Genomic DNA, 80,953 nt, shown 5'->3' on the forward strand with positions numbered 1-80,953 from the left:
CACGAAGCCCGAAATCAGCAGCTCGCGCAGCTCGTAGTTCACGCGCACTTCCTGCGTGCCCTGGATTTGCAGGGTGCCGTTCTGAAGGACATCGGTGACGGTCGCGGCAATCCTCAGCGTCAACTTCTCGTTGCGCTTCGTCGATCCGTCGCCGGTGCTGGCGCTGCTGGAGGTGACCCCGACGGCATCGGCCATCGTGGCGCCTTCGGGCAGCTTTGGGTCCAGCCGCTGCGGGATGCCGAACAGCGACGGCATGCCCATGCTTTCGTTCCCGCTGCGCTTGCGCTGCGACGAGTTCGAGAATTCGGCGCGATCGTCGATCTCGATCACCACGGTCAGGATGTCCCCCCGCGCGGCAGCCCGTCGGTTGCCCAGCAGCGATCCGCGCTGGCCCGACCAAAGCGACGCCTGATCGACCGGGCGGTCCGGTTCCAGCGACACGGGCAGGCCCGGACTGGTCATCGCGCGCAGTTCAGGGCCGTCCAGCGGGGCCGTCAGGTCGGGCGCGCGTCCGACATCGGCGATCCGTCCGCAGGCGGTGATCGCGGCCAGGCAGGCAAGCGGCAGCATCAGGCGTTTCATGGCCGGTCTCCGGTGACGAGGATGGATCCGTCTGCGGTCACGGTGCCGGTGACGGTGGCGCGCGAATCGAGGTTCATCGCGCGGATGCGGTCGCCGACGCCCGCCCGGCTGAGCGCGCGCGCCTCGGTGACGATGTTCAGGATCGCATTGGCATAGATCAGCGGCACGATCTGGTTGCGGTCGATGACGGCCGGCGGCCCCAGATCGCCCGCGCGGACGGGACGCCCGGCATAGAGGGTCACGCGCGCCTCCATGCCATCGGCATCTGCTGGGTCGGTCAGGGCGCCCGGCACGTCGCGCGGAACCATTGCAAGATCGGACGGCGACAGAAGTGTCTGCGCGCGGATCGTATGCGCGGCGACCACCGTGTCGGCGGCGGCGGGGGCGGCGGCGAGCGCCAGCAGGAACAGAACCCCCTTCATCAGCGCAACTGCGTCGTCGCGCCGAGCATCTGGTCGGCGGCGGTGATGACCTTGGAATTCATCTCGTATCCGCGCTGCGCCTCGATCAGTTGCGTGATCTCGCGCACGGCATCGACGGAGCTGTCCTCCAGATAGCCCTGACGGAACGTGCCCAGCCCGTCCGTCCCCGGCTCGCCCACCAGAGCAGGCCCCGAGGCGGCGGATTCGACGAACAGGTTCGATCCGATCGCCTCCAGCCCCTTCACGTTGGCGAACCCTGCCAGGCTGAGCTGCCCCAGAAGCTGCGGTTCGACCTGATCGCGGAAATAGCCATAGACTTCGCCGGCGGCGTTGATGGAAATCGACTGGGTGTCGGCGGGGATGGTGATGTCGGGCACGACCGGATGGCCGTCCGACGTAACGATCTGCCCTTCCCCCGTCCGCTTCAATGCGCCGTCACGCGTATAGCCCGACTGGCCCGAGGGCAGCGTCACCTCGATGAACCCGTCGCCCTCGATGGCGAGATCCAGATCGCCGCCCGTCTGGCTGAGCGCGCCCTGCGCCACGTTCATCGACACCGATGCAGGCCGCACGCCCAGCCCAAGCTGAACGCCGGTGGGAAGCTGCGCGCCCGTGGTGGACGAAATCGTGCCGGGGCGCGTCGCCTGCTGGTAATGCAGGTCGGCGAATTCGGCCCGGCGTGTGTTATACCCCGTGGTGTTCATGTTGGCGAGGTTGTTGGAAATCACCTCGACCCGCATTTGCTGGGCGCTCATGCCGGTTGCGGCGATGGACAATGCTCGCATGTCAGGTCTCCTTCTAGCGACCGAGTGTCGTCAGGACGCCGCGAATGCGCTCGTCCTCTTTTTCGAGAAAGCTCTGGCCCAGCTCATAGGCGCGCTGCACCTCGATCATGCGGGCGATCTCGCCTACCGGATCGACGTTGCTGCCTTCCAGGAAACCCTGAAGGATCGTCGCATCCTCGACCGGTTCGGGGGCGCCCGCCAGGTCGAAGGCCACGCCCGACCGCCGCGTCATGTCTTCCTCGGCCACCGCGCGCCACAGGCCGATCTGCGTCAGCGGCTGGCCGTCCGCCGACACCGTGCCGTCCGCCGCGATGGCGATCTGCGCGCCGGGCGGGGCAAAGACCGGCGCGCCGCCCGCATCCAGCAACCGCAGACCGTCCGGCGTGACCAGATCGCCTTCGGGCGAGGGGGTGAAGTTGCCCGCCCGCGTCAGTGCCTGACCGTCCTCGGTCTCGACCAGAAAGAAGCCGTCGCCCTGGATCGCCAGATCGAACGCGCCGCCGGTCTGCTCCATCGCGCCCTGGATATAGGAGGTCCGCCGGACATTGCCCTGCGCCATCGACAGCGAGGGCTGGTCCCGGCCCAGCGCCTCGATATGTTCCGAAAACAGCAGCCCTTCCTTGCGGTAGCCGCCGGTGCCCATATTGGCGATGTTGTGCGCGACGCTTTGCATCTCGCGCATCAGTCCCGACTGGCGGGTCAACGCGGTATATCCGATATTGTCCACGTCAGCCCCCGATGATCAGCGGCACGATGGTGCCGTCGAAATAGGCGGCCAGCGTGTCGGTCATGAAACCCATCGTCATCCAGAAGACGCCGACGATCGTCAGCAGCTTGGGCACGAAGGTCAGCGTCATTTCCTGGATCGAAGTCAGCGCCTGAAACAGCCCGACGACCAGCCCCGCGACCAGGGCGACCGCAAGGATCGGCGTGGACATCATGACGGACACCCATAGCCCCTGGCGCAGCGTGTCGTAGAAGACGGCGTCGTTCATCATGCGTCAGACCGGCATCCGCAGGATTTCCTGATAGGCCTCGACGACCTTGTCGCGCACGGTCACGACCGTTTCGACGGCGGAACGGGCCTGCGCCAGCGCCTCGACCAGCGAATGCGCGTCGGCACCGCCGGTCATCGCGGCCCTGGCGGTCTCCTCGCCCTTCTGCAGGGTCGTCAGGAAGTCCTGAGCGGCCGCGCCCGCGGTCTGCGCCAGCGGATCGGCCGCGGTCGCGGGACGGGTGGCGGTGTATTTCTGGGCGGCAAGCGAAGCTGCGATATCCATTCGGGATCTCCTGTGGATGGGGGTCAGCGGCGAAGCAGGTCGAGCAGCGACTGCGACATCTGCCGCGTCTGGTCGAACATCTTGAGGTTGGCGTCATAGCTGCGCTGCGCCTCGCGGGCGTCTGCAATCTCGACGATCAAGTCGACGCCGGATCCTTCGTAATAGCCGTCTTCGCCGGCCATGGGATGCGACGGGTCATAGACCTGCGGCAGCGGCGTGCGGTCCAGCCGCACACGGCCCGTGCGCACGGTGCCGTCGTCCATCGCGGCCTCGAACGGCGCAGTCTTGCGGCGATAGCCGGGCGTGTCGGCATTGGCGATGTTCTCGGACACGAACCGCAGGCGGTCGGCCTGCGCTTTCATGCCGCTGGAAGATACCGCGAAGGTGTTGAAGATGTCGGTCATTTCAGTCTCCTATCGTCCCCGGCCCAGGCTGGCGCGAACGATGTCGCGTGCGGCGGAATAGATCGAAAGCGCGGTGTCGTGCTGCTGGCGGATGCCCGCGGCCTGCATCATCTCGGTCTCCAGGCTGACGGTATTGCCGTTCGGCGACGGCTGCGCGTCGCGCCGGATCGGGGCCGCCAGGCCGGGCGTCGTGGTGTCCGCGATATGGCCGGGGCGTGTCGCGCGCATTCGCGTCGGCCCGATGCCGGCCTCGTCGTTCACCACGGTCGCGAAATCCGGCAGGTCCGTCGCGCGATAGCCGGGCGTATCCGCATTGGCGATATTTGCCGCCACATGACGCTGCCGGTCGGCGGCATGGCCCGCCATTGCGCTGGCCATGCGAAACAATCCAAGCTCTGCCATCGGGTTACTCCGTTCCGTTGAACGAAGGCTTAACCCTGATTCGTTTATAAACGGTTTCGTCGGTTCAATCGGAGGTATCGAATGTCGTCAGCCGGTCTGGAACAGTTGCGTGCGGTCGTGTTGTCGGCACCGTCAAGCCGGCCCGTGGGCCGTATATCCGCCATCGCCCCCGGACGGGTGACGGTGCAGGGTCTGAACAGGGTCGCGGCCATCGGCGATCTCGTCCGCATCATGACGCCCGATGCGGCCATGCTGGGCGAGGTGACGGCGCTGACCGCCGCCGGCGCCGATGTCAGCCCCGACGGCAGCCCCGACGGCCTGCGGATCGGCATGCGCGCGGTCTGGCTGGGGCCGGCCACCATTTCGCCGCACGATTGCTGGGTCGGTCGCGTCGTCGATCCCTATGGAAATTCAATCGACGGTCGGGCGCTGTTGCCGGGCACCCAGGCGCGCCGTCTGGCGGCGGCGCCGCCCGATCCGGTCTGTCGTCGCGCCCTTGGCGGGCGGCTGTCCACCGGGCTTTGTGCGTTCAACACGCTGCTGCCGCTGGTGCGCGGTCAGCGGATCGGTCTCTTCGCCGGGTCGGGGGTCGGCAAGTCGACCTTGCTGGCGGCACTGGCCCAACGGGTCGAGGCCGACGTGGTGGTCATCGCGATGGTCGGCGAACGCGGGCGCGAGGTGCGCGAATTCATCGACCGGGTGCTGGGGCCCGAAGGCATGGCCCGCAGCGTCATCGTCGCCGCCACATCCGACCGGTCCGCCGCCCTGCGCCGGCGCTGCGCCTCGGCAGCGATGGCGATAGCCGAGCACTTCCGCGATGCCGGTCGCCATGTGCTGCTGCTGACCGATTCGATCACCCGGCTGGCCGATGCCCATCGCGAGATCGCGCTGGCGGCCGGCGAGCCCGCGTCGCTGCGGGGGCATCCGCCGTCGATGGCGGCGCAGATCACCGCGCTTTGCGAAAGGGCCGGGCCGGGGCAGGACGATCAGGGCGACATAACAGCGATCTTCACGGTGCTGGTCGCGGGGTCGGATATGGAGGAACCCGTCGCCGACGTGCTGCGCGGCGTTCTGGACGGGCATGTCGTGCTGGACCGTTCGATTGCCGAGCGGGGCCGGTTTCCCGCCGTCGATCTGCTAAAATCCGTATCCCGGTCGCTGCCTCTTGCCGCGAGCGAGCAGGAAAACCTGCTGATCGGCGAGGCCCGCCGGCTGCTGGGGGCCTATGAGAAGTCCGAGATGATGATTCAGGCCGGCCTTTATGCGCCGGGCAGCGATCCGACGGTGGATATGGCCATTACCGCATGGCCGAAGCTGGACGCCTTTATCGGGCAAAGCGAACCGCAGGGCATCCGCGAAAGTTTCGCAAGCCTGGCGCGATGCCTGTCGCGGCGGACCGGAACGGCCGAGACATGAGGGCAGGCGGCGTTCCGCTTCAGGGGCGCCGCCTGGATTGCCGGATCGGAAAGATCAGCCGCGCGCCGCCTGCAACAGCGACAGCGCCAGACCGGCGCCCGTGGTCGCCGCACCCGTGCCGGCGGCGATCTGCGACCGCACAAGGAACAGCCGGATCAGCTCGTCGCGCTTTTCGGGTGCCGCGATCTTGGCGATATCGGACGTGCCAAAGGCTTTTTCCGCCTTGCTGCGGAACTCGGTCAGTTGACGGTCGAGATCGAGCATCCCGAACGCCTTGGGCAGCCCCAGCGCGGTCTCGAAGACCTTGCGCAACGGCGCGGCGGCCATGACCGAGAACCATTTGCCGTTCTCGGAAAGCCCCTCGCGCCCGGCAATGGCGCCCAGATCCCGTTCGAGGCCCAGAACCAACCGCATGTCTTCTGAACTGTCGCCGATGGCGACCTCGAATTGGCGTTCCTGATAGAGCTTGACGATCCGGTCGGCAAACCCCGCATCGGTCGTGCGCGGGCCCGTGGCATCGCCCAGACCGAAGGCCTGCGCCATCGCCAGATACCGCTTGTCGGTAAAGCGCGAGGCCAGGGATTTCGGATCGGCCGTGTCGGAAGACAGGATCTTTTCGATCAGGAAGCGGTTGTTGATGTCCCCGTCCAGCCCGAACGCCCCCAATGCGACCTCGAGCAGCCGGCGGTCCTTCACCAGCGCGGCGGCATCGGTGATCTTGCCGATTTCCTGGGTGAAATGGGCGGTCGCGCGGGCCATGCGCGGGGATTGCACGAAGGCCTGCTGCTGTGTGTCGCGGGTGCGGTTGACAAAGGCCAGGCCGGCCAGCCCGCCGAACGGAACGACCGGGGTGAAGCTCATGACGCGGCTGCCGCGGCCAGAAGACGGGCCTCGCGCGGCAGCAGATCGCGCAGCGCCCGCAAGGCCTGATAGACCTGCCCGTCGCGTAGCGCGATCGTCGCCGCGTCCAGCCGCGCGGTGCTGCCAGCGTCGCGCAGGACATGGCTGAGCTGTTCGATCCCGCGCATCAGATCGGGACGGACGGCGGCCAGTGTCACATCCCCCGACAGCACCAGTTGCGCCGTATAGCATAGGCGCGAAACCGGCGTGCTGGCCTGATCGGGATGGATCGCGTCGCGCAGCCGCAGGACATGCGCGTCCGGCGTGACGATGTGCAGCCGCCCGCGCCGGGCGCCGTTCTCGATTACGGCGCCGTTGATCAGCACGCGTTCGTTCGGCGCCAGCTTGAGCACGAGGCCGGTCATGCCGCGGCCCGTTCCTGCTGAAGCCCGCGCATGATGGCGGTGTTGATGTCCACCAGCACATCGGCGCTGGCATCCTCGAACATGCATTTGCTGGTATGCTGAACCGTGAACTCGGCCAGGTAGAAGATCCGGGCGCGCAGGTCGGCGGGCAGGGCGTTGTCGGAATCGGCGACGCTGACGGCCAGGTGCTGCCACAGCCGGCGGTTGTCGTGCAGGGCGCGGATGCGCTCGATCGGATCGTCGGCGCGGCGCAGCGCGGCGGTGACGCGGGCGAAGACATCGTATTCGACGGCCTGCGGTGTGCGCAGGGCGGACGATGCGCGGCCATAGGCGGATTGGGCAAGCAGGGATGCGTTCACAATATGTCCTTCGAAAGACGGGCGTGGTCAGGCCACGGATCGCGATGTGAACCGGGGCGCCGTCCTGGCGCCCCGGAAGCCGCCGCTTAGCGGAACAGCGACAGGATCGACTGCTGGCTCTGGGTGGCGATGGACAGCGACTGCACGCCCAACTGCTGCTGGGTCTGCAAGGCCTGCATGCGGGCCGACGCTTCTTCCATGTTGGTGTCGACCAGGCTGCCGATGCCCGTTTTCAGCGAGTCGGTCAGCGACGACACGAATTCCCGCTGGCTGCTGATATTCGCGGCCGCGGCACCCAGATCGGCGGTGCCTTCGATCGCGATGTCCAGCAGCGCCTCGATTTGCCCCAACGCGGTTGCGGCGGTGGTCTGGTCGGTGATGGGGGTCAGGCCCGCCACGTCGATACCGGCCTCGAAATCGACGCTGTCGACGGTGATGGTGTTCGCGGTGGTCGTCGCGCCGCCGTTGGCGCGATCCAGCGATGCCAGCGCCGTGAAGGTGCCGGTCGATGTCGCGCTGCCGTTGCCGATGTCGGTCTTGAGCAGGTTGATCCCGTTCAGCTGCGATCCGTTGATGGCCGACGTGATCTCGGTCGCCTTTTTCGCGATCAGATCTTGGACTTCGCCAAAATCGGTGCCGTCGGTCATTGCGCCGGCGGCCAGATCCTTCATCTGGTTCAGAAGGTCCGTCACCCGCTTGGCGCCCGCCATGCCCGTGCTGACCGTCGCTTCGGCGGTGCCCAGGCTGTCGTTGATCACCTTGAAGGCCGACACGTCGACTTCCATCTGCTTCGACACGGCCCAGACGGCGGCGTTGTCCTTGGCCGATCCGACCTTCTTGCCGGTCGAAATCTGTTCCTGCGTTTGCGCCAGATTGGCGTTGGTGTTGCGAAGCGTTTGCAGCGCAACCATCGCGCTGTTGTTCGTCAGAATGCTGGACATGTTCGTTCCTGGATATGCGGCGCTTTGCGCCCCGTTCATTAAGGTGCCTTCGAGCACCTGCGAGCGGCCGTTCTGACCTTGCGGCGCCTTGCGGGCCGGTCCGTTCTGGACAAGGGCAATGTCGCCCACAGCAGCTAAGGAAACGTAAATTCCGCCACGGGACTTCGCGCGCATTTGCCGCTAATCAGCGGGATTGCCCAAGGTGGCGACAGCACCGCCTGCCGCGGCCGCGTCGTCGGGGTCGTGCGTCACCATCAGCACGGGCAGGCCACGCAGCCGCGCCGTGTCGAAGACCATCCTGCGCGTCCGGTCCCGCCGGGCCGCGTCGAGGCGCGAAAAAGCCTCGTCCAGCAACAGCGCCTCGGGCTGGGACAAAAGGGTGCGCATCAGCGCGACGCGGGCGCGCTGACCGCCCGACAGCGTGGCCGGATCCCTGCCGCCGAATCCGGTCAGCCCCACCTCGGCCAAGGCCGCGTCGATCTGCCGCCGGCGGTCCTTCCGGGTGCCGCCGGGCGCCAGCCCGAAGCCCAGATTGCCCGCGACATCCAGATGGGGAAACAGCAGGTCGTCCTGAAAAAGGATGCCGATCCGCCGCAGATGCGCCGGCAGGGCGGTGACGTCGCGGTCATTCAGAACGATTCGACCGCTGGCGGCGAAGCCGGGCGCCAGTGTGCCCGTGATCGCGGCCAGAAGCGTGGATTTGCCGATCCCCGAAGGCCCCATCACCGTCAGAACCTCGCCCGGCGCGACGCGCCGGTCCATGCGGACGACGACCCGGCCGCGCAGGTGCACGGTCAGGTCGCGCAGGACCAGACCGTCAGGCATGCAGCCCGCGCCGGTTGCGCCAGAACCACGCGGGCAATGCGATGGCCAGCGTGAAGGGCACCAGCGCCGCCGCCGTCTGCGCCAGCGCGAATACCCCGATCGCCCGCCGGTCGGCCCCCGATGCCAGCGCCACCGCCTCGGTCGTCAGGGTGGCAACGCGCCCGCCGCCGATCAGCAGGGTCGGCAGGTATTGACCGACGCTGACGGCCATTCCCACCGCCGCCGCCGTCAGGACGGGACGCAGCAGCATGGGCAACCGGACCCGTAGCAGGACAGACCGCGGCCGCGCCCCCAGCGATGCCGCGACGGTTGCGAACCGGTCGTCCCAAGCGCGCCAGGGATCGCCCAGCGACAGCAGGACATAGGGCAGCACAAAGACCAGATGCGCGGCGATGACAGGCACGGCGCCCCTGTCCGCCCCGGCATGCAGCAACAGCACCTGCAACCCCGGCAGAAACGCGATCTGCGGCACCAGAAGCGGCAGATAGAGCAATCGCAGCCCCGCGGCGGTGATGGGACGTCTGCGCCGATGCTCGGCCTCGAGGCAGCCCAAGGTCAGCAGCAGGGCGACACCCGTGGCTGCAAGCGCGATCAGCGCCGTGTTTCCGGCAGCGCCCGCAAGGCCCCCGGCATGGCGCATCCAGCTTGTCGCCGTGAAATCGGCGGGCAGCAGCATCGGAAACGCCCAATAGCCCGCGACCGACCACAGCGCCAGAACCGCCAGCCCGCCGCCGGCGGCCAGCGCGGGCAGCGCCGCGACCCCCAGCGCGAGGAACCGCAGCGCGCCGTCCCTCTGTCCGCGACGCCCGCCGGATGCCCAGCCGCGCCCCCAGGCCGCGACGGCAAGCTCGACCAGACGCCATGCGCCGATGGCCCCCACCACCAGCGCCAGTTGCAGCAGCGATCCGGCCGCCGCCAGATTGCGCTGGCCCAGCGCGGGATCGGCCATCCAGCGGACGATCTGCACGGCCAGCGGCGGCGGCGTGTTCGGGCCCAGGATCATCGCGACATCCACCACCGACATCGAATAGGCCAGCACCACATAGACGGGCAGCCGGATCTGCGCATAGACCTGCGGCAGAACGGTCTTTATCCAACCGGTCATGCGCCCATAGCCCAGCGTCGCCGACAGGGTGCGCGCCCCCTCGGCATTTGCCTGCGGCAGGGCGGCAAGCGTCATCAGCAGCAGAAAAGGCACCTCTTTCGCGACCAGACCCGCGATCAGGGCCAGCCCGCCGGCATCGCCCGGAATCGGCAGATCGGGCGGGCGGTCCAGCCCGGCCAGCGGGGCGACGGCGCGGACGACCCACCCCGACGGCGCGATCAGGAAGGCTAGCCCGAAGGCCGCCGCCGCATGCGGCATCGACAAAAGCGGCGACAGCACCCGCGACGCCGCGCGAAAGGCCCGCGTCCCCGACCAGCCCGCGACCAGCCCGATCACGATGGCCAGCGACAGCAGCGTCGCGGCCAGACCCGTGACGACCGAAAGGCGCACCGCCGGTCCCAGCCCCGGCCACTCCAACAACCCGTGCAGGGCAGCGAGCGAGGCCGGACCGTCCGTCACGGGAAACAGCGCGGGCCGCAGCACCCCGACCAGACCGGCCACGACCGGACCCAGCAGGGCGGCGACCGTCAGCACCGGCGCCAGCATCAGCAGACGGTTCATCCGCGGCGCATCCCGGTCGCGCGCGTCAGCGCGTCACGCCATAGCGGCGCGACCATTCTTCCTCGATGGCCGCGACCCAGCTTGCATGGGGTTCGGGCAGGATCGTGCCCAGTTCGGCGGGCGACAGCGTGGCCGGGCCGCGCGGCTGATCCGCGAAGGCCGCGGCGACCTCGGGCGGAACCTTGTCCATGTCCAGCACGGTGCCATAGCCCAGCACGTCGGGATCCTGCGCCCGCAGCTGCACGTCGGGCGACAGCAGCGCGTTGGCAACCACCATCGCGCCCGCCTTGGCGTCCGAATTGTACGGAATCGCCACGAAGCTGGCATTGCCGATGGTGCCTTCGGCAGGAACGAAGGTGCGGATCGTCGACGGCAGGCGGAAATCGGCGATGGCCGCCGACGCCTCGCCCGGCGAAATGCTGGGGGCCAGGTCGATCTCGTTGTCGGCAAGCAACTGGAACTGCGCCGGCCCGCTGGCCGGATAGGATCGGCCCTGCCGCCACAGAACCGGTGTCAGCCTGTCCAGATAGTCCCAAAGCGGTGCCGAAACCGCCGCGAAATCGACCTCGGATACCGGGCGCGCCAGAATCGCAGGGTCATCGACCAGCGCCACCAGCGCCTGTTTGAGGAACGTCACACCGACGAAATCCGGCGGTTGCGGATAGGTAATCCGGCCCGGATGGGCGACCGCCCAATCGAGGATCGCCTGCATGGACGGCAACGGCCGGGCATCGGCGCTGTCATACATGAACACGAACTGCGCCTTCGCCCAGGGGCTTTCCATTCCGTCCACGGGTTCGCCGAAATCCACCGCGATGGCATCGTCACCGGCAACCAGCGCATGGTTCGGCAGATCCGACGCGAAGGGGCCGAACAGCAGTTCGCGCTGCTTCATGGCGGTGAAATTGGCGCCGTTCAGCCAGATCAGGTCCACCGCGCCGTCCGTATCGACGCCCGCCTGCTTCTCGGCAAGAACGCGGGTCACGGCATCGGCCGTATCGGTCAGCTTCACATGTTCAAGCGTCACGCCATAGCGTTCGGCCACCAGATCGCCCAGCCATGCGATGAAGTCGTTCGTCGCGCTCGACCCGCCCCAGGCATGCCAATAGACGGTCTGACCGCGCGCTTCGGCCAGCACGCCCGTCCAGTCCGGCGGGTCAGGCTGGGCCTGCGCCGAAAGGGCGGCAAGACCGAAGGCCAGGATGGCGGACAGGCGGCGCAGAAGCGGTGTCATCGGTCTTCCTTCGGGGGGGTGAACAAACGGCGGGCGGAGACGATTCTCAGCGCGCCGGTCGCAAAACACAACCCGCCGAAGGTCCAGGCGAGCGGCGCGAACCAGCCCGGCACAAGGCAGAGCACGACGAAGAAGGCAATCGTTTCGGTCCCTTCCAGCAGACCGTTCGAAAAATAGAGCGATTTTTGGCCCTGCGCGGTCGTCTTCATCCCGTGCCGATCGGCCAGTAATGCGAAGCCCAGAAAACTGGAACCGTTGAAATAGAAGCTGGCCAGAAGAAACGCGCCCGCAATGCCGTTCGACGCCGGATCGTAGACGACGAAGGCCAAAGGGATCAGTCCGTAGAACAGAAAGTCGCAGGTGATATCGAGGTAGCCGCCGAAATCGGTGCGCCGGCTTGCCCGCGCGATCGCACCGTCCAACCCGTCGCATAGCCGCGAAGCCAGGATCAGCACCAGCGCCGGGCCCATTGCGCCGAACCCGATGGCCGCGGCGGCCGCGACACCGCAGACCAGCCCTGCAAGCGTCACGGCATCGGCCCCGACGCCCCGCGCGGCAAGCCAGCGGCCCGCGCGGTCCAGCGGCGGGTCGATCAGACTGCGCATCGCCCGGTCCAGCATCCGCCCGCTCACCCCGCTGCAAATCCGCTGTCAGCAGTGGCGCATCGGCCCGTCCGTCACAATCGGTCTGCCGCGAAAGTGAAGCGTTGTCGCGTCAGTACCGCCGTTGCAGCGTAGGCGGCACGCGCATCATCTTCGTGACCGTGCCATCCGTGTCATAGGTGGCCACCTGCGCCCCGTCGCGGATTGCCGCCAGCCTGTCCCTGGCAGCGGCGATCCCGCGCATCGCCGCCTGCAACAATTGCTGGTTCAGGGCCGCCTTGGCGCCGATGGCCTCGATCTCGGCCGCGCTCAGGTCGGCCAGCGCGTCGATGGCGCGTTCCTTCGGCCCCTCCAGCCGCGATAGGGCGGCGAAATCGCCCTTCAGAAGCGCCGCGCGCTCGTCCTCCAGCAGACGGGCAAGGTCGGTCCGGTTACGCCGCATCGTCTTGTCCGCCCATTGCCTGAAAAATCCGTTCGGCCAATCCGATGCCGCCTCCCCGCGTCATCGCCCCTGCCTGTTCCTGCCGCAGGAACGAGGCGAACTGATCCTCGCCGATACCGCCGCCGAACGACCCGCCCGCGGTGTCGAGGCCCGCGCCTTTCAACATCTCGGCGAGAAACGTCGCCTCCAACGCCTCCGCGGCCGCCCGCAGCGGGGACTGGCCGGCCGGTTGCCGGATGGATCCGTCGGGGATGGTCGGCAGGTTCATCTTGGTCTCCGTTGGTGGAACGGCGTCAGAAAACCATCGCCGGGTAAAGATTCGGTAAGTTTCGTCTGCAAGAAAGACCGAAGCGCAAGGAAGGCCGATATGCAGATAGCCGACATTCCGACCATGCCCCAATCCACCGCAAGGGACGCGGCAGGGTCGGTTGCCGCCGCGCGGATCGTCCTGCCGGAAACCCCCGGCGCGGCCTTCCTGCGCCATATCGACGCGATGGGCGCGAAAGTGGCGGTCAAGGCGGCGTCGGTCGAAACGGTGATGGACGCCGCGCCGACACAGGCGGAATCGGACGACAACGCGCCCGACGATTCGCAACTTCCGACGCTGCCGGCAGAGCCGCGCATCGTGCTGCGTCCCAGCGACCGGATCGAGACCGTCGAGGCCGCGACACCGGACGAACCGGAAAGGACGCCGCCTGCGCCCGCAGCCGACCCATCCGCAAACCCGCCCCCGGACGGGATCGCCGCCGTGACGGTGATCAAAGCCCCGGTGCGGCCAAAGGAGGGAGGCGCCCCTGCCCAACCCGACGAACGGCCTGACCAAAGCAAGGCGCCCGCACCGCCCACGACCGTTGCCGAACGCCAAGATCCGAAGCCTGACGCGTCCGTCCTGCCCGGACCCGTCGATGGCGGCGCGGAGCGGATGGGCGGAGCCGCACCCGAACGGACGGCGCAGGTGACTGCGACGACCGACAGAACCCCGGCACCGCCCGATGCAGCGCCGTCGCCTGCCGACCGTCCGACGACGCCTTTGCCGCTTGCGGCAGGGCCGGTGCCGCCTGCCGTTCCTTCAAAAACCGCGTCACCCGAACAGGATGCTGTTCCATTGCCCGAGCGGGTCGGCGTTGAAGGCCAGAACGGCGTCAGCCGCATGACGACCCCGCCGCAGGGGCCGCAGATCGTCTGGTCGTCCAGCCAGAACCAACCGTCGACGCCGCCCGCGATCGAGAATACCGACAGGCTGCCCACCGAACCTTCGGCATCGGCCCCGCCACTGCCAACCGGCGCGACGGCCACGCACGGCGCCGGTCCGTCCGCGCCCGCCATGCCGACCGCTTCCCCCGTTCCGGCGCAGATCGTCGTTCCCCAGATCGCCGAGGCCGCGCGCGCCCTGGGGCAGGGGCCGGTGGATATCGCGCTTTCGCCCGAAGAACTCGGCCGCGTCCGGCTGACGCTGAACGTGACCGAACAGGGGATGAGCGTCGTTATCCAGGCCGACCGCGACGAAACGCTGGCCCTGCTGCGGCGCAACATCGACATGCTTGGAACGGCGCTGGGCGAACTGGGATTCGCCAAGCTGGATTTCGCCTTTTCGGGCGGCAGGGACGGCGGCGGCAAGGGCCAGCCCGGCGCCGACGGCCGTCCGGGCCAGCCGGCGTTCCGGGGCGGAAATTTCGACGGCGCAGGGGGCGCCGTGGCGCCTGTCGGGATGCGTGCCGCCTTGCTCGACCGGCTCGACATCAGGATGTGAGGAAGACCATGGAAGTCACGACACAGGCCGCGCCGAATCCGCCCGGCGCCCGGACCCCCGCCGCCAAGTCGATCAGCTCGGACTTCGACACGTTCCTGACGTTGCTGACGGCGCAGATATCCAACCAGGATCCGCTCAGCCCGATGAAATCCGAAGAATTTGCGGCGCAGCTTGCCACTTTTTCCGGCGTCGAACAGCAGGTCAACACCAACAAGCTCCTGGAACAGATGCTGGCGCAGGGCAATGGCGGCAACTTCACCCAGATGGCTTCGTGGATCGGGCGCGAGGTCAAGGCGCAGATGCCCGTCATGGTGGATGGCAACGCCGTGACCATCGCGCCCGAGATTCCCGTTGCCGGCAGCCGTCACGAACTGGTCGTCAAGGACGCGACCGGGGGCGTCGTCCACCGCATTCCCATCGCGGGCGACGGCGCGCCGATCCGTTGGGCCGGAGAGATCGGCGGCGGCCGCGTGCCGCCCGGCGCCTATTCGTTCAGCGTGGAAAGCCGCGATGGCGATGTCGTCGTCGCGACAGAACCCGCGCCGGTCTATGCCCAGGTGACAGAAGTGCGCTTTTCACCGCAAGGCCCGTTCCTGCGCTTCGCGGGCGGCGTCGAGCTGTCGTCCGACGCGGTGTCGGCCATCCGCACGGCGCCGTCCTGACGCCCGTTCAGAACAGGGCCGCGATCCAGACGATCGTGGCCATGCCGCCCGCGCCCAGCAGGACCAGACCGACGGCATCGCCCCGCCGGATGCGGGGGTCTGGCGGCGGCGGGGGGGCGGAATGGCGCAAAAGCGCGGCTTCGGCCAGCTTGGGCAATTGCGGGCCGAACCGCGACAGGACGCGCACGGTCCGGCTGAGATCGCGGATCAGCGCCTTGGGGCCGATATTCTTGCGAATGTAATCCTCGACGATGGGGCGGGCGACTTCCCAGATGTTGATCTGCGGATAAAGCGACCGCGACACGCCTTCGACAACGACCATCGTGCGTTGCAGCAGGATCAGCTCGGTCCGCGTTTCCATCCCGAACCGTTCCGTCACCTCGAACAGGAAATTCAGTAGCCGCCCCATCGAAATGCGCGACGCGTCCATCCCGAAGATCGGCTCGCCCACCGACCGAAGCGCGCGGGCGAATTCGTCGATGTCGCGGTCGGCGGGAACATAGCCCGCCTCGAAATGCACCTCGGCGACGCGTCGGTAATCCTTGCGGATGAAGCCGAAGATGATCTCGGCATAGACCCGGCGGGTATATTCGTCGAGCCGCCCCATGATGCCGAAATCCAGCGCGATGATGTCGCCGTTTGGCGCGATCTTGAGGTTGCCCTGGTGCATGTCGGCATGGAAATAACCGTCGCGCAGCGCGTGTTGCAGGAACAGCGTCAGCACCCGTTCGCCCAGCGCTTTGCGGTCGTGCCCGGCGGCGTCGATGGCGGCGATGTCGCTGGCGGTGATGCCCTCGGCCCAGTCCAGCGTCATCACCCGGCGCGACGACAGGAACCATTCCACATGCGGCACCCGGAACCCTGCATCCTTCGCGGTGTTCGCGGCGAATTCGGCGTTGGCGGCGGTTTCCATCCGCAAATCCAGTTCGCCCTGAACGACGCCCTCGAAATGGGCGATCACCTCCATCGGGCGCAGGCGGCGGGCCGACGGGGCCAGCAGATCGACCATCCGCGCGGCCAGATAGAAGGCGTCCACATCCTTGCGGAACGCCTTTTCGATGCCGGGCCGCAACACCTTGACCGCCACGGGACGCCCGGTTTCGCGCAGCACGGCCTTGTGCACCTGCGCGATGGACGCGGCTGCCACGGGTTCGGAAAAGGACGAAAAGAGGGTATCGACCGGCATCTCAAGCTCGCGCTCGACCTCGGCGCGGGCTTCGGACAGGGGAAAGGGCGGCAGCTTGTCCTGAAGGACGCGCAACTGAAGCGCCAGCTCGTCGCCCACCACATCGGGCCGCGTGGACAGGACCTGGCCGAACTTGATATAGGCCGGGCCCAGTGCCGTCAGCGCCCGTGTGGCCGGCGGCAGATTCGGATCGCCCTTGTAGCCCAACCACTTGAACGGAACGCCCAGCGCCTTGGACGCAAAGCGCAGCGACGGCGGCGCGCGGAAGGCGTCCAGCACCAGGTTCATCGCGCCGGTGCGTTCCAGCGTCGCGCCGGTGCGGATCAACCGCCAGATGTTGTGCGGACCGCGCATTTCCGGTCAGATCTTCCAGCCGGAATGAAGCGCCGCGATGCCCAGCGACAGGTTGCGGTATTTCACCTGCCCGAAGCCGGCCGCGCGGATCATGTCGGCGAACTGGTCCTGCGTCGGGAAGCGGCGGATCGATTCGACCAGATACTGATAGCTGTCGCGGTCCCTGGCGATGATCTGGCCCATGCGCGGGATGACGTTGAAGGAATAAAGGTCATAAAGCCGCTGCGGCAGATCCTGCGGGATGCGCGAGAATTCCAGCACCATCAGCCGCCCGCCGGGCTTGAGAACGCGGTATGCTTCGGACAGGGCCGTCTCGATCCGGGTGACGTTCCTGATGCCGAAGCTGATCGTATAGACATCGAAACTGGCATCATCGAAGGGCAGCGCCATCGCGTCGCCGACGATCCAGTCCAGCCGGTCGGCCAGTTTCGCGGCCTCGGCCCGGCGGCGTCCTTCGGTCAGCATCGGTTCGGTCAGGTCCAGCACCACCGCCGATGCGGTGGGGGCGCGGCGCAGGAACCGGAAGGCGATGTCCCCGGTGCCGCCCGCGACATCCACCAAGCGCTGGCCGGGCCGGGGCGTCAGCCAGTCCATCATCGCATCCTTCCACAGCCGATGGATGCCGCCCGACATGACGTCGTTCATCAGGTCGTAGCGGGACGCGACCGACGTGAAAACGCCATGCACGCGGCCCGCCTTTTCGTCCTCGTGCACTTCGGCATAGCCGAAATGCGTGGTGGCGCGCGGTCGGTCGGGGGCGGGATCTTGCGGATCGTCTGTCATGCGCCTTCTTATAGGCCGCAGGGCACGCGTTACAATGCGAAGCCCCCGGAGGATCCATGCCAGAATTGCCGGAAGTCGAGACGGTCCGCCGGGGCCTTGCCCCCGTGATGGAAGGGCGGCGCATCCTGCATGCGGATCTGCGGCGTCCCGATCTGCGCTGGCCACTGCCCGACCGCATGGCCGACCGCCTGACCGGCGCGCGGGTCGGGCTGCTTGGCCGGCGGTCCAAGTATCTGCTGGCGGGCCTCGACACGGGCGAGACGCTGATCGTCCATCTGGGCATGTCGGGCCGCATGCAGATCGAGCGGGACGGCGGCTCGGGCCTGCCCGATTGCTTCCACCATGCGGGCAGCAGGCTGGTCCGGCACGATCATGTCCTGCTGGGGATGGAAGGCGGCGCGCGTGTCGTCTTCAACGATCCGCGGCGCTTCGGCGCGATGGATTTGCATCCGACCGACCGGCTGGACGATCACTGGCTTCTGGCGCGGCTGGGGCCCGAGCCGCTGGGAAACGCGTTTCACGTGGAACACCTTAAGGCCGCGTTCACCAATCGGCGGATGCCGGTGAAGGCCGCGCTTCTGGATCAGCGGATCGTCGCCGGCCTGGGCAACATCTATGTCTGCGAGGCGCTGCACCGGGCAGGAATCGATCCGCGTCGGCAGGCGGGGCGGATCGCCGTCGCCCGGCTGGACCGGCTGGTCGCCGCGATCCGCGACGTTTTGTCCGACGCCATCGCCGCGGGCGGATCGTCGCTGCGCGATCACCGGCAGGCAGACGGCGCGCTGGGATATTTTCAGCACACCTTCCGCGTCTACGACCGCGAAGGCGCGCTTTGCGTTACGCCGGGCTGCGCGGGAACGGTGCGGCGGATCGTGCAATCGGGGCGGTCCACCTTCTTCTGTCCGGCCTGCCAAAGATAGCTTGATCGCCGGGTCGCGGATGATAAGGCTTCGCAGTTGACCGAAACTGCGAAAGCGCGTGCCAATGGCCTTCAAGTCCATCGTCGTCGAGATCGACGATCATGTCGCCCTCATCCGTCTGAACCGGCCCGACGCGCTGAACGCGCTGAACGCGGCCCTGCTGACCGAGCTGGGCCAGGCCCTGACCGAGGCCGAGGCGAACGAGAAGGTCCGCTGCATCGTGCTGACCGGATCGGAAAAGGCGTTCGCCGCCGGGGCCGATATCAAGGAAATGGCCGAAAAGACCTTTGTCGACGTCTTTTCCGAGGATCTGTTCGGGCCGTTCAACGACACGATGCTGCGGATCCGCAAGCCCATCGTCGCCGCCGTCGCGGGCTATGCGCTGGGCGGGGGGTGCGAATTGGCGATGATGTGCGACTTCATCATCGCCGCCGACACGGCCAAGTTCGGCCAGCCCGAGATCAATCTGGGCGCCGTCGCGGGCCTTGGCGGAACCCAGCGGCTGACGCGATTCGTCGGCAAGTCGAAGTCGATGGAAATGCACCTGACCGGCCGGTTCATGACCGCCGAAGAAGCCGAACGGTCGGGCCTGGTCAGCCGCGTCGTGCCCGCCAAGAAGCTGATGGAGGAAACGATGGCCGCGGCGCAGAAGATCGCCGCCAAATCGGCACTGACCGTTATGGCGGTGAAGGAAGCGGTCAACCGCAGCTACGAGACGACGCTGGCCGAGGGTTTGCTGCACGAACGGCGGCTGTTTCACGCGCTGTTCGCGACCGAAGACCGCCGCGAGGGCATGCAGGCATTCCTCGACAAGCGCGAGGCGCAGTTCCGCGACCGCTAGCGCCGGGGCTGTTGACTTCTCCGGTTTGCCGCAATAGGGACGCGGCTTCAGAACGCACGCTCAGTCATCGGGACCCGAACAATGGCAAACTCGCCCCAGTCCGCAAAGCGCGCCCGCCAGAACGAGCGGCGCTTCGAGATCAACAAGGCCCGCCGCTCGCGGATCCGTACCTTCGTCCGCAAGGTCGAGGAAGCGATCGCATCGGGCGACAAGGATGCGGCGCAGACCGCCCTGCGCGTCGCCCAGCCCGAGATGATGCGCGGCGTCACCAAGGGCGTGGCGCACAAGAATACCGTGGCGCGCAAACTGTCGCGCCTGTCCGGTCGGGTCAAGGCGCTGGCCTGACCCACCGGCTGCACGACCGATAATCCGTTTTGAAGGCACGCCGTTGAAAAGGCGTGCTTTTTTCGTTTCTGCAAGGGGCATCCATAGCGGCAAAGCCACACTCGCCGGCTTCCCGCGGATTCGCGCCGCAAACCCTGAGTCAATGCCATAGTTCTGTTGCGCCCCGTTCCGGCGGCGGGCTAGGTTGGGCATGCGATTCATGCCAGATGGGGGACAGGACAGCGGCAGCATAAGACCCCGGATCCGGGCGGCGTTTTCGAGCGCGCCGCGACCGACCGAACGGTGCTTGCGACGTGGGATCGGGCCTCTGCCAGGGCCAAAAATCCGACTTCGCCGACATGCCGGACGCTGACAGTCCACAAAGCAAAGCCGCGCAGGCGCGCCTAATCCGGCCGGACCTTACCGTCCGCGCCCGGTGGGGTGCTGTCCTGACGGCCCCGATGCAGTATCGGCGCGGCGGCTTTCGGGCGGCCCTGCCGGTGCCCGGCATCGGCTTGCCCGGCGGTCGGGGTCGCATGCAATGCGCGTCCGGGGGGATGCGTTGGGACAGGCAATGCAGAAGGGCGACCGGCGAATGACACGCGATAGCTGGGGAATCGTGAAACAGGATCTGAAGCTGAAGGTCGGGCACAACAACTTCGTCACCTGGATCGAGCCGCTGGAATTCGGCAGCCTCGACGACGGTATCCTGACCTTCCGCGTGCCGTCGATGTTCATCGGAAACTGGGTCAGCCGCTATTTCTGCGACCAGATCATCGACGAGGCGAATGCCCGCGGCGCCGGCGTGCGGCGGCTGGCCTTCGTCGTCGGCGAACCGGCCAACCGTCCAGTCCCCTGCAACGGCGAACCGGATGCCGCCCCGGCGGATAAGGCGCCCGCGCCGGCACGGACCGCCGCGCCCGCGTCCGGCATGACCATCACCGGCGCGCGTCTGAACGAGAATTACACCTTCGACGCCTTCGTGGTCGGCAAGCCGAACGAGCTGGCCTATTCCGCTGCTCGCCGCGTAGCCGAGGGCGGGCCGGTGACGTTCAATCCGCTGTTCCTTTACGGCGGCGTGGGGCTGGGCAAGACCCACCTGATGAATGCGATCGCCTGGGAATTGCGCGCTCGCGATCCGGGCGCGCGCGTGCTGTACATGTCGGCCGAACAGTTCATGTATCGCTTCGTGCAGGCCCTGCGCGACCGGCAGATGATCGACTTCAAGCAGATCTTCCGGTCGGTCGATGTGCTGATGGTGGACGATGTGCAGTTCATCGCCGGCAAGGACAGCACGCAGGAGGAATTCTTTCATACCTTCAACGCCTTGATCGAGCAGGGAAAGCAGATCATCATTTCCGCCGATACCGCCCCCGGCGAGATTTCGGGGCTGGAGCGGCGGGTCGTCAGCCGTCTGCAATCGGGGCTGGTGGTCGATCTGCACCCGACCAGCTACGAGCTGCGGCTGGGGATTTTGCAGCGCAAGGTCGAACAGTTCCGCGATCAGTTCGCCGGTGTGCGGATCGGCGAGGGCGTGCTGGAGATGGTGGCGCACCGGATCACATCGAACGTGCGCGAGCTGGAGGGCGCGCTGATGCGGCTTTTCGCCTTCGGATCGCTGATCGACCGGGGCGAGGTCGATCAGGAAGCGACGCGCGAATGCCTGTCGGACCTGATGCGCACCTACGACCGGCGCGCCAGCATCGACGAGATCCAGCGCAAGGTGGCCGATCACTACAACATCCGCATCAGCGATCTGGTCGGACCGAAGCGCACGCGCATCTATTCGCGGCCGCGGCAGGTGGCGATGTTCCTTGCCAAGGAATTCACCGACCGTTCGCTGCCCGAGATCGGGCGCCGCTTCGGCGGCCGCGATCACACGACGATCCTGCACGGGATCCGGGCCATCGCCAAGCTGTGCGATACCGACAGCCAGACGGCCGAGGATGTGGACATGCTGCGCCGGGTGCTGCGCGACATCTGAATCGCGCGCCTTTCCCCTTGCGCCCTTGGCCGAAACGGCTAGCGTGGCCGTCCCGAACCAGACGGAGTGGGACATGAAGATCAGCATCGAGCGGGGCACGCTTCTGCGCGCTGTGGCCCGCGCGCAATCCGTCGTCGAGCGGCGCAATACCATTCCCATCCTCGCCAATGTCCTGATCGAAGCGGATGACGGCCGCGTTTCCTTCCGCGCGACCGATCTGGATATCGAAGTCGTTGATCATGCGCCCGCCGAGGTCGAGCGCGCCGGCGCCACGACCGTCAATGCGGTGATGTTCCACGAAATCGTGCGGAAACTGCCCGATGGCGCGCTGGTGACGCTGGCCGATGACAGCGCGACGGGCAGCCTGCGGGTGCGGGCGGGGCGGTCGCAGTTCGATCTGACGACGTTGCCGCGGCAGGACTTTCCGGTGATGGCCGACGCGGCCTATACGGCGGAGTTCAGCATCCCCGCGCAGGCGCTGCGGCGGCTGTTCGACAAGTCGAAGTTTGCAATTTCCACAGAAGAAACAAGATATTACCTGAACGGCGTTTACATGCACGTCGCCGAAACCCAAGGCGCGCGGACGTTGCGGTGCGTGGCGACGGACGGGCACAGGCTGGCGCGAATTGATGCGGATCTGCCGGATGGGGCCGAGGGGATGCCGGGGGTGATCGTGCCGCGCAAGGCGGTGGCCGAGTTGCGCAAGCTGCTGGAGGTGGACGACACGCCCATCCAGGTATCGGTCAGCAACACCAAGGTGCGCTTTGCCACCGATGAAATCGCGTTGACTTCCAAGGTGATAGACGGAACCTTCCCGGATTATTCGCGCGTCATCCCGCAGAACAATTCCCGCAAGCTGGAGGTGGACGCCGCCGATTTCGCCCGTGCGGTGGACCGGGTGGCGACGGTCAGCAGCGAGAAAAGTCGCGCGGTGAAGATGCAGATGGAGGATGACAGGCTGGTCCTGTCGGTGACGGCGCCGGATAGCGGCAATGCCGAGGAAGAACTGGCCGTCGCCTATGCGGACGAGAAGCTGGAGATCGGTTTCAACGCCAAGTATCTGCTGGAAATAGCAAATCAGGTGGACCGCGAGAATGCGGTATTCCTTTTCAACACGTCAGGCGACCCGACGCTGATGCGCGAGGGCAACGATCCCAGCGCCGTCTATGTCGTCATGCCGATGCGGGTCTGACGCGGATCTGTCGGTCGAAACGTACAATTTGTACATTTCGCGGCTCGAATTGTACAGTTTCAGGTCGCATCGCCGCACGGCGCTGGATCTGGACGCCCGGCCGGTCGCGATCCACGGTCCGAACGGCGCGGGCAAGACCAATCTGATCGAGGCGGTGTCGATGCTGTCGCCGGGGCGCGGGCTGCGGCGGGCGGCGGCGGACGAGTTGATGCGCCGTCCCGACCCCATCGGCTGGCGCGTCGCGGCCGAGGTGGCGGGGCACGAGATCGGCCTGCGGGCCGAGCCGGGGCAGAGCCGCGCGGTGCGGATCGACGGCAAGGCCGCGCCGCAGGCGGCGCTGGGGACCATCGTGCCGATGCTGTGGCTGGTGCCCAGCATGGACCGGCTGTGGATCGAGGGGGCCGAGGGGCGGCGGCGGTTTCTGGACCGCATGACGCTGTCGTTCGTGCCCGATCACGGCGAGGCGGTGCTGACCTATGAAAAGGCGATGCGCGAACGCAACCGGCTGCTGCGCGACCAGGTGCGCGATCCGACATGGTACGGCGCGCTGGAACGGCAGATGGCCGAGGCGGGCGTGCGGATCATCGCCAACCGTTATCAGGCGCTGAACGCGGTGTCCCGCGCGCAGGCGCAGGGGGCGACCGCCTTTCCGGTGTCGGATCTGGACATCACCGAGCCCGAGGAAGTGTTCTTCGGCACCGACGCGCTGGCGGATTCGCGGCGGCGCGACCTGATGGCCGGGCGCACGCTGGTCGGGCCGCATCGCGCCGATCTGGCGGCGATCTATCGCGCCAAGGGCGTGCCCGCGGCGCAATGTTCCACCGGCGAGCAGAAGGCGCTGCTAATTTCGCTGATCCTGGCCAATGCGCGGGCGGTGCGCGACGCGACGGGGCGCGTGCCGGTGCTGCTGCTGGACGAGGTGGCGGCGCATCTGGATGCCGCGCGGCGGGCCGCCCTTTACGACGAGATCTGCGCGCTGGGCGCGCAGGCCTGGATGACCGGCACCAGCGCGGACCTGTTCGCGGGGCTGGAAGACCGCGCGCAGGCCATAGAGATTCAGGAGGTGGACGGGGTGAGCGAGGTGGCGAGATGAAGGGGCCGGCAGACGCGCCGGTATCGGATGCGATGCGCGCCACGATCGGGCGGGTGCTGGACGCGCTGGCCGAGGAGGAACGCATCGGCATCGTCATGGCCATCGAGTCGGGATCGCGGGCCTGGGGGTTTCATTCGCCCGACAGCGACTATGACGTGCGGTTCGTCTATGCGCGCCCGGTGGACTGGCATCTGAGCCTGGCGCGCAAGCGCGACGTGATCGAGCGCCCGATCTCGGACGAGCTGGACGTATCGGGCTGGGATCTGTCCAAGGCCCTGAAACTGTCGATGAACGCCAATGCGGTCCTGTCGGAATGGCTGCAATCGCCCATTCTGTATGCCGCCGATGCCGAGGGGCTGCCGCTGCTGCGCGATTTCGCGGCGCGTGCCATGCGGCGGCGGCCGGTGACGTGGCATTACCTGTCGATCGCGTTCCGCCATCTGGAGCGTCTGGACCCGGACAAGCCGGTTCCGCTGAAGCGGTTCTTCTATACGGTGCGTCCCGCCCTGGCATTGCGCTGGATGCGATTGAACGGCGGGGCGGTTCCGCCCATGGACATGGCCGCGCTGCGCGAAGGGTGCGATCTGCCGCCGCGGACGGCCGCGCTGCTGGACGATCTGACCGAACGCAAGCGGGCGGTGCGCGAAAAGGCCAGTGCCGGGCCGGTGGACCGGGCGCTGTTGGATCTGGTCGGGACCGAGATGGGCGCGGCGCGCGCCTGGCTGGCGGCGGCGGGCCCGGACAGGCCCGATCCGGCATTGTGGGCCGAGGCGGACACACTCTATCGGCGGCTTGTGCGCAAGGTCGGGGAATGACCGCGAAACAGGTGCGCGAGGCGTGACAACGCCCCGTCGAGACACTATGTTTCACGCATACAGAAAAGAGCATCCGTTCATGGCAGAAGACACCCCGCTGCGCGAGGAATACGGCGCCGATTCCATCAAGGTTCTCAAGGGCCTGGAGGCCGTGCGCAAGCGGCCCGGCATGTATATCGGCGATACCGACGACGGGTCGGGCCTGCACCATATGGTCTATGAGGTCGTGGATAACGGCATCGACGAGGCGCTGGGCGGCTATGCCGACGCGGTGACGGTGACGCTGCACGACGACGGCAGCGTGTCGGTGCGCGACAACGGCCGCGGCATCCCCGTCGGCATTCACGAGGGCGAGGGCGTTTCGGCGGCCGAGGTCATCATGACCCAGCTTCATGCCGGCGGGAAGTTCGATCAGAACAGCTATAAGGTGTCGGGCGGGCTGCACGGGGTAGGCGTCAGCGTGGTGAACGCGCTGTCGGACTGGCTGGAGCTGCGGATCTGGCGCGACGGCAAGGAGCATACCGCCCGGTTCGAGCATGGCGACACGGTGCGCCATCTGGCCGTGGTCGGCCCCGCCAACGGCGAAAAGGGGACCGAGGTGCGGTTCCTGGCATCCACGGACACGTTCAGCAACCTCGACTACAGCTTCAAGACGCTGGAGGCGCGGCTGCGCGAGCTGGCGTTCCTCAATTCCGGGGTTCGGATCGTGCTGCGCGACGAACGCCCGGCCGAGCCGCTGGAAACCGACCTGTGCTATGAGGGCGGAGTGCGCGAGTTCGTCAAGTATCTGGACCGTTCCAAGACGCCGATGATCCCCGAGCCGATCTTCTTCACCGGGGAACGCGACGGCATCACCGTCGAAGTCGCGATGTGGTGGAACGACACCTACAACGAAATGGTGCTGCCCTTCACCAACAACATCCCGCAGCGCGACGGCGGCACCCATCTGGCGGGCTTTCGCGGCGCGCTGACGCGGACGATGAACCTTTATGCCGGGTCGTCGGGCATCGCCAAGAAGGAAAAGGTCAACTTCACCGGCGACGACGCCCGCGAGGGGCTGACCTGCGTTCTGTCGGTCAAGGTGCCCGATCCGAAGTTTTCCAGCCAGACCAAGGACAAGCTGGTTTCGTCCGAAGTGCGTCCGGCCGTCGAGGGGCTGGTGAACGAGAAGCTGTCGGAATGGTTCGAGGAGAATCCCGGCGAGGCGCGCGCCATCGTCACCAAGGTGGTCGAGGCGGCGCTGGCGCGCGAGGCGGCACGCAAGGCGCGCGAGATGACGCGCAAGAAATCGTCGCTGGATATCGCCAACCTGCCCGGCAAGCTGGCCGATTGCCAGGTCAAGGATCCCGCCCAGCGCGAGGTTTTCCTGGTCGAGGGCGACAGTGCCGGCGGATCGGCCAAGCAGGGGCGCGCGCGGTTCAACCAGGCGGTGCTGCCGCTGCGCGGCAAGATCCTGAACGTCGAGAGGGCGCGCTTCGACCGGATGCTGGGATCGGACCAGATCGGCATGATGATCACCGCCTTCGGCACCGGGATCGGGCGGGACGAGTTCGACATCGACAAGCTGCGCTATCACAAGATCATCATCATGACGGATGCGGATGTTGACGGCGCGCATATCCGCACGCTGCTGCTGACGTTCTTCTTCCGGCAGATGCCGCAGATCATCGAGGGCGGGTATCTCTATATCGCGCAGCCGCCGCTCTACAAGGTCGCGCGCGGCAAGTCCGAGGTCTATCTGAAGGACGAGGCCGGGCTGGAGGATTACCTGATCCAGCAGGGCGTGGACGGCGCGGTGCTGCGGCTGAAATCGGGCGAGGAGATCGCCGGGCCGGATCTGATGCGCGTGGTCGAGGATGCGCGGCAGGTGCGGCGGATCTTGCAGGCGTTCCCGACGCATTACAACGCGATGCTGCTGGAACAGGCGGCGATCGCGGGGGCCTTCGTGCCGGGGCAGGTGGACGCCGATCCGCAGGGCGTGGCCGACAGCGTGGCGGCAAGGCTGGACCAGGTGGCGCTGGAATACGAGACCGGCTGGCAAGGGCGCATCACGCAGGATCATGGGCTGCGGGTGGCGCGGTTCCTGCGCGGGGTCGAGGAAGTGCGCAGCCTGGACGGCGCGATCCTGCGCGGCGGCGAGGCGCGGCGTCTGGGCACGCATACCGATGCGTTACAGGGCACTTATGCCGATCCGGCGCGGCTGGTCCGCAAGGACCGCGAGACGGTCATTCACGGGCCGAGCGACCTGTTGAACGCGATCACCGAGGAAGGCCAGCGCGGCCTGACGCTGCAACGCTACAAGGGGCTGGGCGAGATGAACCCGGACCAGTTGTGGGAAACCACGCTGGACCCCGAGGCGCGGACGCTGTTGCAGGTGCGGATCGAGGACGTGGCCGAGGCGGACGACATATTCACCAAGCTGATGGGCGACGTGGTGGAGCCGCGGCGCGATTTCATCCGCGCCAACGCGCTGAGTGTCGAAAACCTCGATACCTGAGCGGCTGTCGGCGGGCTGGCTGTCGGGCGCGCTGAAGCGGCCCGTCGCCGGGTTCCAGGCGGCGCCCCTGGGGGCGGGATTCACCGCGTCGCGGGTCTGGCGCCTGGCCGTGCGGCTGTCGGATGGCGGCCGGCGCGCGCTGGTGCTGAAATTGTCGCCCGAGCCCGCCGCCGCGCGCCGGCTTTTCGCGGATGCCAACCGGGCCGAACTGGACGCCTATGCGCAGGGGCGCGCGGGCGCGTTCGCGCCAGCACTGATCCATGCCGAGGCGGGAGCGGATGGCGGCACGGCGTTGCTGCTGGACGATCCGCCCGGCCATCGCGGCGCGTCCTTCGCGGATGGCTGCGACGCGGAGGCGGCGATGGCGGTGGCCGATCTGCTGGCGCGGCTGCATGTGGCGGGGCGGGATCGGGTCCATCCGCCGCGGGCAATTATCGGGGGCCGCGATTTCGCCGACCTCTGGCGGCTTTATCCGGCGGCATTGCAGCGGCTGCTGCCCGGCACGCGTCTGTCGCCCGCCCTGCACGCGCTGGGCGACGCGATGGCGGCGGGCGATCCGGCGCTGCCGGGGCGGTTGACGGGACTGCATGGCGACGTGCAGGCGGACAACCTGTTGTTCGGGCCGAACGGCGCGCCGCTGCTGATCGACTGGCAGATGGCCGGGCGGGGCCGGGGCGTCGCCGATCTGGCCTATTTCCTGGCCGGGTCGGTGCGCCCGGACATCCGCCGCGGGATCGAGGCGGCGGCGATCCGGCATTATTGCGCGGTGACGGGCGATGCGGTGGCCGACCTGCGCGCCGCATGGCCGATGGCGGCGGGTGCCAAGCTGAGGCTCAGCGTGGCGATGACGGTGCTGGCGGACCATCCGCTGCTCCGGCACCGCGACTGGCGGCGCGTCGATCTGGAACGGCTGGAGGCGTTCGCCGCCGATCACCCCTGTCCGGCCCCCGCGCGGCCCGGTAACAGCGGCGCATGGACCTGACCGCGCCCTTGGAGATCTACCTTGTCGTTCCGCCGGGGCTGGAGCCGTTGCTGGCGGCCGAGGCGGCGGAAAAGGGGTTCGCCGATCCCGTCCTGTCGCCGGGCGGCGTCACGGTGCAGGGCGGCTGGCCCGAGATCTGGCGCGCCAATCTGGAACTGCGCGGCGCGACGCGGGTGCTGGCGCGGATCGCGTCCTTCCGCGCGCTGCATCTGGCACAACTGGACAAGCGGGCGCGCAAGCTGGACTGGGCGTCGGTGCTGCGGCGCGACGTGCCGGTGCGGGTCGAGGCGACGTGCCGCGGATCGCGCATCTATCATGCGGGTGCCGCGCAACAGCGGATCGAGACGGCCCTGCGCGAAACGCTGGGTTGCGCGATCGGCCCTGGCGGGGTCGGCGTCAGGCTGCGGATCGAGGACGATCTGGCGACGATCAGCGTCGATACGTCGGGCGAGCCGCTTTACCGGCGGGGATTCAAGCAGGCCGTGGGCAAGGCGCCGATGCGCGAAAGCATGGCGGCGCTGTTCCTGCGGGCCTGCGGGCATGACGGGACGCGGCCGGTTCTGGACCCGATGTGCGGATCGGGCACGTTTCCCATCGAGGCGGCCGAGATCGCGGCGGGGCTGATGCCGGGACGCGAACGCGATTTCGCCTTTCAGGCGCTGGCGACCTTCGATGCGGAAGCCTGGGCCGCGATGCGGGACCGTCCGGCGCGGGCCGCCAGCGGCGCGATGACCTTCGGGCACGACCGCGATGCCGGCGCGATCCGCATGAGCCGCGACAATGCCGAACGGGCGGGCGTGGCGGCACGGACGCATTTCGCCGCGCAGGCCATCGGCGATCTGCAACGGCCCGAGGGGCCGGCGGGGCTGGTCATCGTCAATCCGCCCTATGGCGGGCGGGTCGGTGCGGCGCCGAAGCTGCTTTACGGGCTTTATGCGACACTGGGGCGGGTTCTGGCCGAACAATTCGCCGGATGGCGCATCGGCATCGTCACCAGCGAGGCGGGGCTGGCCCGCGCGACCGGCCTGCCGCTGGACCCGCCCGGCCCTGTGGTGGCGCATGGCGGGCTGAAGGTGCGGCTGTGGCAGGCCGGGCCGCTGCGCTGACTATTCGGGAAACCAGCAGGCGGCGCGGTGGGTGTCGCCCATCAGCGGCGGACGGTCGGTGCGGCACTTGTCCTGCGTCTTCCAGCAGCGGGGCGCGAAGGGGCAGCCCGGAAGGTCGGCCAGCGGCGAGGGCAGTTCGCCTTCAAGCTTGATCCGGTTGCGCTTGCCGCCCGGATCGGCCTGCGGCGTCGCGGATAGCAGCGCCTTGGCGTAGGGGTGCATGGGATGGGCGAAGACCTGCGCCTTGGTGCCCGTTTCGATCGCGCGGCCCAGATACATGACGATGATGTCGTCGGCGATGTGGCGCACGACGGACAGATCGTGGCTGATGAACAGGTAGGCGAGGTCGAGCTTTTCCTGTAAATCGAGCAGCAGGTTGAGGATCGCGCTTTGAATCGAGACGTCGAGGGCGGAGACGGGTTCGTCCAGCACCAGAACGGCCGGGTTCATCATCAGCGCGCGGCCGATGGCGATGCGCTGGCGCTGCCCGCCCGAGAACATGTGCGGATAGCGGTCGTAATGTTCGGGGCGCAGGCCGACCAGTTCCAGCATCTCGCGCGCGCGCGCCTCGCGGTCGGCGGCCTTCATGTCGGGGCGATTGATTTTCAGCGGCTCGGACAGGATCTGGCCGATGCGCTGGCGGGGATTGAGCGATCCGTAGGGATCCTGGAACACGATCTGCACCGCGCCGCGCAGGTCGGCCCAGCGGTCCGGCGTCGCGGGCTTGCCGCCCAGTTCCAGCGCGCCGCTCGTCGGCGGTTCGATCATCGTGACGAGCCGGGCCAGCGTGGACTTGCCGCAGCCCGATTCGCCGACCACGGCCAGCGTCTTGCCGGGATGCAGCGTGAAGTCGAGGTCCGACAGCGCGCGCACGGTCTGGGGTTTGGAGAACAGCCCCTCCTTGACGGAATAGTGCCGGGTCAGGCCCGAGGCGACGGCGACCGGAGCGGTCATGAGGCCAGCCTTTCGTCGGTGTTGAGCGGATAATGGCAGCGCGCGAAGCCCAGGTCGGGGCCGAGCGGCGGCGGCGGAACGGTGCGGCACTTGTCGTCGGCATAGCGGCAGCGCGGCGAAAAGAGGCAGCCCCTGGGGCGGTCGAACTGGCCCGGAACGACGCCCGGAATGGCCGGCAGGCGGCGTTCGGTGGCGCGTTCGGGCAGGGCGGCCAAAAGCGCGGCGGTGTAGGGATGGTGGGGGCTGGCGAACAGGGGGCCGACGGGCTGTTCCTCGACCTTCTGGCCGGCATAGTGGACGGCGACGCGCTGGGCGGTCTCGGCCACGACGCCCATGTCGTGCGTGATGAGGATCAGCGCCATGCCCGTTTCGTCGCGCAACCGCAGCAGCAGATCGAGGATCTGCGCCTGGATGGTCACGTCGAGCGCGGTGGTGGGTTCGTCGGCGATCAGCAGCTTGGGGCGGCAGGCGATGGCGATGGCGATCATCACGCGCTGGTTCATGCCGCCCGAAAGCTGGTGGGGGAAGGCGTTGAGCCGCTTTTCGGGGGCCGGGATGCCGACCTGATCGAACAGTTCGAGCGCGCGGGCGTTGCGGTCGGCGCGGCCGAGGCCGAGATGGATGCGCAACGCCTCCTTGACCTGGAAGCCGACGGTGAAGCAGGGGTTCAGCGACGACATCGGTTCCTGGAAGATCATCGCCAGATCCTTGCCGACGATGCGGCGGCGCGCGCGCGGCGTCAGGCGGCGCAGGTCGTGGCCGTCGAACGTCATCTCGTCCGCCGTGACGGTCGCGGTCCAGGGCAGCAGGCCCATCGTCGCCAGCATCGACACCGACTTGCCCGACCCCGATTCGCCGACGATGGCCTGCACGTCGCCCGGACCGACATCCATGTCGACCTGATCGACGGCGCGGAAGCTGCCGCCGGTGGTGGCGAAATCGACCGAGAGGTTGCGGATGCGCAGAAGGCTCATGTGTCAGCTTCGCTTCAGTTTCGGGTCGAAGGCGTCGCGCAGGCCGTCGCCCATCAGGTTGATCGCCAGCACGGTGACGAGGATGGCGAGGCCGGGCAGGGTGACGACCCACCAGGCGCGCAGGATGAATTCGCGCGCCTCGGCCAGCATGGTGCCCCATTCGGGCGTGGGCGGCTGCGCGCCCATGCCGAGAAAGCCCAGCGCCGCGGCGTCGAGGATCGCGGTCGAGAAGGACAGCGCCGCCTGCACGATGATGGGGGCAAGGCAGTTGGGCAGGACGGTGACGAACATCAGCCGCCACAGCCCGGCACCGGCGACGCGGGCCGAGGTGACGTAATCCTTGCCCAGCTCGCCCAGGACGCTGGCGCGGGTCAGCCGGACGTAATGGGGTTGCAGCACGATGGCGATGGCGATCATCGCGTTGGTCAGCGACGGGCCGAGGATGGCGACCAGCACCAGCGCCAGCAGCAGCGACGGGAAGGCCAGGATGATGTCCATGAGCCGCATGATGAGCGCGTCGAGCCAGCGCGGCGCGAAGCCCGCCAGAAGCCCGATCAGGATGCCGCCCGACGCCGCGACCGTCACCACGACGATGCCGACATAGAAGGAATAGCGCGCGCCGTTCAGAAGCCGGCTGAGCATGTCGCGGCCCAGCGGATCGGTGCCCAGGACGAACTGCCACGATCCGCCCTCCTGCCAGACGGGGGGTTGCAGGGCATGGGCGCGGAACTGGATCGCCGGATCGTAGGGGGCGATCAACGGCGCGAAGATGGCGATGAAGACAAAGGCGGCGAAGACCCACAGGCCGAAGACGGCGCCCCGGTTTTCGCGGAAGTAGAACCAGAATTCGCGCAACCGGCCCGGACGCGCGACCTGTTCCACGACCTCTTCGCTGAGTGCGTGATCCATCAGCGTTTCCTGATCTTGGGATTGATGAGGCCGTAAAGCACATCGACCGTCAGGTTCACGATCATCACCATCACGGCGATCAGCAGCAGGCCGCCCTGCACCACCGGATAGTCGCGGCGAAAGATGCTGTCGACCATCCACTTGCCGATGCCGGGCCACGAAAAGATCGTCTCGGTCAGGATGGCGCCGGCCAGCAGGGTGCCGACGGACAGGCCGATGACGGTGATGACCGGGATCAACGCGTTGCGCAGCGCGTGCAGCCCGTTGATGCGCGCGGGCGGCAGGCCCTTGGCGCGGGCGGTGCGGATGTAATCCTCGCCCAGCACTTCCAGCATGGCGGACCGGGTCTGGCGGGCGATGACGGCCAGCGGGATGGTGCCCAGCACGATCGTCGGCAGGATCAGGTGGCTTGCCGCCGACGCGAAGGCGCCGCTTTGCCCCGAAACGAGCGAATCCCACAGCATGAAGCCGGTGGGGTCGGGGAAGTAGTAGATCAGGTCGATCCGCCCCGATACCGGCGTCCAGCCCAGATTGCCGGAAAAGACGATGATCAACAGCAGCGCCCACCAGAAGATCGGCATGGAATAGCCGACCAGCGCCGTGGACATCAGCGCGCGGTCGAAGAACTTGCCGCGGTTGACGGCGGCGATGACGCCCGCGGGCAGACCAAGGACCACCGCGAAGACCATCGCGCAAAGCGATAGTTCCAACGTGGCGGGAAACAGCGCGAAAAACTCGTCCCAGACGGGGCGCTTGGTGACGAAGGACGTGCCCAGATCGCCCTGCAACACGCCTGTCAGGTAATCCCAGTATTGCGCCAGGATCGGCCGGTCGAAGCCGAATTGCCGGACCAATTCGTCATAGCGTTCCTGCGTCAGCCCGCGTTCGCCGGCCATGACCACGATGGGATCGCCCGGCAGGACGCGGATGAAGGCGAACGAGATCAGCGTCACGCCGATGAAGGTCGGCAGGAACGTCGCAAGGCGCGAAAAGACGTATCTCAGCATCGGCCCACCAGTGTCATGGCCTTGGGAAATCGCGTCAGCGACCGGCAGCCGGTTTCGGTGACGAGGATGTCGTCCTCGATCCGCACGCCGAAATCGCCGAGCCGGTAAAGGCCGGGTTCGTTCGTATAGACCGTTCCGGCGGCTAGCGCGACAGGGTTGCCGCGCATGATGTAGGGGGCTTCGTGCACGTCGCGGCCCAGCCCGTGGCCGGTCTTGGTGCGGATGCGGTCGGCGAAGCGCGACGCTTCCAGCACGCCGGTCACGGCATCGTCGATCTCATGTGCGGTGATGCCGGCGCGGGTGATCTGATGGCCGCGCAGGTTGGCGCGCAGGACGGTATCGTAAACCTCGGCCATGTCGTCGGTGGCGTGATCGACAAAGACGGTGCGGGTGATGTCGGCGGCGAACCCGTCCTTGCGCGCGCCGAAGTCGATCAGCAGCGGATCGCCGGGCCGCAGGGCGTAATCGGCGCGCGCATGGGCGTGCGGCTCGGCGGAATTGGACGCGGCGGCGACGATGGGCGCGAAGGCCAGATCGTCGGCGCCTTCGTCGAACAGCGCCTGCACCAGCATCCGTTCGACCTGCTTTTCGGTCTGGCCGATGCGCACGGCATCCAGCGTTCGGGACAGCGCGCGTTCGGAAATGTCGATGGCCGCCTGCAACGCGGCGATGTCGGCATCGGTCTTGACGACGCGCAGGCCCGAGATCTCGGCCTCGCCGTCGACGATGCGGCAATCGGGCATCGCGGTCTTCAGCGCGTGGTGGACGAAGACGCGCATGACCTGCCCTTCGACCGCCAGCGACGCCAGCGGCAGGATGCGGGCCAGTTCGGCAAAGGCCGCGGCGTATCCGTCCTGGTCGCGCCAGTCGATCACCGTGCCGTCGAAGCCGGTGCCCTCCCACGATCCGAGTTCGAGGTTGGGCACGATGGCGACGGGCCGTCCGGCGGCCGGGACGACCAGGACGAAGGGGCGTTCGTGGCTGGAAAAGGCGCGGCCAAGGGCGCGCGTGAAGTTCGGCCCCGGCACCAGCGCCAGCGCGTCCACCCCCATCCGTCCGGCCAGCGCGGACAGGGAGTTGAGGCGGTCTTTCATGGGAATGCTCCGGGGTCGGGATGTCCGGGGCCTTGAGCGGCCCCGGACGGGGGGTGTCATTCTTCGATGGAAACGTCGTCGAAGATGTGGCCGCCGAGCGGATGCACGACATAGCCCTGCACCTCGTTGCGCATGGGCATGAAGACGACCGAATGGGCGATGGTGGCCCAGGGCGCCTGTTCCTTGAAGATGACCTGCGCCTCTTCGTAAAGCTTGGCGCGTTCGTCCTGGTCGGTCAGCTGGCGCGCGCGCACGAGGATGTCGTCGAATTCCTCGTTGCACCATTGCGCGCGATTGGCGCTGCCGACGCCGTCGCAACCCAGCAGCACGCCGAGGAAGTTGTCTGGGTCGCCGTTGTCGCCCGTCCAGCCCAGCAGCACCGCGCCGTCGCGATCCTCGGCCTTGGAGCGTTCGAGGTATTCGCCCCATTCATAGCTGACGATTTCGGCATCGACGCCGATCTGGGCGAAATCCTCCTGCATCAGCTCGGCCATGCGGCGGGCGTTGGGGTTGTAGGGACGCTGCACCGGCATCGCCCAGATTTTCAGCGACAGGTCGGTGACGCCTTCCTCCTCCAGCATGGCCTTGGCGGCTTCGGGATCGTAGGGATCGTCCTCGATCGCGTCGTTATAGGACCACATGGTCGGCGGAATCGGGTTCTTGGCGGCCTGGCCCGAACCCTGGAACACCACGTCGATGATCGCCTGCTTGTCGATCGCCATGTTCAGCGCCTTGCGGACCTTCGGGTTATCGAAGGGTGCCATCTGGGTGTTGTAGGCCAGATAGCCGACGTTCAGACCTTCCTGCTGCATCACGTTGATGTCGGGATTGTCCTTCATCGCCTGCACGTCCGCCGGGTTCGGGTAGGGCATGACGTGGCATTCGCCGGCCTGAAGCTTCTGGTAGCGGACGCTGGCATCGGGGGTGATGGCGAAGATCAGGCTTTCGACCTTGGCCGGATCGCCCCAGTAATCGGCGTTGCGCAGATAGCGGATGACGGCGTCCTTCTGATAGGCCTGGAAGGTGAAGGGGCCGGTGCCGATGGGCTGCTGGTTCAGCATCTCGGGGGTTCCGGCGTCCAGCATGGCGTCGGCGTATTCCTTGGACATGATCGAGGCGAAATCCATCGCGAGGTTGGCGATGAACGCGGCCTCGGGGCGGGTCAGCTTGAACTTGACGGTCATGTCGTCGACCTTCTCGATGCTGTCGAGAAGATCGGGCATGGACATGGATTCGAAGTATTCCCACGAACCGCCCGACACGGTGTGATAGGGGTTGTCGTCCTTCCACTGGCGTTCGAACGTGAAGATCACGTCGTCGGCGTTGAAGTCGCGGGTGGGGGTGAACTGGTCGTTCGAGTGAAACTTGACGCCCGGACGCAGCTTGAAGGTGTATTCCAGCCCGTCATCGGACACTTCATAGCTTTCGGCGAGGCCCGGTTCGGTGTTGGTCGTGCCGGTGACGAACTGCACGAGCTGGTTGTAGACGGGGTGCGACGAGGCGTCGAAGGTCGTGCCCGAGGTATAGAGCGCGGGATCGAACCCTTCGGGGCTGCCTTCGGAACAATAGACCAGCGATTGCGCCTGCGCGGCGCCCGCGGTCAACGCGGCAGCGGCGACGCCCGCCGCCAGAAGTTTCTTCAGTGACATCGGCTTCTCCCTTGTCCGGTGCGTCGGCGGGTCGGTGTCCGAAGGGACGTGCCCGCGCGTTCGCGAATGGCCGGAAGATCGCAGATAAAGAACGGCCGGGCAACATCGCTGCGCGTGGTGTTGACGTTAAGGAAGGGGTGTTGGGCGGGCGGGCGGTCGGTCGGCTTGGGCGGCGCGTGCTGCGAGTGTGGTGCTGTGTCGTTTGCCGACTTAGGTTCTGTCCTCGGCGCAAGTCCTCGGCCGTTAGGGACGTTGTTGGAACAGTCGGTCTGTTCTGCTCGGGTGTTTCGACAGGTCGCACATGAGAGAGAGCGAAACGATGCCCCCTGAAGATGCAGACGCGCTAATTGATTCCCTAGCTCTCCGCATTGATGCGGCATCTGATGATGGCGATACTGCTGCACTTGAAAGCCTGGACGCTGAGTGCGCTAACCTCCTCGGACCTGCGGATCCACCTGACTCTTTGCTCCATTACTTCCGCTCGAACGTTCAAGACGGTTTGCAATCTGCGTTGAACCCCCACGACTGGGCTTGGCGCCAGCCCCATCGAGAAAAGCAAATCCTTTATCTTCGCAAGGCTCGTGACGCTTTCTCACCCGCGACCCTCGATCCCTCGCGTCTTGCTCAGATCGTCACCAACTTGGCCAACCAAATGAACACGTTGGGTCGTCCCGTCGAAGCCTTGCGCCTTTACGACAACGTGCTGCGTACCAGGCCGCGGTTTGCGATGGCCTTAGCGAACCGTGGCTTCGTGCGCTTCTGCTTCGCTCGCATGGTCCACGACGACGGACACCGGGCGGTCCTCACCGCTTATGCCTGCCGTGATCTTGAAAACGTCGTTGATCCGAACCTCGAATGGGACAGCGCCCCCGCGAACATCATCAACCTCGTGGATGCGAAGGCGGCAGAGATACGCTCCGCCGTGGACGTCGATACCGTACTTGCTCGAACCGACCTGGACGGATGGCCGCTCGGGGAGGGGAGTGCGAAAAGCTACCGCCTACGCATGCTCGACCGGCGACTGTTCCTGAACCCTCTGGTGATGCTCGGACCGCATTCGATCGCAGCCTACGACCCGCTCCACTTACCGAGCCATACATTCACGCAGGGAACGGTCCGGCCCCTACTCGGATGGTACAACCAGATGAAGCAGGAGTTTGTCGGTGCGCGCCTGCTCTACCACGAGGCAATGGAAGCGGAACCGCTGGACGACCGCCCGCCACATTTCGCAGACGATGAGGTTCGTCTCTACGACACGCTCGACTATCCAGCCCTTTCGATTGGCACGGAGAGACTGCGGCTCGCGTTCCGCACGGCATATGGTCTGCTCGACAAGGTTGCGGGCTTCGTGAACGCGTATTTCGATCTCGGACATGATCCAAACCGAGTCGATTTGCGGGGCGTTTGGTATGATAATCCGCGCAAACGACGCGCACTGCATTCCAAGATCGCGGATCGCCCGAACCTCGCGCTACGAGGCCTCTACTGGCTGTCGTTCGACATCGTTGGGGAACCGGAGAACGGACCGGACGACACCCTCGCACCCGAAGCCACTCATCTGAATGCCCTTCGCAACGCGCTTGAACATCGCTGCCTCGTGCTGACGACCGAAACGTTCGGTGCGCACGACGACGACGGTATTGAGCGTGAGGACATTACTACTTTCCGGCAAAACACGGAGCGAATGCTCGAACTTGTCCACGAGGCACTGATCTTGCTCTCGTTCGCGATGCACGAGGAGGAGATTCAGAAGCGGCGAGATGGGAAAGACGATACCTCCGTCGTCGACACAGTGCTTCCAAACTACCGACGCGCTTGGGAAGAGTTCTGAAGTACACCCACTTGGAATGAACGTCAGAGCGCTGCACGGCGATAGCCCGATGCCTCGCGGTGCCGACCTTTGGACATCGTGTAACGAACGGCTTGGCTATTGATAAGCAAGAGCTTCGGCCTGCCAGCGTTCATGGCGCTCTGTCCGATCGTTCCAGACCGCACCGAAACGGCCGGGCGGCAGTGTTGTGCCCGGCCGGGATGTCGGGGAGGGGCGGCGGGGGCCGTCCCTGTCCGTTGCAGCGGTGCCGTTACATCGGGACCGCGTCCGAGGCGTTCTTCATCAGGAACTCCATCACCAGCGCGGCCTCGTTTTCGTCCAGGCCGGCGCGGGGGAACATCGAGGGCGTGATGCCCTTCCACTGGTTCATGGTGAAGTGCGACACCTCGCGCGGGCCGTGGCAGACGGTGCAGCGTTCATAGAAGATCTGCTCGCCCGGCGTCAGGTCGGCATAGAGCGCGTCGGTGATGTCGTAAAGACGATCCAGCCCCAGCTTGTCCTGGTCGATCTCGGCCAGCTGATAATCCTCCATGATGTCGGGCTTGGCATAGGCCTTGTTCGGGCCTTCGGGATCCTCGCATTTGCGCATGTTGCAGACGACCGTGTTGGCGCTGGTCGCCTGGCTGAGGCCCGACGAGCGTTGCGTCGAGGTCAGGAAGTTCACCAGACCCGAATTGCAGCGCCCCTTGCTGTCGAGCGACGGCCACACGCCTTCATAGACCGACACCACGCCGGGGCGGATGTCGTCCGACAGCACCGCGCCGACGATGATCGTGCCGCGGTCGTTGAACAGCTCGACCGGGTCGCCGTCGGCGATGCCGCGCGCCTCGGCGTCCTGCCGGTTGATGCGCACGGGTTCGCGGCCGTCGATCTTGTAAAGGTCGCGCAGCGTTTCGGACTGGTCCATCTGGCTGTGCAGGCGATACCACGGGTGCGGGCTGACGACGTGCACCTGCCCTTCCTTGGCGTTGCCGAGATATTCGTGCTTTTCCATCCAGACGGGCATGCCGGGGCAATCGTCGAGGTTGAAGCCGGCGATCTCCTCGCAGAACATCTCGATCTTGCCGGTGGCGGTGTGCAGGGGGTTCGCCTCGGGGTCGGTGTAGAAATCGCCGTGACGCACCCAGTGACGCGCCTCGGGCGGGACTTCCTGACGGGCAAAGCCCTGTTCCCAGAACTCCTCGAACGGGGTGTGTTCGGACGCGGCCGAGCGTTCGTAGGCCATCCGGATATGATCCATCAGCTCGTAGCCGTCGGTGAATTGCTGCCAGATGCCCATCTTGTCGGCCAGCGCCTCGAAGATGTGATAGTCCGACATGCTTTCGCCCAGCGGCTCGATCACCTGCTTCATCGCATAGATCTTGTCGTTGGAATACGTGCCGCCGACGCTGATGTCGTCGCGTTCCAGCGTCGAGCAGGCGGGCAGCACGATGTCGGCCCAGCGCGTCGCGGCCGTCCACCAGACATCGACGCTGACGATGTGATCGACGCGCTCCAGCGCCCGGATCAGGCGGTTGGTGTCCTGCTGGTGCGACATGAAGTTGTTGCCGGCGTTGAAGATCATCTTCACGTCCGGGAATTCGTGCGTCGTGCCGTTATAGGTGAATTCGGCGCCGGGGTTTTCCAGCATCTCGGTGATGCGGCTGGCGGGGCAGATATGCTTGACCCAGTTGCGGCCCTGCGAAAGGCCCGTCGGCGTGGACTTGAACGATTGCGGCATGCCGCCCGATCCGTAATGCCACGAGAAGCCGACGCCCTGGCCCGGCTTGCCGATATGACCGCAGAGCGCCGAGAAGTTGACGATGGCCCAATGCGTCATCTCGCCGTGCTGGGCGCGTTGCAGCGACCAGGCGCCGGCGATCTCGGTCTTCATGGTGGCCATCATCTCGGCCAGTTCGCGGATCTTGGCGGCGTCGATGCCGGTGATCGGCGCGGCCCATTCGGGGGTCTTGGGGGTGCCGTCGGTTTCGCCCTGGATATAGGCGATCCACTTGTCCGACCCGACGGTATACTTGTCGAGATAGGCGCGATCCTCCAGCCCCTTGTCGAGGACTTGGTAGGCCATTGCGCTGAACAGGGCGACATCGGTGTTGGGCACGATGCTGACCCAATCGGCGTTCAGCACCTGATCGGACGGGGTGCGCTGCGGGTTGATCGAGATGAACTTGCAGCCGTTGTCGCGGATCAGCTCCCACGGGCCGTACATCTGGTGGTCGGCCACGGTGTATTCGATGCGGCAGTTCTTGACCGGATCGCAGCCGACGAAGACGAACAATTCGGTGTTTTCAAGGATGACCGGCCAGGCAGTCTGGGCCGAATAGACCTCCATGTCGCCGATGACGCGCGGCAGGCTGATCTGCGAGGCCCCGGCGGACCAGTCGCCCTGGGTGATCGAGCAGCCGCCGATCAGGTTCATCAGGCGACCCTGCATGACGTTGGGGCGGAAGCTGCCGGCATTGGCCCATCCGCCATAGGACGAGCTGAAGATCGCCTGGTTGCCGTGATCGGTCGCGGTGTCCAGAAGCGCCTTGGCGGTCAGGCCGAGCGCAGTGTCCCAATCGACGCGGACATAGGGTTCCTTGCCGCGCAGTTCGGGCTTCACGTCGCCCGATTCCCAGTTTTCCAGATAGGATTTGCGCACCATCGGATAGTCGATGCGCGATTCGTCATAGGTGCGGTCCTTGACGCCATACATCAGCATCTCGGTCGGGCGGGCATCCAGTTGGGTGACGGCATTGACGCCGACCAGCTTGCCGTCGCGCACGACGCCCTCGAACGGGCCGAAATGGCTGGCATGAAAGACGCGGCCGGTGAACGCGTTGGTATCGACGCCGGCCAGAGCGGTGGAGCCGAGAAGCGAGGTTGCGCTGACGGCGGCGGCACCGCCTTGCAGGAACGCGCGGCGGGTGGGCTGGACGAAGGACATGGCAGACTCCTGACAGGGTTGGCAGGCGTCTAGCATCCGATAGCGCTGCCAACCTTGATCCGGGTCAAGGTCGTCAAGGATTCGTAAAAGAACCGGGCAGGGGCGGATCAGTCGGCGCGGGCGGCGTCCATCATGGCGCGGACGTCCTTCAGCATCGCCGCGCCGTCATGGCCCGCATCGTCCATCGCCGCGACCCAGGCGTCGATGACGGGCTGTGCCGCTTCGGTCCAGGGGCCGAGATCGCCCTGGGGGATGACGACGACGGTATCGCCGGCATCGACGGCCTTCTGGCGCACCGCCGCCTCGGCATTGTCGAACGCCGCGCCCGCCAAGGGGGCCAGCGCAGCGCCGGTCGTGTCGTCGACGATCGCGCGCAGGTCGTCCGGCAGCCCTTCATAGACCGCCTTGTTCATCACCAGCGCCATGACGGACGTGGACAGGCCGCCATTCTCGTGCCCGAATTCGGTATGGTTGCGAACGACGGACTCGATCCGCAGCGTGTCGGACACTTCCCAAGGCAGCACGGCGCCGTCGATGACGCCGGTGGTCAGCGCCTGCGGAACCTCGGGGACGGGCATGCCCAGGGCGACCGCCCCCAGCGCCCCGAGGCCGTCCGTCATCGTGCGCGACGGCGCGCGGATCTTCAGCCCGGCCAGATCGTCCAGCCGCGTCACCGGGGCCGTCTTGGTGTGCAGCTTGTAGGCCGAGGGCGCGTGCAGCAGCAGGGTGTGGACGTCCGACAGTTCGTCGCCCAGATATTTCGCCTGAAAGTCCTGAAGGGCGGCCGTGGTGCGGGTGGCGGTGTCGCCGATGAACGGAAGCTCGAACACCTCGGCGATGGGAAAGCGGCCGGGGGTGTAGCCCAGCAGCGTCCAGGCGATATCGACGACGCCGTCGCGGGCCTGGTCGAAAAGCTGCGGCGGTTTGCCGCCAAGCTGCATCGACGGATAGATCTGCACGTCGATGCGGCCGTTCGACCGTTCCTCGACCATGCGTTCCCAGGGATCGAGGATGCCGACCTGATGCGTCGCGTCGGCGGGAAGGAAGTGGTGCACGCGAAGCGTCACCTCCTGCGCGCGGGCGGTGCCGGTCAGCGCGGCCAGGGCAAGGGCGGCAAGAAGGGGCAGGCGCATGGACGATCCTCGGTCACGGAATTTGCCCGAGGATGAAGCGGCCACGGGGCCGAGTAAACCGCGAAAGCGGTTTCGCCGTGCTTGCCGGCGGGGGTTCGGGGCATATTGTCAACGCCACCGGGTCCGCCCCCAACGGAAAGGAACACGATGACGACGCCATGTATCGAGGACTATGCGCTGCTGGGCGATTGCCGGTCGGCGGCGCTGGTATCGAAGGACGGATCGGTGGACTGGTTCTGCGTGCCGCGGTTCGATTCCGGGGCGGTCTTCGCGGCGATCCTTGGCGATGTCGAGAACGGGCGCTGGAAGATCGCGCCGTCAGGTCCCGATGCGACCGCGCACCGCGCCTATCGCCCCGGCACGATGGTGCTGGAAACCGAATGGACCACGCCGCAGGGACGCGCGCGCGTCGTGGATTTCATGCCGGTCGGCGGTGCGGGCCCGGCGCTGGTGCGGATGGTCGAGGGAATCGAGGGCGAGGTGACGTTCGACCTCGATCTGGTGATGCGGTTCGATTACGGGCTGACGGTGCCCTGGGTGCGCACCGTGGACGACACGACGATGACCGCGACATCGGGCGCCACGATGCTGAGCCTGCGCTGCAACGTCGAGATGAAGAACGTCAACATGCACAGCCGGGCGCGGTTCGCCGTTCGGCCCGGCAAGGAGCAGGTCTTCTGTCTGGCCTATCAGATCTCGTGGGAGCCGCTGGCCGATCCCTTCGATCCGCTGAAGGCGCTGGACGACACGGCGGGGTTCTGGCGCGACTTCGCGGGCCGCTGTCCACGCGTGGACGGCTGGACCGAGCTGGTCGAACGGTCGCTGCTGACGCTGAAGGCGCTGACCTTCGCGCCCACGGGCGGCATGGTCGCGGCCCCCACGACGTCGCTGCCCGAGACCATCGGCGGCGGGCGCAACTGGGATTACCGCTATTGCTGGCTGCGCGATTCGTCGATGATGCTGATGGCGTTCCTGGAACTGGGCTATCTGGACGAGGCGGTGAAGTGGCGCGACTGGCTGTTGCGGGCGATCGCCGGCGATCCCGCGCAGACGCAGATCATGTATGGCGTCGCCGGAGAGCGGATCACCGTCGAATGGGAAGCGGACTGGCTGGCGGGGTTCCGCGATTCGCGCCCCGTGCGGATCGGCAACGCGGCGGCCGACCAGTTGCAGCTCGACGTTTACGGCGAGGTCGCCGAGATGCTGAATATGGCGCGCGAGGGCGGGCTGAAATCGCATGACGAGGCCGAGAACCTGATCGAGACGTTCCTGCCCTATCTGGAACGAAGCTGGCACCTGCCCGATGACGGCATCTGGGAAACGCGCAGCGAACGGCAGCATTACGTCCATTCCAAGGTGATGTGCTGGGTCGCCTTCGACCGCGGATCGCGCCAGAAGGAAGCGCCGCCCGAAAAGCGCGCCCATTGGCGCGAAGTCGCGCGGCGCATCCATGCCGAGGTCTGCAAGAAGGGGTTCGACAAGGCCGAAAACACCTTTGTGCAAAGCTATGGCAGCAAGGCCGTCGATGCCAGCCTGTTGCAGATCGCGCTGACGGGGTTTCTGCCGGCGGACGATCCGCGCGTCGCGGGCACGGTCGCGGCCATCGAGCGGCATCTGATGCCCGACGGTCTGGTGATGCGCTATGACGCGACGGCGACGGATGACGGGGTGTCCACCGACGAGGAGGGGACGTTCCTGATCTGCACCTTCTGGCTGATCGACACCTACGTGCTGATGGGCCGGCGCGAGGATGCGCGGCGCCTGTTCGACCGGGTATCGGCGCTGGTCAACGATGTGGGGCTGCTGGCCGAGGAATACGACACCAAGACCGGCCGGATGCTGGGCAACTTCCCGCAGGCGTTCAGCCATGTCGGGCTGATCCTGTCGGCGCTGAACCTGTCGCGCGACGAAGCGCCGGTGGACAAGCGCGCCTGCGCCGAACCCGAGACGCAGGAAGCCTGACGCCTGCTAGTCCACGGCGTCGAGGCCGTCGCGGCGCAGGCGGTCGAGTTCGGCGCGTTCGGCGGGGGTCAGCTTTATGCCGTGCGCCAGCGACCGCGCGCGGGCGGCATGGCGGCGCTGTCCGGGCAGGCGCGCGCCCTGATCGGCGATGGCCGCGATGAAGCGTTCGCCGCGCGCCAGCGGATCGCCCCGCCCGCCCGCGAAGCGCGAAGGATCGAAGGCGAGGATCAGCTCGCCATGACGGGGCGCGATGGCGGTCGAGCCGAGGAAGTCGAGCGCCTCGTCGCTGGTGAAGTCGCCGATCATCGCGCCTGCCAGAAGCTCGATCATCGTGGCGATGGCCGATCCCTTGTGGCCGCCGAAGGGCAGCATCGCGCCCGCCAGGGCCGCGTCGGGGTCGTCGGTGGGATTGCCGTCGGCGTCGATGGCCCAGCCGTCGGGCAGCGGATCGCCGGCCCGGCGGAAAAGCTCGATCTCGCCGCGGGCGACGACGCTGGTGGCGAAATCGAACACATAGGGCGGCGCGTCGCGTCGCGGCCAGCCGAAGGCGAAGGGGTTGGTGCCCAGAAGCGGACGGATGCCGCCCGCGGGCGCCACGGTGGCATAGCTGGGACACATCGCCAGCCCGGCCAGCCCGTGCGCGGTGATGTCCTCGATTTCCGGCCAGAGCGCCGAGAAATGCGTGCAGTCGTTGACGACCAGCGCGGCCATGCCCAGCGCGCGGGTGCGCGATACGAATTCGGGCAGACCCCGCACGAAGGCCAGGTTGGCGAACCCGCCCTTCGCATCGATCCGCACGATGGCGCCGTCCGTGTCGGCCAGGACGGGTTCGGCGTCGGGCACGACCTTGCCGGCCTTCAGCGTCCGCAGGCAGCCGGCGATGCGGTAGATGCCATGCGACTTGCAGCCGTCGCGTTCGCCGGCGACGATGCCGCGCGCCAGGGCCGCCGCCTGCGCCGCCGAGAAGCCGACGTTGCGGAAGATCGCCACGACCTCGGCGTTCAGCGCATCGAGGGGGATCGTGCTTGCGTTCATGGTCGTTCCTGTGGGCGGCGGACGGGTCGCGGGCAGCATCGCGCATCGGCGGCCGGTGTCAAAGGTCGTTCGCGGCGCGATCCGTCCTAGGTGGCGCAGGGAAGTGGATGACGGAGGAACGACGATGAAGATCGGGATGATCGGACTGGGACGGATGGGTAGCAACATGGCGCGCCGCCTGATGGAAGCGGGCCATGATTGCGTGGTGCACGACCGAAGCGACGCGGCCATCGCCAGCCTGGTCGAGGACGGCGCCGAAGGGCATGGCGGGGTCGCGGATTTCGTCGCCGCCCTGCCGCAGCCGCGCACCGTCTGGCTGATGGTGCCGGCGGGGGCGGTGGACGAGACGCTGGGCGCGCTGGCGCCGCATCTGGAAAGCGGCGATGTCGTCGTCGATGGGGGCAATTCCTATTACATCGACGATCTGCGCCGGTCGGCCGAGCTGAAGGAAAAGGGCATCACGTTTCTGGATTGCGGCACCAGCGGCGGGGTCTGGGGGCTGGACCGCGGCTATTGCCTGATGATCGGCGGCGATGCCGATGCGGTGTCGCGGCTGGAGCCGATCTTTGCCGCGCTGGCGCCCGGCGAGGGCGAGATCGTCCGCACCCCCGGCCGGCCCGAGGGGCGCGGCACGGCCGAGAAGGGCTATCTGCATTGCGGACCGTCGGGGGCGGGGCATTTCGTCAAGATGGTGCATAACGGCATCGAATACGGGCTGATGGCGGCCTATGCCGAAGGCTTCGCCATCCTCAAGGCGGCCAATGTCGGCAACAAGACCGACGCGCCCGATGCGGAGACGACGCCGCTGCGCAATCCCGAACATTACCGATACGACATGGACCTGCCCGAGATCGCCGAGCTGTGGCGTCGCGGCAGCGTGATATCGTCGTGGCTGCTGGATCTGTCGGCCACGGCGCTGATCGAGGATCCGGGTCTGGCGGGGTTCCGGGGGCACGTGTCGGATTCGGGCGAGGGGCGCTGGACCATCAAGGCGGCCATCGACGAAGGCATGCCGGTGCCGGTGCTGTCCTCGGCGCTTTACGAACGGTTCAGTTCGCGCGGACAATCCGACTTCGCCGACCGGCTGCTGTCGGCGATGCGGCACGAATTCGGCGGCCATCTGGAAAAGGCGGTGGACGAAAGCAAGCAGACGGTCGGCAGGAACGACGGCTAGCGCAGCGACGGGGAAAAGCGGTGAGGGACCGATCCATCCGCCTGGCCGGGGTTCTGGCGGCGCTTTGGGCCGTTGCGGGCCTTGCGGCCTTTGCATGGCCGGGCGTCGCGATCGCGGCGGTGTGCCTGTCGTTCGGGGCGGCGATGGCGCTGTTTCAAGCGGTGTCGGGCCTGCGCTTTCCGCCGCGCCTGACAATCGGGGTGGTCGCTTTTTCGGCGGCCGCGCTGCTGGGCGGCGAATGGGCGGATGTCTACGAGGCGGTGCCCTGGTGGGATCTGGCACTGCACGCGGCCTCGGCCTGGATGCTGGCGGCGGTGGGCATGGCGCTGGGTCTGCTGGCCACGGCGGGGGCGCGGCCGCGCACGGCGGTCTGGATCCTGTCGATCCTGGCCTTCGGCTTCGCGATGATGGTCGGAGCGATGTGGGAGGTGCTGGAATTCACGCTCGACACCCTGTTCGGGACCGATGCGCAGGATGGCGGCAACATCGACACGATGACCGATATCGTCGCCAACACCGCCGGGGCGCTGGGCGGGGTCGTGGTGGCGCATGCCGCCGTCGCGTCGGGCCGCCGGGTTCCGCCGGGCGGCGTGCTGCTGGATTTCGTGGCGATGAACCCGGTGATCTACGCGGAGTGGCGCGGCCCGCTAGTCCCGCGCCAGACGGGCCAGACGGGCCGCCGCGAGGCCCGAGCGCACGGCGCCTTCCAGCGTGGCAGGCAGGCCGGTGGCGACGTGATCGCCGGCGAGGAACAGGTTGGGCCATGACGTCCGCGCCGCGCGCCGCAGGCCCACGCCCTGCGGCGACTGATCGAAGGTCGCGGCGCGTTCGCGCACCAGCCGCGCGGGCGGCGTCGTTTGCGGCAGGTCCGTGCCGTGATGGGCGGCGGCGGCCCGCACGTCCCCCCAGAGGCGGGACAGGGCCGCGTCGCGCGGCAGGCCGTCCAGCGGCGACGCTTCGGACGCCGAGACGGTGACGGACACCACGTCGCCGCGCCGGAAAAGCCAGTGCGCATCCGCCCCGACAAGCGCCAGCAGCGGCGGCAGGCCGGACGGGCCGGTGCGGAAATGGGCGTTCAGGATCGTGCGGCCCGATCGCGGCCCAGGCGTGCCCGGCAGCAGCGCCGCCATCTGCCGGGGCGGCACGGCCAGGATCGCCACGTCGCCGGATCGCAGGACGCGCGTTCCGTCGGCCGTATGGATGGCGCGCAGCGTTCGGCCGGTGTCGAGCGTCTGCACCGGGCAGCGCAGCCGCAAATCCACCCCGCGCGCGGCCAGACGCGCCAGCGCCGGATCGACCAGCGCGGTCCCCAGCCCGCTGGGCGCGAAGACGGGCCGGGCGGCGGCGCGGCCACGGGCGAAGCTGCGCAGCAGGGCGGCGCGCAGCAGGGCGGCGCTGGCCGTCTCGGGCGGCTCGTTCAGGACGGCGCGCGTCATCGGATCCCAGAACCTGCGCCAGGCAGGCCCCAGCGGCAGGGTATCAGCCACGCTTCGGCCGCGCCGGGCGGCCGTCAGGCGGGCGATGTCGCGCGCCATCGCCGCGGCGCCGATGCCGGGGGGGCGTGCCGCGCGCGACAGGATGCCGAAGGGGCCGGCGCCGGGGCGGATCGTCCAGCCGGTGCCGGTGAGCAGATCGAGGAAGGGATAGGCCGCGTCGCCTGTTTCCAGCAGATGCGCGCCGCCGATCCGGTCGGCCCAGTCCAGCACGGCGCTGTTGCCCGACAGGATCAGGTGGTTGCCGTTGTCGATGACGCGGCCCAGCCGGGCGTCGGGGAAGCTGCGGCAGCGGCCCCCGGCCTTGGGCGACGCTTCGTAGATCGTGACGGCAAAGCCGTCCGAGGACAGATCCTCAGCCGCGACAAGCCCGGCAAGGCCCGCGCCGATGACATGCGCGTGCCTCAACGCGCGGGGCGCAGGGCGGCGAGGCCCGCGTCGATCAGCTTGCCGGGGCGCGACCGGCGGGGCGGCGGCGCGGACCAGTCCCGTTCCCAGCGGGTCAGCAAGCGTTCGTAGGGACCGAGCATCATCAGCGCCGGCAGCAGCCGCGACCGCCGGTGCGCGCCGACCAGCGCCCCGGCGCGCGCGAACGCGGCGCGCGCCTGACGGCCCAGATCGGCGCGGGCCAGCGGCAGGTTGGGGTGGCGGGCGGCGATGGCCGGATCGGCGGGCACCCCGGTCCGCGACAGCACATCGGCCGGCAGATACAGCCGGCCGCGGCGCGCGTCGTCGGCCACGTCGCGCAGGATGTTGACCAGTTGCAGCCCATGCGCGAGATCCAGCGCGAAACGGCGCGACGGCTCGCCCCGCCAGGCCCCGAAGCAATGCATCGACAGGATGCCGACGGCCCCGGCCACGCGGCGGATATAGGCGGTCAGGACAGCTGCGTCGGGGGCGACGATGGCATCGGCGTCCATTCGCATGCCGTCGAGGATCATCATGAATTCGTCCTTCGGCAGATCGGCCGAGGCAAGGGCGCGCGCGATCTCGGCCCCGATGGCGGTGGCGGGCGCGCCGGCATAGACGGCGTCGATCTCGGCCTGCCAGCGGTCGAGGAGGCGGGCGGTCGCGGCATCGTTCGGCGCGTCGTCGTCGGCGATGTCGTCCACCGCGCGGCAGAAGGCATAGACGGCGTGGATCGCCTGGCGCCGCACGGGCGGCAGGATGCGCATGCCGGCGGCGAAGCTGGATCCGGCGCCTGAGACGACGCGGCGCACCTCGGCCCGGTCGGCGTCGGGGGTCGTGGCGGCGGCGAAGCTCATGGAGCGAACCGCAGGGCCTGCAGCCCCGCGCGCGCGAAATCCAGCCGCGACAGGGCGATGCGGTCGGCCAGCGGATCGCCCGCCCGCAGCCGCGCCGACAGCCGCCTTGCCGCGAAAATTGTCGCGGCTGCCTGCATGCGCAGGCCACGCGTGGCGATGCGGCGGGGCAGGGGGGCGGCGTCGCGCAGCAGCGCGTCGCTGGCATCGAGCGTGCGCTGGACGACGCGCCGCAAGGCGGGCGTCAGGGTCGGCGCGGCAAGGTCGGCATCGTCGGCGCCCGCCTCGGCCATCCAGTCGCCGGGCAGATAGCGGCGGCGCAGCAGCCGCCAGTCGTCGCCCATGTCCTGCACGTGGTTGAGGATTTGCAGCGCGGCGCAAAGCGCGTCCGAAGGCGGTTGCGCGGCGCGTCCGGCATCGTTCACGATCAGCAGGAAGCGCCCCACCGGCACGGCCGAGGACGCGCAATAGCCCATCAGGTCGGACCAGTCGGCACAGGCGATGCCGGTGGCGTCCCGGCGGAAGGCGGCCAGCAGGTCGCGTGCGGCATCCAGCGCCGCGCCGGAGCCGCCCAGGGTGCGACGCAGCGCCGCGCCCGGATTGTCGGGATGGCCGTGCAGCAGGCCGGATTCCAGCGCCTCCAGCGCTGCCAGTCGGACCGACGCAGACGCCGTCGGGTCGTCGGCGCAATCGTCGGCGGCGCGGGCGAAATTGTAGAAAGCGACCACCTTGGGCGCGACATGGCGCGGCAACAGACGCGAGGCGACGGCGAAATTCTCGTTCCTTGCCGCGGGGTTCAGGAGAACGGGGCGCGCCGACGCTGTATTGCGCCGGGGGATTTCCGCGTGAAGATTCTGCATGACAATCCCGAAAGAAAACTTACTTCGCCCCCCAAGGGTGAAGAGGATGGAATGACCGACTGCAAGAGGGTTCTGGCGCTGCTTGCCGGTTTGTCCGCGACCGGCGCCCAGATGGCGATGGCGGCGGATGTCACGATCGACGTCGCAAACCTGCGTAACGCGGCGGGGCTGGTGCATGTCGCCTTGTGCCCCGAGGAATCGTTTACCAAGCCGCAATGTCCGTGGCGCGCCAGCGCGCGTGCGACCGATCCGCGCGTGACGGTTACGGGGGTGCCGGCGGGCGTCTATGCCGCGCAGGCGTTTCACGACGAGAATGCCGATGGCAGGTTGAACCGGCGGATGTTCCGCCCCCTGGAAGGGCTGGGGTTTTCACGCGATGCACCCATGCGGCGCGGGCCGCCCCGCTTCGGCGACGCGGCCGTGCGAATCGACGGCGACAGCAGGATGACGATCAACATGAGATATTACCGATGAATGCACCAATGCAGACCGAAGGCCGCCATGTCGTCGTGGTCGGCGCGGGGCCGGGCGGGCTGGCCAGCGCCATGCTGTTGCGCGCAGCGGGCGCGCGGGTGACGGTTGTGGAACGGTCCGACCGGGTGGGCGGACGGACGGCCAGCTTTACCCAGGACGGATTCACCTTCGATTACGGGCCGACCTTCTATCTCTATCCCCAGGTTTTGCGCGAGATCTTCGCGGCCTGCGGTCGGTCGCTGGATGCCGAGGTGGATTTGCGGCGGCTGGATCCGATGTATCGGCTGCAATTCGACGACGGCAACACCTTCGACGCCACCCCCGATATCGAGCGGCTGACCGCCGAGGCGGCGCGCATCTCGCCCGCCGACGCGCCGAACGTGCGCCGCTATCTGACCGAGAATACCGCCAAGTTCGACGCCTTCCGGCCCATCCTTCAGCGGCCCTTCCTGGGAATGCGCGATCTGGTGCGGATGGACATGATGCGCGCGCTGCCGCTGTTCCGGCCGTGGCTGACCGTGGATCAGGATCTCAAGCGCTGGTTCCGGCATCCCGACCTGCGGCTGGCCTTCAGCTTTCAGTCGAAATATCTGGGGATGAGCCCCTTCAAGTGTCCGTCGCTGTTCACCATCGTCGCGCATGTGGAATACGGATTCGGCGTCTATCATCCCATCGGCGGCTGCAACGCGATCCCGCGGGCGATGGCGCGGGTTCTGGACGATATGGGCGTCGATATCCGCCTGAACGAAGGCGCGGAGCGGATCGAGTTCGAAGGCCGCCGCGCGAAGGCCGTGCGCACGGCGCACGGGACAATCGAGGCCGACGCGGTGGTGGTGAACGGCGACTTCGCCTCGACCATCCGCAAGCTGATCCCCGACAGGCTGCGCAGGCGGTGGACGGACAGCCGGATCGACGCCAAGAAATATTCCTGTTCGACCTTCATGCTGTATCTGGGAATCGAGGGGGTGCTGAAGGATCTCAGCCATCACACGATCTATCTGTCGAAGGATTACCTCGAGAACATCCGCGAGATCGACGCCGGCCTCGCCCCGAAAGAGCCGACCTTCTATGTCCAGAATGCCGGCGTGACCGATCCGACGCTGGCGCCCGAGGGGCATTCGACGCTCTACGTTCTGGTGCCCACCGGCAACCTGTCGGGCGAGGAGGACTGGGAGACGCTGGCGCCGCTTTACCGCGAGAAGATCCTCGACCGTCTGTCGCGCCTGTCGGGGCATGACATCCGCCCCCGCATCCGGACCGAACGGATGCTGACGCCCGCCGACTGGGAGGCGCAGATGGGCATTTTTCGGGGTGCCACGTTCAATCTGGCGCATAACCTCGGGCAGATGCTGCACCGGCGCCCGCGCAACAGGTTCGAGGATGTGGACGGCGTCTATCTGACCGGCGGCGGCACCCATCCCGGCAGCGGCTTGCCCACCATCTTCGAAAGCGCGAGGATCGCATCGAAGCTGGCGGCGCGGGATATCGGGCTGGACTGGCCCGACGGGTTCATCCCAGATCTGGACGTAAGGGAGGCGGCGGAATGAGCAGTGTCGGCATCATCGGCGGCGGTCTGGGCGGCCTCGCCGCGGCGGCGACGCTTGCCGCGCGCGGGCATCGCGTGACGCTGCTGGAAAAGAACGACTGGCTGGGCGGCAAGGCGGCCCTGCTGGAGGAGGACGGGTTCCGCTTCGACATGGGGCCGACGATCCTGACCATGCCGCGCGTGCTGGAGCGGGTCTTTTCCGAAGCCGGGCGGCGCATGTCGGATTATCTGGACCTGCGCAGGCTGGATCCGCAATGGCGATGCTTTTACGACGACGGCACGGTTCTGGATCTGCGCGACGATCCGAAGGACGCGGCCGCCGAGATCGGCAGGCTGTCGCCCCCCGACCGCGCGGGGTTCGAGCGCTTCATGAAGGTCGCCGACCGGCTGTCGGACGTGTCGGACAGGTTCTTCTTCTGGCGCTCGGTCGAGGATCTGCGCGACACGATGAACCTTAAGCAGAACATGACCCTCGCCACCTTGTCGGACGTGATGGCGCTGCGGATGCACCGGACTGTCGCGGGGCAGATCAAGAAGGATATCCGCGATCCGCGCGTGCAGCAGATGCTGGAGCATTTCATCCAGTATGTCGGATCGTCGCCGCTGGCATCGCCGGCCGTGCTGTGCGGCATCGCGCAGATGCAGCAGGGCGAGGGCGTCTGGTATCCGATGGGCGGCACCCGCGCCGTACCCACCGCCCTGACCCGTCTAGGCGAGGAACTGGGCGTCGATTACCGCACCGGCGTCGATGTGTCCGCGATCGAGGTCGAGAACGGCCGTGCCGTGGCGGTCGTGGCGGATGGCGAACGGATCGTGTTCGACAGGATCGTGTCGAACATGGATTCGGTGCGCACCTACCGCGAGCTGATCGGCGGCAATGCCTGGCGCGATTTCGGCCATGCCAAACGAGAGGCCGCATGTTCGGGCGTCGTGCTGTATCTGGGGCTCGACCGGGCCTACGAGCATCTGGCGCATCACAACTTCGTCTTCTCGCGCGATCCGAAAGAGGAGTTTCAGGCGATCTATGACCGGGGCGAACCCGCGCCCGATCCGACCGCCTATATCGCGGCGCCCGCCCGCACCGAACCGGGCGTCGCGCCCGAGGGCGGCGAGGCGCTGTATGTGCTGGTCCACACGCCGCATCTGCGCCCCGGACACGACTGGTCGCGGATGCTGCCCCCCTACCGGCGCACGATCCTCGACAAGCTGAAGCGCACCGCCGGCATGGCCGATATCGAGGACCGCATCCGGGTCGAGCGGGTGCTGACGCCGCAGGACATCCACGACCGCTACAAGGTGCTGGACGGGGCGATCTACGGGCTGGTCAGCCACGGGCGCGTCAACGGCGCGTTCAAGCCCGGCAACCGGTCACGGCAGGTGCGGAACCTGTATCTGGCCGGGGGGTCGGCGCATCCGGGGCCGGGCATGCCGATGGCGCTGATGTCGGGATGGATCGCCGCCGACAGCCTGCACCAGGACGCCACGGCCAACACCGCGGCCGAGTGATGCGCAAGGCCGCGCCCGACGATCCTGTCGCGCTGCGATCGCCCGCGATGTGCCGGTTCTTCGAGGCGGTGATGCGGCGGCAGATGGCGGCGGGGTTCCGGGCGGTGCGGATCCTGCGGCCCGGATTGCCCGATCTGAACGGCAGGCCGGCGGTGGTGTTCGCCAATCATCCCGGCTGGTGGGATCCGGTCTTCTTCATCGTACTGCAACGGATGCTGATGCCCGCGCGCGAAGGTTACGGTCCCATCGACGCGACGGCGCTGGAACGCTATGGCTTCATGCGGCGGATCGGCATTTTCGGGGTCGAACAGGGCACGCCGCGCGGGGCGGCGCGGTTCCTTCGGGTGGGGCGCGCCTTGCTGTCCGATCCGGCGCGGACGATCTGGATGACCGCGCAGGGACGCTTCGCCGATCCGCGCGAAAGACCGCCCGCGATCCGGCCCGGTCTGGCGCATCTGATGGCGCGCGTGCCCGGTGCCGTGGCGGTGCCGCTAGCGATGGAATATCCCTTCTGGTCCGAAAAGAGACCCGAGGCGCTGGCGGCGTTCGGATCGCCCCTGGGCGACCGCGGCAGTGCCGCCGATTGGCAGGCCGCGCTGGAGGATGGGTTGACCGCGACGCAGGACCGGCTGGCGCAGGCGGCGATGGCGCGCGATCCGGCGCGATTCACGACGCTGCTGGGCGGCAAGCGTGGCGTCGGCGGCGTCTATGGCGCATGGTCGCGGCTGCGCGCGGCGACCGGCGCGCGGCGTTACGATCCCGATCACCTGCCCGAGCGGACCGACTGAGATGACCCTGATCGTGACGATCCTTGCGATGACCGCGCTTGTGCTGGCAGGGCTTTACGCCGTCGTGACGCTGGTGAACCTGGCGATCTTCGCCACGCCCCGACGGGTGGCGGACGGCGACGGTGCGGCGGTGTCGATCCTGATTCCCGCGCGGGACGAGGCCGCGAATATCGACGCCGCGCTGGACGCGGTTCTGGCGCAGCAGGGCATCGGCCTGGATGTCGTGGTGCTGGATGACGGATCGTCGGACGACACGGCGGCACGCGTCGCCGTCCGCGCGGCCCGCGACCCCCGAGTCCGCCTTGTCCGCGGCGCGGGGCTGCCGCCCGGCTGGAACGGCAAGCAGCATGCCTGCCACCAGCTTGCGCGCCATGCCCGGCACCCCGTGCTGCTGTTCGTCGATGCGGATGTGCGCCTTGCGCCCGATGCGGCACTTCGCATGTGGCGATACATGGAGGATCGCGCGTTGGACCTCGTGTCGGGGTTCCCGCGCCAGATCACCCGCACCCTGCCCGAAATCGTCGTGATTCCGCAGATCTTCGTCGTCCTTCTGGGCTATCTGCCGCTTCCGATGGCCCGGACCAGCGGCAGCAGCGGGTTCGCTGCGGGGTGCGGTCAGTTGATGATGGTGCGGGCGGACGCCTATCGGCGGGCGGGCGGGCACGCGGCGTTCCGCGACCGGATGCATGACGGCCTGAACCTGCCCCGCAACGTGCGGCTTTCGGGCGGGCGCACCGACATTCTGGATGCCACGCCCATCGCATCGTGCCGTATGTACGACAACTGGCCCGCCATCCGGCAGGGGTTCACGAAGAACGCCACGGAAGGCATGGCCCGGCCCGTCGCGCTGCCGGTCTGGACCGTGCTGCTGGGCGGCGGGCATGTGTTGCCGTTCCTGCTGCTGCCGGTTGCATGGGCGGGGGGCACGGGCCTGTGGCCGGTCGGTCTGGCGTTGGCGCTGCTGATGGCGGCGCGGACGGCGTTGGCCGTGAAGGTGCGGCAGCATCCGCTGTCCGTGCTGCTGCATCCCCTGGGCGTCATCGTCACGATCTGGATTCAGTGGGCCGCCTTCATCGGTGCGCAGCGGGGGCGGCAGGCCGTGTGGCGCGGCCGTGCCTATGACGTGAGTTGACCGGACCGGATGCGATACGGGCCGCGCATGCCCGACTGACGGCGGCCTTCTCGCTGGACATGGTGCCGCCCGTGCCGCAACGCATCGCCCGGCTGAAGGATCTGGGCGCGGCCATCGGCGCGGCCCGCGACGACCTGATCGCGGCGGTGTCGCAGGATTTCGGTCCGCGCGCCGAGGTCGAGACGCTGACGGCCGAGCTGGCCTTCGTGCGGGACGGCCTGCGCCACACGATCCGCCATCTGTCCGGCTGGGCCGCGCCGCGCCGCCGCCGGGTGCTGCGCCCGGTGCCCGGCCGCACCGATCTGCGGTTCGAGCCGAAGGGCGTCGCCGGGATCCTGTCGCCGTGGAATTATCCCGTGCAACTGGCACTGATGCCGCTGATCGCGGCCATCGCGGCGGGCAATCGCGTGATCCTGAAACCGTCCGAGCGCAGCCCGGCCACGTCCGACGCGCTGGTGCGGCTGATCGGGCGGGTCTTTCCGCCGGACGAGGCGGTGTGCATCACCGGCGGGCCGGACACCGCCGCGCAGCTTTGCGCGCTGCCGCTGGGGCATCTGTTCTTCACCGGCTCGACCGCGACGGGCCGCAAGGTGGCGCAGGCGGCGGCGGACACGCTGACGCCGGTGACGCTGGAACTGGGCGGCCGCAGTCCGGCCATCGCGCTGCCGGGGGCGGATCCGGCCCGCCATGCGCCGATGATCGCCTGGGGCAAATGGCTGAGCGCCGGGCAGACCTGCGTCGCGCCCAACCACCTGTGGGTGCCCCGCGGACGTCGGCAGGATTGGGCCGATGCGCTGCTGGACCGTGCCGCCGGGTTCGTGCCCCGCGACTATACCGCAATGATCGACGGGCGGGCGGAAACGCGGATGCGCGACATGCTGGCCGAGGCAGAGGCCGGCGGCGCCACGGTGCGGCAGGTGCCTTCGGATATCGGCATTCCGCCGACGATCGTTCTGGACGCGCCGCCCGGCTGCGCGCTGATGACCGAGGAGATTTTCGGTCCCGTGCTGCCCATCCTGCCCTATGACGACATCGAGGATGTCGTCGCGGCCGAAGCGGGCGCGTCGCCACTGGCCGCCTATGTGTTCGACACGGATGCCGGCCGAGCGCAGGCGCTTTTGCTGCGGCTTCGCGCCGGCGGCGGCGCGGTCAACGCCACGATCCTGCATCTGGCGCTGCACGACCTGCCCTTCGGCGGCATCGGCGAAAGCGGCATGGGCGCCTATCACGGGGTCCGGGGTTTTCGAGAGTTCAGCCATGAACGGGCGACCTTCGTCGCCGCGCGCGGGCCCTGGCTGCGGCTGCTTTCGCCGCCCTATTTGAAGATCGCGCGACGCCTGTTCGGCAGGATCGGGCGCTAGTCTGATCGGATAAAGCGATCGTTTCCACAGAAACGATGCGTTGGATGTGTCGATTGCGCCGGTCTATTTGCTGTCTGCAAGACGGCAGGAGGCAGACATGACGCAGATCGACTTTGGCAGACAGGCATGGCTGGACGGATCGCTCGCACGGCTGGGCCGTGTCGGGCCGGGGCTGGCGCTGTGCGCGGCCATCGCGGCGGCGGCGTTCGTGCTGCGGCTGCTGCCCGGCATCGGGGTACTCAGCCCGCTGATCCTGGCGATCCTGCTGGGGATGGCGGTGCGCAATACGCTGGGCACGCCCGTCGCGGCGAGGCCCGGCATCGCCTTCGGCATGCGGCCTGTTCTGCGCGCGGGCATCGTCCTTCTGGGGCTGCAACTGACGCTGTGGCAGGTGATGGCCGTGGGTGGCACCGGGATCGCTCTGATCGCGGCTCTGCTGGTGGCGACCTTCGGCTTCACCACCTGGCTGGGGCGGATGCTGGGCGTGGATGCGCGGTTGACGCAACTGATCGCCGCGGGCAGTTCCATCTGCGGGGCGTCGGCCGTCATCGCCACCAACGCCGTGACCGGCGCGCGGGACGAGGACGTGGCCTATGCCGTTGCCTGCGTCACGGTCTTCGGATCGCTGTCGATGGTGCTGATGCCGGTGATCGGCGGGGCGCTGGACATGTCGGCGCATGCCTATGGCCTTTGGACGGGTGCCTCGATCCACGAGGTCGCGCAGGTCGTCGCCGCCGCCTATGCCCGTGGTGCCGAGGCGGGCGAATTCGGCACCATCGCCAAGCTGAGCCGGGTGATGATGCTGGCGCCGATGGTGCTGGCCCTGGGGTTCCTTGCCCGCGGCAAGCGATCCGGCGGCGGCGGCGAACGTGCGGCCGCCGCGCCGATCCCGTGGTTCGTGCTGGGCTTCGTCGCCATGGTGGGCGTCGCCAGCACCGGCATCGTGCCGCAGCCCGCGCTGGATGGCGGCGCCGTGTTGACCCAGTTCCTGCTGGCCACCGCGCTGGCAGCGATGGGGCTTGAGACCGACATCGGCGGTCTGCGCGCGGCGGGTCTGCGCCCGGCGCTGCTGGGGGCGGGGGCGTGGATCTTCATCTCTGCCCTGGGGCTTGCGCTTGTGCTGGTGCTGGCGTGACCCTGGACCAGCTTCGCATCTTCGTCGCGGTGGCCGAGCGCGAGCATGTCACGCAAGCCGCCGCCGCGCTGAACCTGACGCAAAGCGCCACCAGCGCGGCCATCGCGGCGCTGGAGGAACGGCACGCCGTGCGGCTGTTCGACAGGGTCGGACGGCGGATCGCGCTGACTGAGGCGGGGCGTCTGATGCTGGGCGAAGCGCGCGCCGTGCTGGCGCGGGCGGCGCAGGCGGAGCGGCTGCTGGCGGATCTGGCCGGGCTGCGGCGCGGCGCGTTGCACCTGGCCGCCAGCCAGACCGTCGCCAGCTATTGGCTGCCGCCGCGGATGCAGGCGTTTCAGAGGCTGCATCCGGGCATCGACCTGACGCTGGTCGTCGGCAACACCGATGCGGTCGCCCGTCGCGTCGCATCGGCCGAGGTCGATCTGGGTTTCGTCGAGGGGCCGGTCGCCGACCCCGCCCTGGCTTCGACGCCGTTGCCGGGGGACGAACTGGCGCTGGCCGTGGCGCCCGGACATGCGATGGCCGGGATGACGGCGATGACGGCAGCCGATCTGGCGGCGACACGGTGGGTTCTGCGCGAGTTGGGTTCGGGCACCCGCGCGGCCAGCGACGCGGCGCTGGCGCGTCACGGGCTGGCAACGGCCGATCTGACCGTGACGCTGGAATTGCCATCGAACGAGGCCGTCCGCTCGGCGGTCGAGGCGGGCGGCGCGGCGACGATCCTGTCGACGCTGGTGCTTGCCCCGTCATTCGCGGCTGGCCGGCTGGTCAGGGTCCCCTTCGACCTGCCGGCGCGGGACTTTCATCTGCTGCGCCATGCGGCGCGCCATCCGTCCCCGGCCGAACGACGCTTCGTCGCGTCGATCGGCCTGACGGGCGGACACGCCTAGGGCGCGTCAGTCGGTGACGGTCAGGCTGTCGCCATCCTGTTTCAACAGAAACACATCGGCCCGCGCCGTGCCGTCCGCATCCTCGCCGCCGACGACCAGCAGGCCGTCATCGACGGTGAAGGACGCGCCGTAGGCCATGCCCTGCGGCAGCGTGCCGATCTGCGTCCAGCCGTCGTCGGTCAGCGCGAACACCTCGTCGGCCCAATGCTTGGACAGCCCTTCATGGGCATACCAGTTGCCCGCATCGGCATTGGCGCGCGCGCCGGGGAAGTTCGCCCCGCCCGCGACCAGGACCGTGCCGTCCGACAGACCGGCATAGGCACCGGCCAGACCTTCCTGCACGTCGGCCCCTTCGGGGGCGGGAAGGGCGGGCACCTGCGACCAGTCGGCCGAGTCCGGCCCGAAAGCGACCGATTTCGCCTCGTCCGTGCGAAGGCCCGGCTTGATTTCGCCGTTCACGATCAGGAACGTGCCGGGCGCGGTTTCGACCACCGCCGAACCGGTATTGGGCAGCGACGGGGTCTGGCCCAGATCGGACCAGGCATTCGCCTGCGGATCGTAGACCAGAACCGCGTCGTTCCAGCGGTATTCTTCGGGGGTCATGCCCATATAGGCGTTCACGACCTCGTTCCAGCGGTCGGGATCGGTTTCCTTGTCGATGGCGGTGACGTCGGCCAGATAGGTGTCGAACAGTTCCTTGTTGTAGCCGCCCAGGATGGCAATGCGGCCGTCGCCCAATGCCACCGCGCTGGCGCCCAGAAGCCCGACAGGGGCCGTGGTGTCGAGCGTTTCCCACGAATCGCTTTGCGGATCGTAGCGGCTGACCGTGTCGAAGATGATCGGCGACGCGGCGTCCGGGTCCGTCTTGCCCGATCCGCTGAAGACATACAGCATGCCGCCCGCCACGACGGCGGCGGGCTGTGACGGCGCGGGGCCGTCGAAGGGGGCGATGGGTTGCCAGCCCGCCGCCCTGTCGCCCAGATCCAGCGCATAGAGGTCGGCCCCGGCGCTGCCGAGGCCCACGATCAGCCGGTCGTCCATACGGACGCCGATGCCGTTCTTGACGCCGACCGGCAGGTCCGGCCAGTCCTGCGCCGCGGCGCCCGAAAGCGTCGCAACCAGTGCGGCGGCCGCGGTGCCGCCCGTCAGGCAGATACGTCGTGTCATGGGTTCTCCTCCCTCTTCGATGATCGTTCGGTTCAGGCGAGCCAGGCCTTGATTTCCGGCCGCTCCAGCACGGCGCGCATATGGGCGTCGGCGTCCTTCATGCGCGGGGTCATGGGCGCGCGGGTCGGGCCGCATTCCACACCGATGGCGCGGAAGGCCGCCTTCATGCCGGGCAACACGCCGGTTTCCAGCAGCGCCTCGACAAAGACCTGCGACACGTCCTGCAATTCCTGCGCGCGCGAAAGATCGCGCGCCGCGATGGCGCGGTCCAGCGCCACGTAAAGCCGCCCCAACAGATTGTAGGTCGTGCCGATCCCGCCATCGGCGCCCAAGGCCCCGCCGGCCAGATAGATTTCGTCGAAGCCGAAGAAATAGGTGGCCTTCGGGCGGCTGCGGCGCAGCATCGAGAACTTGAAAAGGTCGGTCGAGGTGAACTTGATGCCCGCGACGTTCGGAAGGTCGAGGATACGTTGAAGAACGGGCAGCGCGATCGGCCGGCCGGTCCGCACCGGAACCTCGTAGACGATCAGCGGCAGGTCGGTCGCCGCCGCCAGATCGCGGTAGTAATCCTCGACCTCTTCATCGCTGAAGGGGTAGGAATGGGGCGGCAACGCCGACAGCCCGTGATAGCCCAGCTTCTCGGCGTTGCGGGCAAGGCGGATCGAATCGCGCAGCGACGGCATCCCGACATGGGCGATCAGGCGGGCGCCGTCGGCTTCGGCGACGGTCGCCACCACCTGTTGCTGTTCCAGCAGCTCCTCGGCGTTCAGAAGGCCGGATTCGCCGCTGCTGCCGCCGACGTAAAGGCCCGTCAGACCCTGCCGCAGGACGTATTCGGTCAGCGCTTTCTGCCGGGACGGGTCGAAATCCCCCGTATCGGTAAGGCCCGTCATCAGCGCGGCATACATCCCCGCAAGTGTCTTGGTCATGGCATCCATCCTGCCTGGAATATCATCATGCGGACCTTACTACGTCGATTTGGTTTTACAACGGTTCATTCTTGTAATACCAAACGAGGAAGTCAGGAGGCTCGGTCGGATGGAGGTCATGCAGGAGCAGCGGCGCACACCCGAAGTGATCGCCGAAACGCTCATCGACGCCATTCGCGACGGCGTGCTCGAAACCGGCGCGCCGCTGCCGACCGAACGCGCGCTTTGCGAACGGTTCTCTGCCTCGCGTCCGACCGTCCGCGAAGCCCTGGCGCAGATGCAGATGCGCGGCTATGCGGCGACGGGGGCCGGTCGCAGGCCACGGGCCGCGCGCCCTTCGCTGGACACGGTTCTGAAGGGAACGGGCGAGCATATCCGCGAGATCCTCGGCGATGGCGAAAGCGCGGCCCATTTGGAGCAGATGCGCCATTTCATCGAAACGGGAGCGGCGCGCGAAGCGGCCCGGCACGCCGATGCGGTGCAGCTTTTCAAGTTGCAGACCGCGCTCGACAACAATTTCGACGCGATCGGGACGCTGGATTTCGCGGCGACGGACATCGCCTTCCACCGCGCGCTGGTCGGGGTCGTCGGCAATCCGGTCATCCTGACGCTGCACGACATGTTCGTCAGCACGATGATCGCCCGTCGTCCGGCGACGGACGACGCGGCGCAGTTCGACCGCATCGCGCACGAAGAACATCGCGCCATCTATGCGGCGGTGCTGGACAACGACGCCGCAACGGCCGCCGATGTCATGGACCGCCATCTGGCGCGGTCCTATCGCGCGCGTCTCAAATCCCGCACGATGCCAAACGCGGAAACCTGACGACCGACTTCATCGCAAACGGAGGATCCTCGATGACGTTCATGCCCCACCTTCTTGCCGGCGCCGCGGCGCTCGCGCTTTGTGCCCCGGCCGCCATGGCCCGCGAACTGACGCTGGGCCTGCAGGACAACGAAGCGTCCAACGTCTATGCCGGCGCGCAGGAATTCGCGGCCCAACTGGAAGAGCTGTCGGGCGGCGAGCTGACGGTGAACCTGTTCCCGTCCTCGACGTTGGGCGATTTCAAGGCGATGGTCGCGCAGGTTCAGGCGGGCGAGCTTGACATGGTCATCACGGGCTATCCCGACATGAGCTATGTCATCCCCGAGCTGAACCTGATCGGCGCGCCCTATGTCGCGCGCGACTTCGATCACCTGGAGCAGATCGTCGCCGGTCCCTGGGGCCAGAAGATGGCCGCCAAGTTCGAGGAGCAGGGCGTCAAGCTGCTGGACGTGTGGTATTACGGCACCCGGCAGACCACGTCGAACCGCGCCATCGAAAGCATCGACGACATGGCGGGCCTGCGCCTGCGCACCCCCAACGTGCCTTTCCTGATCGCCTATGCCGAAAACGTCGGCGCCACCCCGCCCCCGTGGCCTTCGCCGAGGTGTATCTGGCGCTTCAGACCAACCAGGTCGATGCCGAGGAAAACCCCCTGCCGACGATCGAGGCGATGAAGTTCTACGAGGTGCAAAGCCACGTCGCGCTGACCGATCACTTCGTCGCCTCGGCCGCCGTGCAGATTTCGGCCGACACCTGGGCGGATCTGAGCGAGGAGGAACAGGGCTGGGTCATGCAGGCCGTCGAGGCCGGCGGCGAGAAGAACGACACCCTGACGCGCCAGGCCGAGGAAGACCTGCTGGCCACGTTCGAGGAGCGGGGCATGACTGTCACCCGCCCCGATCTGGAGCCGTTCCGCGCCGCGATGCAGCCCTATTACGACACGCTGGAGGAGGAGTTCGGCGAGGGCGCCATCGCCGAGGTTCGCGGCGAGTGATCTGAGCGTTCCGCGGGCGCAGGTCGCGCCCGCGGGTTCGTCGGCACCGGGGGGAGACCGGACATGCGTGCGCCAAGAAAATACAGCCCCGAGGGCATCGTCGCCTCGGTCCTTCTGATCGTGCTGATCGCGATTGTGCTGGTCCAGGTCTTCGGCCGGACGCCGCTTTTCCGCGGCCCGGTCTGGACCGAGGAGGCCGCCCGCTGGATCTGGGTCTGGATGGCCTTCATCGGCATCGCCGAGGTCGAGCGTCAGGACGGTCAGCTGAAGATGGCGTTCCTGGCCGATACCCTGCCGGACGGCGCGCGCAAGGTGCTCTATACCGTCATCGACCTTGTCTATTTGGGCATCATGGCGAACCTGGCCTGGATCGGCTACAAGACCGTGGCGCGGACCTGGAACAACATTTCCGTCACGCTGCCGACCACCGACGCGCTGCTCTACGCGTCGGCCTTTGTCGCCTCCTTCCTCATCATCCACCGCATCGTCCGGCGCCTGATCGGTCGCCGCGACGCGCCCGCCAACCGGGATCCGCTGCTATGACCCTTGCCGTCGTCGGTATCTTGTGGCTGGCCTTCGTGCTGGTCGGGGTTCCCATCGGAATCGCGATGATCTTCGTCTCGATGGGCTATTTCTACTGGACGGGCATGGGCCTCAGCTTTGCCGTGCAGCGGATGGTGGACGGGCTGAACAGCTTTCCATTGCTGGCGGTGCCGCTGTTCATCCTGGCGGCGGGCATCCTGAACTCGGCCGGGATCACCAACCATCTGTTCGGTTTCGCACGCGCGCTGGTGGGCCACATCACCGGCGGGCTGGGGCATGTGAACGTGCTGGCTTCGCTGTTCTTTTCGGGCATGTCCGGCTCGGCGCTGGCCGATGCCGGGGGCCTGGGCAAGATGGAGATCGAGGCCATGCGCGAAGCGGGCTACGACGACGATTTCGCGGGGTCGGTCACGGCCGCATCGTCGATGATCGGTCCGCTGGTGCCCCCGTCGATCACCATGGTTCTTTACGGGGTCATCGCCAACGTCTCGATCGGCAAGCTGTTTCTGGGCGGCATCGTGCCGGGGTTCCTCTGCGCCGCGGCGCTGATGGTGATGGTCTATTTCATCGCGGGACGGCGGGACTATCCGCGCGATCCGCGCCGCAGCGCGGGCGAGATCGGAACGCTGTTCGTCAAGTCGCTGCCGGCGCTGCTGACGCCAGTGGTCATCGTCGGCGGCATCTTCTCGGGGCTCTTCTCGCCGACCGAGGCGGCGGCGGTGACGGTCCTTTATGCCATCGCCATAGACCTGCTGTTCTACCGCGAGATGACGTTCCGCCGCCTGTGGGATGCGCTTTACGAAACCACGGTCACATCGTCTGCCATCGCCACGATCGTCGCGGGGGTGGGGTTGCTCAGCTTCATTCTGGCGCGCGAACAGGCGCCGCAGCAGATCGCCACGTTCTTTCTGGGCATCGCCAGCGGGCCTGTCAGCTTCCTCATCGCGGTCAACCTGATGGTCTTCGTGCTGGGCTGCTTCATCGAGGCGCTGGTGATCCTGCTGGTCGTCGTCCCGATCCTGGTGCCGGTGGCGATGGGCTTCGGCCTCGACCCCGTGCATTTCGGCATCATCGTCATCCTCAACCTGATGATCTCGATCCTCACGCCGCCGATGGGAATGGCCCTGTTCGTCGTGGCGCAGGTGGGAAACATTCCCTATCAGCGGTTGGCGAAGGCGATCCTGCCGTGGCTGATCCCGCCTTTCGTGGTGCTGTTTCTGGTCTGCGCCTTCCCGATCCTGGCGACCGGCCTTCCAAGCCTGATGGACTGACCCATGACCATTCTCGATCAATTGCGCGGCGGGCTGGTCGTGTCGTGCCAGCCGGTCGACGACGGCCCAATGGACCGGCCCGACATCGTCGCCGCGATGGCGATGGCCGCCGTGGCGGGGGGTGCCGCCGGCCTGCGGATCGAGGGGGTGGAAAACCTGCGCGCCGTCCGTCCCTGCGTCGATGTGCCGATCATCGGCATCCTCAAGCGCGATCTGGCGGATAGCCCGGTGCGCATCACGCCCTATGCCGAAGACGCGCGGGCGCTGGTGGCGGCCGGTGCCGACATCGTCGCCTATGACGCGACACCGCGCGTCCGGCCCGAACCGGCAGCCGCGATCCTGGCCGCGATCCGCGATTCCGGTGCGCTGGCCATGGCCGACTGCGCCACGCCCGACGACGGAAAGCGCGCCCATGCGGATGGCGCCGCGATCCTGGGCACGACGCTGTCGGGCTATACCGACGAGACGGCGGGCAAGGGCGATGGCGTCGATCTGGCGCTGATCGCCGTCTTCAGGGAACTGGGCGGCTTCGTCATGGCCGAAGGCCGCGTCAACGATCCGGCCCGCGCCGCCAGCGCGATAAGCGCGGGGGCGGATGCGGTGACGGTCGGCACGGCGTTGACCCGGCTGGAACACGTGACGGGCTGGTTCCGCGATGCGGTCGTGGCTGCCGCGAAAGGGCGGTGATGGAACTGGCTGACCTGGGCGGTTTCGCCGTCGATCTAGGCGGCACCAAGATCGCCGCCGCCCGTATAGACAGCGGCCGGGTCGTCGAGCGCCTGCTTGCCGCGACCGATGGCATGGCGGGGCCCGAGGCGCAGATGGATGCGATGGCGGGGCTGCTGACGCGTCTGGGCCATACCGCCGGCGCACCGCTTGGCGTCGGTGTCGCGGGGCGCATCGACGGCGCGGGGCGGTGGTGCGCGGTCAACCGCGACACGCTGTCGGCAATCGACGGATTCGCCTTGCAGGATGCCCTGCGCGACAGGCTGGGGGCGGCGACCTGCTGCAACGACGCCGCGGCGGCCGCGCTGGCCGAAGCGCGGTTCGGGGCGGGCCGCGACGCCCGCAATTTCGCCTATCTGACCGTCTCGACCGGGATCGGCGGCGGCATCGTTCTGGGCGGCCGCCTGATCGAAAGCGAGAACGGACTGGCCGGGCACGCGGGCTTCGTCACCAGCCGCCATGCCGAGGGGCCTTGCGGCAGCGGACGCCGGGACACGGTGGAAAGCGTGGCGGGCGGGCGCGGCATCGCCGCAGCCGCCGCGGCCAGGGGCCACCCCGGACAGGATGCGCGCGCGGTCATCGAGGCTGCGAAATCCGGCGCCGCCTGGGCCGAGGACATCGTGGCGACCTCCGCCCGCGCCGTGGCGTCGCTGATCGGCGATCTGGCGGCGATCCTCGGCCTCGACGGCGTGGCCGTGGGCGGCAGCATCGGGCTGGCGCAAGGCTATCTGGATCGGGTGCGCGCGTCGCTGGCGGACGAGCCGCCGCTGTTTCGCCCCGCGCTTCAGGCCGCCGCGCTCGGCCATGACGGCCCGCTTCTGGGCGCGCTGGCGCTTCATTTTGCAAAGGTATCGCGATGAAGGTTCTGATCCTGGACAATGCCGAGGCTGCCGTCAGACGGGCGGCGGATATCGTCGCCCGTCTGGTCGGCGACCGGCCCCGCTGCGTGCTGGGACTGGCCACAGGCGGCACGATGCTGCCGCTTTACGACGAGCTGGGCCGCCGCCACGTTTCCGATGGGTTGTCCTTCGCGCAGGTCGCGACGTTCAACCTGGACGAATATATCGGCCTGCCGCCCGACCATGCCTGTTCCTATCATACCTACATGCGCGAGGCGTTCTTCGACCGTATCGACATCGACCCGGCGCGCACGCATCTGCCGCGCGGCGATGCCGACGATCCGCAGGCCGAATCGCTGGCCTATGAGGCGCGGATCGCCGATGCGGGCGGGATCGACCTTCAGGTGCTGGGCATCGGGCAGAACGGGCATATCGGCTTCAACGAGCCGACCTCCAGCCTGGGTTCGCGCACGCGGATCAAGACGCTGACCGACGATACCCGCCGCGCCAATCGCCGGTTTTTCGACACGTTCGACCAGACGCCGCGCCATGCGATCACCATGGGCATCGCCACGATCCTGCAATCGCGCGCCTGCCTTCTGCTGGCCACGGGTGCTGCCAAAGCCGAAGCCGTGGCCGGGATGGTCGAGGGGCCGCTATCGGCCGCCTGCCCGGCCTCGGCGCTGCAACTGCACGCGGATGCGACCGCCGTTCTGGACCGCGATGCCGCCGCCGCGCTGACGCTGGTGGATTACTACGAAACCGTCCATCCGGGGGGCCGCGAAAGTGTCTTCGACCGAACCTGACCGCCTGCTGGCCCGACAGCTTTTCGACGGGATCGGTGCCCGCCCGCAGACCGACCGCGTGATCGAGATTGCACAGGGCCGGATCGCCGGCATCCGCCCCGCGACGGCGCAGGATGGCGGCCTGACCGCCTTCGACATCGTCGCGCCCGGCTTCATCGACCTTCAGATCAACGGGGCGGGGGATGCGCAGTTCAACTTCGACCCGACGCCCGCCGCGCTGGAACGGATCGCGGCGGGCGCGCGCGAAGGTGGCACGGCGCTGATCCTTCCCACCTTCATCACCGCGCCCGGCCGCGATTACGTCCGCGCGATCGAAGCGGTCGAGCGGGCCATCGCGGGCGGCATGCCCGGCATCTTCGGGGTGCATCTGGAAGGGCCGTTTCTGTCGCTCGACCGTCCCGGCATCCACGAGGCGGCGGCGATCCGCCCCATCGACGCCGAAGACGTCGCGATCCTGGGCGACGCGGCGCGGCGCATCCCCATTCTGCTGACCATCGCCCCGGAATGTCAGCCGCCGGGCAGCGTCGCCGCGCTGACCCGCGCGGGGATCCGCGTCTTTGCCGGGCACACCGCCGCCACGGCCGACCAGATGGCCCAGGCCGAAGCCGAGGGCATTCGCGGGGTCACGCATCTTTACAACGCGATGTCGCAGATGACCGGGCGCGAACCGGGGGCGGTCGGGGCCGTTCTGGCGTCGGACCGGCTTTTCGCCGGGCTGATCGCCGACGGGCACCATGTGGACTGGCGCAATGTCGCCATCGCCGCGCGGCTGATGCCCGACCGCCTGTGCCTTGTCACCGACGCGATGCTGACGATGGCGGGCACGCTCGACCGGTTCGAGCTGGGGGGGCAGACGATCCTTCTGACGCAGGGCCGCCTGACCAACAGCGAGGGACGTCTGGCAGGCGCGCATGTCAGCCATATCGACAGCCTGCGCAACATGCTGGATCATGCGGACGTCGATCTGGGGCAGGTGCTGCGGATGCTGTCGCTGAACCCGGCCCGCGCGCTGGACATGCAGGACGCGTTGGGCACCGTGCAGCCGGGGCGGCGGGCCGTGCTGACCTGCCTTCGGTCCGATATGCGGGTTGCGGGCGTGATGCTGGACGGCCGCTGGCATTCAGGGCGCTGACCCGTCCTTGCCCGCGCGACGCAGCAGCGCGCGCACCGCCCGGATGGCGGGGCCGGTCGCCGCTTGTTCGGAACTGCCGACAGCCAGCCGCAGGACGCCGACGGGGCCGGGCCCGGCGGGCGTCCAGCGGTCCGCATGGCGCGCGCCCCCTGCCATGACGAACGCGCAGAAGGTCGGCACACCAAGCGCGGCAGCGATATGCTGACCGGCGGAATCGTAACCCAGATGCAGGTCCGACGCGGCGATGATCGCCATGAACGCGCCGGGATCGGCCTGCCACGTCACGATATCGGCGCTGTCTTGCCCGGTCAGCGTGCGGCCCTTCGGCAGATGGGAAATCCGCATGCCCCTGTCCTGCAACGCGGCGCACAGGATGCGCGTCGCCTCGTGCTCAGCCGGATCGACCCCGCGCGACAGCAGAATGCGGCAGCCCTCCGCGACAAGGGCGTGCAGCAGATCGGCCTCGAATGCGGGGCCGACCCGCTTGGCCGCGTTGCCGCCGGTGCCGAAGCCCGCGGCGACAAGCGGGCGTGCATCGGTCGCCAGCGCGCGCCGCACCGTTGCGGACCAGTCCGCATCGGCGGGACGCAGGGGCAGCGGGGTGTCGGGGATGGCCGTGTCGAAGGTGCGGCCGAACCAGTCGCGGGCGATGGCGCCCAGAGATCCCCCCCGCGGCCGTGCGGCTGGGCAGGCGGCGATAGGCAAGCCTCGGACCGGGGGCGAGCAGGCCGAGCTGGGTCAGGCGGCTGTCGGGATCGACCAGAAGCCAGTCCGCCGGTCCCAGCCCTGCCGTTTCCTGACGCAAGCTCGCCCGCAGGTCGGCCCAGGCGTTCAGGCGCGCCGCCAGACCGACGCGCCGCCCGTATTCGGTGGAAACGAACCGCGCGCCGGCGGCCTCGGCAGCGGCCTGGCCGACCGGCGGGCCGAAGTACACGATCTCGGCGTCGGGCCAGCGCGCGGCAAGGCCCCGGATCAGCGGAACGGTGATGGCCAGATCCGCGCCCAGCGTGACCCGCGACAGCACGCCGATCCGCCGCGGCGCCGCCGCGCCGCCGACGCGGCCATGCGTTCCCCATCCGGCGCGCGCCAGCAGACCGCCCTCGCCGTCGATGCCTTCCGCTGCCATTGCGCGTGTCAGGGGCGCGCAGGCCGGGACAGACCGCGAGGCGTCGATCACCTGCGCCATCACCCGGTCGCAGGCCAGGGCGCCCTGCGCGGTGAACCCGTCGCAAAGCGGCTCGACCACGCGGGCGAACAACGCTTCCGTTGCCGCTTCGTCGCCGGCAAGCGCCATCTGCGCCAACCGGGCAACCGCGCCGCGATTGCCATCGCGCAGGATCGCGTGGGCCAGATCGCGGGGGTCGTCGCCGCGCAGCATTTTCGCCGGTGCAACGGACCGGTTCATGACGCGGCCTTCCGAATGGCGACAAGCAGATCGTCCGCCGCCGCCGCGACCTCGTCGGGAGGGACGTCCAGACAGGGATGGCCGTCCACCGGACAGTCGAACAGATGACAGGGCGTGCAGGGCACCGACTTTGCCAGCAGGCGGTGCGGTGTCGCGCGGGGCGCCCATTGCGACGCAAGTTCGGTGCCTGCGAAAAGCACGATTGCGGGGACGCCCAGCGCCTCGGCCATGTGCATGGCCGAGCTGTTGCAGCACAGAACTAGCCGCGCTAACGACACCAGCGCCGCGACCTCGGCAACGCTGGTGCGCCCGGTCAGGTCGCGCGCGCCGGGGATCGCTGCGGCCAGCGCCGCGCCGCGTGCCGTGTCGCCGGGGGCGCCGGTCACAAGGACGCGAAAGCCATGCCGCGCGGCGATGCGGGCGGCGGCATCGGCCATGCGGTCCGGCGCATACTGGCGCGACGCGGCGCTGGCCCAGGGGGACAGCAACAGAAAGCCGTTCGGCCCTGGCGGGCCTGCCAGCGCCGTCGCCGTCTTGCGCGCGGTCTTCGGGATCGCAAGCCGCATCCGGGCATCGCCCGACGCGAATCCGAGGGCCCGGATCAGGGCAAGGTTGCGATCGGCCTGATGGATGCGCGGATCGCCTTTCGGAATGCGGTGGGTCAGCGCGCCGCCGCGTTCGTCCGACGCCCCTGCCACCAGCGGAACGCCCGCCTGACGGCAGGCGACGGCCGCCGCATGGGGACTTTGCGAAAAGCTGGTCAGGACGATGGCACCGTCCCAGCGGCCCTGCCCGATGCGCGCAACAAGGGATCGGCTGTCTGACGGATCGAAGGGGTCGCGGGGCACCGCGTCGGGCGGCGCCAGTTCCTGCCAAAGGGTGCGCGCCTGCATGACCTCGTCGATCCACGGCAGCAGGGGGGCGGCCTGCGCGCCCGAGGGGCTGGCCAGCAGACCGACATGCACCTGCGGGCGTGAGGCGCGGATCGCCGCCAGCGCCGGCCCGGTCATCAGCACGTCACCGATATTGTCCAGCCGCAGCACCAGAATGCGCCGCGCGTTCTGCCAATCGGAAGCGAAGCGCGGCGGGGCAGTGGGGCGCGGTTTCGGCGCGGCGCGCGCGGCCGGCAGCCGTGCGACCGCTTGCGCGACCTCGGCCGCTGCAATCTCGTGGGTACAGCTTTCGGGCCCGCGCGGCAGGGGGCAGGTGCCGGTCCACCAGCAGGCTTGCGCGGTCACGTCCTGCCTGCGCTCGGGGCAATCGGGAACGGCCTGAAGGTCGGCATCGCTAAGGCCGTAGCGCCCCGCCCAAGACGGGCCGAACAGCATCACCGTCGGCGTTCCCGCCAGGGCCGCCAGCCGCATCGGGCCGGTATCGCCGCCAATGGCGACGGCGCATCGGCCCAGGATCGCCCCCAGCATCCGCAGATCCACCGGCTTGAGCACAAACGCGCCGATCTGCCGGGCGATGCGGTCGGCGGCCGCATCTTCGCCCGCGGCGATCAGCAGCGGTTCCAGTCCGTGACGGTCACGCAAGGTCCGGCCGAGTTCCGCGAACCGTTCTTCGGGCCAGCGCTTGATCGCCATACCGGCCCCCAGCACCAGCGCGGCCGTCTTGCGGTCCGTCAGCCGGCGGGCGGCCTCGGCCCGCTCGGCCGGGGTCAGGAACAGATGCGCGGGGCCTGCCGCCTGCGGCCGCACCCACCCGTCCGCAATCAGCAGATCGACGAACCGCTGTCCGGCGCGGCGGTCGGACGGCGGGTCGCGCCACAGGTCCGTCACGGCGTCGGGCACCCGGTCGGCGATCAAAGCCCCGATGCCTTCGTAATCGGTCGTGGACACCGCCAGATCCCAGGGGCCATCGTCCAGCGCCCCCTCGACAGCCTGCCGCGCACCCGTTTTGGGGGCGATCCTTACGGCGGCGACATGCGGGTCGTGGCGCAGCAGGTCCGCGCCGGGTGCAAAGGTCAGCACCTCGACACTGGCGCGGGGATGGGACCGGGCGAGGGCCTGAATGGCGCCCAGCGCCTCGGTCAGATCGCCCAGTCCGCCCAGCAGTTCGACGAACAGGATCCGGCGGATGTCGCCCGGCGCGGTCATGCCACGCTGGCGGGCAGATCCCGCGCTTCGTCTGCGCCGCGCGTGATCCCGTCGCGTCCGAAGATGCGGGCCGGATCCTCGGGGATGGCGGGCGCCGCCCCGCCGGCGCATTCGAGGGCGGCGGCCGCGACCTCGGCCGGGTCGATATCGGCCAGACAGCGGTGGTGGCCTTCGGGGCAGACGCTTTTGAGGCAGACGCGGCAGGGCACGTCGCGGAACAGCACCCGGCCCTTCGCCTTCCACGGCGCATGTTGCAGGTTGGTCAACGCATAAAGGTCGACGACCGGCGTTCCCAAGGCGGCCGCCAGATGCGCGGGACCGGTATTGTTCGTCACCAGAACCGGCGCGCGCGCGATCAGCGCCGCAAGGTCGGGCAATTCCATCGGTCCCGTCGCCGCCACCCCCGAAAGGGTTGCGATGCGGTCCGCCAGCGTGGCCTCGGCGCCGTGCCCCGTCACCAGGATCCGCCAACCGTGGCGTTGCGTCAGGATCTCGGCCGCCTTGACGAAGGTGGCCAACGGCGCACGGCGCGACGGGGCGCTGGCGCCGGGATGGAGCACGCACCAGTTTCTACTGCCGTCCAGCCCCAGGGCGCGAAGCCGCGCCGCCGCCGCGCGTTCCGCCGACGCCGGCAGGACGAGGCCCGGCGCTTCGGGGCCGCGCAGCCCGACGCTGGCGACAAGGTCGATCTGGCGGCGGGCCTCGTGCCGCAGATGCGCGGCCGGTTCGGTTTCGCGCACCCAGTCGGTCAGCAGGTCATAGGGATTTTCGCGGCAATACGCCAATCGCAGCGGAATGCCGGCTAGGTGGCAGATCAGCGTCGCGGGCAGCGCGCTTTGACTATGGACGGTGAAGATCGCGGCGGCGTCGAACCGGCGGGCGCGCAGCATCTCGATCAGCGCCAGATCGGCATCGGGGTCGGGCAGGGTTCCGGGGGGCAGCTTGCTCCACGGGGCGCGGTAGACGATCACGTCGTCGATCGCCGGGATCAGCCGCGCCACCGCAGCACCGGCGGGCGAAGTCAGCAGGGTCAGATGCCGCGTCCCGGCACCGCTGCCCTTGATCGCGGCCAGCGCCGGGGCGGTCATCAGCACATCGCCCATCGCGTCCAGCCTGACAGCCAGCACCCGGCGGGCCGCATCCCAGCCGGCGGCGGTCACGACACGCTCCGCGCCGGGGCGACGGGTTCGCAGGGGGCGGCATCGCGGATGCGGGCGATGATGCCGGTGGTCGATTTGCCGGTGCGATAGCGCAGCAGGCGCACCTCGCCGCCCAGTTCCTCGACCGCCGCGGCCTCGGGCAGGGCGGCGCGGTCGTAATCGCCGCCCTTGGCGAAGACATGGGGCCGCAGCGCGCGGATCAGCGCCTCGGGCGTATCCTCGTCGAAGGCGGCGACGTGATCGACGAAGGTCAGCGCGGCAAGCATCCGCATCCGGGCCGAGCAGGCGTTGACGGGGCGCGACGGGCCCTTCAGCCGCCGCACCGACGCGTCCGAATTGACGCCGACGACCAGCACGTCGCCCAGTGCGCGGGCTTCTTCCAGATAGGCCAGGTGGCCTTCGTGCAGCAGGTCGAAACAGCCGTTGGTGAAGACGATCCGCGCCCCATCGGCGCGCAATGCATCCCCCAGCGACGCCAGCGCGGCGGCCGAGGGCAGGATGGCGGGCATCGGTGTTGGGCGCGTCTTCGCCAGAACCCCGCGCAATTCGCGCGCATCGCAGGTCGCGGTGCCCGGTTTCGCCACGGCGACCCCGGCTGCGGCGCAGGCCAGCCGCGCGGCATCCGCGATGTCGCCCCCGGCGGCCAGCCCCAGCGCCAGCGCGGCGGCGAACGTGTCGCCCGCGCCGGTGACGCCCGCGCCTTCGGCCGTTGCCGTGGCGGGCAGGTGCAAAGGCGGCTTTCCCGCGCGCAGCACCACCGCGCCGTCGCGGTCCAGCGTCGCCACCACGTTCTGCGCCCCTGTCAGACCCGGCAGGTCGGCCCCGGCCAACGCCGCGACCCTTGCGCCGGCATCGCCATCGGCCGGCGTCACGCCCCCGAGGCGCGCCGCTTCGGCGGCATTGGGGGTGACGGCGCAGGGCCGCAGATGGGCCAGCCGCCGCAGGTCGCGCGCATCGGCGATAAGCCGGCCCCGCGACTTCCGCCGCCAATTGGCGAGCACGTCGAGGATTTGGGGGCAGATCGCGCCATAGGCGTAGTCGGACACGATCACCGCCTCGGCCCCGTCGAGCGCCTGCCGCAGACGGTCGGCAAGCTGCATGGCGAGATCCTCGGTAGGCGCGTCGCCGTCGCCCTCGTCGAACCGGACGATCATCTGTCCGCCCGCCATCAGCCGGGTCTTGATCATGGTCCGCCGGTCGCATCCGCGCACCAGCCCGGACGTGGCGACGCCGCATTTTGCCAGCAAAGCCTGCAAGGCCCGTCCGCCTTCATCGGCGCCCGCAAGCGCCACCAGCGACACGTTCGCGCCCAGGGCTGCGGCGCAGGCCGCGGTGTTGGCAGCCCCGCCCGCGCGATCCTTCCACGCGATGTCGGACAGGATCGGCGCCGGCGCCTCGGATGCCAGCCTGTGGGCCGCGCCGGTTCCGTAGCGATCCAGCATGGCGTCGCCGACGACGACCACACTGCGTCCGGTCAGCGCATCGACAAGGCTTTCAACGCTCGTCATGCCGCGCTCCGGTCGCGCGCGACATCGCGCGGTCCGGCGGCAAGCACGATGCGCGCCGCCGTCGCCAGGTCGGGCACCACCGCGTCCGGCATCCGGTCGCGGGACAGCGCCCACTCCGTTTCGCCGCCGTTATCGACCAGAATCGACCGGCACCCGGCGGCATGGCCCGCCTCGACATCGTGGAGGATGTCGCCGATCATCCACGATTGCGCCGGATCGGCGTCCAGCGCGGCCAGAGCGGCCGTCAACATGCCCGGCGCGGGCTTGCGGCAATTGCAGGACACCGCCAGCGGCGCGACGCTGCCTTGGGGGTGGTGCGGGCACCAGTGAAACCCCGCCAGCCGCACGCCGAAGGAGGCCAGCAAGGCTTCGATCCGCCCGCGGACGGGGCCGAGCGCGGATTCGGGGAACAGGCCGCGCGCTATGCCGGACTGGTTCGTCACGACGGCAATGTGCCATCCCGCATCGGCCAGCAGCGCCAGCCCCTCGCCCGCGCCCGGTGTCAGGCGGATAAGGTCGGGATCGACGTTGTAGGGCACGTCCTCGATCAGGGTGCCGTCCTTGTCGAGAAGGATCGCGCCGCGCGGACAATCGCCGGCGGTCATGTCACGAACCGGGGATACGCCGCTGCACCGGCATCGCGCATTGCCGGACGCATGGGCGGCCTGTCCGCGACCGGGGCGATCCGGGCATCCGTTTCGACGGCCGCGCAGATTTCGTGCATCATCAGCGTATGCACTTCCTGGATCCGGGGGGTCGAATTGGAGGGCACGACAACGGCACGGTCGCATTGCGCCAGAAGCGGCCCGCCATCGCGGCCCAGCAGCGCCAGACGCCGCAGGCCCGCCTTGCCGGCCGCGTCGAAGGCGGCAATCAGGTTGCGCGACTGGCCCGATGTGCTGAAGGCAAGGATGGCGTCGCCGGGACGGCCCAGCGCCAGAACCTCGCGCGCCAACGCGTCCTCATAGCTGAAATCGTTCGACCAGGCGGTCATCGTCGCGGCACAGCAGCCAAGGGCTATGGCGGGCAGGGCGCGGCGGCCCGGCACAAGGAACCGGCCGACCAGTTCGGCAACCATGTGCTGCGCGTCGGCCGCGCTGCCGCCGTTGCCGCAGACCAGCAGCTTGCCGCCATTCGACAGCACGTCCGTCACTTCGGCGGCCAGCCGCGCGGTCTGAAGGGCCAGGATGCCGCGATGGGCCGACAGAAGGCGCGCCAATTCGTCGAATCCGTCTGCGCGATGGTTCGGCACTGTCCTTGCCTGGGGCGGGCATTGCCTGGCTGGCCGTTGCAGAAGGTCGCGGAAGGCGGTGTCCAGCCCGTCGGCCACGCTGTTCCACGTGAAACGATCCGCGACGCGCCGCCGTCCCGCCTGGCCCATCCGGGCACGAAGGGCGGGATCGGCATGCAGACGACCGAGCGCATCCGCCGCGGCTCCCGGATCGCGCGGCGGGACGAGGATGCCCGTCTCGCCGTCCACGACGCTGTGCGCGATCCCGCCGACCGCCGCGCCGATGACCGGAATGCCGCAGGCCATCGCCTCGAGCGGCGTGATGCCGAAGGGTTCGTACCACGGCAGGGTCAGGAACGCGTCCGCCGCATGGAAGTAATAGCGTAGCAGATCGCGCGGCCGCGACCCGGCGAAATTCACCGCGTCGGCCACGCCTTCATCCGCCGCCACCCCGCGCAGCCTGGCATATTCGGCATCCGTGCTGGCATTGAGGATCGGGGACGCGCCGCCCACGACGGCCAGCCGCATGTCGGTGGCCCCGGCCCTGCGGCACCGCGCAACCGCGCGGATGGCGTCATCGACGCCCTTGCGCGGCACCATCCGGCCTAGTTGCAGCGCCAGGAACCCGTCCGCCGGCAATCCCAGAATGGCGCGGGCGGTATCGCGGGGCACGGCGGCGAATTCGTCCAGATCGACGCCGCAGGGCACTTCGCGGATGCGCTGCGGATCGGCGCGATAGAGCGTGACCAGATCGCGGCGGTCCTGCGGGCATTCGGCGATCACCAGCGCCGCCTCGCGCGCGACACGTTCCTCGATCGCCTCGCGTTCGGGCGGAAAGCGGTCGGCCGATCCCTGCGCCTGCCTGCGGACGCGGCCCAGCGCGTGAAAGGTTATGGCAAAGGGGATGCCGGTCGCGGCGGAAACGTCGGCGGCGACAAGCCCCGACAGGAAGAAGTTCGCGTGGATCAGGTCGGGCCGGCTGTCGCGGCAATGCGCCTCGGTCCAGGCGGCAAAGGCGGGCATGAGGCCCAGCAGATCCTCCTTCGGGATCGGAGCGGCGGGGCCCGCGGGCACATGCACGACGCGCACCCCGTCCAGCCATTCCGTCACCTCCGGCAGGTCGGGATCGTCGCGGCGGGTCAGAACCTCGACCGACCACCCGTGCCGCACCAGATGCCGCGCGACCTGCCCGACATAGACGTTCTGGCCACCGCCATCGGCCCCGCCCAGCGCCCCGAGAGGCGAGGCATGTTCCGAGATCATCGTCAGCCTGGGGCCATCGCCGGGCCGGGACATGGGAAAATCACGCATGGGCGGCCATCCTTTCGATGGGTCGGATCCCCGTCACCTCGGCCAGTGCATCGCACCAGTCGGCGACGAAACGGTCGATGCCGAACCGCTGACGGGCGATGCGGGCGGCGCCTTGCGACAGCATCCGCGCCTCGGCCGGATCGGCGATCAGGCGGCGCATGTGGTCGTGCAGCACGTGCTCGCGCGTATCGACCCAGCCCGACACGCCGTTCTCGACCGCGCTGCTCATCTCGGTGGTGGCCAGCCCCACGATCGGCAGGCCCGCCATCATCGCCTCGCACACCGCCAGCCCGAGGCTGGTATAGCGGATGGGGTTGAAGAAGAACCGATAGTCGGCCAGCCGATAGGGCAGATCAGCCAGCGGCACCTGCCCCAGCCCGCCCATCGCCGTCGAACCCATTCCCAGAAGGTCCAGCGGCACGGCATCGCGCGCACGCTGGAACACGTCGGCCCCGATGCGGCGCCCGCGCGTTGGAAGGTCGTTGACCACGGTGATGCCGCGCGGACGTTCGCCGGTCCAGACGGCATCGTCCGGCACCGTGACGCCGTGTTCGATCACGCGCGTCGGCGTGCGGCCCGAATCCCACATCAATTCGTTGAACGCGGTGACATGGACCAGCAGCGCGCCCGGATCGTCCACCGGATGCCGTTCCTCGGTCGGGTGCATCAGCGGCGGGTCGTGTTCAAGGTGCAGACGTGGCAGGCGAAGCTGTTCGGCACTGAGGATCTCGTGCCGGTCGATGGTCCAGTTGCGGTGCGATTGCGTCAGGACGGCGTCGAACTGCATGTCCTTGACGGCTTCGGCCGGAACCTCGGACAGGTTGTCGGGCCAGGCGAACCCCGGAAGCCGCCCGCCATAGCCTTCGGGGCGGCCTTCCCGGATCGGCATGACGATCTCGTGCGGGACATGCGACAAATACCAAAGGTAGCTGCCATGCACATGCCATGTGAGGATGCGGAGGGGTTGTTTCATCGCGGGCCATGACGGTTGTCGAGGTTCCAAGCCATATCGCGGATGGCGGTGTTAAGTTCCCGCCGCGCGGCGAATTGTCGTTTCTCGCCCGATACGTGCGTCTTGGCGGGCCCAAAGGCCCAAGGCCCCCAGAACGGCGAGATGGCGTTCCGGCAAAGGCAGATCCGGGGGTGCCACGGGATCGGTCAGCGCGCTTCCGCCAAACTCGGCCGCGATGCCTGCGCGGCGCGGAATCCCGGCAAGATGCAGGGCGAAAGCCAGATCGAGGACCGATTGACCCGGATCCGACAGCAGGATCGCGCCTTGGGGCCGTTCGCCGTGCAGGTCGATGGGACCGGGACCGACATGAAGAAGATCCCGGTCGGTGAAGCCCGTCAGCGGCGGCTGTCCCGGCCACAGCCCGACCAGACGCGACCGGCGGCTTTCCGCCCAGAGCGCCAGCGCCTTCAGGGCCGGTCCCAGCGCCGCGGCCTCCGTCATCGGGCCGACATGCGCGACAAGAAGGCATTTGGCCCCGCTCCAATCGGCTTTGGGCAGGGTCATCGCAGAAGCGCCTCGGCCTGCGCCAGCACTTCGTCCGTGGCTGGCAGGGGTGCGTCGGGCTGGCCCCGCAGCCGACCCGCGACGACGATGCGATGACGGTCGCGATCCAGCGGCGCCCATCGGTCGGGATCGGCGGCCAGAAAGACCGTGACCGACGGGGTGCGCGTCGCCACGGCCAGATGTGCGACGCCGGTGTCGTTGCTGACCAGCAGCGCCGCCCTTCGCAGCAGCAGCGCCAGAACGCCCAGCGGCGTGCGGCCCGCAAGGTCGATGGCGGGATGCCGCATGGCCCCGGCGACGGCGGCGGTGATGGCCTTTTCGCCGGCCGTTCCGGTCAGCACGACGGAATGGCCCCGGTCCGCCAGCGCGTCGCCGATGGCGGCGAACCGTTCGGCGGGCCAGCGGCGGACCGGCGTGCTGGCGCCCGGATGCAGGCAGACGTAGCGGCCCGGTCGCGCGTCCAGCAGGGCCGCCAGCGCCGCACGGTCGCCAGGATGGTCCGCGAATTGCAGATCGGTGCCCCGGTCGGGCAGTCCAAGCTGCCGCATCAGGCCCGTCCAGCGCAGGATCTCGTGCCCGGTTTCGGGATAGGGAAACCAGTCCGGTCCATTGGCGGGACAGGCGGCGGCGGGCAGGTATCCGACGCTGCGGCTGGCGGCCAGTTGCGGCATGAAGGCATCCAGATGGCTCCCATCGCCATGCATCTGGACGGCCAGATCCCAGCGCCGCGCCTGCATCGCGGCGCGGAACACGGGCCAGGGCGGATCAGGCACGGACCGTTCGGGGATGCCGGGGCAGCCGGGGAACGGAAGCGTCTCGTCGATCATCGGCAGGACGCGCGCCGCCAGCGTCTCGGTCCCCGGCAGGACGACCAGCGCCAGATGGGCATCGGGCCAGCCCGTCCGCATCGCGCGCAGCGCAGGCCCCGCGCACAGCATGTCGCCAAGCCCCGGAAGCGCGCGCAGGATCGCGACCCGTTCGGGAACCCCTTTCATGCCGCGACGCGCCAGTCCGTCGCGGCCGTCACCAGCGCCAGCATCGCCAGCACGATCACGGGCAGGATCAGCGCGGTCAGCCCCCAAGCCCCCTGCAACGCGGCCCCCAGGGTCGCGCCGGCGATCAGACCGATCCACATCAGCATGAAGAACCCCCATCGGACCGGTTGCGGCTGGCCGGTGGCAAGTTGGGCCAGTCCCTTGCCGATCCGCGCCACCATGCCGGTCACGTAGGTCAGGCTGACGCTGCTGTCGCCGACCTTGCCCAGCGTGGCGTTCTGCGCCCCCATCGCAATGGCAAGCGCCGTGATTGCCGGGGCGAACCCCGTGGACGGCGCGGGCAGGACCATTGCCGCGAGCAGCGCCGCGGCGACGACGGCCAGGGTGGCGGGCGCGTGCCGGTAGCCCGCCTTCTGGCCGATGACGGTGCCTACGAAAGTGCCCGCGACGAAGCCCGCGAAGGCGCCGGCGGGGGCGGCCAGATGCGCCAGATCGCCTTGGGCGATCTTGATGCCGAAGGTCGTGCTGTTGCCGCTCATGAACGAGACGAATATCCGCGCGAATTGCAGATAGGACACCGCATCGACGAACCCCGCCACCGCGATCAGCGTCAGCGCGAGGGCCTGCTGGCGAAGCTGCACCGTCATCGCGGCGGGCCGGGGACAGGGTCTGGATGGGCGTGCATCGGTCGCGGTCCGGTCAGGCGGGCGTCAGAACACCCGGAACGATGCAATGCGCGTTCCGTTCCGCAAGGCGGACCCTGCCTTCCGCTGCCACCGGATACCGGAGACCTCGCCCATGCCGTTTGCCCGCCTGCCCCGACTTCTGGATCGGCTCGATCCGGGGCGGTCGCAGGCCCGGTATGCGGCGATGGTGGCGGCGGCAACGGTGGCGACCTACGGCATCCTCTATCTTACCGCGCGGCTGCTGGACCTGCCCTTGTCGGGCGCGGTGCTGGGCGCGACGGTCGCGCAGTATCTGGGCTGGTTCATCACCGCGCCGACGTTGCGGCAGGTACTGCGTCAGTCGATTGCCGCCACGGTCGTGGCCTTGCCGGGGCTTGGACTGGCGCTGTGGCTGACCGGCGCCATCTGGCCGTCGCTGGCCGTCACGACCGTGCTGACGGCCGCCGCCTTCGTCTTCCGCGCGTGGTCGGCCGGCATGCGGACGGTCGCGCTGACCGCGTCCTATACGTTCGTGTTCGCGGTCTATCTGGACATCACGGCGCAGGATGCGGTGTGGTCGCTGGCCGCGGTCCTTGTCGGCGGCCTGGTTGCGACGCTGGTCCGGTTCCTTCTCTGGCGCGGTCCGTCGCCGCGCCGCGGGGATCTGGTGCGCGCCTATCTGCTGAACCTTTCCGCTTTCCTGCGCCGTGCCGCGAAAGGAGCGCCCGAGAAAGCGCAGCGCCGCCTGCGCGCCCGCACCACGCCGACCGAACTGCGCCTGACCGCCGCGGGCGGCGAGGATGCCAAGGTCGCCGCGCTGCTGGTGCGGCTGCGCGTCCACGCCACCGACGCGGCGCTTTGCGACGATCCCGGCGGTGCGGACCTGGCGGATGCCCTCGACGGAGGCGGGCGGGCCGAAGGGGCGGCAGGGGCGATCCTGCACGAGATAAGGGCGCTCGGCTATGCGGAGGACCGGGTTCGGGTGCCGCCCGCGCCCGACGATTCGCCCGATCCACCCTTCCGTGTGCGGCTGAAACAGGCGGCGCAGCGGGCGGTTCAGGTCGCGCTGGCGCTGGCCGTTGCGCTGCCGCTGGGTTACTGGATCGACGCCGACCGCTGGGCCTGGGCCTATCTGGCGGCAATGCTGGTCCTTTACGGCACGGGGACGGCCGACGATGTGCTGGTCAAGGGCTGGCGGCGTGTCAGGGGAACCGTCATCGGCGGCGTCGGCGGGTTGCTGATTGCCGGGTTGCTGCGCGGCGACATCGCGGTCGAGGTGGCGTCGATCATCATTCTGCAATTCCTCGCAGTCTATTTCCAGACCTTCAGCTATGCCTGGATGATGGCGGCATCGACCGCCCTGCTGGCGCTGTTCTTCGGGGTTTCGGGCAACCCCGTGCCTTCCGTGATGGGCCTGCGGCTGGGCGAGACGCTGGCGGGCGCGCTGGTCGGGTTCGTCGTGTCGCAGGCGGTCTTTCCGTCGCGCGCACGGCGCCGCAGCCGGGATGCGCTGGACAATCTGCTGACCGCGATCGCCGCCGTGCTGGGCCGAGACGGCGACGGGATCGCCGCCGACAACCGGCTGGCCAAGGCATTGACGGCCTTGCAGGCCGCCTCGGCG

At 68.4% G+C, this 80,953-nt stretch carries 78 protein-coding genes and 1 pseudogene (1 of these 79 running past the window's edge); 34 read left to right on the forward strand and 45 right to left on the reverse strand.

The genetic code is table 11. From position 1 onward, the window contains the following. The 8 genes in view from flgH to OCGS_RS10710 are tightly spaced (at most 23 nt apart) and all read right to left on the reverse strand, a layout consistent with a single transcriptional unit that may run on beyond the window. On the reverse strand, nt 1–582 hold the 5' portion of the coding sequence (gene flgH / locus OCGS_RS10675; RefSeq protein ID WP_007427259.1) for a flagellar basal body L-ring protein FlgH. It extends 147 nt beyond the left edge of the window; only the first 582 of its 729 coding nucleotides appear in the window; its start codon is at nt 580–582; its stop codon lies off the left edge, out of view. Continuing rightward, the gene (flgA, locus tag OCGS_RS10680) at nt 579–1,004 is read right to left on the reverse strand and encodes a flagellar basal body P-ring formation chaperone FlgA (RefSeq protein WP_007427260.1); all 426 of its coding nucleotides are present in this window, start codon (nt 1,002–1,004) and stop codon (nt 579–581) included. The genes flgH and flgA overlap by 4 nt, the downstream gene beginning before the upstream one ends. After that, complete coding sequence (gene flgG, locus OCGS_RS10685; protein ID WP_007427261.1) at nt 1,004–1,789, reverse strand: flagellar basal-body rod protein FlgG; 786 nt, start codon at nt 1,787–1,789, stop codon at nt 1,004–1,006. The genes flgA and flgG overlap by 1 nt, the downstream gene beginning before the upstream one ends. A 13-nt stretch (nt 1,790–1,802) precedes the next feature. After that, nucleotides 1,803–2,516, reverse strand: coding sequence for a flagellar hook-basal body complex protein (locus OCGS_RS10690; protein ID WP_007427262.1), 714 nt, complete (start codon nt 2,514–2,516; stop codon nt 1,803–1,805). 1 nt (nt 2,517) lies between these two features. After that, nucleotides 2,518–2,787: a flagellar biosynthetic protein FliQ gene (locus OCGS_RS10695; protein WP_007427263.1), complete on the reverse strand. Its 270-nt coding sequence runs from the start codon at nt 2,785–2,787 to the stop codon at nt 2,518–2,520. A 3-nt stretch (nt 2,788–2,790) separates the two neighbouring features. Next, nucleotides 2,791–3,069 (reverse strand): flagellar hook-basal body complex protein FliE, encoded by a 279-nt coding sequence (fliE, locus tag OCGS_RS10700; RefSeq protein WP_007427264.1) that lies wholly within the window; start codon nt 3,067–3,069, stop codon nt 2,791–2,793. Between the two features lie 23 nt (nt 3,070–3,092). Next, nucleotides 3,093–3,473 (reverse strand): flagellar basal body rod protein FlgC, encoded by a 381-nt coding sequence (gene flgC / locus OCGS_RS10705; protein ID WP_007427265.1) that lies wholly within the window; start codon nt 3,471–3,473, stop codon nt 3,093–3,095. Nucleotides 3,474–3,482: 9 nt separating this feature from the next. After that, nucleotides 3,483–3,875 carry a FlgB family protein gene (locus tag OCGS_RS10710; protein WP_007427266.1) on the reverse strand — a complete coding sequence of 131 codons (393 nt, stop codon included), beginning with the start codon at nt 3,873–3,875 and terminating at the stop codon, nt 3,483–3,485. Nucleotides 3,876–3,956: 81 nt separating this feature from the next. On the opposite strand from OCGS_RS10710, the gene OCGS_RS10715 reads away from it, so the two are divergent. Further along, nucleotides 3,957–5,291, forward strand: coding sequence for a FliI/YscN family ATPase (locus tag OCGS_RS10715; RefSeq protein WP_007427267.1), 1,335 nt, complete (start codon nt 3,957–3,959; stop codon nt 5,289–5,291). Between the two features lie 54 nt (nt 5,292–5,345). On the opposite strand, the gene OCGS_RS10720 is transcribed toward OCGS_RS10715, so the two are convergent. The 10 genes from OCGS_RS10720 to OCGS_RS10765 all read right to left on the reverse strand — a co-directional run bounded on the left by OCGS_RS10720 (nt 5,346) and on the right by OCGS_RS10765 (nt 12,893). Further along, on the reverse strand, nt 5,346–6,152 hold the full coding sequence (locus OCGS_RS10720; RefSeq protein WP_007427268.1) for a DUF1217 domain-containing protein: 807 nt from the start codon (nt 6,150–6,152) through the stop codon (nt 5,346–5,348). Then, nucleotides 6,149–6,556, reverse strand: coding sequence for a flagellar biosynthesis repressor FlbT (gene flbT, locus OCGS_RS10725; RefSeq protein ID WP_007427269.1), 408 nt, complete (start codon nt 6,554–6,556; stop codon nt 6,149–6,151). Before flbT ends, OCGS_RS10720 begins: the two co-directional genes overlap by 4 nt. Continuing rightward, nucleotides 6,553–6,915: a flagellar biosynthesis regulator FlaF gene (flaF, locus tag OCGS_RS10730; protein ID WP_007427270.1), complete on the reverse strand. Its 363-nt coding sequence runs from the start codon at nt 6,913–6,915 to the stop codon at nt 6,553–6,555. The genes flbT and flaF overlap by 4 nt, the downstream gene beginning before the upstream one ends. An 86-nt stretch (nt 6,916–7,001) precedes the next feature. Next, entirely contained in the window at nt 7,002–7,856 is an 855-nt protein-coding gene (locus tag OCGS_RS10735; protein WP_040610936.1) for a flagellin N-terminal helical domain-containing protein, read from the reverse strand. A 180-nt stretch (nt 7,857–8,036) separates the two neighbouring features. Then, a complete protein-coding gene (locus OCGS_RS10740; RefSeq protein WP_007427272.1) occupies nt 8,037–8,681 on the reverse strand; it encodes an ATP-binding cassette domain-containing protein in 645 nt (214 codons plus the stop codon). Continuing rightward, on the reverse strand, nt 8,674–10,347 hold the full coding sequence (locus tag OCGS_RS10745; RefSeq protein ID WP_007427273.1) for an ABC transporter permease: 1,674 nt from the start codon (nt 10,345–10,347) through the stop codon (nt 8,674–8,676). Before OCGS_RS10745 ends, OCGS_RS10740 begins: the two co-directional genes overlap by 8 nt. Before the next feature lie 25 nt (nt 10,348–10,372). Continuing rightward, a complete protein-coding gene (locus OCGS_RS10750) occupies nt 10,373–11,581 on the reverse strand; it encodes an ABC transporter substrate-binding protein (protein ID WP_007427274.1) in 1,209 nt (402 codons plus the stop codon). Continuing rightward, nucleotides 11,578–12,201, reverse strand: coding sequence for a CDP-alcohol phosphatidyltransferase family protein (locus OCGS_RS10755; RefSeq protein ID WP_040610920.1), 624 nt, complete (start codon nt 12,199–12,201; stop codon nt 11,578–11,580). Before OCGS_RS10755 ends, OCGS_RS10750 begins: the two co-directional genes overlap by 4 nt. Before the next feature lie 94 nt (nt 12,202–12,295). After that, complete coding sequence (locus OCGS_RS10760; RefSeq protein ID WP_007427276.1) at nt 12,296–12,625, reverse strand: hypothetical protein; 330 nt, start codon at nt 12,623–12,625, stop codon at nt 12,296–12,298. Further along, nucleotides 12,615–12,893 carry a rod-binding protein gene (locus OCGS_RS10765; protein ID WP_007427277.1) on the reverse strand — a complete coding sequence of 93 codons (279 nt, stop codon included), beginning with the start codon at nt 12,891–12,893 and terminating at the stop codon, nt 12,615–12,617. The genes OCGS_RS10760 and OCGS_RS10765 overlap by 11 nt, the downstream gene beginning before the upstream one ends. Before the next feature lie 99 nt (nt 12,894–12,992). On the opposite strand from OCGS_RS10765, the gene OCGS_RS14605 reads away from it, so the two are divergent. Further along, nucleotides 12,993–14,375 (forward strand): flagellar hook-length control protein FliK, encoded by a 1,383-nt coding sequence (locus tag OCGS_RS14605; RefSeq protein ID WP_007427278.1) that lies wholly within the window; start codon nt 12,993–12,995, stop codon nt 14,373–14,375. An 8-nt stretch (nt 14,376–14,383) separates the two neighbouring features. After that, nucleotides 14,384–15,037, forward strand: a complete 654-nt coding sequence (locus tag OCGS_RS10780) for a flagellar hook capping FlgD N-terminal domain-containing protein (RefSeq protein ID WP_007427279.1) — start codon at nt 14,384–14,386, stop codon at nt 15,035–15,037. A 7-nt stretch (nt 15,038–15,044) separates the two neighbouring features. On the opposite strand, the gene ubiB is transcribed toward OCGS_RS10780, so the two are convergent. Together ubiB and ubiE are read right to left on the reverse strand one after the other, a co-directional pair. Continuing rightward, on the reverse strand, nt 15,045–16,577 hold the full coding sequence (gene ubiB, locus OCGS_RS10785; protein ID WP_007427280.1) for a 2-polyprenylphenol 6-hydroxylase: 1,533 nt from the start codon (nt 16,575–16,577) through the stop codon (nt 15,045–15,047). Between the two features lie 6 nt (nt 16,578–16,583). Then, on the reverse strand, nt 16,584–17,360 hold the full coding sequence (gene ubiE / locus OCGS_RS10790; RefSeq protein ID WP_007427281.1) for a bifunctional demethylmenaquinone methyltransferase/2-methoxy-6-polyprenyl-1,4-benzoquinol methylase UbiE: 777 nt from the start codon (nt 17,358–17,360) through the stop codon (nt 16,584–16,586). 56 nt (nt 17,361–17,416) lie between these two features. On the opposite strand from ubiE, the gene mutM reads away from it, so the two are divergent. The 10 genes from mutM to OCGS_RS10840 all read left to right on the forward strand — a co-directional run bounded on the left by mutM (nt 17,417) and on the right by OCGS_RS10840 (nt 29,114). Then, a complete protein-coding gene (gene mutM, locus OCGS_RS10795; protein WP_007427282.1) occupies nt 17,417–18,280 on the forward strand; it encodes a bifunctional DNA-formamidopyrimidine glycosylase/DNA-(apurinic or apyrimidinic site) lyase in 864 nt (287 codons plus the stop codon). A gap of 64 nt (nt 18,281–18,344) precedes the next feature. Further along, entirely contained in the window at nt 18,345–19,121 is a 777-nt protein-coding gene (locus OCGS_RS10800) for an enoyl-CoA hydratase (RefSeq protein WP_007427283.1), read from the forward strand. 81 nt (nt 19,122–19,202) lie between these two features. Beyond that, the gene (rpsT, locus tag OCGS_RS10805) at nt 19,203–19,466 is read left to right on the forward strand and encodes a 30S ribosomal protein S20 (protein WP_007427284.1); all 264 of its coding nucleotides are present in this window, start codon (nt 19,203–19,205) and stop codon (nt 19,464–19,466) included. 574 nt (nt 19,467–20,040) lie between these two features. Next, nucleotides 20,041–21,429: a chromosomal replication initiator protein DnaA gene (dnaA, locus tag OCGS_RS10810; protein ID WP_040610938.1), complete on the forward strand. Its 1,389-nt coding sequence runs from the start codon at nt 20,041–20,043 to the stop codon at nt 21,427–21,429. A 73-nt stretch (nt 21,430–21,502) separates the two neighbouring features. Then, complete coding sequence (dnaN, locus tag OCGS_RS10815) at nt 21,503–22,621, forward strand: DNA polymerase III subunit beta (protein ID WP_007427287.1); 1,119 nt, start codon at nt 21,503–21,505, stop codon at nt 22,619–22,621. Next, on the forward strand, nt 22,596–23,714 hold the full coding sequence (recF, locus tag OCGS_RS10820; protein WP_052026175.1) for a DNA replication/repair protein RecF: 1,119 nt from the start codon (nt 22,596–22,598) through the stop codon (nt 23,712–23,714). The genes dnaN and recF overlap by 26 nt, the downstream gene beginning before the upstream one ends. Continuing rightward, nucleotides 23,711–24,529, forward strand: a complete 819-nt coding sequence (locus OCGS_RS10825; RefSeq protein ID WP_007427289.1) for a nucleotidyltransferase domain-containing protein — start codon at nt 23,711–23,713, stop codon at nt 24,527–24,529. The genes recF and OCGS_RS10825 overlap by 4 nt, the downstream gene beginning before the upstream one ends. 79 nt (nt 24,530–24,608) lie before the next feature. After that, complete coding sequence (gene gyrB, locus OCGS_RS10830) at nt 24,609–27,026, forward strand: DNA topoisomerase (ATP-hydrolyzing) subunit B (RefSeq protein ID WP_007427290.1); 2,418 nt, start codon at nt 24,609–24,611, stop codon at nt 27,024–27,026. Further along, nucleotides 27,004–28,008 carry a phosphotransferase family protein gene (locus OCGS_RS10835; protein ID WP_007427291.1) on the forward strand — a complete coding sequence of 335 codons (1,005 nt, stop codon included), beginning with the start codon at nt 27,004–27,006 and terminating at the stop codon, nt 28,006–28,008. Before gyrB ends, OCGS_RS10835 begins: the two co-directional genes overlap by 23 nt. After that, nucleotides 27,999–29,114: a THUMP domain-containing class I SAM-dependent RNA methyltransferase gene (locus OCGS_RS10840; RefSeq protein WP_007427292.1), complete on the forward strand. Its 1,116-nt coding sequence runs from the start codon at nt 27,999–28,001 to the stop codon at nt 29,112–29,114. Before OCGS_RS10835 ends, OCGS_RS10840 begins: the two co-directional genes overlap by 10 nt. On the opposite strand, the gene OCGS_RS10845 is transcribed toward OCGS_RS10840, so the two are convergent. From OCGS_RS10845 to OCGS_RS10870, 6 genes are read right to left on the reverse strand one after another with little or no spacing between them, the layout of a single operon-like run. Further along, nucleotides 29,115–30,068 carry an ABC transporter ATP-binding protein gene (locus OCGS_RS10845; protein ID WP_007427293.1) on the reverse strand — a complete coding sequence of 318 codons (954 nt, stop codon included), beginning with the start codon at nt 30,066–30,068 and terminating at the stop codon, nt 29,115–29,117. After that, nucleotides 30,065–31,042 (reverse strand): ABC transporter ATP-binding protein, encoded by a 978-nt coding sequence (locus OCGS_RS10850; RefSeq protein WP_007427294.1) that lies wholly within the window; start codon nt 31,040–31,042, stop codon nt 30,065–30,067. Before OCGS_RS10850 ends, OCGS_RS10845 begins: the two co-directional genes overlap by 4 nt. 3 nt (nt 31,043–31,045) lie before the next feature. After that, complete coding sequence (locus OCGS_RS10855; RefSeq protein WP_007427295.1) at nt 31,046–31,951, reverse strand: ABC transporter permease subunit; 906 nt, start codon at nt 31,949–31,951, stop codon at nt 31,046–31,048. Further along, complete coding sequence (locus tag OCGS_RS10860) at nt 31,951–32,958, reverse strand: ABC transporter permease subunit (RefSeq protein WP_007427296.1); 1,008 nt, start codon at nt 32,956–32,958, stop codon at nt 31,951–31,953. The genes OCGS_RS10855 and OCGS_RS10860 overlap by 1 nt, the downstream gene beginning before the upstream one ends. After that, the gene (locus OCGS_RS10865; RefSeq protein ID WP_007427297.1) at nt 32,952–34,052 is read right to left on the reverse strand and encodes a M24 family metallopeptidase; all 1,101 of its coding nucleotides are present in this window, start codon (nt 34,050–34,052) and stop codon (nt 32,952–32,954) included. Before OCGS_RS10865 ends, OCGS_RS10860 begins: the two co-directional genes overlap by 7 nt. A gap of 56 nt (nt 34,053–34,108) precedes the next feature. After that, nucleotides 34,109–35,701 carry an ABC transporter substrate-binding protein gene (locus OCGS_RS10870; protein WP_007427298.1) on the reverse strand — a complete coding sequence of 531 codons (1,593 nt, stop codon included), beginning with the start codon at nt 35,699–35,701 and terminating at the stop codon, nt 34,109–34,111. A 301-nt stretch (nt 35,702–36,002) separates the two neighbouring features. Here OCGS_RS10870 and OCGS_RS10875 point away from each other — a divergent pair, with 301 nt between their 5' ends. Then, the gene (locus OCGS_RS10875) at nt 36,003–37,532 is read left to right on the forward strand and encodes an LA2681 family HEPN domain-containing protein (RefSeq protein ID WP_007427299.1); all 1,530 of its coding nucleotides are present in this window, start codon (nt 36,003–36,005) and stop codon (nt 37,530–37,532) included. A gap of 250 nt (nt 37,533–37,782) precedes the next feature. On the opposite strand, the gene OCGS_RS10880 is transcribed toward OCGS_RS10875, so the two are convergent. Continuing rightward, on the reverse strand, nt 37,783–40,458 hold the full coding sequence (locus OCGS_RS10880) for a molybdopterin-dependent oxidoreductase (RefSeq protein ID WP_007427300.1): 2,676 nt from the start codon (nt 40,456–40,458) through the stop codon (nt 37,783–37,785). 107 nt (nt 40,459–40,565) lie between these two features. Further along, nucleotides 40,566–41,591, reverse strand: coding sequence for a TRAP transporter substrate-binding protein (locus OCGS_RS10885; protein ID WP_007427301.1), 1,026 nt, complete (start codon nt 41,589–41,591; stop codon nt 40,566–40,568). Nucleotides 41,592–41,738: 147 nt separating this feature from the next. On the opposite strand from OCGS_RS10885, the gene OCGS_RS10890 reads away from it, so the two are divergent. Beyond that, the gene (locus OCGS_RS10890; RefSeq protein ID WP_007427302.1) at nt 41,739–43,553 is read left to right on the forward strand and encodes a glycoside hydrolase family 15 protein; all 1,815 of its coding nucleotides are present in this window, start codon (nt 41,739–41,741) and stop codon (nt 43,551–43,553) included. Nucleotides 43,554–43,559: 6 nt separating this feature from the next. On the opposite strand, the gene OCGS_RS10895 is transcribed toward OCGS_RS10890, so the two are convergent. Next, nucleotides 43,560–44,588 (reverse strand): Ldh family oxidoreductase, encoded by a 1,029-nt coding sequence (locus OCGS_RS10895; RefSeq protein WP_007427303.1) that lies wholly within the window; start codon nt 44,586–44,588, stop codon nt 43,560–43,562. 124 nt (nt 44,589–44,712) lie between these two features. Between OCGS_RS10895 and gnd the strand changes: the two genes are divergently transcribed. Beyond that, nucleotides 44,713–45,762, forward strand: a complete 1,050-nt coding sequence (gene gnd / locus OCGS_RS10900) for a phosphogluconate dehydrogenase (NAD(+)-dependent, decarboxylating) (RefSeq protein ID WP_007427304.1) — start codon at nt 44,713–44,715, stop codon at nt 45,760–45,762. A gap of 20 nt (nt 45,763–45,782) precedes the next feature. Continuing rightward, entirely contained in the window at nt 45,783–46,529 is a 747-nt protein-coding gene (locus OCGS_RS15110) for a DUF2238 domain-containing protein (RefSeq protein ID WP_156801036.1), read from the forward strand. Here OCGS_RS15110 and hpnE read toward each other — a convergent pair. The 3 genes from hpnE to OCGS_RS10920 are packed head-to-tail and all read right to left on the reverse strand — an operon-like array spanning nt 46,410 to nt 49,377. After that, the gene (hpnE, locus tag OCGS_RS10910) at nt 46,410–47,663 is read right to left on the reverse strand and encodes a hydroxysqualene dehydroxylase HpnE (RefSeq protein WP_007427305.1); all 1,254 of its coding nucleotides are present in this window, start codon (nt 47,661–47,663) and stop codon (nt 46,410–46,412) included. The genes OCGS_RS15110 and hpnE overlap by 120 nt on opposite strands. Next, nucleotides 47,660–48,520: a squalene/phytoene synthase family protein gene (locus OCGS_RS10915; protein ID WP_007427306.1), complete on the reverse strand. Its 861-nt coding sequence runs from the start codon at nt 48,518–48,520 to the stop codon at nt 47,660–47,662. The genes hpnE and OCGS_RS10915 overlap by 4 nt, the downstream gene beginning before the upstream one ends. Next, nucleotides 48,517–49,377: a squalene/phytoene synthase family protein gene (locus OCGS_RS10920; RefSeq protein WP_007427307.1), complete on the reverse strand. Its 861-nt coding sequence runs from the start codon at nt 49,375–49,377 to the stop codon at nt 48,517–48,519. The genes OCGS_RS10915 and OCGS_RS10920 overlap by 4 nt, the downstream gene beginning before the upstream one ends. Before the next feature lie 51 nt (nt 49,378–49,428). On the opposite strand from OCGS_RS10920, the gene OCGS_RS10925 reads away from it, so the two are divergent. The 8 genes from OCGS_RS10925 to OCGS_RS10960 all read left to right on the forward strand — a co-directional run bounded on the left by OCGS_RS10925 (nt 49,429) and on the right by OCGS_RS10960 (nt 58,209). Next, entirely contained in the window at nt 49,429–49,851 is a 423-nt protein-coding gene (locus OCGS_RS10925; protein WP_007427308.1) for a DUF2141 domain-containing protein, read from the forward strand. Continuing rightward, entirely contained in the window at nt 49,848–51,398 is a 1,551-nt protein-coding gene (locus OCGS_RS10930; RefSeq protein WP_040610925.1) for a phytoene desaturase family protein, read from the forward strand. The genes OCGS_RS10925 and OCGS_RS10930 overlap by 4 nt, the downstream gene beginning before the upstream one ends. After that, nucleotides 51,395–52,903 (forward strand): phytoene desaturase family protein, encoded by a 1,509-nt coding sequence (locus OCGS_RS10935; RefSeq protein WP_007427310.1) that lies wholly within the window; start codon nt 51,395–51,397, stop codon nt 52,901–52,903. Before OCGS_RS10930 ends, OCGS_RS10935 begins: the two co-directional genes overlap by 4 nt. Then, nucleotides 52,903–53,691: a lysophospholipid acyltransferase family protein gene (locus OCGS_RS10940; RefSeq protein WP_007427311.1), complete on the forward strand. Its 789-nt coding sequence runs from the start codon at nt 52,903–52,905 to the stop codon at nt 53,689–53,691. Before OCGS_RS10935 ends, OCGS_RS10940 begins: the two co-directional genes overlap by 1 nt. Before the next feature lies 1 nt (nt 53,692). After that, on the forward strand, nt 53,693–54,823 hold the full coding sequence (locus OCGS_RS10945; protein ID WP_007427312.1) for a glycosyltransferase family 2 protein: 1,131 nt from the start codon (nt 53,693–53,695) through the stop codon (nt 54,821–54,823). Next, nucleotides 54,820–56,184, forward strand: coding sequence for an aldehyde dehydrogenase family protein (locus tag OCGS_RS10950; protein WP_007427313.1), 1,365 nt, complete (start codon nt 54,820–54,822; stop codon nt 56,182–56,184). Before OCGS_RS10945 ends, OCGS_RS10950 begins: the two co-directional genes overlap by 4 nt. Before the next feature lie 97 nt (nt 56,185–56,281). Then, nucleotides 56,282–57,319, forward strand: coding sequence for a YeiH family protein (locus tag OCGS_RS10955; protein WP_007427314.1), 1,038 nt, complete (start codon nt 56,282–56,284; stop codon nt 57,317–57,319). After that, nucleotides 57,316–58,209 carry a LysR family transcriptional regulator gene (locus OCGS_RS10960; protein ID WP_007427315.1) on the forward strand — a complete coding sequence of 298 codons (894 nt, stop codon included), beginning with the start codon at nt 57,316–57,318 and terminating at the stop codon, nt 58,207–58,209. The genes OCGS_RS10955 and OCGS_RS10960 overlap by 4 nt, the downstream gene beginning before the upstream one ends. A gap of 6 nt (nt 58,210–58,215) precedes the next feature. On the opposite strand, the gene OCGS_RS10965 is transcribed toward OCGS_RS10960, so the two are convergent. Next, the gene (locus tag OCGS_RS10965; RefSeq protein WP_007427316.1) at nt 58,216–59,376 is read right to left on the reverse strand and encodes an N-acetylneuraminate epimerase; all 1,161 of its coding nucleotides are present in this window, start codon (nt 59,374–59,376) and stop codon (nt 58,216–58,218) included. A gap of 32 nt (nt 59,377–59,408) precedes the next feature. Then, nucleotides 59,409–60,305, reverse strand: a complete 897-nt coding sequence (locus OCGS_RS10970) for a dihydrodipicolinate synthase family protein (protein WP_007427317.1) — start codon at nt 60,303–60,305, stop codon at nt 59,409–59,411. A 109-nt stretch (nt 60,306–60,414) separates the two neighbouring features. Here OCGS_RS10970 and OCGS_RS10975 point away from each other — a divergent pair, with 109 nt between their 5' ends. The 8 genes and pseudogenes from OCGS_RS10975 to nagA all read left to right on the forward strand — a co-directional run bounded on the left by OCGS_RS10975 (nt 60,415) and on the right by nagA (nt 67,442). Then, a complete protein-coding gene (locus OCGS_RS10975) occupies nt 60,415–61,131 on the forward strand; it encodes a FadR/GntR family transcriptional regulator (RefSeq protein ID WP_007427318.1) in 717 nt (238 codons plus the stop codon). 95 nt (nt 61,132–61,226) lie between these two features. Further along, nucleotides 61,227–62,125: pseudogene (locus tag OCGS_RS15485) on the forward strand (sialic acid TRAP transporter substrate-binding protein SiaP). 63 nt (nt 62,126–62,188) lie between these two features. Next, nucleotides 62,189–62,668: a TRAP transporter small permease gene (locus OCGS_RS10985; protein WP_007427321.1), complete on the forward strand. Its 480-nt coding sequence runs from the start codon at nt 62,189–62,191 to the stop codon at nt 62,666–62,668. After that, the gene (locus tag OCGS_RS10990) at nt 62,665–63,939 is read left to right on the forward strand and encodes a TRAP transporter large permease (protein WP_007427322.1); all 1,275 of its coding nucleotides are present in this window, start codon (nt 62,665–62,667) and stop codon (nt 63,937–63,939) included. The genes OCGS_RS10985 and OCGS_RS10990 overlap by 4 nt, the downstream gene beginning before the upstream one ends. A 3-nt stretch (nt 63,940–63,942) precedes the next feature. Then, complete coding sequence (locus OCGS_RS10995) at nt 63,943–64,626, forward strand: N-acetylmannosamine-6-phosphate 2-epimerase (RefSeq protein ID WP_007427323.1); 684 nt, start codon at nt 63,943–63,945, stop codon at nt 64,624–64,626. Further along, complete coding sequence (locus tag OCGS_RS11000; protein ID WP_007427324.1) at nt 64,626–65,525, forward strand: ROK family protein; 900 nt, start codon at nt 64,626–64,628, stop codon at nt 65,523–65,525. The genes OCGS_RS10995 and OCGS_RS11000 overlap by 1 nt, the downstream gene beginning before the upstream one ends. Then, nucleotides 65,522–66,310, forward strand: coding sequence for a glucosamine-6-phosphate deaminase (gene nagB, locus OCGS_RS11005; RefSeq protein WP_007427325.1), 789 nt, complete (start codon nt 65,522–65,524; stop codon nt 66,308–66,310). The genes OCGS_RS11000 and nagB overlap by 4 nt, the downstream gene beginning before the upstream one ends. After that, a complete protein-coding gene (gene nagA, locus OCGS_RS11010; RefSeq protein WP_007427326.1) occupies nt 66,291–67,442 on the forward strand; it encodes an N-acetylglucosamine-6-phosphate deacetylase in 1,152 nt (383 codons plus the stop codon). The genes nagB and nagA overlap by 20 nt, the downstream gene beginning before the upstream one ends. Here nagA and OCGS_RS15240 read toward each other — a convergent pair. Genes OCGS_RS15240 through OCGS_RS11065 form a run of 11 tightly spaced genes read right to left on the reverse strand, consistent with a single transcriptional unit; the run spans nt 67,431 to nt 79,314 of the window. Further along, entirely contained in the window at nt 67,431–67,787 is a 357-nt protein-coding gene (locus tag OCGS_RS15240) for a hypothetical protein (protein ID WP_007427327.1), read from the reverse strand. The two genes, nagA and OCGS_RS15240, sit on opposite strands and share 12 nt — an antisense overlap. Before the next feature lie 46 nt (nt 67,788–67,833). Then, nucleotides 67,834–68,847, reverse strand: a complete 1,014-nt coding sequence (locus OCGS_RS11020) for a hypothetical protein (protein WP_007427328.1) — start codon at nt 68,845–68,847, stop codon at nt 67,834–67,836. Continuing rightward, a complete protein-coding gene (locus OCGS_RS14610; protein ID WP_007427329.1) occupies nt 68,844–70,946 on the reverse strand; it encodes a glycosyltransferase family 9 protein in 2,103 nt (700 codons plus the stop codon). Before OCGS_RS14610 ends, OCGS_RS11020 begins: the two co-directional genes overlap by 4 nt. Then, complete coding sequence (locus tag OCGS_RS11030) at nt 70,943–72,106, reverse strand: glycosyltransferase family 9 protein (protein WP_007427330.1); 1,164 nt, start codon at nt 72,104–72,106, stop codon at nt 70,943–70,945. The genes OCGS_RS14610 and OCGS_RS11030 overlap by 4 nt, the downstream gene beginning before the upstream one ends. Then, entirely contained in the window at nt 72,103–73,614 is a 1,512-nt protein-coding gene (gene rfaE2, locus OCGS_RS11035; protein WP_007427331.1) for a D-glycero-beta-D-manno-heptose 1-phosphate adenylyltransferase, read from the reverse strand. Before rfaE2 ends, OCGS_RS11030 begins: the two co-directional genes overlap by 4 nt. After that, nucleotides 73,611–74,219: a D-glycero-alpha-D-manno-heptose-1,7-bisphosphate 7-phosphatase gene (locus tag OCGS_RS11040; protein WP_007427332.1), complete on the reverse strand. Its 609-nt coding sequence runs from the start codon at nt 74,217–74,219 to the stop codon at nt 73,611–73,613. Before OCGS_RS11040 ends, rfaE2 begins: the two co-directional genes overlap by 4 nt. Continuing rightward, nucleotides 74,216–76,156 (reverse strand): glycosyltransferase, encoded by a 1,941-nt coding sequence (locus tag OCGS_RS11045; protein WP_007427333.1) that lies wholly within the window; start codon nt 76,154–76,156, stop codon nt 74,216–74,218. The genes OCGS_RS11040 and OCGS_RS11045 overlap by 4 nt, the downstream gene beginning before the upstream one ends. Beyond that, on the reverse strand, nt 76,149–77,129 hold the full coding sequence (locus OCGS_RS11050) for a glycosyltransferase (protein ID WP_040610927.1): 981 nt from the start codon (nt 77,127–77,129) through the stop codon (nt 76,149–76,151). The genes OCGS_RS11045 and OCGS_RS11050 overlap by 8 nt, the downstream gene beginning before the upstream one ends. A gap of 51 nt (nt 77,130–77,180) precedes the next feature. Continuing rightward, a complete protein-coding gene (locus OCGS_RS11055; RefSeq protein ID WP_007427335.1) occupies nt 77,181–77,672 on the reverse strand; it encodes a hypothetical protein in 492 nt (163 codons plus the stop codon). Next, on the reverse strand, nt 77,669–78,667 hold the full coding sequence (locus OCGS_RS11060; RefSeq protein WP_007427336.1) for a glycosyltransferase family 9 protein: 999 nt from the start codon (nt 78,665–78,667) through the stop codon (nt 77,669–77,671). The genes OCGS_RS11055 and OCGS_RS11060 overlap by 4 nt, the downstream gene beginning before the upstream one ends. Further along, a complete protein-coding gene (locus OCGS_RS11065; RefSeq protein WP_007427337.1) occupies nt 78,664–79,314 on the reverse strand; it encodes a YoaK family protein in 651 nt (216 codons plus the stop codon). The genes OCGS_RS11060 and OCGS_RS11065 overlap by 4 nt, the downstream gene beginning before the upstream one ends. 151 nt (nt 79,315–79,465) lie before the next feature. Here OCGS_RS11065 and OCGS_RS11070 point away from each other — a divergent pair. Then, nucleotides 79,466–80,953: FUSC family protein (locus OCGS_RS11070; protein WP_156801037.1), on the forward strand; the 1,488-nt coding region annotated here is incomplete at its 3' end.

The sequence above is a fragment of the Oceaniovalibus guishaninsula JLT2003 genome, from assembly GCF_000299575.1.
Classification (GTDB): domain Bacteria; phylum Pseudomonadota; class Alphaproteobacteria; order Rhodobacterales; family Rhodobacteraceae; genus Palleronia; species Palleronia guishaninsula.

Coding starts and splice junctions, on each gene's coding strand:
- flgA (WP_007427260.1), bottom strand. CDS start 1,004: ATGAAGGGGGTTCTGTTCCTGCTGGCGCTCGCCGCCGCCCCCGCCGCC.
- flgG (WP_007427261.1), bottom strand. CDS start 1,789: ATGCGAGCATTGTCCATCGCCGCAACCGGCATGAGCGCCCAGCAAATG.
- OCGS_RS10695 (WP_007427263.1), bottom strand. CDS start 2,787: ATGATGAACGACGCCGTCTTCTACGACACGCTGCGCCAGGGGCTATGG.
- fliE (WP_007427264.1), bottom strand. CDS start 3,069: ATGGATATCGCAGCTTCGCTTGCCGCCCAGAAATACACCGCCACCCGT.
- flgC (WP_007427265.1), bottom strand. CDS start 3,473: ATGACCGACATCTTCAACACCTTCGCGGTATCTTCCAGCGGCATGAAA.
- OCGS_RS10710 (WP_007427266.1), bottom strand. CDS start 3,875: ATGGCAGAGCTTGGATTGTTTCGCATGGCCAGCGCAATGGCGGGCCAT.
- OCGS_RS10715 (WP_007427267.1), top strand. CDS start 3,957: ATGTCGTCAGCCGGTCTGGAACAGTTGCGTGCGGTCGTGTTGTCGGCA.
- OCGS_RS10720 (WP_007427268.1), bottom strand. CDS start 6,152: ATGAGCTTCACCCCGGTCGTTCCGTTCGGCGGGCTGGCCGGCCTGGCC.
- flbT (WP_007427269.1), bottom strand. CDS start 6,556: ATGACCGGCCTCGTGCTCAAGCTGGCGCCGAACGAACGCGTGCTGATC.
- OCGS_RS10735 (WP_040610936.1), bottom strand. CDS start 7,856: ATGTCCAGCATTCTGACGAACAACAGCGCGATGGTTGCGCTGCAAACG.
- OCGS_RS10740 (WP_007427272.1), bottom strand. CDS start 8,681: ATGCCTGACGGTCTGGTCCTGCGCGACCTGACCGTGCACCTGCGCGGC.
- OCGS_RS10745 (WP_007427273.1), bottom strand. CDS start 10,347: ATGAACCGTCTGCTGATGCTGGCGCCGGTGCTGACGGTCGCCGCCCTG.
- OCGS_RS10750 (WP_007427274.1), bottom strand. CDS start 11,581: ATGACACCGCTTCTGCGCCGCCTGTCCGCCATCCTGGCCTTCGGTCTT.
- OCGS_RS10755 (WP_040610920.1), bottom strand. CDS start 12,201: ATGCTGGACCGGGCGATGCGCAGTCTGATCGACCCGCCGCTGGACCGC.
- OCGS_RS10760 (WP_007427276.1), bottom strand. CDS start 12,625: ATGCGGCGTAACCGGACCGACCTTGCCCGTCTGCTGGAGGACGAGCGC.
- OCGS_RS10765 (WP_007427277.1), bottom strand. CDS start 12,893: ATGAACCTGCCGACCATCCCCGACGGATCCATCCGGCAACCGGCCGGC.
- OCGS_RS14605 (WP_007427278.1), top strand. CDS start 12,993: ATGCAGATAGCCGACATTCCGACCATGCCCCAATCCACCGCAAGGGAC.
- OCGS_RS10780 (WP_007427279.1), top strand. CDS start 14,384: ATGGAAGTCACGACACAGGCCGCGCCGAATCCGCCCGGCGCCCGGACC.
- ubiB (WP_007427280.1), bottom strand. CDS start 16,577: ATGCGCGGTCCGCACAACATCTGGCGGTTGATCCGCACCGGCGCGACG.
- ubiE (WP_007427281.1), bottom strand. CDS start 17,360: ATGACAGACGATCCGCAAGATCCCGCCCCCGACCGACCGCGCGCCACC.
- mutM (WP_007427282.1), top strand. CDS start 17,417: ATGCCAGAATTGCCGGAAGTCGAGACGGTCCGCCGGGGCCTTGCCCCC.
- OCGS_RS10800 (WP_007427283.1), top strand. CDS start 18,345: ATGGCCTTCAAGTCCATCGTCGTCGAGATCGACGATCATGTCGCCCTC.
- rpsT (WP_007427284.1), top strand. CDS start 19,203: ATGGCAAACTCGCCCCAGTCCGCAAAGCGCGCCCGCCAGAACGAGCGG.
- dnaA (WP_040610938.1), top strand. CDS start 20,041: ATGACACGCGATAGCTGGGGAATCGTGAAACAGGATCTGAAGCTGAAG.
- dnaN (WP_007427287.1), top strand. CDS start 21,503: ATGAAGATCAGCATCGAGCGGGGCACGCTTCTGCGCGCTGTGGCCCGC.
- recF (WP_052026175.1), top strand. CDS start 22,596: ATGTCGTCATGCCGATGCGGGTCTGACGCGGATCTGTCGGTCGAAACG.
- OCGS_RS10825 (WP_007427289.1), top strand. CDS start 23,711: ATGAAGGGGCCGGCAGACGCGCCGGTATCGGATGCGATGCGCGCCACG.
- gyrB (WP_007427290.1), top strand. CDS start 24,609: ATGGCAGAAGACACCCCGCTGCGCGAGGAATACGGCGCCGATTCCATC.
- OCGS_RS10840 (WP_007427292.1), top strand. CDS start 27,999: ATGGACCTGACCGCGCCCTTGGAGATCTACCTTGTCGTTCCGCCGGGG.
- OCGS_RS10845 (WP_007427293.1), bottom strand. CDS start 30,068: ATGACCGCTCCGGTCGCCGTCGCCTCGGGCCTGACCCGGCACTATTCC.
- OCGS_RS10850 (WP_007427294.1), bottom strand. CDS start 31,042: ATGAGCCTTCTGCGCATCCGCAACCTCTCGGTCGATTTCGCCACCACC.
- OCGS_RS10855 (WP_007427295.1), bottom strand. CDS start 31,951: ATGGATCACGCACTCAGCGAAGAGGTCGTGGAACAGGTCGCGCGTCCG.
- OCGS_RS10860 (WP_007427296.1), bottom strand. CDS start 32,958: ATGCTGAGATACGTCTTTTCGCGCCTTGCGACGTTCCTGCCGACCTTC.
- OCGS_RS10865 (WP_007427297.1), bottom strand. CDS start 34,052: ATGAAAGACCGCCTCAACTCCCTGTCCGCGCTGGCCGGACGGATGGGG.
- OCGS_RS10870 (WP_007427298.1), bottom strand. CDS start 35,701: ATGTCACTGAAGAAACTTCTGGCGGCGGGCGTCGCCGCTGCCGCGTTG.
- OCGS_RS10875 (WP_007427299.1), top strand. CDS start 36,003: ATGAGAGAGAGCGAAACGATGCCCCCTGAAGATGCAGACGCGCTAATT.
- OCGS_RS10880 (WP_007427300.1), bottom strand. CDS start 40,458: ATGTCCTTCGTCCAGCCCACCCGCCGCGCGTTCCTGCAAGGCGGTGCC.
- OCGS_RS10885 (WP_007427301.1), bottom strand. CDS start 41,591: ATGCGCCTGCCCCTTCTTGCCGCCCTTGCCCTGGCCGCGCTGACCGGC.
- OCGS_RS10890 (WP_007427302.1), top strand. CDS start 41,739: ATGACGACGCCATGTATCGAGGACTATGCGCTGCTGGGCGATTGCCGG.
- OCGS_RS10895 (WP_007427303.1), bottom strand. CDS start 44,588: ATGAACGCAAGCACGATCCCCCTCGATGCGCTGAACGCCGAGGTCGTG.
- gnd (WP_007427304.1), top strand. CDS start 44,713: ATGAAGATCGGGATGATCGGACTGGGACGGATGGGTAGCAACATGGCG.
- OCGS_RS10915 (WP_007427306.1), bottom strand. CDS start 48,520: ATGAGCTTCGCCGCCGCCACGACCCCCGACGCCGACCGGGCCGAGGTG.
- OCGS_RS10920 (WP_007427307.1), bottom strand. CDS start 49,377: ATGCAGAATCTTCACGCGGAAATCCCCCGGCGCAATACAGCGTCGGCG.
- OCGS_RS10925 (WP_007427308.1), top strand. CDS start 49,429: ATGACCGACTGCAAGAGGGTTCTGGCGCTGCTTGCCGGTTTGTCCGCG.
- OCGS_RS10930 (WP_040610925.1), top strand. CDS start 49,848: ATGAATGCACCAATGCAGACCGAAGGCCGCCATGTCGTCGTGGTCGGC.
- OCGS_RS10935 (WP_007427310.1), top strand. CDS start 51,395: ATGAGCAGTGTCGGCATCATCGGCGGCGGTCTGGGCGGCCTCGCCGCG.
- OCGS_RS10940 (WP_007427311.1), top strand. CDS start 52,903: ATGCGCAAGGCCGCGCCCGACGATCCTGTCGCGCTGCGATCGCCCGCG.
- OCGS_RS10945 (WP_007427312.1), top strand. CDS start 53,693: ATGACCCTGATCGTGACGATCCTTGCGATGACCGCGCTTGTGCTGGCA.
- OCGS_RS10955 (WP_007427314.1), top strand. CDS start 56,282: ATGACGCAGATCGACTTTGGCAGACAGGCATGGCTGGACGGATCGCTC.
- OCGS_RS10965 (WP_007427316.1), bottom strand. CDS start 59,376: ATGACACGACGTATCTGCCTGACGGGCGGCACCGCGGCCGCCGCACTG.
- OCGS_RS10970 (WP_007427317.1), bottom strand. CDS start 60,305: ATGACCAAGACACTTGCGGGGATGTATGCCGCGCTGATGACGGGCCTT.
- OCGS_RS10975 (WP_007427318.1), top strand. CDS start 60,415: ATGGAGGTCATGCAGGAGCAGCGGCGCACACCCGAAGTGATCGCCGAA.
- OCGS_RS10985 (WP_007427321.1), top strand. CDS start 62,189: ATGCGTGCGCCAAGAAAATACAGCCCCGAGGGCATCGTCGCCTCGGTC.
- OCGS_RS10990 (WP_007427322.1), top strand. CDS start 62,665: ATGACCCTTGCCGTCGTCGGTATCTTGTGGCTGGCCTTCGTGCTGGTC.
- OCGS_RS10995 (WP_007427323.1), top strand. CDS start 63,943: ATGACCATTCTCGATCAATTGCGCGGCGGGCTGGTCGTGTCGTGCCAG.
- OCGS_RS11000 (WP_007427324.1), top strand. CDS start 64,626: ATGGAACTGGCTGACCTGGGCGGTTTCGCCGTCGATCTAGGCGGCACC.
- nagB (WP_007427325.1), top strand. CDS start 65,522: ATGAAGGTTCTGATCCTGGACAATGCCGAGGCTGCCGTCAGACGGGCG.
- OCGS_RS15240 (WP_007427327.1), bottom strand. CDS start 67,787: ATGCGGATTTCCCATCTGCCGAAGGGCCGCACGCTGACCGGGCAAGAC.
- OCGS_RS11020 (WP_007427328.1), bottom strand. CDS start 68,847: ATGAACCGGTCCGTTGCACCGGCGAAAATGCTGCGCGGCGACGACCCC.
- OCGS_RS14610 (WP_007427329.1), bottom strand. CDS start 70,946: ATGACCGCGCCGGGCGACATCCGCCGGATCCTGTTCGTCGAACTGCTG.
- rfaE2 (WP_007427331.1), bottom strand. CDS start 73,614: ATGACGAGCGTTGAAAGCCTTGTCGATGCGCTGACCGGACGCAGTGTG.
- OCGS_RS11040 (WP_007427332.1), bottom strand. CDS start 74,219: ATGACCGCCGGCGATTGTCCGCGCGGCGCGATCCTTCTCGACAAGGAC.
- OCGS_RS11045 (WP_007427333.1), bottom strand. CDS start 76,156: ATGCGTGATTTTCCCATGTCCCGGCCCGGCGATGGCCCCAGGCTGACG.
- OCGS_RS11050 (WP_040610927.1), bottom strand. CDS start 77,129: ATGAAACAACCCCTCCGCATCCTCACATGGCATGTGCATGGCAGCTAC.
- OCGS_RS11055 (WP_007427335.1), bottom strand. CDS start 77,672: ATGACCCTGCCCAAAGCCGATTGGAGCGGGGCCAAATGCCTTCTTGTC.
- OCGS_RS11060 (WP_007427336.1), bottom strand. CDS start 78,667: ATGAAAGGGGTTCCCGAACGGGTCGCGATCCTGCGCGCGCTTCCGGGG.
- OCGS_RS11065 (WP_007427337.1), bottom strand. CDS start 79,314: ATGACGGTGCAGCTTCGCCAGCAGGCCCTCGCGCTGACGCTGATCGCG.